General features: G+C 63.3%; 117 protein-coding genes and 1 tRNA gene (2 of these 118 running past the window's edge). 59 read left to right on the top strand and 59 right to left on the bottom strand.

Annotation, left to right across the window (positions count from 1 at the left end; translation table 11 throughout):
• From AC1DX6_RS00875 to AC1DX6_RS00855, 5 genes are all read right to left on the bottom strand, one after another.
• Window positions 1–664 carry the 5' end (the start) of a pyridoxal-phosphate dependent enzyme gene (locus AC1DX6_RS00875; protein WP_477310306.1) on the bottom strand. The gene continues 761 nt to the left of window position 1, outside the view, so the window shows 664 of its 1425 coding nt (coding positions 1–664); the start codon lies at window positions 662–664; the stop codon falls past the left edge of the window.
• 349 nt (window positions 665–1013) lie between these two features.
• On the bottom strand, window positions 1014–2369 hold the full coding sequence (locus tag AC1DX6_RS00870) for an FAD/NAD(P)-binding protein (RefSeq protein ID WP_477310304.1): 1356 nt from the start codon (window positions 2367–2369) through the stop codon (window positions 1014–1016).
• A 25-nt stretch (window positions 2370–2394) separates the two neighbouring features.
• On the bottom strand, window positions 2395–2871 hold the full coding sequence (locus AC1DX6_RS00865) for an RrF2 family transcriptional regulator (protein ID WP_477310302.1): 477 nt from the start codon (window positions 2869–2871) through the stop codon (window positions 2395–2397).
• Between the two features lie 146 nt (window positions 2872–3017).
• On the bottom strand, window positions 3018–3161 hold the full coding sequence (locus AC1DX6_RS00860; protein WP_477310300.1) for a hypothetical protein: 144 nt from the start codon (window positions 3159–3161) through the stop codon (window positions 3018–3020).
• Between the two features lie 189 nt (window positions 3162–3350).
• Window positions 3351–3536, bottom strand: coding sequence for a hypothetical protein (locus AC1DX6_RS00855; protein WP_477310298.1), 186 nt, complete (start codon window positions 3534–3536; stop codon window positions 3351–3353).
• Window positions 3537–3845: 309 nt separating this feature from the next.
• Between AC1DX6_RS00855 and AC1DX6_RS00850 the strand changes: the two genes are divergently transcribed.
• The 4 genes from AC1DX6_RS00850 (at window position 3846) to AC1DX6_RS00835 (ending at window position 7159) form a co-directional block, all read left to right on the top strand.
• Entirely contained in the window at window positions 3846–4205 is a 360-nt protein-coding gene (locus AC1DX6_RS00850) for a septal ring lytic transglycosylase RlpA family protein (RefSeq protein WP_477310296.1), read from the top strand.
• Window positions 4206–4496: 291 nt separating this feature from the next.
• Window positions 4497–5774, top strand: a complete 1278-nt coding sequence (locus AC1DX6_RS00845; RefSeq protein WP_477310294.1) for a polyhydroxyalkanoate depolymerase — start codon at window positions 4497–4499, stop codon at window positions 5772–5774.
• 193 nt (window positions 5775–5967) lie between these two features.
• Complete coding sequence (locus tag AC1DX6_RS00840) at window positions 5968–6585, top strand: transglutaminase-like cysteine peptidase (protein ID WP_477310292.1); 618 nt, start codon at window positions 5968–5970, stop codon at window positions 6583–6585.
• Window positions 6586–6925: 340 nt separating this feature from the next.
• Entirely contained in the window at window positions 6926–7159 is a 234-nt protein-coding gene (locus tag AC1DX6_RS00835; RefSeq protein WP_477310290.1) for a hypothetical protein, read from the top strand.
• A gap of 91 nt (window positions 7160–7250) precedes the next feature.
• On the opposite strand, the gene AC1DX6_RS00830 is transcribed toward AC1DX6_RS00835, so the two are convergent.
• From AC1DX6_RS00830 to AC1DX6_RS00815, 4 genes are read right to left on the bottom strand one after another with little or no spacing between them, the layout of a single operon-like run.
• Window positions 7251–7619 (bottom strand): helix-turn-helix domain-containing protein, encoded by a 369-nt coding sequence (locus tag AC1DX6_RS00830; protein ID WP_477311871.1) that lies wholly within the window; start codon window positions 7617–7619, stop codon window positions 7251–7253.
• Window positions 7620–7632: 13 nt separating this feature from the next.
• On the bottom strand, window positions 7633–8157 hold the full coding sequence (locus tag AC1DX6_RS00825) for a Smr/MutS family protein (protein ID WP_477310288.1): 525 nt from the start codon (window positions 8155–8157) through the stop codon (window positions 7633–7635).
• Entirely contained in the window at window positions 8154–9254 is a 1101-nt protein-coding gene (mltA, locus tag AC1DX6_RS00820; protein WP_477310286.1) for a murein transglycosylase A, read from the bottom strand. The genes AC1DX6_RS00825 and mltA overlap by 4 nt, the downstream gene beginning before the upstream one ends.
• 24 nt (window positions 9255–9278) lie before the next feature.
• Window positions 9279–9986, bottom strand: a complete 708-nt coding sequence (locus AC1DX6_RS00815; RefSeq protein WP_477310284.1) for a Tim44/TimA family putative adaptor protein — start codon at window positions 9984–9986, stop codon at window positions 9279–9281.
• Between the two features lie 199 nt (window positions 9987–10185).
• Here AC1DX6_RS00815 and AC1DX6_RS00810 point away from each other — a divergent pair, with 199 nt between their 5' ends.
• Window positions 10186–10686, top strand: a complete 501-nt coding sequence (locus AC1DX6_RS00810; RefSeq protein ID WP_477310282.1) for an FxsA family protein — start codon at window positions 10186–10188, stop codon at window positions 10684–10686.
• 198 nt (window positions 10687–10884) lie between these two features.
• A complete protein-coding gene (secB, locus tag AC1DX6_RS00805; protein ID WP_477240168.1) occupies window positions 10885–11385 on the top strand; it encodes a protein-export chaperone SecB in 501 nt (166 codons plus the stop codon).
• A gap of 217 nt (window positions 11386–11602) precedes the next feature.
• Here secB and AC1DX6_RS00800 read toward each other — a convergent pair whose 3' ends face one another.
• The 6 genes from AC1DX6_RS00800 to AC1DX6_RS00775 form a co-directional block, all read right to left on the bottom strand.
• Entirely contained in the window at window positions 11603–11890 is a 288-nt protein-coding gene (locus tag AC1DX6_RS00800; protein WP_477310280.1) for a GIY-YIG nuclease family protein, read from the bottom strand.
• Between the two features lie 122 nt (window positions 11891–12012).
• Complete coding sequence (gene dnaQ, locus AC1DX6_RS00795; RefSeq protein ID WP_477310278.1) at window positions 12013–12726, bottom strand: DNA polymerase III subunit epsilon; 714 nt, start codon at window positions 12724–12726, stop codon at window positions 12013–12015.
• A 177-nt stretch (window positions 12727–12903) separates the two neighbouring features.
• The gene (gene coaE, locus AC1DX6_RS00790; RefSeq protein ID WP_477310277.1) at window positions 12904–13509 is read right to left on the bottom strand and encodes a dephospho-CoA kinase; all 606 of its coding nucleotides are present in this window, start codon (window positions 13507–13509) and stop codon (window positions 12904–12906) included.
• On the bottom strand, window positions 13506–14348 hold the full coding sequence (locus tag AC1DX6_RS00785; protein ID WP_477310275.1) for a shikimate dehydrogenase: 843 nt from the start codon (window positions 14346–14348) through the stop codon (window positions 13506–13508). The genes coaE and AC1DX6_RS00785 overlap by 4 nt, the downstream gene beginning before the upstream one ends.
• On the bottom strand, window positions 14341–14934 hold the full coding sequence (locus tag AC1DX6_RS00780; protein ID WP_477310273.1) for a Maf-like protein: 594 nt from the start codon (window positions 14932–14934) through the stop codon (window positions 14341–14343). The genes AC1DX6_RS00785 and AC1DX6_RS00780 overlap by 8 nt, the downstream gene beginning before the upstream one ends.
• A 31-nt stretch (window positions 14935–14965) precedes the next feature.
• Window positions 14966–15787, bottom strand: a complete 822-nt coding sequence (locus AC1DX6_RS00775) for a pyruvate, water dikinase regulatory protein (RefSeq protein ID WP_477310271.1) — start codon at window positions 15785–15787, stop codon at window positions 14966–14968.
• A gap of 400 nt (window positions 15788–16187) precedes the next feature.
• Here AC1DX6_RS00775 and hemE point away from each other — a divergent pair, with 400 nt between their 5' ends.
• The 4 genes from hemE to yddG all read left to right on the top strand — a co-directional run bounded on the left by hemE (window position 16188) and on the right by yddG (window position 20260).
• Complete coding sequence (gene hemE, locus AC1DX6_RS00770; protein ID WP_477311870.1) at window positions 16188–17219, top strand: uroporphyrinogen decarboxylase; 1032 nt, start codon at window positions 16188–16190, stop codon at window positions 17217–17219.
• Window positions 17219–17755, top strand: a complete 537-nt coding sequence (gene hemJ, locus AC1DX6_RS00765; protein ID WP_477310269.1) for a protoporphyrinogen oxidase HemJ — start codon at window positions 17219–17221, stop codon at window positions 17753–17755. Before hemE ends, hemJ begins: the two co-directional genes overlap by 1 nt.
• Before the next feature lie 158 nt (window positions 17756–17913).
• Window positions 17914–19179, top strand: a complete 1266-nt coding sequence (gene rho / locus AC1DX6_RS00760; protein ID WP_136621617.1) for a transcription termination factor Rho — start codon at window positions 17914–17916, stop codon at window positions 19177–19179.
• Between the two features lie 166 nt (window positions 19180–19345).
• Window positions 19346–20260 (top strand): aromatic amino acid exporter YddG, encoded by a 915-nt coding sequence (gene yddG / locus AC1DX6_RS00755; RefSeq protein WP_477310267.1) that lies wholly within the window; start codon window positions 19346–19348, stop codon window positions 20258–20260.
• 1 nt (window position 20261) lies between these two features.
• On the opposite strand, the gene AC1DX6_RS00750 is transcribed toward yddG, so the two are convergent.
• Window positions 20262–22280, bottom strand: a complete 2019-nt coding sequence (locus AC1DX6_RS00750; protein WP_477310265.1) for a thioredoxin domain-containing protein — start codon at window positions 22278–22280, stop codon at window positions 20262–20264.
• Window positions 22281–22346: 66 nt separating this feature from the next.
• Between AC1DX6_RS00750 and mnmE the strand changes: the two genes are divergently transcribed.
• The 5 genes from mnmE to AC1DX6_RS00725 all read left to right on the top strand — a co-directional run bounded on the left by mnmE (window position 22347) and on the right by AC1DX6_RS00725 (window position 28125).
• Window positions 22347–23666 (top strand): tRNA uridine-5-carboxymethylaminomethyl(34) synthesis GTPase MnmE, encoded by a 1320-nt coding sequence (gene mnmE / locus AC1DX6_RS00745; RefSeq protein ID WP_477310263.1) that lies wholly within the window; start codon window positions 22347–22349, stop codon window positions 23664–23666.
• Between the two features lie 199 nt (window positions 23667–23865).
• Entirely contained in the window at window positions 23866–25740 is a 1875-nt protein-coding gene (mnmG, locus tag AC1DX6_RS00740; RefSeq protein WP_477310261.1) for a tRNA uridine-5-carboxymethylaminomethyl(34) synthesis enzyme MnmG, read from the top strand.
• Window positions 25737–26387 (top strand): 16S rRNA (guanine(527)-N(7))-methyltransferase RsmG, encoded by a 651-nt coding sequence (gene rsmG, locus AC1DX6_RS00735; protein ID WP_477310259.1) that lies wholly within the window; start codon window positions 25737–25739, stop codon window positions 26385–26387. The genes mnmG and rsmG overlap by 4 nt, the downstream gene beginning before the upstream one ends.
• A gap of 4 nt (window positions 26388–26391) precedes the next feature.
• The gene (locus tag AC1DX6_RS00730) at window positions 26392–27192 is read left to right on the top strand and encodes a ParA family protein (protein WP_477310257.1); all 801 of its coding nucleotides are present in this window, start codon (window positions 26392–26394) and stop codon (window positions 27190–27192) included.
• A 45-nt stretch (window positions 27193–27237) separates the two neighbouring features.
• Window positions 27238–28125 (top strand): ParB/RepB/Spo0J family partition protein, encoded by an 888-nt coding sequence (locus AC1DX6_RS00725; RefSeq protein ID WP_477310255.1) that lies wholly within the window; start codon window positions 27238–27240, stop codon window positions 28123–28125.
• Window positions 28126–28437: 312 nt separating this feature from the next.
• On the opposite strand, the gene AC1DX6_RS00720 is transcribed toward AC1DX6_RS00725, so the two are convergent.
• Window positions 28438–28698 (bottom strand): hypothetical protein, encoded by a 261-nt coding sequence (locus AC1DX6_RS00720; protein ID WP_477310253.1) that lies wholly within the window; start codon window positions 28696–28698, stop codon window positions 28438–28440.
• A 234-nt stretch (window positions 28699–28932) separates the two neighbouring features.
• On the opposite strand from AC1DX6_RS00720, the gene AC1DX6_RS00715 reads away from it, so the two are divergent.
• Both AC1DX6_RS00715 and AC1DX6_RS00710 read left to right on the top strand, forming a co-directional pair.
• A complete protein-coding gene (locus AC1DX6_RS00715) occupies window positions 28933–29559 on the top strand; it encodes a DUF1326 domain-containing protein (RefSeq protein WP_477310251.1) in 627 nt (208 codons plus the stop codon).
• Window positions 29560–29569: 10 nt separating this feature from the next.
• Window positions 29570–30370 carry a DUF2182 domain-containing protein gene (locus AC1DX6_RS00710; protein ID WP_477310249.1) on the top strand — a complete coding sequence of 267 codons (801 nt, stop codon included), beginning with the start codon at window positions 29570–29572 and terminating at the stop codon, window positions 30368–30370.
• 45 nt (window positions 30371–30415) lie between these two features.
• On the opposite strand, the gene holA is transcribed toward AC1DX6_RS00710, so the two are convergent.
• Window positions 30416–31456, bottom strand: a complete 1041-nt coding sequence (gene holA, locus AC1DX6_RS00705; protein WP_477310247.1) for a DNA polymerase III subunit delta — start codon at window positions 31454–31456, stop codon at window positions 30416–30418.
• Window positions 31457–31958: 502 nt separating this feature from the next.
• On the opposite strand from holA, the gene AC1DX6_RS00700 reads away from it, so the two are divergent.
• From AC1DX6_RS00700 to AC1DX6_RS00680, 5 genes are all read left to right on the top strand, one after another.
• A complete protein-coding gene (locus tag AC1DX6_RS00700; RefSeq protein WP_477310245.1) occupies window positions 31959–33191 on the top strand; it encodes a thiamine pyrophosphate-dependent enzyme in 1233 nt (410 codons plus the stop codon).
• A gap of 2 nt (window positions 33192–33193) precedes the next feature.
• Window positions 33194–34207: an alpha-ketoacid dehydrogenase subunit beta gene (locus tag AC1DX6_RS00695; RefSeq protein ID WP_477310243.1), complete on the top strand. Its 1014-nt coding sequence runs from the start codon at window positions 33194–33196 to the stop codon at window positions 34205–34207.
• A 9-nt stretch (window positions 34208–34216) separates the two neighbouring features.
• Window positions 34217–35524 (top strand): dihydrolipoamide acetyltransferase family protein, encoded by a 1308-nt coding sequence (locus AC1DX6_RS00690; protein WP_477310241.1) that lies wholly within the window; start codon window positions 34217–34219, stop codon window positions 35522–35524.
• Window positions 35525–35760: 236 nt separating this feature from the next.
• The gene (gene lpdA / locus AC1DX6_RS00685) at window positions 35761–37155 is read left to right on the top strand and encodes a dihydrolipoyl dehydrogenase (RefSeq protein ID WP_477310239.1); all 1395 of its coding nucleotides are present in this window, start codon (window positions 35761–35763) and stop codon (window positions 37153–37155) included.
• A 208-nt stretch (window positions 37156–37363) separates the two neighbouring features.
• Window positions 37364–38236 carry a glycosyltransferase gene (locus tag AC1DX6_RS00680; protein WP_477310237.1) on the top strand — a complete coding sequence of 291 codons (873 nt, stop codon included), beginning with the start codon at window positions 37364–37366 and terminating at the stop codon, window positions 38234–38236.
• Window positions 38237–38509: 273 nt separating this feature from the next.
• Here AC1DX6_RS00680 and AC1DX6_RS00675 read toward each other — a convergent pair whose 3' ends face one another.
• Complete coding sequence (locus tag AC1DX6_RS00675) at window positions 38510–39613, bottom strand: saccharopine dehydrogenase family protein (protein WP_477310235.1); 1104 nt, start codon at window positions 39611–39613, stop codon at window positions 38510–38512.
• Between the two features lie 150 nt (window positions 39614–39763).
• On the opposite strand from AC1DX6_RS00675, the gene AC1DX6_RS00670 reads away from it, so the two are divergent.
• Window positions 39764–40192: an Lrp/AsnC family transcriptional regulator gene (locus tag AC1DX6_RS00670; RefSeq protein ID WP_477250362.1), complete on the top strand. Its 429-nt coding sequence runs from the start codon at window positions 39764–39766 to the stop codon at window positions 40190–40192.
• 19 nt (window positions 40193–40211) lie between these two features.
• Here AC1DX6_RS00670 and AC1DX6_RS00665 read toward each other — a convergent pair whose 3' ends face one another.
• The 4 genes from AC1DX6_RS00665 to AC1DX6_RS00650 all read right to left on the bottom strand — a co-directional run bounded on the left by AC1DX6_RS00665 (window position 40212) and on the right by AC1DX6_RS00650 (window position 43437).
• Window positions 40212–41582, bottom strand: coding sequence for a sensor histidine kinase (locus tag AC1DX6_RS00665; protein ID WP_477310233.1), 1371 nt, complete (start codon window positions 41580–41582; stop codon window positions 40212–40214).
• Window positions 41569–42246 (bottom strand): winged helix-turn-helix domain-containing protein, encoded by a 678-nt coding sequence (locus tag AC1DX6_RS00660; RefSeq protein WP_477310231.1) that lies wholly within the window; start codon window positions 42244–42246, stop codon window positions 41569–41571. Before AC1DX6_RS00660 ends, AC1DX6_RS00665 begins: the two co-directional genes overlap by 14 nt.
• Window positions 42247–42351: 105 nt before the next feature.
• Window positions 42352–43152: a COG4705 family protein gene (locus AC1DX6_RS00655; protein WP_477310229.1), complete on the bottom strand. Its 801-nt coding sequence runs from the start codon at window positions 43150–43152 to the stop codon at window positions 42352–42354.
• Window positions 43153–43179: 27 nt separating this feature from the next.
• Window positions 43180–43437 carry a hypothetical protein gene (locus AC1DX6_RS00650; protein ID WP_477310227.1) on the bottom strand — a complete coding sequence of 86 codons (258 nt, stop codon included), beginning with the start codon at window positions 43435–43437 and terminating at the stop codon, window positions 43180–43182.
• Window positions 43438–43685: 248 nt separating this feature from the next.
• Here AC1DX6_RS00650 and AC1DX6_RS00645 point away from each other — a divergent pair, with 248 nt between their 5' ends.
• Window positions 43686–44318, top strand: coding sequence for a methyltransferase family protein (locus AC1DX6_RS00645; RefSeq protein ID WP_477310225.1), 633 nt, complete (start codon window positions 43686–43688; stop codon window positions 44316–44318).
• Between the two features lie 133 nt (window positions 44319–44451).
• On the opposite strand, the gene AC1DX6_RS00640 is transcribed toward AC1DX6_RS00645, so the two are convergent.
• The 5 genes from AC1DX6_RS00640 to AC1DX6_RS00620 all read right to left on the bottom strand — a co-directional run bounded on the left by AC1DX6_RS00640 (window position 44452) and on the right by AC1DX6_RS00620 (window position 47388).
• On the bottom strand, window positions 44452–44925 hold the full coding sequence (locus AC1DX6_RS00640) for a hypothetical protein (protein WP_477310223.1): 474 nt from the start codon (window positions 44923–44925) through the stop codon (window positions 44452–44454).
• Between the two features lie 4 nt (window positions 44926–44929).
• Window positions 44930–45190, bottom strand: coding sequence for a DUF982 domain-containing protein (locus tag AC1DX6_RS00635; RefSeq protein WP_477310221.1), 261 nt, complete (start codon window positions 45188–45190; stop codon window positions 44930–44932).
• A 290-nt stretch (window positions 45191–45480) separates the two neighbouring features.
• Entirely contained in the window at window positions 45481–45690 is a 210-nt protein-coding gene (locus AC1DX6_RS00630) for a hypothetical protein (RefSeq protein ID WP_477310219.1), read from the bottom strand.
• Entirely contained in the window at window positions 45687–46436 is a 750-nt protein-coding gene (locus tag AC1DX6_RS00625; protein WP_477310217.1) for a COG4280 domain-containing protein, read from the bottom strand. The genes AC1DX6_RS00630 and AC1DX6_RS00625 overlap by 4 nt, the downstream gene beginning before the upstream one ends.
• 244 nt (window positions 46437–46680) lie before the next feature.
• On the bottom strand, window positions 46681–47388 hold the full coding sequence (locus AC1DX6_RS00620) for a winged helix-turn-helix transcriptional regulator (protein ID WP_477310215.1): 708 nt from the start codon (window positions 47386–47388) through the stop codon (window positions 46681–46683).
• 153 nt (window positions 47389–47541) lie between these two features.
• On the opposite strand from AC1DX6_RS00620, the gene AC1DX6_RS00615 reads away from it, so the two are divergent.
• The 6 genes from AC1DX6_RS00615 (at window position 47542) to AC1DX6_RS00590 (ending at window position 53705) form a co-directional block, all read left to right on the top strand.
• Window positions 47542–47988, top strand: a complete 447-nt coding sequence (locus tag AC1DX6_RS00615) for a hypothetical protein (protein ID WP_477310213.1) — start codon at window positions 47542–47544, stop codon at window positions 47986–47988.
• A 7-nt stretch (window positions 47989–47995) separates the two neighbouring features.
• Entirely contained in the window at window positions 47996–48298 is a 303-nt protein-coding gene (locus tag AC1DX6_RS00610; RefSeq protein ID WP_477310211.1) for a YdhR family protein, read from the top strand.
• A 703-nt stretch (window positions 48299–49001) separates the two neighbouring features.
• On the top strand, window positions 49002–49982 hold the full coding sequence (locus AC1DX6_RS00605) for a substrate-binding domain-containing protein (protein WP_477310209.1): 981 nt from the start codon (window positions 49002–49004) through the stop codon (window positions 49980–49982).
• Window positions 49983–50142: 160 nt separating this feature from the next.
• Window positions 50143–51648 carry a sugar ABC transporter ATP-binding protein gene (locus AC1DX6_RS00600; RefSeq protein WP_477310207.1) on the top strand — a complete coding sequence of 502 codons (1506 nt, stop codon included), beginning with the start codon at window positions 50143–50145 and terminating at the stop codon, window positions 51646–51648.
• A gap of 89 nt (window positions 51649–51737) precedes the next feature.
• The gene (locus AC1DX6_RS00595) at window positions 51738–52661 is read left to right on the top strand and encodes an ABC transporter permease (protein ID WP_477311869.1); all 924 of its coding nucleotides are present in this window, start codon (window positions 51738–51740) and stop codon (window positions 52659–52661) included.
• A 24-nt stretch (window positions 52662–52685) separates the two neighbouring features.
• Complete coding sequence (locus AC1DX6_RS00590) at window positions 52686–53705, top strand: LacI family DNA-binding transcriptional regulator (protein WP_477310205.1); 1020 nt, start codon at window positions 52686–52688, stop codon at window positions 53703–53705.
• 106 nt (window positions 53706–53811) lie between these two features.
• Here AC1DX6_RS00590 and AC1DX6_RS00585 read toward each other — a convergent pair.
• Window positions 53812–53886: transfer RNA gene (locus AC1DX6_RS00585), tRNA-Gly, on the bottom strand.
• A 221-nt stretch (window positions 53887–54107) separates the two neighbouring features.
• Here AC1DX6_RS00585 and AC1DX6_RS00580 point away from each other — a divergent pair.
• From AC1DX6_RS00580 to AC1DX6_RS00565, 4 genes are all read left to right on the top strand, one after another.
• On the top strand, window positions 54108–54605 hold the full coding sequence (locus AC1DX6_RS00580; protein WP_477310203.1) for a prolyl-tRNA synthetase associated domain-containing protein: 498 nt from the start codon (window positions 54108–54110) through the stop codon (window positions 54603–54605).
• 81 nt (window positions 54606–54686) lie between these two features.
• A complete protein-coding gene (gene trxA, locus AC1DX6_RS00575) occupies window positions 54687–55670 on the top strand; it encodes a thioredoxin (RefSeq protein ID WP_477310201.1) in 984 nt (327 codons plus the stop codon).
• Window positions 55671–55852: 182 nt separating this feature from the next.
• Complete coding sequence (locus tag AC1DX6_RS00570; RefSeq protein ID WP_477310199.1) at window positions 55853–56524, top strand: LON peptidase substrate-binding domain-containing protein; 672 nt, start codon at window positions 55853–55855, stop codon at window positions 56522–56524.
• A gap of 21 nt (window positions 56525–56545) precedes the next feature.
• Entirely contained in the window at window positions 56546–56788 is a 243-nt protein-coding gene (locus AC1DX6_RS00565; RefSeq protein WP_477310197.1) for a Trm112 family protein, read from the top strand.
• Window positions 56789–57019: 231 nt separating this feature from the next.
• Here the strand turns inward: AC1DX6_RS00565 and AC1DX6_RS00560 are convergent, their stop codons facing one another.
• The 4 genes from AC1DX6_RS00560 to AC1DX6_RS00545 all read right to left on the bottom strand — a co-directional run bounded on the left by AC1DX6_RS00560 (window position 57020) and on the right by AC1DX6_RS00545 (window position 63639).
• Entirely contained in the window at window positions 57020–60334 is a 3315-nt protein-coding gene (locus tag AC1DX6_RS00560) for an error-prone DNA polymerase (protein WP_477310195.1), read from the bottom strand.
• Window positions 60331–61806: a DUF6504 family protein gene (locus AC1DX6_RS00555; protein WP_477310193.1), complete on the bottom strand. Its 1476-nt coding sequence runs from the start codon at window positions 61804–61806 to the stop codon at window positions 60331–60333. The genes AC1DX6_RS00560 and AC1DX6_RS00555 overlap by 4 nt, the downstream gene beginning before the upstream one ends.
• Window positions 61748–62758, bottom strand: coding sequence for an ImuA family protein (locus tag AC1DX6_RS00550; RefSeq protein WP_477310191.1), 1011 nt, complete (start codon window positions 62756–62758; stop codon window positions 61748–61750). The genes AC1DX6_RS00555 and AC1DX6_RS00550 overlap by 59 nt, the downstream gene beginning before the upstream one ends.
• Window positions 62759–63006: 248 nt before the next feature.
• A complete protein-coding gene (locus AC1DX6_RS00545) occupies window positions 63007–63639 on the bottom strand; it encodes a LysE family translocator (RefSeq protein WP_477310189.1) in 633 nt (210 codons plus the stop codon).
• 137 nt (window positions 63640–63776) lie between these two features.
• Between AC1DX6_RS00545 and AC1DX6_RS00540 the strand changes: the two genes are divergently transcribed.
• Window positions 63777–64199 (top strand): metallopeptidase family protein, encoded by a 423-nt coding sequence (locus tag AC1DX6_RS00540; RefSeq protein WP_111544069.1) that lies wholly within the window; start codon window positions 63777–63779, stop codon window positions 64197–64199.
• A 161-nt stretch (window positions 64200–64360) separates the two neighbouring features.
• Here the strand turns inward: AC1DX6_RS00540 and AC1DX6_RS00535 are convergent, their stop codons facing one another.
• Both AC1DX6_RS00535 and AC1DX6_RS00530 read right to left on the bottom strand, forming a co-directional pair.
• Window positions 64361–64567 carry a DUF1737 domain-containing protein gene (locus AC1DX6_RS00535; RefSeq protein WP_477250326.1) on the bottom strand — a complete coding sequence of 69 codons (207 nt, stop codon included), beginning with the start codon at window positions 64565–64567 and terminating at the stop codon, window positions 64361–64363.
• A gap of 124 nt (window positions 64568–64691) precedes the next feature.
• Complete coding sequence (locus tag AC1DX6_RS00530; protein ID WP_477310186.1) at window positions 64692–65582, bottom strand: HpcH/HpaI aldolase/citrate lyase family protein; 891 nt, start codon at window positions 65580–65582, stop codon at window positions 64692–64694.
• A gap of 556 nt (window positions 65583–66138) precedes the next feature.
• Between AC1DX6_RS00530 and AC1DX6_RS00525 the strand changes: the two genes are divergently transcribed.
• The 4 genes from AC1DX6_RS00525 to AC1DX6_RS00510 are packed head-to-tail and all read left to right on the top strand — an operon-like array spanning window position 66139 to window position 71206.
• Complete coding sequence (locus AC1DX6_RS00525; RefSeq protein WP_477310184.1) at window positions 66139–67740, top strand: DUF4153 domain-containing protein; 1602 nt, start codon at window positions 66139–66141, stop codon at window positions 67738–67740.
• 4 nt (window positions 67741–67744) lie between these two features.
• On the top strand, window positions 67745–68437 hold the full coding sequence (locus tag AC1DX6_RS00520) for a response regulator transcription factor (protein WP_477310182.1): 693 nt from the start codon (window positions 67745–67747) through the stop codon (window positions 68435–68437).
• Window positions 68425–70011 (top strand): ATP-binding protein, encoded by a 1587-nt coding sequence (locus AC1DX6_RS00515; protein WP_477310180.1) that lies wholly within the window; start codon window positions 68425–68427, stop codon window positions 70009–70011. Before AC1DX6_RS00520 ends, AC1DX6_RS00515 begins: the two co-directional genes overlap by 13 nt.
• A gap of 28 nt (window positions 70012–70039) precedes the next feature.
• Window positions 70040–71206: an NAD(P)/FAD-dependent oxidoreductase gene (locus tag AC1DX6_RS00510; protein ID WP_477310178.1), complete on the top strand. Its 1167-nt coding sequence runs from the start codon at window positions 70040–70042 to the stop codon at window positions 71204–71206.
• A gap of 343 nt (window positions 71207–71549) precedes the next feature.
• Here the strand turns inward: AC1DX6_RS00510 and AC1DX6_RS00505 are convergent, their stop codons facing one another.
• Window positions 71550–71975 (bottom strand): GNAT family N-acetyltransferase, encoded by a 426-nt coding sequence (locus tag AC1DX6_RS00505; RefSeq protein WP_477310176.1) that lies wholly within the window; start codon window positions 71973–71975, stop codon window positions 71550–71552.
• Window positions 71976–72139: 164 nt separating this feature from the next.
• Between AC1DX6_RS00505 and leuD the strand changes: the two genes are divergently transcribed.
• The 5 genes from leuD (at window position 72140) to leuB (ending at window position 76222) form a co-directional block, all read left to right on the top strand.
• A complete protein-coding gene (gene leuD, locus AC1DX6_RS00500) occupies window positions 72140–72745 on the top strand; it encodes a 3-isopropylmalate dehydratase small subunit (protein ID WP_477310174.1) in 606 nt (201 codons plus the stop codon).
• A gap of 52 nt (window positions 72746–72797) precedes the next feature.
• Window positions 72798–73733, top strand: a complete 936-nt coding sequence (locus AC1DX6_RS00495) for a hypothetical protein (RefSeq protein ID WP_477310172.1) — start codon at window positions 72798–72800, stop codon at window positions 73731–73733.
• Window positions 73734–74063: 330 nt separating this feature from the next.
• Window positions 74064–74447 (top strand): RidA family protein, encoded by a 384-nt coding sequence (locus AC1DX6_RS00490; RefSeq protein WP_477310171.1) that lies wholly within the window; start codon window positions 74064–74066, stop codon window positions 74445–74447.
• 10 nt (window positions 74448–74457) lie between these two features.
• Window positions 74458–74808, top strand: coding sequence for a VOC family protein (locus AC1DX6_RS00485; RefSeq protein ID WP_477310169.1), 351 nt, complete (start codon window positions 74458–74460; stop codon window positions 74806–74808).
• A gap of 310 nt (window positions 74809–75118) precedes the next feature.
• Window positions 75119–76222: a 3-isopropylmalate dehydrogenase gene (gene leuB / locus AC1DX6_RS00480; protein ID WP_477310167.1), complete on the top strand. Its 1104-nt coding sequence runs from the start codon at window positions 75119–75121 to the stop codon at window positions 76220–76222.
• A 358-nt stretch (window positions 76223–76580) separates the two neighbouring features.
• On the opposite strand, the gene AC1DX6_RS00475 is transcribed toward leuB, so the two are convergent.
• Entirely contained in the window at window positions 76581–77282 is a 702-nt protein-coding gene (locus tag AC1DX6_RS00475) for a DUF805 domain-containing protein (protein ID WP_477310165.1), read from the bottom strand.
• 137 nt (window positions 77283–77419) lie between these two features.
• Here AC1DX6_RS00475 and AC1DX6_RS00470 point away from each other — a divergent pair, with 137 nt between their 5' ends.
• On the top strand, window positions 77420–78847 hold the full coding sequence (locus tag AC1DX6_RS00470; protein ID WP_477310163.1) for a glycosyltransferase: 1428 nt from the start codon (window positions 77420–77422) through the stop codon (window positions 78845–78847).
• 3 nt (window positions 78848–78850) lie between these two features.
• Here the strand turns inward: AC1DX6_RS00470 and AC1DX6_RS00465 are convergent, their stop codons facing one another.
• Complete coding sequence (locus tag AC1DX6_RS00465; RefSeq protein ID WP_477310161.1) at window positions 78851–80710, bottom strand: DEAD/DEAH box helicase; 1860 nt, start codon at window positions 80708–80710, stop codon at window positions 78851–78853.
• Between the two features lie 648 nt (window positions 80711–81358).
• On the opposite strand from AC1DX6_RS00465, the gene AC1DX6_RS00460 reads away from it, so the two are divergent.
• Window positions 81359–82393: an aspartate-semialdehyde dehydrogenase gene (locus AC1DX6_RS00460; protein WP_477310159.1), complete on the top strand. Its 1035-nt coding sequence runs from the start codon at window positions 81359–81361 to the stop codon at window positions 82391–82393.
• Between the two features lie 151 nt (window positions 82394–82544).
• Here the strand turns inward: AC1DX6_RS00460 and AC1DX6_RS00455 are convergent, their stop codons facing one another.
• The 3 genes from AC1DX6_RS00455 to AC1DX6_RS00445 are packed head-to-tail and all read right to left on the bottom strand — an operon-like array spanning window position 82545 to window position 83729.
• Window positions 82545–82976: a type II toxin-antitoxin system PemK/MazF family toxin gene (locus AC1DX6_RS00455; RefSeq protein WP_477310157.1), complete on the bottom strand. Its 432-nt coding sequence runs from the start codon at window positions 82974–82976 to the stop codon at window positions 82545–82547.
• 3 nt (window positions 82977–82979) lie between these two features.
• Window positions 82980–83282, bottom strand: coding sequence for a type II toxin-antitoxin system Phd/YefM family antitoxin (locus tag AC1DX6_RS00450; protein WP_477310155.1), 303 nt, complete (start codon window positions 83280–83282; stop codon window positions 82980–82982).
• Between the two features lie 39 nt (window positions 83283–83321).
• Entirely contained in the window at window positions 83322–83729 is a 408-nt protein-coding gene (locus AC1DX6_RS00445) for an ACT domain-containing protein (RefSeq protein WP_477310153.1), read from the bottom strand.
• 194 nt (window positions 83730–83923) lie between these two features.
• Here AC1DX6_RS00445 and AC1DX6_RS00440 point away from each other — a divergent pair, with 194 nt between their 5' ends.
• The 4 genes from AC1DX6_RS00440 to AC1DX6_RS00425 all read left to right on the top strand — a co-directional run bounded on the left by AC1DX6_RS00440 (window position 83924) and on the right by AC1DX6_RS00425 (window position 86556).
• Window positions 83924–84829 carry a bestrophin family protein gene (locus tag AC1DX6_RS00440; protein WP_477310151.1) on the top strand — a complete coding sequence of 302 codons (906 nt, stop codon included), beginning with the start codon at window positions 83924–83926 and terminating at the stop codon, window positions 84827–84829.
• A 408-nt stretch (window positions 84830–85237) separates the two neighbouring features.
• Window positions 85238–85648, top strand: a complete 411-nt coding sequence (locus tag AC1DX6_RS00435; protein WP_477310149.1) for a DoxX family protein — start codon at window positions 85238–85240, stop codon at window positions 85646–85648.
• Between the two features lie 17 nt (window positions 85649–85665).
• Entirely contained in the window at window positions 85666–86193 is a 528-nt protein-coding gene (locus tag AC1DX6_RS00430) for an SRPBCC family protein (RefSeq protein WP_477310147.1), read from the top strand.
• Between the two features lie 99 nt (window positions 86194–86292).
• Entirely contained in the window at window positions 86293–86556 is a 264-nt protein-coding gene (locus AC1DX6_RS00425) for a glycine zipper domain-containing protein (protein ID WP_477310145.1), read from the top strand.
• A 64-nt stretch (window positions 86557–86620) separates the two neighbouring features.
• Here the strand turns inward: AC1DX6_RS00425 and rpsP are convergent, their stop codons facing one another.
• The 7 genes from rpsP to AC1DX6_RS00390 form a co-directional block, all read right to left on the bottom strand.
• On the bottom strand, window positions 86621–87022 hold the full coding sequence (gene rpsP, locus AC1DX6_RS00420; protein ID WP_477310143.1) for a 30S ribosomal protein S16: 402 nt from the start codon (window positions 87020–87022) through the stop codon (window positions 86621–86623).
• 105 nt (window positions 87023–87127) lie between these two features.
• Window positions 87128–87454 carry a chorismate mutase gene (locus AC1DX6_RS00415; RefSeq protein ID WP_477224730.1) on the bottom strand — a complete coding sequence of 109 codons (327 nt, stop codon included), beginning with the start codon at window positions 87452–87454 and terminating at the stop codon, window positions 87128–87130.
• Between the two features lie 7 nt (window positions 87455–87461).
• Window positions 87462–89060 carry a signal recognition particle protein gene (gene ffh, locus AC1DX6_RS00410; protein WP_477310141.1) on the bottom strand — a complete coding sequence of 533 codons (1599 nt, stop codon included), beginning with the start codon at window positions 89058–89060 and terminating at the stop codon, window positions 87462–87464.
• 264 nt (window positions 89061–89324) lie between these two features.
• Window positions 89325–90266: a glycosyltransferase gene (locus tag AC1DX6_RS00405; protein WP_477310139.1), complete on the bottom strand. Its 942-nt coding sequence runs from the start codon at window positions 90264–90266 to the stop codon at window positions 89325–89327.
• On the bottom strand, window positions 90266–91231 hold the full coding sequence (locus AC1DX6_RS00400; RefSeq protein ID WP_477310137.1) for a lysostaphin resistance A-like protein: 966 nt from the start codon (window positions 91229–91231) through the stop codon (window positions 90266–90268). The genes AC1DX6_RS00405 and AC1DX6_RS00400 overlap by 1 nt, the downstream gene beginning before the upstream one ends.
• Before the next feature lie 153 nt (window positions 91232–91384).
• Complete coding sequence (locus AC1DX6_RS00395; protein WP_477310135.1) at window positions 91385–91987, bottom strand: DUF1236 domain-containing protein; 603 nt, start codon at window positions 91985–91987, stop codon at window positions 91385–91387.
• Window positions 91988–92051: 64 nt separating this feature from the next.
• On the bottom strand, window positions 92052–93149 hold the full coding sequence (locus tag AC1DX6_RS00390) for a zinc-binding metallopeptidase family protein (protein ID WP_477310133.1): 1098 nt from the start codon (window positions 93147–93149) through the stop codon (window positions 92052–92054).
• Between the two features lie 268 nt (window positions 93150–93417).
• Here AC1DX6_RS00390 and AC1DX6_RS00385 point away from each other — a divergent pair, with 268 nt between their 5' ends.
• Entirely contained in the window at window positions 93418–94215 is a 798-nt protein-coding gene (locus AC1DX6_RS00385; protein WP_477310131.1) for a lytic murein transglycosylase, read from the top strand.
• Between the two features lie 84 nt (window positions 94216–94299).
• On the opposite strand, the gene AC1DX6_RS00380 is transcribed toward AC1DX6_RS00385, so the two are convergent.
• Complete coding sequence (locus AC1DX6_RS00380) at window positions 94300–94989, bottom strand: TetR/AcrR family transcriptional regulator (RefSeq protein ID WP_477310129.1); 690 nt, start codon at window positions 94987–94989, stop codon at window positions 94300–94302.
• A gap of 148 nt (window positions 94990–95137) precedes the next feature.
• Here AC1DX6_RS00380 and AC1DX6_RS00375 point away from each other — a divergent pair, with 148 nt between their 5' ends.
• Complete coding sequence (locus tag AC1DX6_RS00375) at window positions 95138–95626, top strand: RidA family protein (RefSeq protein ID WP_477310127.1); 489 nt, start codon at window positions 95138–95140, stop codon at window positions 95624–95626.
• A gap of 152 nt (window positions 95627–95778) precedes the next feature.
• On the opposite strand, the gene AC1DX6_RS00370 is transcribed toward AC1DX6_RS00375, so the two are convergent.
• Together AC1DX6_RS00370 and AC1DX6_RS00365 are read right to left on the bottom strand one after the other, a co-directional pair.
• A complete protein-coding gene (locus AC1DX6_RS00370; RefSeq protein ID WP_477311868.1) occupies window positions 95779–96360 on the bottom strand; it encodes a hypothetical protein in 582 nt (193 codons plus the stop codon).
• A gap of 183 nt (window positions 96361–96543) precedes the next feature.
• Complete coding sequence (locus AC1DX6_RS00365; RefSeq protein WP_477310125.1) at window positions 96544–97767, bottom strand: argininosuccinate synthase; 1224 nt, start codon at window positions 97765–97767, stop codon at window positions 96544–96546.
• Window positions 97768–97946: 179 nt separating this feature from the next.
• On the opposite strand from AC1DX6_RS00365, the gene AC1DX6_RS00360 reads away from it, so the two are divergent.
• Window positions 97947–98588, top strand: coding sequence for a LysE family translocator (locus tag AC1DX6_RS00360; protein WP_477310123.1), 642 nt, complete (start codon window positions 97947–97949; stop codon window positions 98586–98588).
• On the opposite strand, the gene AC1DX6_RS00355 is transcribed toward AC1DX6_RS00360, so the two are convergent.
• From AC1DX6_RS00355 to rlmN, 3 genes are all read right to left on the bottom strand, one after another.
• The gene (locus AC1DX6_RS00355) at window positions 98560–99054 is read right to left on the bottom strand and encodes a hypothetical protein (protein WP_477310121.1); all 495 of its coding nucleotides are present in this window, start codon (window positions 99052–99054) and stop codon (window positions 98560–98562) included. The genes AC1DX6_RS00360 and AC1DX6_RS00355 overlap by 29 nt on opposite strands.
• 127 nt (window positions 99055–99181) lie before the next feature.
• Window positions 99182–99646, bottom strand: a complete 465-nt coding sequence (locus tag AC1DX6_RS00350; RefSeq protein ID WP_477310119.1) for a hypothetical protein — start codon at window positions 99644–99646, stop codon at window positions 99182–99184.
• Window positions 99643–100878, bottom strand: a complete 1236-nt coding sequence (gene rlmN / locus AC1DX6_RS00345) for a dual-specificity RNA methyltransferase RlmN (RefSeq protein WP_477310117.1) — start codon at window positions 100876–100878, stop codon at window positions 99643–99645. The genes AC1DX6_RS00350 and rlmN overlap by 4 nt, the downstream gene beginning before the upstream one ends.
• Window positions 100879–101138: 260 nt before the next feature.
• On the opposite strand from rlmN, the gene AC1DX6_RS00340 reads away from it, so the two are divergent.
• Window positions 101139–101438, top strand: coding sequence for a hypothetical protein (locus AC1DX6_RS00340; protein WP_477310116.1), 300 nt, complete (start codon window positions 101139–101141; stop codon window positions 101436–101438).
• A 103-nt stretch (window positions 101439–101541) separates the two neighbouring features.
• On the opposite strand, the gene AC1DX6_RS00335 is transcribed toward AC1DX6_RS00340, so the two are convergent.
• From AC1DX6_RS00335 to AC1DX6_RS00325, 3 genes are all read right to left on the bottom strand, one after another.
• The gene (locus tag AC1DX6_RS00335; RefSeq protein WP_477249542.1) at window positions 101542–102045 is read right to left on the bottom strand and encodes an invasion associated locus B family protein; all 504 of its coding nucleotides are present in this window, start codon (window positions 102043–102045) and stop codon (window positions 101542–101544) included.
• A gap of 239 nt (window positions 102046–102284) precedes the next feature.
• Window positions 102285–102641, bottom strand: a complete 357-nt coding sequence (locus tag AC1DX6_RS00330; protein ID WP_477310114.1) for a YkvA family protein — start codon at window positions 102639–102641, stop codon at window positions 102285–102287.
• Window positions 102642–103048: 407 nt separating this feature from the next.
• Entirely contained in the window at window positions 103049–103345 is a 297-nt protein-coding gene (locus AC1DX6_RS00325) for a 4a-hydroxytetrahydrobiopterin dehydratase (RefSeq protein WP_477310112.1), read from the bottom strand.
• Window positions 103346–103448: 103 nt separating this feature from the next.
• Here AC1DX6_RS00325 and AC1DX6_RS00320 point away from each other — a divergent pair, with 103 nt between their 5' ends.
• Window positions 103449–103967: a low molecular weight protein-tyrosine-phosphatase gene (locus tag AC1DX6_RS00320; RefSeq protein ID WP_477310110.1), complete on the top strand. Its 519-nt coding sequence runs from the start codon at window positions 103449–103451 to the stop codon at window positions 103965–103967.
• Here AC1DX6_RS00320 and thpR read toward each other — a convergent pair.
• Both thpR and AC1DX6_RS00310 read right to left on the bottom strand, forming a co-directional pair.
• Window positions 103871–104467 (bottom strand): RNA 2',3'-cyclic phosphodiesterase, encoded by a 597-nt coding sequence (gene thpR, locus AC1DX6_RS00315; protein WP_477310108.1) that lies wholly within the window; start codon window positions 104465–104467, stop codon window positions 103871–103873. The two genes, AC1DX6_RS00320 and thpR, sit on opposite strands and share 97 nt — an antisense overlap.
• A 116-nt stretch (window positions 104468–104583) precedes the next feature.
• Window positions 104584–105228, bottom strand: coding sequence for an arylesterase (locus tag AC1DX6_RS00310; RefSeq protein ID WP_477310106.1), 645 nt, complete (start codon window positions 105226–105228; stop codon window positions 104584–104586).
• A 79-nt stretch (window positions 105229–105307) separates the two neighbouring features.
• Here AC1DX6_RS00310 and AC1DX6_RS00305 point away from each other — a divergent pair, with 79 nt between their 5' ends.
• The 4 genes from AC1DX6_RS00305 to AC1DX6_RS00290 form a co-directional block, all read left to right on the top strand.
• On the top strand, window positions 105308–106003 hold the full coding sequence (locus tag AC1DX6_RS00305; protein ID WP_477310104.1) for an ABC transporter ATP-binding protein: 696 nt from the start codon (window positions 105308–105310) through the stop codon (window positions 106001–106003).
• Window positions 106003–108552 (top strand): ABC transporter permease, encoded by a 2550-nt coding sequence (locus AC1DX6_RS00300; RefSeq protein ID WP_477310102.1) that lies wholly within the window; start codon window positions 106003–106005, stop codon window positions 108550–108552. Before AC1DX6_RS00305 ends, AC1DX6_RS00300 begins: the two co-directional genes overlap by 1 nt.
• Window positions 108553–108771: 219 nt before the next feature.
• Window positions 108772–109551: a Bax inhibitor-1/YccA family protein gene (locus AC1DX6_RS00295; protein ID WP_477310100.1), complete on the top strand. Its 780-nt coding sequence runs from the start codon at window positions 108772–108774 to the stop codon at window positions 109549–109551.
• A 117-nt stretch (window positions 109552–109668) separates the two neighbouring features.
• Window positions 109669–110051: the 5' portion of an N-acetyltransferase family protein gene (locus AC1DX6_RS00290; protein WP_477310098.1), read on the top strand. 187 nt of this gene lie beyond the right edge of the window; the window shows 383 of its 570 coding nt (coding positions 1–383); it begins with the start codon at window positions 109669–109671; its stop codon lies off the right edge, out of view.

Here is a 110051-nt window from a genome sequence, read left to right as displayed (position 1 = left end):
GATCGGCCAGGATCATCTCGGTCTTCGGCGAGACTTTTGCAAAATAGCGGCCAAGCCCGGTCAGCGTGCCGCCGGAGCCGACACCGACGACCACGGCGTCGACGTCGCCTTCAAGCTGCGCAAATATCTCCGGACCGGTGGTGGTTTCATGCGCGGCAGGATTGGCCGGATTGGCGAACTGGTTGGCGTAGAAGGCGCCGGGCACTTCGGCGGCGATCTTCTCGGCCATGTCCTGATAATATTCGTCATGGCCCTTGCCGACATCGGAGCGCGTCATGCGCACTTCGGCGCCGAGTGCGCGCAGATGCTGGATCTTTTCGCGCGACATCTTGTCGGGCACGACGAGGATGATGCGGTAGCCCTTGGGGATTCCGACCTGGGCGAGGCCGAGGCCGGTGTTGCCCGCGGTCGCCTCGACAATGGTGCCGCCGCGCTTGAGCTTGCCCTCCCGCTCGGCGGCGGCGATCATCGACAACGCGATGCGGTCCTTGATCGAGCCGCCCGGATTCTGGCTTTCGAGCTTGATGAACAGCCGGCACTTGCCAGTGTCGAATTTGGTCAGTTCGACGATCGGCGTCTGGCCGATCAGTTCGAGAACCGACGCATAGGGCGGACGCAGGCGCGACAGCGCGCCGTCGGGTGAAGCGATCTTGTGCTCGCTCATGTCGATGCTCCATGGTCAAGGCGAGCGACCGCCGGGGGCGAGCGGTAGCCTATCCTCTTCTCCTGCCCTTTGCAGTCGGAAAGAAGATAGATCATGCCAATCAACCGGCCAGATGCGGAATGAAATTCCGCGTTTGGGCGCCAATGGCTGCGGGTCGCGGGACAGCGCCCCCCCCCTCTGGCCTGCCGGCCATCTCCCCCACAAGGAGGGAGATTGGCTGTCACCACGGCCTTCGCCAATTGTCGTCGTTGGACGTCAGGCGGGGCGCCAAAGCTGCCAATCTCCCCACCCGTGGGGGAGATGTCCGGCAGGACAGAGGGGGGCGCCGTAGAGCGCTGACCCCAACAGCTCAGCCCAGCAATTGCTTGCTCAGCCTCGCACACTGCACGCGAATATCCGGAATGGCGTCGATCTCGAAAAACGTGCCGCGCGTCAGCGGGCCGACCGCGAGGATCTTGGCCGATACCGACCCATCGCTGGCGATGATCTCGCAGTTCGCGGTGACGTCGAGGCCGAGCCGCAGCGGGTCCGGTCGGGCCAGTCCACGGTCGACCAGGGAGCGCACGACGCTGTTCGACGTGGTCGAGATGTCCCTGGCGATGCCGGTGCAATCATAGAGGCGCGCGGCTTCGAATGTTTCGAGGCGCTGCGTGTGGCGGGACTGGACCTCCACCGTGTAGCCGTCCCCCGCCGTGATGCCGAGGATACGCCCCGCGACGGGACGGATGCGGCCCTTTTGTACGGCCTCGGTGACGCGGGCATAGACCTCCGGCGCCATGCGGTGACGATGGATGTCCCACCAGGCCTTGGTGTGTTCGACAAAGCGGCGCTTGGCCGAGGATGGCCAGTTCTGCCAGATCTTCTGGTTGAATGGTCTCAGGCCATCGACGACATCGCGCCAGTCGATGCCGGCCTTCTGGTTCTCGCGGATCAGGTCACGGAACCAGGCGACGAAATAGGACAACTGGGTGCCGAGCGGAATGTCGGCGACGTCGAGCTTGATCGGTTTGCCCTTGCGGTGCGGCGACGGCAGCAGGCCGCGCCGCGACAAAGCGACGATCTCGCCGCGATGGCCGCGCTGTTCGAGCGCCAGGAAGGCATCGACCATGCTCAGACCGGTGCCCAGCACCATCACGCGGCTGTCCGGGTCGAGCGCGGTGTCGGCCTCCGACCCCATTCGGATGGCGTGGCCTTGTCCGGCGCCCGGCTCCTCGTCATGGCCGGTCGCCAGCACGGCGAGATGGGCGACGACGCTGGTGCCATTGGCCAGTGTCACCTCGACGCCGGAGGCATTCGGCGCGATCGACAGGCTCTCCTCGCGGATCAGACGCAAGCGTCCCGTCTGCTCCTCGCGCGTCTCGAGCTCGTCTAAGAGTTCCTTGAGGTAGCGGGCATAGAGGCTGCGCGGCGCATAGACCGGCGCCTGCTCCTGGGTTGCCAGGCCATTTTCCAGCAGCCAGCGCCAGAAATTGCCGGGATCGTCGGCATAGGCGCTCATGCCGGTGGCGGCGACGTTCAGCACATGAGCGGAGAGCAATGTGGAATAGGCCATGCCCTGGCCGAAATGCGGGCGCTTTTCGATCAGCGTCACACGCAGATCGGGATTGGCCGATTTCAACAGATGCGCGGCAAGCACGACGCCGCTGGCGCCGCCGCCGACAATGATGATCGAATTGGGGATGATCGAATTGGCGCGCCCGGTCATGCGCGCACCGGCAGTAGTCGAAGGGTCAGGCCTGGACCTTCACCGCAACCGGAAGGTTGTCGATGTCCCTCGCGACCGTAAGGTCGTCGAGGCCGATGTCGCGCATCTCGGCGAGGCTGCGCTGGTCGAGCACCTCGGCGATGGCCTGCCGGACCTCGAGCATCAGATGTCTGACTTGGCATGTCGCCTCATTGCAGTCTTCGCAGCGCTGATACTGGGTGCGGCTGGCGCAAGGGATCGGCGCCAGGGGTCCGTCGAGCACGCGCACGACGTGGCCGACCTTGATTTCATCGGCCGGGCGGGCGAGGCGATAGCCGCCTTCCTTGCCCTTGCGGCTCTGGACGAAACCGGCATTGCGCAATTCGCCGAGAATGGCGTCGAGAAATTTCTTCGGAATGTTGTTGCCGCTGGCGATGTCGCCGACGAAGGCGAGCTGCCCGACCGGCAATTGCGCGAGGTGGACGAGCGCCTTGAGGCCGTACTTACCCTTTTTTGTGAGCATAAACCGAACGTTTCTCTGTCCTGCGATGGTTTTCGGCCATCGGTTGCGAAACGCCTGGCGTGCCTCCCCGCCGCGTCCAAGCTGTCACGACACATAAATTCTAGTGACATGATATACAAGCCAAGGACGTTGATTTTGCTCGATTTTCAAGCCGCTGAGGCCGTTTTTGCCGGCCTTTGTGCCTTTGAAAGCACAGAAATGCGCCTGACCGGCTGCAGGGCGACAAAGGACGGCGCGCTGGAGGTCCGATGCATGCCGCGCACGATCATGGTGATGCGGTGGTCGCTCATCGTCGCCTCCAACTCGTCAATGTCGATAAGATTACTATACTTAGCCGCGAAGACGCGGAAAGCGTTTTCGAATCGAGGGCTATTTGGGGCATGGATTTGCCGGGCGGCGGGCCGGCTCGGGAATTCCGGTTCGCGGCCGGTTCAGCGAACGAGAAGGCGCCGAAGATCTCTGTCCCAGCGTCCTGAACGTCAGATGCGCGAGCGGTTCGCCCAACTCAACCCGACCAGGCCGACCAGCGTGGTGACGATGCCGATATAGAACCATTGCGTCTGGTCGGTCATGAAGCTTCCCCTGACATAGCCGAGGCCCTGCAATGACCACAGGACGCCGATGGCCAGCACAATCAACGCCAGCAGATTCCTGATCAGTCTCATCGTTGGAATTCCCCTCGCAAGTCGATCGTCAACTGCATCATGGCCGCGATGAAGGTGCGAAAGGAAGCGATCCAGTCGCGCATGCTTTTACTTGCATAGTAACGTTGAGCCTTGGTGAAAATATCCCGGATATTGACACGATAATCACCGGAAGTACGCCGGCATATGGTTAAGGATTCCTGACAAACTGTTTCCTTGCGACTCCAAACGTGTGCTGCCGCCACGGAACTGCCCGGGGTTTGCCGCATTTCCTGCCTTATTCGACACATAACGGCTGGGGTCTGTAAGAAACGGAGCCAATCCCCAAAAATGAAAAAGAACAACCAGACCGCGCTTGTCGCGGTGACGATGGCGGCTGGCCTGATGGTCGGCGCCTCCGTCTCCCCCGCCGCCGCGCAATGCGGCCGTGCCTCCTGGTACGCGCTGCATTCCCGGACCGCCTCGGGCGAGCGCATGAACCCGTCGGCGATGACCGCCGCGCATCGCAGCCTGCCGTTCGGCACCAAGCTGAAGGTGACCAACCAGAACAATGGCCGCAGCGTCGTCGTGCGCATCAACGATCGCGGCCCGTTCATCAAGGGTCGCATGCTCGACCTGTCGAAGGGCGCCGCCAGCCAGCTCGGCTTCATCAGCTCGGGCTATACCGCCGTCTGCGTGGCGCGCGTCTGACCTTTTGTCGTGTCCAGCCCAGCCGGGCACGGCCTATTTTGTCTTGATGCATGTCGTTGTCCCAAAACCGCTGCACACTTTTGGGCGACACGCATTGGCCTTCGCAGCCGCACATTGAGCCGGCTCCGGCTTTCGAGGCGGATTCTCAAAGCCTTAGACGAAAGAATGAGCATATTTCACGCCACGTGACGTATTGCATCGCAGCAATTAGTTGTTAACCTTGCCGCGAGACATTCAAGGATCGGCGCTGCTCGTCGCCCCTTTGGGTCGCATGCAGCAGCGGGGTTCTTGATGTTCTACCAGCTCTACGAACTGAATCATGCCGCCTTGCAGCCCGCTCGCGCCTACGCGGATGCGGTGCGGATTTTTTACCGCAATCCGCTCAATCCGTTTTCGCATACATCCTGGGGCCGCTCGGTGGCGGCGACCGCCGAATTGTTCGAGCGCACCACGCGCCGTTACAGCAAGCCGCATTTCGACATCACCAAGACCGTGGTCGACTGGAAAAACGTCGAGGTCACCGAAAAGACGGTCTGGTCGCGGCCGTTCTGCAATCTCCAGCGCTTCGAGCGCGCCGTTCCTGCCGGGCGCAAGCCCGATCCGAAGCTTTTGATCGTGGCGCCGATGTCCGGTCACTATGCGACGCTGCTGCGCGGCACCGTCGAAGCGATGCTGCCCCATGCCGACGTGCACATCACCGATTGGGTCGATGCCCGCATGGTGCCGCTTGCCGATGGCAGCTTCGACCTTGACGACTATATCGACTACATCATCGACATGCTGCATGCGCTGGGGCCTGACACCCATGTCATGGCGGTGTGCCAGCCTTCGGTGCCGGTGCTGGCGGCGGTGGCGCTGATGGAAACCCGTGGCGATCCCTTCGTTCCCTCGACCATGACGCTGATGGGCGGGCCGATCGATACACGCCGCAACCCGACGGCGGTCAATCTTCTGGCCAAGGAAAAAGGCATCGACTGGTTCGCCGACAACGTCATCATGAATGCACCCTGGCCGGTGCCCGGTTTCGGTCGCGAGGTCTATCCCGGCTTCCTGCAGCTTTCGGGCTTCATGAGCATGAACCTCGACCGCCACATCACGGCGCACAAGGACTTCTTCATGCATCTGGTGAAGCATGATGGCGACAACGCCGAGAAGCACCGCGATTTCTACGACGAGTATCTGGCGGTGATGGACCTGACGGCGGAGTTTTATCTGCAGACCGTCGATACCGTGTTCGTCCGCCACGCTTTGCCGAAGGGCGAGATGATGCATCGCGGCGTCGCCGTCGATACGTCGGCGATCCGCAATGTCGCGCTGTTCACGGTCGAGGGCGAGAACGACGACATTTCCGGCCTCGGCCAGACCCAGGCCGCGCACGACCTCTGCCCCAACATCCCCGCCGAGCGGCACGCCCATTACATGCAGCCGGCGGTCGGCCATTACGGTGTCTTCAACGGCTCGCGCTTCCGCTCCGAAATCGTGCCGCGCATCGTCGACTTCATCACCAGCTATGGCCGCCAGAACCGCGTCGCGGCAAAACCAAGGCTGGTCCGCTCCGCCAAGGGCTGAAGCAAGGGCGCCGCCAGGCGGATATCAAGGCCCCCGGGATGGTGGCATCCGGCGCGCCCGGACCAACCTGTTGCACAAGTGCCGCGTCAGGATCGCGGTGGTAACCATCCCGTCAATGACTCGGCTGTGTCTAATTGACACGGAGTGTAAATCCCCCTTAACGTTTCGTTAACAACAAGGGCGAACGGGGACAATGATTTCCTCACCGATGGCACGGACGCTGCGCTTGTGTGCAGTCGCAGGGCTGGCGATTTCGGGATGCTGGGCTGGCCCGGCATCGGCGGCAGCGTCAATGGCGACCGGAGGCCCGACCTCGCAGCCGATTGGACACTATGATTTCTGCAAGGCCCATCCGAGCGAATGCTCGATCCGGCCGACCAATCTCGCTCCCGCTGCCATGACCGACGCGTTCATGCGCAAGCTGATCAACGTCACCGCGCAGGTCAACGCCGCCGTCAAGCCGATGAGCGACTACGACATTTATGGCAAGGACGAGGTCTGGGCCTATCCCGACAACGGCGTCGGCGACTGCGAGGACTATGTCCTGGAAAAGCGCCGCGACCTGAACCGCTTGGGCGTGTCGCTGGCCGACCTTCTGATCACCGTCGTGCGCAAGCCCGATGGCGAGGGCCATGCGGTGCTGACGGTGCGCACCGACAAGGGCGACTACATCCTCGACAATCTGACCGACAAGGTCCGCTCATGGGACCAGACCGGCTACCGCTTCCTCAAGCGGCAGGCGATCGACAACACCGGCCGCTGGGTTTCGATCCGCGGTGGCCAGCAGGTTCTGGTCGGCGCCGTTCAGTAACGGACTGGGCGCAGAGCATTCGTCATCCCAGGGCGGAGCAGGAGCGACGCTCCGTCGCGGAGACCCTGGGATCCATGCCGTGACATCGGGACAGACGCAGCGGCGCAAGAACGGCCGCCCCGCCATCGACATCACTAGATATTTTTGCACCGCTGCACCGCTCGTAACTCACGGCATGGATCCTCGGGTCTACGCGTCCGCTTCGCTCCGGCTCCGCCCGTGGATGACGAAAGCGAGGCCGCCTCACCGCCATCTGAAAATTCTCTGTCTTCTCCATGAACCATTTCCTCTCGGCCAACGACACATGGCCGCAGACGGAAACCAACCATGGAGAATTCACATGACTGCACTTTTGCGAAATGCCTTTCTTGCCGCCGTTGCGGTATCGGCCCTGACCGGATCCGCTCTGGCGGATCAGACCATCACCTGTTCCAACACCCAGACCAACGACCCGTGGGCCGGCCGCTGTTGCAACGCCGGCGACTCGAACTGCCTGGGCGGCGGTAACAATGGCCACGAGCATGGTAATCCCGGAGGTCGCGGTGGCCCTAACGGTCCGGCCGGCGCAAAGTAATCGCGCCATGCCCGCTGGCTCCCCGCCGGCGGGCATCGCTTTCGGAGTGAAATAGACGTCCGGCGCGAGTGGGTTGACATGGCTGTCGGACTTATGCCGGCCGGCCGAGTGCCGCCCGGATCGACAAGCTGATGCGACGCAGCTCGGCTTCGTCGAGTTTTTCGATGTTTTCGGCCAGCAGATTGGCGAGTTCGGTGGCGGCGGGGGTGAGACCCGACGTGTCGATCCTGACGCGCGGATGCGAGGCCTCGGCAAGCCGCGCCAGCTCCTCCGCATCATCCCAGATGACATTGAAATAGCCGATGATCTTCTGGATCAGCGTCCAGGTCGGCGCGCCCCGGCGGCCATGCTCCAACGCCGACAGATAGGCGGCGCTGACGCCGATGGCCGAAGCCATGTCCTTCTGGCTGACGCCGCGTTCCTGTCGCAGCGACCGCAGCTTTTCGCCGAACGGGGTCACGGCCACGCCCTCATCAGCGCAGCCGCCGCAAGCGGATGTAGAGCGCGCCCGAGCCGCCATGGTTGCGGGCGGCATGGTCGTGGCTGGAGACCAGCGGCCGGAACGCCGGCGTCGACAGCCAGGCCGGCACGGCGCGCCGCAGCACGCCGTCACCACCCGACGACGAGCCCTTGCCGGTGATGACAAGGACATAACGGATGCCGCCGGCATGGGCCCGGTGCAGGAACGAAAACAGCAGCGAATAGGCCTCGTCCTGGGTCATGCCATGCAGGTCGACGCGGCCTTCGATCGGCAGCCGGCCCTTCTTCAACTTGTCCAGCGTCGGTTCGTCGAGCGCATGCGAGACGTGCTGCGCCTTTGGTTTTGCTACCCCTGTGGGGCTGGCGGCGGCTTGAACCGTCGGCGCGGCCGGCTTGGCCTCGGCGCCGATATCCGGAATGTCAACGGCAGTTCTGCCCCTGAGCGGCTTGGCGGTGCGCGCCACCAGGTTCCACAGCACTCGGTCGTCCTCGCTCAGCCTGTCCGTCTTCCGGGTCATGGATTCGCCCCCGAAACGAGCGCGCGCGGGAGCAGCGCGTAGAAATCGGCGGCATTGCGGACGACGCCGGCGATCTCGCCTGCCGCATCGCCCGATCCGGCGAAGAGATCGCCCCGCGCCGGCCCGGTGATGGCCGAGCCGGTGTCCTGCGCGATCATTAACCGCCGGAACGGCTTTGCCTCGAAAGCGGTCAGCGTCGGCGCGTCGATGTAAAACGGCGTGCCAAAGGTGTGCAGCAGCCGGTCGACCGCAACCGAGCGCCCCGGCGTCAGCGGCACCTTGGCGGCGGCGATGGGTCCGAGGGCCGGGTCGTCGACCGCCGCTTCGCGGAAGAAAATATAGGAACGGTTCTGCCAGAGGATCTCGTCGATGCGATCCGGATGCGCCTTGAACCAGGCGCGGATCGACTGCATCGTCACTTTTTCCAGCGGGATCTCGCCTGTTTCACTCAAGATCTTGCCCGGCCCGGTAAAGCGCTGGCCGGATTTGGCGGCATAGGTGATACGGCGCAGCCGGCCGTCGGTCATGCTCAGCCGTGCCGCACCTTGCACATGGATGAAAAAGGCATCGACCTTGTCGGCCAGCCAGGCGATTTCCAGACCCTTGCCGGCGAGCGCCCCGCGCTCGATGGCGCCACGGTCGTAATATTCCGTTGGTCCGTCGGCGCGCGCGAAGGCGAGATAGGGATCCATGCCTGAGGGACGGTTGGCGTCGTCAATGTCGATGAGGTCGGCCGGGCGCGACAGCAGCGGTACGTTGAACCGCTCCGTGCGCACCGGCGAGGCCTCGACCTGTGGCTCGTAGAAACCGGTGACGAGGCCGGCGGCGGCGTTCTCGGCATCGATGCGGGCCGGAATGAAATGACGTTCGAAGAAGCTGCGGGCTTGCGTTCGATTCGGCGACGAAATGGTCCGCGCCTCATCATAGGGGCTGGCAAAGGCGGTGAAGTCGACGCCGAGTGCGCCGGTGCGATAGGGCCTGGTCAGGACATGGGTGGCCGAACGGCGAAAGGCGGCAAACGCCGCCAGATGGTCGTCATCGCCCCAGCCGGGGAGATCATCGAAGGATTTTTCCTGGAAAGACCGGGATAGCGACACGACCGGGCCCGCCGCCGCTGGATTTCAGTCTTCTTCTTCGGTGGCGACGAGCTTCCAGTTCGGATCGCGCGAGCGCGTGTCGCGGGCAAAGGTCCAGACATCCTTGACCTCGGCGACCGTTTCAGGATCGCCATCAATGACCGCGCCGGCCTTGTCGCGGGTCGCCGAAATCAGTTCGCTGATGATGCGCAGCGTGACATGGGCCTCGCCGCCCTTCATTTCGGCCGACACGATGTCGGCCTTGTCGATGCCGACGAAGGAGGACTGGATTTTTTCCGCTTTCGCCTCACGATCGCCGATCGCGGCGACAAAACCGTCGAAAACCTCGCGCGACAACAGGTTCTTCAGCGTCTTGCGGTCGCCGTCGGCATAGGCCATGACGATCATCTCGTAGGCCATCTTGGCGCCGTCGACGAAGGTTTTTGGCTCGAAGGTCGGGTCATTATCCTTGATCGTCCGCAGGCCCTTGTTGAGGTCGGTGTCAGGCTTGGCGAAGGCATCGATGGCGGCATAGGTGTCGCCAACCGGTTCGCCCGGCGCCCGCTTGCGCGGCAGCGAGACCACATTTTCGGGTTTCTGGGTGGCATCCTTGTCGGCGGCGCGGCCAGCCGTATAGGGATCGAAGGGCGGGCGTTCGCTGCCCGTACGGCGACCGAGCACATTGCGCAGCTGGAAAAAGATCACCACCGCCGCAATCAGAAAGAAAATTGTGCCGAAGTCGAAAAAACCCATATCTTCCGCCAATCAATCCCTGGCCTGGCTGGACCGTCGGCCGATCAACAGGCCAAGGTCGCATAGCGTTCAACATCCAAAGCATATAGAACGCAAGGCGCCATCATTCAAATCAAAGGCAGGCATACCTATCTAACTGGCTCAGTGCCAGCGGCGATTGCTCGCCGACCGGCAAAACATGGAACCGATCGGTCAAGACTTGCGTATTTCGTTCCTTCCCCTGTTCCTGCTTGCGCTTCCGTTGCTGGAAATCGCCGGTTTCGTTGTTGTCGGCCGCCAGGTCGGCGCGCTGGCGACAGTCGGCCTGGTGCTGGCTTCGGGCGTGGCCGGCGTGCTTTTGCTCCGGCACCAGGGATTCGGCGTGATGGCGCGGGTGCGCGCCGAGATGGACGCCGGCCGCGATCCCAGCCATCAGCTCGCGCATGGCGCCATGATCGTGGTCGCCGCGATCCTGCTGATCATCCCCGGTTTCATTACCGATATTATCGGCCTGCTGCTGTTCCTGCCGCCGGTGCGCGACCTGGCCTGGCGCAGCCTCAAGGGCCGCATTGTGGTGGCGACCAATTTCACCAGCGGCGGTTTCCGCGGCAGGTCGCGCGACAAGGTCATCGACCTCGACGACGGCGACTATTCGCGCGCGGACGATTTCAAGCGCGGCCCGGACCATAACTCGCCCTGGCGGCGACTGAAGGACGACTGAAGTCGCCTTGAGGACGACTAAGTCGCCTCGAGGATGGATCAGGTCGCAAATTCCCGCTGCCGGCGGCGCCATTCCCCGGAGAAGCGCCCGTTCGTAAACGCGAAGGCGGCAAACCTTGTCTTGTCTTGCCGGCCATGGTAGCGAACGCCCGATTTCAATTCGGGCCGCATCGTCGCCCAGGCAAAAGGACAACGGCTCATGGCCAGCAAAGATGACGCGCCGGTCGGCGCCGCCAACGGCAACGGCGAGACAACGCAGCCTTCGCTCAACGTGCTCGCCCAGTATGTGAAGGACCTGTCCTTCGAAAGCCCCGGCGCGCCGAATTCGCTGCGCGGCCGCGACAAGGCCCCCGGCATTGCCATCAACGTCAATGTCAACGCCAACCCGCTTTCGGACAAGCAGTTCGACGTCAATCTGACGCTGAACGCCAAGGCTTCCTTCGATCAGGAAGTGCTGTTCAATGTCGAGCTGGTCTATGGCGGCGTGTTCGCCATCGCCGGTTTCCCGCAGGAGCATATGCTGCCGATCCTGTTCATCGAATGCCCGCGGCTTTTGTTCCCGTTCGCCCGCCAGATCATCGCCGAAGCGACCCGCAATGGCGGCTTCCCGCCCCTGATGCTCGACCCGATCGATTTCGCGCAGATGTTCCAGCAGAAGCTGGCCGAAGACCAGGCAGCGTCCAAGGTCAAGGTGAGCTGAGGCTGCCCTGCACGGTGATTTGAAAAGCCCGGCCTTGTGCCGGGTTTTTTGTTGGGGTGCCGGGGGCGCAGCGCCATTCTCAACATCTGCAATTAGCCGCCGGCAACCCTGCCTTCGTCATCCTAGGGCGAAGCAAGGAGCGAAGCGACGCAGCGCAGACCCTAGGATCCATGCCGTGACCGTGGTGCAGTGTTCCGGCGGTGCGGAAACCCAGCGCCTACCACCCGGTTCCGCGAAAGAGCTCGAACCACTCCGGATTGGCCTTTTCGATTGCCTCGATCTTCCATTGGCGCGGCCAGCGCTTCAGAGACTTCTCGCGCTGGATAGCGTCGGCAATGTCGAAATACTCCTCATACCAGACCAGCCGTTGCACACCGTAGCGGCTGGTGAAACCCACACCCTGGCCGGATTTGTGTTCTGGCATGCGGCGGCCAAGATCGTTGGTGACGCCGATATAGATCGTGCCCCGCTTCTGGCTGGCGGTCATGTAGACGTAGCCGGTCATGGCTTTAGGGTAGTGAGTGCGGGCGCGCGGACAAGCGCCCTTCTGATCCGCTGTATCCTACGACCACAGTCACGGCATGGATCCTCGGGTCTGCGCCGCGTCGCTTCGCTCCTTGCTTCGCCCTAGGATGACGAAGACGGAGCCACCTTCAACCACAGCGCCTTTTCACCGAGCGTCCCGACCATGCCGGCATGCGCGGCGCGCTCGGCGTCGGTCAGGCGCGGCGCCAGCGGCACCGGCCGGGCGCCGATCGAGATGTCGATATAGTCGACATCCGACCTGCCGGCAGAGGGCGATGCGACGCTGTCGAGGATGAGCGCTGCCTGCTTGCCGCCGATCAGTTCGATATAGACCTCGGCCAACAATTCCGAATCGAGCAAGGCGCCGTGCTTGGTGCGGTGGGCGTTGTCGATGCCGTAGCGGCGGCACAGCGCGTCCAGCGAATTGGGGCCCATCGGATGCTTGCGGCGCGCCAGGGCCAGCGTGTCGACGACAAGCCCATTGTCGATGGCCGGGTGACCCAGGCGGCCGAATTCGACATTGAGGAAGCCGATGTCGAAAGTGGCGTTGTGGGCGACCAGCTTGGCGCCGTCGGTGAAGGCCAGCCACTCCTCGGCGATCTCGGCAAATGTCGGCTTGTCCTTCAGGTCCTCCGCGCTGATGCCGTGCACCGCCTGCGCTTCGGCGTGAACCGCGCGTCCCTGCGGATTGATGAATTTGTGGAAGGTGCGGCCGGTCGGAAAGCGGTTGACCAGTTCGACGCCGCCAAGCTCGATAACGCGGTCCTCGCGGTTGTCGAGGCCGGTGGTTTCGGTATCGAAGATGATCTCGCGCATCGAATCAGTCAGCTCCTGGGGAGCAGAATCATACACCGGAACAAAATGGCAATGGGCAATGCTGACGGCCTGCCGCATGTCCCCGAAAATCGGTATCGATTTTCGGAAAGGACATGCGCAAAATCAAAATGCTACAGCGTCCTTTGCGCGTCCAAACGGACGCGCGGCGCTGTAGTGTCAGGAACCAGCCTTGCCGGACTTATCCCCGGTCAGTTCGCCGATGATTGCGTTGACCGCCGCCTGCGCCGCCTCAAAACCCTGCCCGGTGTCGATGACGAAATCGGCCTGCCGGCGCTTTTCGGCGTCCGGAACCTGCTTGGCCAGGATCGCCGCCAGTTTCTCTTCGCTCATGCCCGGCCGCGCCAGCACGCGGGCGCGCTGGATTTCGGCCGGCGCGGTGACGACCACGACCTTGTCGACGCGGTCGCGGCCGCCGGTTTCGAACAGCAGCGGAATGTCGAGCACGACAAGCGGTGTGCCGGCGGCACGGTTTTTCGCCAGAAAGGCATCGGCCTCGGCGCGGACAAGCGGGTGGACGATGGCTTCCAGCCTTTTCAGCGCGGCGGCGTCGTCAAGCACGCGTCCGGCCAGCGCCGTGCGATCGATCGCACCGGATTTGGCCACTCCGGGAAAGGCGGCTTCGACAAGCGGAACGGCCTTGCCGGAATAGAGGCGATGCACGGTCTCGTCCGAATCATGGACGGGCACGCCGGCCTCGGCAAACATTTTTGCCGTGGTCGACTTGCCCATGCCGATCGATCCGGTGAGGCCGAGCACGATCATGCCTTGGCGCCAATATCGGTGACGATCATCTGGCGCAATTCGGCGGTGACCTCCGGCCTGATGCCGAACCAGCGCTCGAAGCCGGGCACCGCCTGATGCAACAACATGCCGAGCCCGTCGACCGTCTTCAGCTTCCTGGCGCGCGCCGCGGCCAGCAGCGGCGTCTCCAGCGGCACATAGACGATGTCGGTGACGATGGCCTTGTCCGGCAGTCTGGCCGGGTCGGCGGACAGGCCTTCATTGCCATGCATGCCGAGTGCCGTGGTGTTGACCAGCAGGCCGGCGCCGGCAAGCAATTCGTTGGTCGCGCCCAGGCCATGCGCGGTAACGCCGGCACCGAAACGATCGCGCAATTCCTGCGCCCGCGCGAGTGTGCGGTTGACGACGCGGATGTCACCGACGCCGCGCTCGATCAGCGCATGGATGACGGCGCGCGACGCGCCGCCGGCGCCCAGCACCACGGCGGGACCATTGATCGCCCAGCCCGGCGCATGGTCGTCGAGGTTGGCGGCAAAGCCGTGGGCGTCGGTGTTGCCGCCCCACAGATTGCCGTCCTCGAACCACAGCGTGTTGACGGCGCCGATCTGTTCGGCGGCCTCGTCGCGACGCTCGACCAGGGCGAAGGCGGCTTCCTTATGTGGGATGGTGACGTTGCCGCCGCGATAGCCGTTCTTGCGCAGTCCGGCGAGGAATGCGGCAAAGTCCTGTGGCGCGACGTCGACGGCCTGATAACTGCCGTCGATGCCGTATTTTTCCAGCCAATGGCCGTGGATCCTGGGCGACCTGGAATGGGCGATCGGATGGCCGGTGACAAAGGCTTTTTTCGACATTTCAGCCATCGATAGCCCCGAGGCTGCGAAGTTCGGCCAGCACCGGCAGAAGCGGCAGGCCGACAATGGTAAAATAGTCGCCCTCGATCCTCTCGAACAGCTGGATGCCCTCGCCTTCGATCTGATAGGCGCCGACGCTGGACAGGGCCTTGGCGCCGACGCGGGCCAGATGGCGGCCGATAGAGGCCGGATCGAGCTTGCGCATGGTCAGACTGGCGATGCCGACATGCCGCCACAAAACCTTGCCGTTGCGCATGAGCACCGCAGCACTGTTGAGCTGGTGGGTCTTGCCGGACAAAGCCAGTAGATGGCGGCGAGCGCCTTCCATGTCGGCCGGCTTGTGGAACACCTCGTCGCCAAGCGACAGCGTCTGGTCGCAGCCAAGCACCAGGGCGCCCGGCTTGCGCTCACTGACCTCGGTGGCTTTGGCTTCGGCCAGGATCGCGGCAACGTCTTCCGGCGAGACGCCTTGCAGAGGCGCTTCGAGCGCACGTTCATCGACGTCGGCCGGAACCGCCTCGATCGCCACGCCGGCATTGACCAGCATCGTCTTGCGGAACGGACTGCCGGAAGCGAGGATGATTGTTTCAGTCATGATTTTTTGGCGCCCGATTTGGCTGCGACGCCTAGCGCGTCTTGCCGCGCAGGGCAACGATAGCCGCCGCGGTCTCCTCGATCGAGCGGCGGCTGACATCGATCATCGGCCAGCCGTGGCGGGTGCAGATCTGGCGGGCATAGGCGAGTTCCTCGGTGATGGCGGCGCGGTCGACATAGTCGCCGGCTTCGTAGTCGCTCGAGTTGCCGAGCACACGGTTCTGGCGGACATGCGAGATGCGCTCGGCGGTGGCGATCAGCCCGACGATCAAAGGTGTCTTGGCGCTGACCAGGCTTTCCGGGATCGGCACGCCAAGCACGATCGGAATGTTGGCGGTCTTGATGCCGCGATTGGCGAGATAGATGCTGGTCGGCGTCTTCGAGGTCCGCGAGATGCCGATCAAAACGATATCGGCGTCATCCATATTGGCCGGCAGCTGGCCGTCATCATGCTCCATGGTGAAGTTGAGCGCGTCGATGCGGCGAAAATATTCGGCGTCGAGAACATGCTGGGCGCCGACACGGCGGCCGGCCGGCGTGCCGAGATAGGACTGGAACACGGTTAGCACCGGCTCCAGCACCGAGACGCAGGGCAGGCCCATGGCAGCACAGCGTTCGTCTATGCCGCGCGCCAGCTTCTGGTCGACGACGGTGTAGAGGATGATGCCTGGTTCCTCCTCGATGTCCTCGAACACCTTGGCCACCTGTTTTTCGGTGCGGATGAGCGGATAGATGTGCTCGATGGCGCGCGCATCCTTGTATTGCGCCGAAGCGGCGCGGCCGGCGGCGAGCAGCGTTTCGCCGGTGGCGTCGGAGATCAGGTGCAAATGAAAGAAGCTCTGGGGTTTGTTCACAGGGTCCATTCCAGGCTGTGGGCGAATGTGGATAAACCGGGCCGAAAATTCGGCCGGCTGGAAGCGACTGTATCAGATGGCAGTTTGTCCACAATTCGATGCGCTGTCGGCTTCGTCGGGCGGCTGGGGACAAGTCCGGGGACGCTTTTTTTCATCCATGCCTCATCCACAGCGGCAATTTCTTTGGCCGGGCGACAAACCATTGACTCCAGTTGGAAATTCCCGACTTTCCACAAAGTCCTGCAATCCTTTTGGAGAAGCGCGCGACAATATGCTGGCTGGCCTTTATCGGCCCAAAGCGGGACAGGTGACAACCACCGATACCAACAGACTCTTAGAATCAGAAGATTCTAGAAATAGACTCTTTAATTATAGAGAAGGCTTAGGAAGCGAGCGCTCAATGCCCGAAGTCAGGACCATGCTGGACGTGCTGAAGGGGCAAGCGGTGTTTCCGCCGCCACTCTGGATGATGCGTCAGGCCGGCCGCTATCTGCCGGAATATCGCGAGACGCGCCGGCGGGCCGGTTCGTTCCTCGATCTTTGCTACGATCCAGATCTGGCTGTCGAAGTGACGCTGCAGCCGATCGAACGTTTTGGCTTCGATGCCTCGATCCTGTTCTCCGACATCCTTGTCGTGCCGCATGCGCTTGGCCGCGACGTACGCTTCGAGGAGGGAAGAGGCCCGCTTTTGACGCCGATCTCCGCGCAAGAGATTCTGGCTCTGGAGAGCGACGTGTTTCACGTGAATCTCGAACCGGTCTACGAGACGGTGCGCCGATTGCGGGCAAAGCTGCCTGTGGAAACGACGTTGATCGGTTTTTGCGGCGCACCGTGGACGGTGGCGACCTACATGATTGCCGGCCACGGCACGCCCGACCAGGCGCCGGCACGGCTGTTTGCTTATCGCGAGCCCGAAGCTTTTCGGCAATTGCTGAAGGTGCTGGCCGATCACTCGGCGCAATATCTCATCCGGCAGATCGAGGCCGGCGCGGATGTGGTGCAGATTTTCGATTCGTGGTCGGGCGTGCTCGACGACGCTTCCTTTGACCTATTCTGCGTGCAGCCGGTGGCCGAGATCGTCCGACAAATTCGGGCCGTTTATCCGAAGGTTCCTATCATCGGTTTTCCCAAAGGCGCCGGTGGCCGCTATCAGACCTATCGCGAGAAGACCGGTGTAACGGCCCTGGGGATCGACTGGACGGTGCCTCTGACGGCAGCGAAGGAATTGCAGCGCTCGGGTGCGGTTCAGGGCAATCTTGACCCCTTGCGGCTCGTGGCTGGCGGCAAGGCGCTATCCGATGGTGTCGACGCGATCCTGAAGGCGCTGGGAGATGGGCCGCTGATCTTCAATCTCGGCCACGGCATCACGCCGGAGACGCCGATCGCCCATGTCGAGGCGATGGTGAAACAGGTACGGAGCGCGACACGCTGATGACTCAGATGGACAACACGAACAGCACCAGCCAGGCGATGATACGGATGACGGTGGGCATTGCCGTGCTAGTCGTTCTCACGGCGCTTTTGTATTTCGTCGCACCTGACGGGTTCTATCCATGGGCGAAGGCGATCCATATCCTTGCCGTCATCGCCTGGATGGCGGGCATGCTTTATCTGCCGCGACTGCTGGTCTACCACGCCGATGCCGAGAAAGGCTCGGTGCAGTCGGAGACCTTCAAGGTGATGGAGCGCCGCCTGCTGCGCGGCATCATCAATCCGGCGATGATCGTCACCTGGGTATTCGGCCTTTGGCTGGCCTGGAAAGGCTTTGCGTTCCAGGGCGGCTGGCTGCACGGCAAGATCGCCTTGGTGCTTCTGCTGTCCGCCGTGCATGGCTATTTGGCGGGTGCGGTGCGTAAATTTGCCGAGGATCGAAATGAAAAGCCCGCGAAGCACTGGCGGATCGTCAACGAGATCCCCACATTGCTGATGATCGGCATCGTGATCCTGGTTGTCGTCAAGCCGTTCTAGACCCTTATCGGTCCCGTAAAACGCAGCTTGCTCTTTCACCCGACCGACGATAAAAGACGGGTCTTCCTTCCCGTCATGCGCCGCCCATTTTTTCGGCCGCGCCCGGCATTTGTCGCATCCCGCCGATATTTTTCCCAAAGCAGATTCAGAGTCCGTCTATGCAAGAAATGAAACTCGCAGAGTTCAAGAACAAGAAGCCACCAGAGCTGATCGCCTACGCCGAATCGCTCGAGGTGGAGAACGCCAGCGTCATGCGCAAGCAGGAGCTGATGTTTGCCATCCTGAAGAAACTGGCCGCACAGGACGTCGAGATCATCGGCGACGGCGTGGTCGAAGTGCTGCAGGACGGTTTTGGCTTCCTGCGCTCCGCCAACGCCAACTATCTCCCCGGTCCCGACGACATCTACATTTCCCCGTCGCAGATCCGCCGCTTCTCGCTGAAGACCGGCGATACGGTCGAAGGGCCGATCCGCAGCCCGAAAGAGGGCGAGCGCTATTTCGCGTTGCTCAAGGTCAACACGATCAATTTCGACGACCCGGAAAAGATCCGCCACAAGATCCACTTCGACAATCTGACGCCGCTCTACCCGACGTCGCGGCTGAAGATGGAAATGGAGGTTCCGACCTCCAAGGACATTTCGGCGCGCGTCATCGACCTGGTGGCGCCGCTCGGCAAGGGCCAGCGCGCCTTGATCGTGGCGCAGCCGCGCACCGGTAAGACGGTGCTGCTGCAGAACATTGCCCATTCGATCACCACCAATCACCCGGAATGCTATCTGATCGTGCTTTTGATCGACGAGCGGCCGGAAGAAGTCACCGACATGCAGCGTTCGGTGAAGGGCGAGGTTGTCTCCTCGACCTTCGACGAGCCGGCGGTGCGCCACGTCCAGGTCGCCGAAATGGTGATCGAGAAAGCCAAACGCCTGGTCGAGCATGGCCGCGATGTGGTCATCCTGCTCGATTCGATCACCCGCCTCGGCCGCGCCTATAACACCGTGGTGCCGTCATCCGGCAAGGTGCTGACCGGCGGTGTCGACGCCAACGCGCTGCAGCGGCCGAAGCGCTTCTTCGGTGCCGCCCGTAACATCGAGGAAGGCGGCTCGCTGACCATCATCGCCACCGCGCTGATCGATACCGGCAGCCGCATGGACGAAGTCATCTTCGAAGAGTTCAAGGGCACCGGCAATTCGGAAATCGTGCTCGACCGCAAGGTCGCCGACAAGCGCATCTATCCGGCCATGGATATCCTGAAGTCCGGCACCCGCAAGGAAGACCTGCTGGTCGCCAAGCAGGATTTGCAGAAGATCTTCGTGCTGCGCCGCATCCTGGCGCCGATGGGAACCACCGACGCGATCGAGTTCCTGATCGACAAGCTGAAGCAGACCAAGACGAATGCGGATTTCTTCGATTCGATGAATACGTAATTTGTCGAACCATCGGTTCATGCATCGAGACCCCATTCCGGGAAACCGGGATGGGGTTTTTCTTTGCCCGCCGACAGGTCGCATTCCCGATACGGAGTGACCATAGACGGCAATTTCTATTGGCGCCGCCATGCGAGGACTTGGTGCCCTGGAGATCGGAAGCCGCATGAAGAAAACAATCCCGACCTTGATCGGCTTTTCCGCGATTTTGACATGGTCGTTCCTGGCACTGCTTTCGACGGCGGCGGGACCCATTCCGCCCTTTCAGCTTGCGGCGATGACGTTCCTGCTTGGTGGGCTGGTCGGAGCGAGCAGCTGGATTTTTCGCCCCGCAGCCATCCGGTCGCTGCGCCAGCCGTGGCAGGTCTGGGCGCTCGGAACGGCGGGGCTGTGCATCTATCATTGCGCCTATTTCTTCGCCATCCAGTCGGCTCCGCCGGTCGAGGTCAGCCTGATTGCCTATCTCTGGCCGTTGCTGATCGTCGTCTTCGCCGCTTTCCTGCCGGGTGAAAGGCTGAAGGCGCACCATGTTGCGGGCGTGGTTCTTGGTCTTGCCGGCGCCATCGTCGTGATCACCAAGGGCGGCACTATCGGCCTGGCCAATGGCGTAATGAAGGGCCATGTCATCGCGCTGTTCTGCGCCTTCATCTGGGCTGGCTATTCGGTCCTGTCCCGCCGCTTCGGCCGGGTGCCGACCGATGTTGTGGCCGGCTACTGCTTCATCACGGCCGCGGTCGCGTTCGTGCTGCATTTGACGCTTGAAACCACGGTCTGGCCGCAGACAACAACGCAGTGGAGTGCGATCGTGGTTCTTGGTGGGATCCCTCTCGGCGCCGGTTTTTACGCCTGGGATTATGGTTGCAAGCATGGAGACATCATGATCCTTGGCGCCCTGTCCTACGCCGCACCTTTGTTTTCGGTGATCGTGCTGCTGCTGGCTGGCTTTGGCGTGTTCCATTGGTCGGTCGCGCTTGCCTGCGTCCTGATCACGGTCGGTGCGGTGATCGCCGCCAGGGATCTCCTGTTTAAGCAACGGCAGACGTCGCCTTCAGGATCGCCGGCGGAAGCCGACGCGGCCTGATCTATTGGCGCCTTAGAAGGCGGCTGAGCTCTTCTGGATCCGTTACGACCGGCAAACACACCTGCCCCGTGCAAAGCCAGGCACCCGTTTTGTCGGTCGGCGGTAGGACGCCACCTGGCAAAGTCGGTCGATTCGCCTCCGAACCAATTGGCACGACGATATCGACTCGCCTCGGATCCGGGCTTCGATTCGTAACCGGAACGAGTCCCGGATCGGCTAGGTTGTCTATTAGCACCAGCTTCAATGGCTCGATCGCGAGGGCACAAGCATTGACGATGCCAGCCTGGCCATAGGGCTGGTGCGCGGCGCGGCCGGCGGCATGTTCAGCGACTGTCCAGGCCTTTTCCTGGAGGTTGAGATCGCCGGTGACGGAGGCCAGCCGAACCAGAGCCTCGAGGATCTGGCCGGAGGCGGAGGTTATAGCCTCGTCGACATCGCCCCTGATGCGGATCGGTACATCGGTGCTGTCGGATGCGGTCAGATAATAGCCGGTCTTGTCGCTGTCCCGATGCCAGTGGTCGAGTTGTTCGATGAATTGGCGGGCCTGCTCGACATAGGTCCAACTGCCCGTCGCCTCGAACAGCGAGATCGCGGCGTTGGTCATCGCGGCATAATCGCTCGACAGCGCCGGAAACAGCTTTTTGGCGCCGAGCATCGAATGCGGCAGGCGTCCGTCCCGGCCGGACTCGGCGATATGGGCGAAGGCCTCTTCCGCTGCGTCGATCCAGTCTGGCCGGCCCAACGACCGCCCGGCTTCAGCGAGCGCAGCGATCATCTGGCCATTCCAGTCGGTGAGCGCCTTGCCGTCGCGCCCGGGCCTGACGCGATGCTCTCGGTCGGCGAGAACCTTCGCCTTCAGCGGATTGAGCTGATCGCGATCGACAACACTTTGCGTCTGCTGGGCCGCGCTCTGATGGACGATCGGCTTGCCCTCCCAGCCGTGCGGGCCGGAAAGCGTGAAGTGCTTGAAAAACAAAGCTGATTCGTCGCCTAGGACCGATTCGATCTCATCCTTGCTCCAGGTGTAGAACAGCCCCTCCTCACCGTCGCTGTCGGCGTCGAGGCTGGCGGCGAACGCGCCGCCATCGACGCGCATTTCGCGCAACAGCCAGTCGATTGTTTCTTCGATTCGTACCCGGAACAAATCATTGCCGCTCGCCGCGTCGGCCCAGTTGCACAGGCGGATCAGCTGGGCGTTGTCGTAGAGCATCTTTTCGAAATGCGGCACCAGCCATTCGGCATCGGTCGAATAGCGGCTGAGGCCGCCGCCAATATGATCGTAGATGCCGCCGGCCAGCATCTTTTCGAGGCTGAGCAGGACGGCGTCGCGATGCGATGTGCTGCCGTCGCGCAGCCAGGACAGCCACAGCGTCTGCATGAACGGTGCGTTGGGAAACTTTGGCGCGCCGCGCAGGCCGCCGAGATTCCTGTCGATCATGCCGTCGATGCCGTTGGCGAGATTGGCCAGCGTGTCGCGATCGAGAACAGCCTTGGCATGGGTGCCTGCCAGCCTGGCCTCGACATGGTTGGTCAGACCGTCGGCGCTCTGGTCGAGGCTTGGCCGCTTCTCGCGCCAGGCCTTGTTGACGGCTTCCATCACCTGGATGAACCCCGGGCGGCCATAACGCGCCTCGCGCGGAAAAAAGGTGCCGCCCCAGAACGGCTTGCCGTCGGGGGTCAGGAACATAGTCAGCGGCCAGCCGCCCTGCTCGCCCATCGCCGACAGTGCTGCCATGTAGATCTGGTCGATGTCCGGCCGTTCCTCGCGATCCACCTTGATATTGACGAACAGCCGGTTCATGACGGCGGCCACGGTGTCATTCTCAAAGCTTTCATGCGCCATGACGTGGCACCAGTGGCAAGCGGCGTAGCCGACAGATAGCAGGATGGGCCGCTGCAGCGCCTTGGCTTCGGCCAGAGAAGCAGGCGACCAGGCCCGCCAGTGCACCGGATTGTCGCTGTGCTGCTGCAGATAGGGGCTGGCCTCTTCGGCAAGCAGGTTTTGCGCGGGCAATGTCACGATGGGCAACTCGGGCGTTCTGGGTTTTAAGTGAGCGACGCTAGGGCGGTTCGACAGAGCGGGCAAATGATTTCAGCTGAGTCCATCGTTGCGCTTTCGAGCGGCCGCCTGCCTGCCGGCATTGCCGTTATCCGCATTTCCGGCCCGAAGAGTCGATTCGTAGTCGAAACGATTGCCGGCGGTAAGGTTAAGGACCGCGTCGCGACTTTGCGTAAGTTGCGGGCGCCGGACAAAACCGTGCTCGACAGCGGTCTTGTCGTCTTCTTTCCTGGTCCCGACAGCTTTACCGGCGAGGATGTCGCCGAATTCCATGTCCATGGCGGCAGGGCCGTGGTGACCAGGATGCTGGAGACGATCGCCGGCTTCGACGGCGTCAGGCACGCTGCATCAGGCGAGTTTACCCGCCGTGCCTTTCTCAACGGTAAGCTCGGCCTGGTCGAGACCGAGGCGCTGGCCGACCTCATCAACGCCGAAACTGAGGCGCAGCGGCGCTTTGCGGTGCAGAACGCGCAAGGGGTGCAGAGCGAGCTTTATCTCGGCTGGCGCCGCCAGCTCATCCATGCGCGGGCGATGATCGAGGCCGAGATCGACTTTGCCGACGAGGACGATGTGCCGGGTTCCGTTTCGGATACGGTCTGGTTGGACGTGAGCAGGATGGTCGACGAGATCGACCGTCATGTCGCCGGGTTTCGCGCCGCCGAGATCATTCGTGACGGCTTCGAGGTCGTCATCCTCGGCGCGCCGAATGCCGGGAAGTCGAGTCTGTTCAATGCGCTGGCGCAGCGCGATGCGGCTATTGTAACGGATGAGCCCGGCACGACCCGGGACCTGCTCGAGGTGGTGCTCGATCTGGAAGGAATGCGGGTCAGGGTGACCGACACGGCGGGTCTGCGCGAGGCGCCAGGCAAGGTCGAGTCCATCGGGATCGAGAAGGCCCGCACGAAGGCTCACAGTGCCGACCTTTTGCTGCTGCTGGAGGATATGCTGAACCCGGCTGCAGTTGGCGCCCTGCCGGTCGATGTTCCGACGCTGAGGATCGGCACAAAGGTCGATCTGGGGCCGCAGACATCGGCAATGGAGTACGACGCGGTCATCTCGACCAAGGATGGAACGGGGCTGACGGAGCTGTTGGCGGATATCGGGCGTCGCGCCACGGCGCAGGTCGGGCAGGTCGGCGATATCCTGCCGTCGCGGCTTCGCCATGTCGAACTGCTCAACGAGACGAAACGCTTTCTGCTGTCGGCGGCGACAGGAGAAGGGCGTGGGCAGGAGTTGCGCGCCGAGGATCTGCGTCTGGCCGCTGATCAACTTGGCCGGATCGTTGGCGCGGTTGATGTCGAGGATTTGCTCGATGTCATCTTTTCGCAATTCTGCATTGGTAAATGACTCACGTGAAACATGACCTCGCGATTGCAGATGACTCACGTGAAACAGTGCGACGCCGCTGAGCTGGCGTGACTCACGTGAAACAGAGCGGTTGGAGAGCCAGCGATGTTGTTTCACGTGAAACGATAGGGCGTGCATTCTTGACAGCACGCGTATGCGGGCACATGTGTCGGGCGAATTGAAATTCGGGATTCTTGGAATGAACGATCACTATGATGTGGTTGTGGTGGGCGGCGGCCATGCCGGGTGCGAGGCGGCCAGCGCTGCCGCGCGCGCCGGCGCCAGGACGGCGCTGGTGACGCTGCGCTTCGACACGATCGGCGTCATGTCCTGCAATCCGGCTATCGGTGGCCTTGGCAAGGGCCATCTGGTGCGCGAAATCGACGCCATGGACGGGCTGATGGGCCGCATCGCTGACGCCGCCGGCATCCAGTTCCGCCTGCTCAACCGCCGCAAGGGCCCAGCGGTGCGCGGACCACGCACGCAAGCCGACCGCAAGCTCTATCGCCTGGCCATGCAAGAAGCGATTCGGCAGCAGAACGATCTCGATGTCGTCGAGGGCGAGGTTCTGGATTTCGAGATCGAAGAAGGACGGATCGCTGCCGTGCACCTGGCTGGTGGGCGGCGGCTGGCTTGCGGCGCAGTGGTGTTGACCACCGGCACTTTCCTGCGCGGCCTCATTCATATCGGCGAAAAGAAGATTGTCGCGGGACGCATGAACGAGCAGGCCAGCCTTGGCCTGTCGGCAACGATGAGCCGCGCCGGTTTCAAGCTTGGGCGGTTGAAGACCGGCACGCCGCCGCGGCTCGATGGCCGCACCATCGACTGGGCGTCGCTGGAAAGCCAGGCGGCGGATGAGCATCCGGTGCCGTTCTCGCTGTTGACCGACCGCATCGAAAACCCGCAGATCCATTGCGGCATTACCCGCACGACGCCGGCGACGCATGAATTGATCCGCGCCAATCTTGGCCGTTCCGCCATGTATTCCGGCTCGATCGAAGGCGTGGGGCCGCGCTACTGCCCGTCGATTGAGGACAAGATCGTCAAGTTCGGCGACCGCGAGGGTCACCAGATCTTCCTTGAGCCGGAAGGCCTGGACGACGACACCGTCTATCCGAACGGCATTTCGACCTCCCTGCCCGAGGACGTCCAGCTAGACATTCTGAAAACCATTCCGGGGCTGGAGCGGGCGGCGATGCTGCAGCCCGGCTATGCCATCGAATACGACCATGTCGACCCGCGCGAACTGTTGGCGACGCTGGAAACCAAGCGAATTCAAGGGCTTTTCCTGGCCGGACAGATCAACGGCACCACCGGCTATGAAGAGGCCGGCGCGCAGGGATTGCTCGCTGGCCTCAACGCGGCGCGCAAGGCGTCGGCGAGCGAGCCGATCGTGCTCAGCCGCACCGAAGCCTATATCGGCGTGATGGTCGACGATTTGACCAGCCGCGGCATCAGCGAACCCTACCGCATGTTCACTTCGCGGGCCGAGTTCCGGCTGTCGCTGCGCGCCGACAATGCCGATGAGCGGCTGACGCCGCTGGCCATGAAACTCGGCATCGCTTCACAAAAGCGGACGCAGCGGTTCAATGATGTCGTCGACAACCTCGACAAGGCACGGCAGCTCGCGAGCAGCACGATGATGACCCCCAACGAGGCGTCTGGGCATGGGCTGCAGATCAACAAGGACGGGGTGCGTCGCTCCGCCTATGAATTGCTGGCCTATCCGGGCGTTGACGTCGCCTGGCTGGCGCGAATTTCCCCTGCGTTTGGCGAAATCGATGGCAAGACGGCCGAGCGACTCGAAACGGAGGCGAAATATTCTGTCTACCTTGACCGCCAACAAGCCGACGTCACCCAGATCCGGCATGAAGAGAGCCGCCTGATCCCTGTTACAGTCGACTTTGCCGATGTTCCAGGTCTTTCTAATGAACTGAAACAGAAGATGCTGGCGCGTCAGCCGCGCTCCATCGCCGATGCGCAGCGCATGGAAGGCATGACGCCGGCCGCACTGGCGATCATCGTCGCGCATGTCCGCAACGCCGAGGCCTCCGCGCAAAGGGACGTTGCGTGAGCGCTGCCACATGGAAAAGCCTGCAGGAGGCCGCGGGCCCGGTTTCACGTGAAACATTCGATCGTCTGGTCGAATTTGAACGGGTCTTCCAGAAATGGAACAGCCGCATCAATCTGGCCGCGCAATCGACGCAGGACGACGTCTGGCGCCGCCATATATTGGACAGTGTGCAGCTGGCGCGACTCGAGCCAATAGCGACGTGCTGGGTGGATATTGGTTCGGGCGGCGGCTTTCCCGGCCTGGTCATGGCCTTTCTATTGGCTGAGCGCGCCGGTGCCAGCATCGATCTGGTGGAAAGCAACCGCAAGAAAGCATCGTTCCTGCAAGCCGTCGTCGGGCAATTCAATCTGCCCGCCCGTGTCATTGCACGGCGCATCGACGACAGTTATGCGCTTGTTTCCGCGCCACAAATCGTCACGGCGCGAGCGCTTGCTGCGCTCCCTGCCCTGCTCGATCTGTCAGCGCCGTGGCTGACAAAAGGCGCCCGCGGCCTGTTCCACAAAGGCCGGGATTACCGCGCCGAGGTGGAAGAAAGCGCTCACCGATGGTGCTTCGATCTGGTAGAACATTCGAGTGTCACCGACCCGCATGGGGTCATCCTCGAATTGTCAGCTCTGCGCCCGGCGAAAAATGAACTTCTGGCATAAATCCATGATGAAGAATGGCCCTCGAATCATCACCGTAGCCAACCAGAAGGGCGGTGTCGGAAAGACGACGACGGCCATCAATCTGGCCACGGCGCTGGCGGCGATCGGCGAAAAAGTGCTGATCGTCGATCTCGACCCGCAAGGCAACGCCTCGACCGGTCTCGGTATCGACCGCAAGGACCGCACCGTCTCCTCCTATGACGTGTTGACCGGCGAACTGGATCTGGAAGCCGCGGCCATTCCAACGGCGGTTCCCGGCCTGTCGATCGTGCCGTCGACGCTTGATCTGCTCGGCATCGAGATGGAAATCGCCTCGGCTCCGGACCGGGTGCTCAAGCTACGCAATGCGCTGCGCGCCGCGACCGAGCGCTCGGCGCCGTTCGGCTATGTGCTGATCGATTGCCCGCCATCGCTCAACCTTTTGACGCTGAACTCGATGGCGGCGGCCGATTCGGTGCTGGTGCCGCTGCAATGCGAGTTCTTCGCGCTGGAAGGTCTCAGCCAATTGCTGGAGACGGTTGAGCAGGTGCGCCGCTCGATCAATCCGGATCTGACCATACAGGGCATCGTGCTGACCATGTATGACGGCCGTAACAACCTCGCCAACCAGGTGGTGCAGGATGTCAGGGCGCATATGGGCGATAAGGTCTACGAGACCATCATTCCGCGCAATGTGCGTGTTTCCGAGGCGCCATCCTATGGCAAGCCGGCGATCCTCTACGATCTCAAATGCTCGGGCAGCCAAGCCTATCTGCAGCTCGCCTCCGAGGTTATCCGCCGCGAACGTAAATTACGCGCTGCTTAAATTAGCAAACAAGCCGATTCGATACCGAAACGATCTGGAAAGAGAATGAGCGAAGACCTTTCAAGAAAAAGACTGGGGCGGGGACTGGCGGCGCTGATCGGCGAAATCGATCGCCCGGCCGCACCGGAAAAACAGGGCCTGAACGCCGACGGCAAGGTGCCGATCGAGTTCCTGACGCCGAACCCGAAAAACCCGCGCCGGCATTTTGGCGACGCCGAGCTCACCGATCTGGCGCAGTCGATCCGCGAGCATGGCGTCGTGCAGCCGGTGGTGGCGCGGCCGTCGCCGACGCAGGCCGGCCGCTACGAGATCATCGCCGGCGAGCGGCGCTGGCGCGCGGCGCAGCGCGCCGGGCTGACCGAGATCCCGATCATCGTGCGCGACGTCAACGACCGCACCGCGCTCGAGCTGGCGATCATCGAAAACGTCCAGCGTACCGACCTCAACCCGGTCGAAGAGGCGCTCGGCTATCAGCAGCTGATTGACGATCACGGCTACACCCAGGCCGATCTCGGCCAGGTGATCGGCAAGAGCCGCAGCCATGTCGCCAACACACTGAGACTCTTGAAGCTGCCGGACGTGATCCGCGACATGCTGGTCGACGGCGCTCTGTCGGCCGGCCATGCCCGCACTCTGGTGACGGCCGAAGATCCGGCGGGTCTCGCCAAACGCATCGTCGAGGAAGGGCTGTCGGTCCGCCAGACGGAAGCGCTGGCGCAGATGCCAGCCGGCAGCAGCTCGAACGGAGCGCGCCCGGCCGCGAAACCAGCGGACAAGGATACCGACACGCTGGCGCTGGAAAAACTGATGACCGACACGATCGGCATGATCGTTTCGGTGGAGCACAAGGGCAAGGGCGGCGTGCTGCGGGTGAATTATCGGTCGCTGGAACAGCTCGATGAGTTGTGCCGGCGGCTGAAGCAGGAACGGTAGTTAGCCGGCGAATAATTGATTTAGCGGTTGTGGAAAGGGCTGGCGATTGCCGGCCCTTCTCTTTTGCGGCGTTCACGTCTGGCGAAGGCGGCGGAGCTGCCAATCTCCCCCTTGTGGGGGAGATGCCCGGTAGGGCAGAGGGGGGCGCGAAGGAATACCAGCCTTCCGTTCCTTGCAGAGCCACCGAGAATCAGCCGAAGGTGAGATTGCCGTAGATCGATGGGTCGGATTGGCAATATCGTTGCGCTGATCGACCCTAAGGAAGATGAAAAGCCAGTGGCTGCGCGGCTCCTACAAGAAGCACGGCATCCTCTAGTTATCGTCTTCGATAGTGCCGCCGATTTTATTTCGGAGCGAACGCAGCAGGCGCAATACGACTTCATCCTTCGTGTAGTGGCGGCCGCTAATATCGACTTGAACATCTCCGTTAGCTTCCACATTGACGTAGGCGATAGCATCGCTCCCGCCTAGTGCGAGGAGCAGCCAAGGATGCCGCTGGCCAGGAAGTTGCCGGTCCAACTCCGCCTCAGTCTCGGCTTTCCCTATCGTTCCAACGAGGAAATACGACTTCATGCGTCCTGATAGGCCGATCGGCCTCAGAATTCAAACTGACCCGCTACCCGGCCGCGCTGCGGCTTGACAGTGCCGGGCCACGGCGTAACCTGAGTAAGTTGTGGCTAAAATTATCTGCCCTGGCGTGCCGATCAGTCGCGGCGAGGGGTATTTGCCATTCCTACAATCGTCGTGAAATGGCACCGCCTCGCCACAGCGATATGCCGACGCGCCTGACGCAAGTGGGAGGTGCAAATGGCGGTCCGTTGGCAATTGTCCGGAAGTTACTTCGAAAATTGTAGCTGCGATGTCGTATGTCCTTGCCTGCTGTCCACCAACGCGCAGCTGACATCGAAGCCGACGCGAGGCGTTTGCGACGTCGGTTTGGTCTTTCACATCGATAAGGGCAATTACGGCGACGTTCGATTGGATGGGCTCAGTGTCGCGATGGTTGCGCACACGCCGGGTCCGATGGCAAACGGCAATTGGACGGCCGCCGCCTATATCGACGAACGGGCCGATGACCGGCAAACAGAGGCGCTGGGTGCTATCTTCACCGGCGCCGCGGGCGGCCCTATGGCGGTGTTGGCACCTATGATCGGCACGAATCTCGGCGCCAAGAAGGTACCGATAGACTACCGGATAAACGGCAAGAAGCGGTCGGCGGAGATTGCCGGCGTCATGCGGATGGCCGTCGAGCCGCTGCCGACAATGCGCGAGGACGGACAGATGTGGGCGGCCACCGGCCATCCTGTCAATCCCGACTGGCTCGCCCTGGCGATGGGGGCGGAAGGCAGTACATTCAGCGACCATGGCATGAGCTGGGACAATTCCCGCCGGAACGGACATTACGCCCCGATCAATTGGTCCGGCCAGCAATAGGTCTGGCCGCATGGTCGAGGCGGATCCGCTGACGCTGCAGCGAAACATCATTCTCGCGATGCTGATCGCGATCGCTACGGCCGCGTGGGCTCTGCTTGTCTGGCAGCAGATGGGCATGGACGCGGACATGCGCATGGGAATGTACTCACTGACCATGGGCATGAAGGCGCCGCTGTTTCTTGCCGTCTGGATGATCATGATGATTGCCATGATGTTTCCGACGGCCGCGCCCATGATCCTGACGTTTCACCAGGTCCAGGCCGGCAAACAGGGCCGGGGCGAGACCTTTGTCTCGAGCTGGTCGTTCGTGGCCGGGTACATGCTGGTCTGGGGCGTGATGGGCGTCGTCGCCTTTGCCGCTGCGGCGGGTGCGGAGTTGCTTGCCGGGCATGTGGGGTTGTCCACGGCGACGGCCGCGCGTATCGGCGGCGCGCTGCTGATGATTGGGGGCGCCTATCAACTCTCCCCACTGAAAGATTTGTGCCTGGCCAAATGTCGCACGCCGATTGGCTTCATCCTGACCTCATGGCGCGATGGTTACTGGGGCGCGGTTCGCATGGGCCTGGAGCATGGACTATTTTGCCTGGGCTGCTGCTGGCTATTGTTTCTCGCCCTGTTTCCTCTCGGGATCATGAACGTCGCCGCAATGGCGGTGGTCACCTTGCTGATGTTTGCGGAAAAGACCCTTCCGTCAGGAGAGGGGATCGCAAAGGTGTCGGGTGTCGCTCTGCTGCTTTATGGCGCGGCGGTTCTGGTCTTTCCACAGGCACTGCCAACCTTCCAGCCGATGGGCGCCATGACAATGAATTGACCAATGGAGGTGCGGGACGGCGCCGAAAGGGGGAGGATCGCTCTCCTACCGCTGCGCCAGCCGGCTGCTCTCCACGGCAATGCCGAGCAGCGCCTGTCTTGCCAGCGCCACCGACAAATCCGGCCTTCGCCGCGTCTGCAGCACCGCTGCCTGCAGCCTGGTCAGTGCGCGGCCAAGCGCCTCGCCGCTCCAGCGTTCCAACGCCTTCTCCACCAGCTTGCGCCGCGAGAAAAACACCGGCGGACGGGCCGCGGCGACGACCGAGGCGGCGTTGCGGCCGCCGGAATCCATCTGGCCGCGCATGGCCTGGATCGCCTGCAGCTGCCGCATTGCCGAGGACAGCACCAGAAAGGGCTGGCCGGACTGGCAATGGCGGGTGAAGGCGGTGTCGAAATCGCTGATTTTCCCCTCGAGCAGCGCGTCGACGGCGTCGTCGAAGGAGGCGCCGGAAACGTCGCCCGACATCGCCTTGACGTCGTCGAGGCCGATCTCCTTCTGGCCGTGCGCGTAAAGCACCAGCTTTTCGATCTCGCCGCGCGAGGCCAGCCGGTCGCCGCCAAGATTGCGGCGCAGCGCCTGCCGGGCATCCAGCGCCATGGTCATGTCGGCCTTGCGCAATTCGTCATCAATGACGGCGTCGATGTCCCTGGCTTCATCGGCGTAGCAAGGCAGGGCCATTGCGGTGTCGGCCGCTTCGACGATGGCGCGCAGGCCGACGCCCTTTTTGAGATCGCCGGCTTCGACAAGGATGATCGCGTCCCGCGCGGGCTCCGCCGCCAGCGCCTTGACGTCGTCGGCCAGCGCCTTCTGGCCGCTGGCATTGCGCACCCAGAGCAGGCGGCGCTCCGAAAACATCGGCACGGTGCGCGCCTCGTCGAGCAGGCGGCCTTCGTCGCGGTCGACTTCCGAACCCTCCAGCCGGACCACCGAGAACGGATCGTCGAGCGGCAGGCCGGTCTTGCCGGCAAACGCCTTGGCGCGTTCGGCGACCAGCCCGCGGTCGGGACCGTAAAGCAGGACGATCGAAATCCGCGCGTCCGGCTTCGCCAGCCACGAATCGACCTCATATCCTTTTTTCTGCGCCATGGTGGGTGGTTAGCATGGGGAGAGGACGGAGTGAACGGCGGAGCGCGTGATCTCCCCCCTCGTGGGGGAGATGTCCGGCAGGACAGAGGGGGGCGCTGTCCCGCCGGCCTATCCATCGATCCCGACTGTGCCCCGGGACGTGCTCCCGACTGGTCGCAGGTGGCCAAGATGGCGTTCCTTCACGCCCCCCTCTGCCCTGCCGGGCATCTCCCCCACGAGGGGGGAGATTGGCAGCTCCGGCCGCAGCGCCAGTCTCGAGTCACCGCCAATTGCCTTATCTGACGGAAAACCCTCCACCATCTTGTCCCAAATTGCGCGCCGCTACCCAACATCGACAAGAAATTTCGCTGCCATATCTGCATCTTGTCGACCGCACACCGCATCGGCCCCGAAAAGGCTGATGATCGGGAGGACGGGCTTTATCTGGCCCGACGAATTGACACTGGTCTGGCGGCACAGATGTGCAAATATCCTGGCCAGGCAACATTGGAGGACCAAGGTCATGGCCGATGCTGGAATGTTGCGCTTCCACGTGCCCGAACCGGAGGTGCGTCCGGGCGGGACGCCGGACTTCTCCAACGTGCCCATTCCCGAGGCCGGCTCGGTGCCGCGGCCTCAGATCGATGTCGACCCGCGCACCATACGCGACATGGCGTTCTCCATCATTCGCGTCTTGAACCGCAACGGCGAGGCCGTCGGCCCGTGGGCCGGGCTGCTCTCCGATGAGGAGTTGCTCACCGGCCTGCGCCACATGATGACGCTGCGCACTTTCGATGCGCGCATGCAGATGGCGCAGCGCCAGGGCAAGACCTCGTTCTATATGCAGCATCTGGGCGAAGAGGCGGTGGCCTGCGCCTTCCGCAAGGCGCTGGCCCCGGGCGACATGAACTTTCCGACCTATCGCCAGGCCGGCCTGCTTATCGCCGACGGCTATCCGATGGTCACCATGATGAACCAGATCTATTCCAACGAGGCCGATCCGCTGAAGGGCCGGCAATTGCCGGTGATGTATTCGTCGAAGGAGCATGGCTTCTTCTCGATCTCCGGCAATTTGGCGACGCAGTACATCCAGGCGGTCGGCTGGGCGATGGCTTCGGCGATATCGAACGATTCGCGCATTGCCGCGGCCTGGATCGGCGATGGCTCGACCGCTGAGTCCGATTTTCATTCGGCGCTGGTGTTCGCCTCCACCTACAAGGCGCCGGTCGTGCTCAATGTCGTCAACAACCAGTGGGCGATCTCTACCTTCCAGGGCATTGCGCGTGGCGGCTCCGGCACGTTTGCGGCACGCGGGCTTGGCTTCGGCATCCCGGCGCTGCGCGTCGACGGCAACGACTATCTCGCCGTGCATGCGGTGGCCAAATGGGCGACCGAGCGCGCGCGCAAAAACCTCGGGCCGACGCTGATCGAATATGTCACCTACCGCGCCGGCGCCCATTCGAGTTCCGACGACCCGTCCGCCTACCGGCCGAAGACCGAGTCCGACGCCTGGCCATTGGGCGACCCGGTGATCCGGCTGAAGAACCACCTTATCGCGCGCAAGGTCTGGTCGGACGAGCGCCATGCCCAGGCCGAGGCGGAGATCCTCGACATGGTGATTGCGGCGCAGAAGGAAGCCGAGAGCCACGGCACGCTGCACGCCGGCGGCAAACCGTCGACGCGAGACATGTTCGAAGGGCTCTATGCCGAGATGCCGCCGCATCTCAGACGCCAGCGCCAGCAGGCGGGGGTCTGACCATGCCAAGACGGACCATGATCGAGGCCATTCGCGACGCCATGGATGTGTCGATGGCGCGTGACGAACGCGTCATCGTCTTCGGCGAGGATGTCGGCTTTTTCGGCGGCGTGTTTCGCTGCACGCAAGGCCTGCAGGCCAAATACGGCAAGAGCCGCTGCTTTGATGCGCCGATCAATGAATCCGGCATTGTCGGCTCGGCCATCGGCATGGCCGCCTACGGGCTGAAGCCGTGCGTGGAAATTCAGTTTGCCGACTATATGTACCCGGCCTATGACCAGCTGACGCAGGAAGCGTCGCGGCTTCGCTACCGCTCGAATGGCGATTTCACCTGCCCGATCGTGGTCAGGATGCCGACCGGCGGCGGTATCTTTGGTGGCCAGACCCACAGCCAGAGTCCGGAGGCGCTGTTCACTCATGTCTCCGGGTTGAAGACGGTGGTGCCGTCCAACCCGCATGATGCCAAGGGCCTGCTGATCGCGGCGATCGAGGATCCCGATCCGGTGATTTTTCTGGAACCGAAGCGGCTCTACAATGGCCCGTTCGACGGCCATCACGACCGGCCGGTGACGCCATGGTCGAAGCATGAGCTCGGCGAGGTCGCCGATGGTCACTACACGGTGCCGCTCGGCAAGGCGGCAATCCGCCGCCAGGGTTGCGCCATCACCGTGCTGGCCTATGGCACGATGGTCTATGTCGCCCAGGCGGCCGCCGAGGAAACCGGCATCGATGCCGAGATCATCGATCTGAGAACCCTGCTGCCGCTCGATCTCGACACGATTGTCGCTTCGGTGAAGAAGACCGGCCGCTGCGTGGTCGTGCACGAGGCGACGCTGACCTCCGGCTTCGGCGCCGAGCTTTCGGCGCTGGTACAGGAGAATTGTTTCTACCATCTCGAGGCGCCGGTGGCCCGCGTCGCCGGCTGGGACACGCCCTATCCGCATGCGCAGGAGTGGGAGTATTTCCCTGGTCCGGCCCGCGTCGGCCGTGCCCTGCGTGAAACATTGGAAGCGTGAGGCCAGACCATGGGCGAACACATCATCAAGCTGCCGGATGTCGGCGAAGGTGTTGCCGAGGCCGAGCTGGTCGAGTGGCATGTCAAGGTCGGCGACCTGGTGCGCGAGGACACGGTGCTGGCCGCTGTCATGACCGACAAGGCGACGGTCGAGATTCCCTCGCCGGTCGATGGAGAGATCCTGTGGCTCGGCGCCGAGATCGGCGACACGGTGGCGATCGGCTCGCCAATCGTTCGCTTGAAGGTTGCCGGCGAAGGCAATGTGAGTTCGGTCACAGCGGAAAAGCCTGTCGAAGCGGAAGCGCCGGCCAAGCTCACAACACCGAAGCCTGAGGCTGCTGTGTCAACTCCGACGGTAACGCCAAAGGCGGCCGAGGCGCCGGCGAAACCCGCGCCAACCTCTGCTGCGAAAAGCACGGCGCAAGCTTCCGGCGCGCCGCGGCCCGAAGGCGAAAAGCCGCTGGCCTCGCCGGCTGTTCGTCTCCGGGCAAAAGAAGCCGGCATCGATTTGCGTCAGGTCGCGGGAAGCGGCCCGGCCGGCCGCATAAGCCATGAGGACATCGAGGCGTTCCTAAAGCGTGGACCGCAGATGGCGGCGGTTTCCGGCTTGGCTCGCAACGACGCGGTCGAGGACATCAAGATCATCGGGCTCCGGCGCAAGATCGCCGAGAAGATGTCGCTGTCCAAGTCGCGCATCCCGCACATCACCTATGTCGAGGAGATCGACGTCACCGCGCTTGAGGATCTGCGCGCCGCGCTCAACAAGGAGAAGCGCGCGGACCGGCCGAAGCTGACGCTGCTGCCGTTCCTGATGCGGGCGATGGTCAAGGCAATCGCCGCCCAGCCCAACCTCAACGCGCTGTTCGACGACGAGGCCGGCATCGTCCACCAGCATGGCGGCGTCCACATCGGCATCGCCGCGCAGACGCCGTCGGGGCTGGTGGTGCCGGTGGTCAAGCACGCCGAGGCGCGCGACATCTGGGATTGCGGCGCCGAGGTGAACCGGCTTGCGGAGGCGGCCAAGTCCGGCACGGCAACGCGCGACGAGCTTTCGGGCTCGACCATCACCATCACCTCGCTTGGCGCCATGGGCGGCGTGGCGACGACACCTGTCATCAACCACCCGGAAGTGGCGATCATCGGCGTCAACAAGATGATGGTGCGGCCGGTGTGGGATGGCACCCAGTTCATTCCGCGCAAGATGATGAACCTCTCGTCGAGCTTCGACCATCGCGTCATCGACGGCTGGGACGCCGCGGTGTTCATCCAGCGCATCAAAACGCTGCTGGAAACGCCGGCGCTGATTTTCGTGGATTGATGGGGGATGAGGTTGATCTCGAAGCGCGAGCCGTCCGGTTCCAGGCTCCCCCTTCTCCCCTTGTGGGAGAAGGTGTCGCCGAAGGCGACGGATGAGGGGTGCTCCAGGGAACGCCAGCGTCTCACTCCGCTGGAACACCCCTCATCCGTCTCGGCGCTGTCACGCCGATCCACCTTCCCCCACAAGGGGGGAAGGACAAGGGGCGCAGCGGCCTTCGCCGAAAGGAAGCAGTGGTCATGAAAGAAATCTCCTGCAAGCTGCTCGTCATCGGAGCCGGTCCGGGCGGCTATGTCTGCGCCATCCGCGCCGGCCAGCTCGGCATCGATACGGTGATCGTCGAGACCGGCAAACCGGGCGGCACCTGCCTCAATGTCGGTTGCATCCCGTCCAAGGCGCTGATCCACGCGGCCGAAGAGTTCGAGAAGGTGACGCATATGGCCGGCGGCAAAAGCCCGCTCGGCATTTCGCTGTCGAGGCCAGCGCTTGACCTCGCTGCAACGATCGCCTGGAAGGACGGTATCGTTAGCCGGCTGACCAGTGGTGTCGCCGGGCTGCTGAAGAAGGCCAAGGTCAAGACCGTGTATGGCTGGGCGACGTTTCGCGACGGCAAGACCGTCGAGGTCGAGACCGAGATCGGCGTGCAGGTGATCCGTGCCGAAACGGTGGTGATCGCAACCGGCTCGGCGCCGGTCGAATTGCCGTTCCTGCCGTTTGGCGGGCCGGTGATTTCATCCACCGAAGCGCTGGCGCTCGGCGACGTGCCGAAAAAACTTGCGGTCGTTGGCGGCGGCTATATCGGGCTGGAGCTAGGCATTGCCTTTGCCAAGATGGGCGCCAAGGTGACGGTGGTCGAGGCGCTGCCGCGCGTGCTGGCGCATTATGATGCCGAGTTGACGCGGCCGGTGGTCAAGCGGCTGGGCGAGCTCGGCGTCGAGGTGCTGGTGAACGCCAAGGCCAAGGGGATTTCCACCAAGGGTGATGCGCTGCTGGTCGAGACTGCGGACGGCAAGAGCGCGAAAATCGCCGCCGACAAGATTTTGGTCACGGTCGGGCGCAAGCCAGTGACCGAGGGCTGGGGGCTCGAGCAGATCGATCTCGATCGGGCCGGCAAATTCATCCGCATCGACGACCAGTGCCGCACCTCGATGCGCGGCATCTTTGCCATCGGCGACGTCACCGGCGAGCCGATGCTCGCGCACCGTGCGATGGCGCAAGGCGAGATGGTGGCCGAGATCGTCGCCGGCCACAAGCGCAGCTGGGACAAGCGGTCGATCCCCGCCGTCTGCTTCACCGATCCGGAGTTGGTCACGGCAGGCCTGTCGCCGGACGAGGCAAAGGCCCAAGGCGAGATCAAGATCGGCCTGTTTCCGTTCGCCGCCAATGGCCGGGCGATGACCAAGCTTGGCGAGGAAGGGTTTGTGCGCGTCGTTGCACGCGCCGACAACCATCTAGTGCTCGGCATCCAGGCGGTCGGTCATGGCGTGTCGGAACTGGCGGCCGCCTTTGGCCTGGCGCTGGAAATGGGCGCGCGGCTGGAGGACATCGCCGGCACCATCCATGCCCACCCGACGCAAGGCGAAGGTTTTCAGGAAGCGGCGCTGAAGGCGCTCGGCCACGCCCTGCATATTTGAGCGCTTAGCGGCCTTCCTTTCCTCTCCCCCGATCGACGGGGGAGAGGAACGGCGCGAACCTATTCCTTCAGGCTCCCTTCCTCCTCCAGCAGACTCCCATCCTGCTCCCACAAGGGGAGAAGGTAACGTCGCGCTCCTCACTTCGCCCGCCGGCCCGCCGGCCCGCCGTCGATTGTCGCAAATCAGCAGGTGTATTAAGTGTCCGGCCATGGACACCAGACTGAAGAAATACATCGCCATTCGCTACAACGCCGCCACCGGCTTCAAGCCGAGCCAGTGGGATGGAAAGGGCCGCGCCAATCTCGACCCGGTATGGCTGGTTGAGCGGTTGGCGTTGTTTGACAGATATTGCGCGCCTTCGCTCGAAGGCCAATCGCTGAAGGATTTTACCGTCCTGGTGGCGTTCGATGCCGAGACGCATGAGAACTATGTTCGGACAGTTTGCAATTGTGTGGCCGGAATCGACGTCAGGCCGGTCCTCGTTGAGGCTGGCGACGACTATAACAATCGCTTCAATGCGTTCGTCCAGAGCGATAGCGATGCCGAGTATGTCTCGCTCACGCGGCTCGACAGCGACGACGCGCTGGCGCCGACCTTCATGGAGCGCGTGGAGCACTACGCGCGTCGGGAGATCGAGAAGGGTGCGGTGGACGTGCAGCCCCTCTACATTGCCTTTCCGGACGGCCAGAATTTCGACACGGCAACCGGCCGCTACACGCTCCACGAATATGTCACGTCGGCATTCGGCACGCTGGTCGAGAAGAGATCACCGGCGATGAGCGGCATCTACAGCGAGCACCACGCAAAGATGGCGACGCGCTTCAACACCGTCGTGGCGGCGTCGAAGGGCGCGCAATGGTGCATCGTCATCCACGACAACAATGCCGCCAATGTGCTGAGGGGCAAGCCGGTCGCGGAGCCGTCTTTTGCCGTCGGTCGACCCGGCATCGAAACCAAGGTGCGGGAGCCCAGCCGAAAGAAGAGCGCGCCGCGACAGGCGGCGCGGTCCGGCATGGCGCCACGAACCGCGGGCAATGCTATTCGGTTTCTGCTCGGGCGACCGCTGCTGTTGCGCAAGTAGGAGCGCTCTAACCCCCCTTGTGGGGCGCTCCAGGCTCCTTTCCTCTCCCTCCGGAGGGGGGAGAGGTGGCGCTGCATAGCAGCGACGGAGTGGGGGAAGGCGGTCCTCAAATGCGGCACCGCTGGACAACTCACCACAGAGTCTCAATTAGGGTTGGGCCCGCCCGGCTTGAAATAACGATGCCCGCGCGAGGTCGACCCCCACGCCGTCGAGCTTCGCTCGACACCTCTCCCCAGATCGACGGGGGAGAGGAACGGCGCGAACCTCAAGGCCTCAGCTCGCCAGCCGGCTTACCATTTCGTGCTGTGCATAGGCGCGGCCGAAACGGTTGGCGAGGAAGGCGTCGAGCGCGATGTCTTCCTGCCTGACGAAGCCGGTAGCCGGCAGGCTGCCGTCGGCCAGCATGTCGAGCACGGCGCAGATGCCTGACGCGGTGGTGATCTGGATGGCGCTGCGCACCTGGTTGCCAATGCGCTGCGAATAGATCTTGTTGGCGTAGGTCTCCTGCAGCAGGCGGCCGTTGCGGCGGCCGGAAACGGTGACGAAGACGATGACCACGTCCTGCAGCGTTGCCGGCAAAGCACTTTCAAAAATGTCCTTCAGCACGTCGCGGCGGTGGCGCAGGCCAAGGTCGTTGAGCAGTGCCTTCATGATCGCGGCGTGGCCGGGATAGCGGATGGTGCGGTAGTTCAGCGTGCGCACCTTGCCCTTCAGCGACTCGGCCAGCGTGCCCAGGCCGCCGGAGGTGTTGAACGCTTCGTAGGTGACGCCGTCGAGCGAGAATTCCTCGCGCTCCTCCAGCGGCGGCACTTCGATCAGTTCGCCCTCGACGATGGCTTCGCAAGGCTCGCAATATTCGTTGATGACGCCGTCGGTGCTCCAGGTCAGATTGTAGTTCAGCGCATTGGACGGGTATTGCGGCAACGCGCCGACGCGCATGCGCACGCTTTCCAGCGTGTCGAAGCGGCTGGCGAGATCGTTGGCGACGATGGAGATGAAGCCGGGCGCCAGCCCGCATTGCGGGATGAAGGCGCTCTTGCCCGACTTGGCCAGTTCCTTGACCCGGCGGGTCGAGACGACATCCTCGGTCAGGTCGAGATAGTGGACGCCGGTGGCGGCCGCCGCCTCGGCGATGCGGGTGGTCAGATGGAAGGGGGCGGCGCTCAGCACGGCAAAGGCGCCGGCAAGCGCGGTCTCGAGGGCGCCGGGCGCGGCAATATCGAGCTCCAACGCTTCGACGCCGGCGGGGAGTTCAGCGGCAGCAAGCTGTGCCGCCGCGCGATCAACGACAGTGACGTGATAGTCACCGGTGTCGGCGAGCATGCCTGCAATGGTCGAGCCGATCTTGCCGGCGCCTACGGCGATGATTTTCTTCATGATCCGATTCCCTCGTGAAAGCTTCTGGCCCGAACCGCTGTGCGGTGGGCACCATGTTCAGGAGAATCGCAGCTTGCCTGTCGAAAGGAAGCGTGGAATTGTTCGAAACGAAACCTCTCTTTGGTCAATCTGCCGGCAAGGTTCGTCGAAATGCTCAGTGATGCCGAACAGGCCCTGCTTTCTCTACTGCGCGGCAATGCGCGCGCCTCGACCGCCGAGCTGGCGCGCCAGCTTGGCGTCTCGCGCACCACGGTGCAAAGCCGGATCGAGCGGCTGGAACAGCGCGGCATCATCACCGGTTACGGCGTCAGGCTGGCGCCGGACTATGAACAGGGGCTGGTGCGGGCGCATGTGCTGCTCACCGTCACGCCCAAGCTGGCCGACAAAGTGGTGCGCAGCCTGCAGGCGCTGGCGCCGGTGCGGACGCTGCATTCGGTCAGCGGCAATTTCGACATGATCGTCATCGTCGACGCGCCGTCGATCCGGGATCTCGACACGCTGCTCGATCAGATCGGCGCCATGGAAGGCGTCGAGCGGACGTCGTCGTCGATCATCCTGTCGACGCGCATCGACCGCTGAGCGCAGTGGCTGCCGCGCCTTAGCCAGTTGCCTTGGTGGCAGGAAAACTCACGACAACCGCAAGGCCGGGATGGCGGTCTTCCAGGGCAATCGAGGCGCCGTGCAGATCGGCTATGGCGCGCACCAGGCTCAGGCCAAGGCCGCTGCCCGGCGTCGTGCGGCTGTTGTCCAGCCGGTAGAGCCGCTGGAACACTTTTTCGCGCTCCTCGGTGGGAATTCCAGGGCCGTCGTCGCCGACCTTCGCCAGAATGCGGTCATCCCTCGATGTCACCGACAATTCGATTTCCGTGCCGGCCGGGCAATGCCGCAAGGCATTTTCCACCAGATTGGCGAACATCTGCGTCAACAGTTCCCGATCGCCATGGATCCGGCTGCCGTGGTCCAGAACCATCTTCGCCGAAAGCGACTTGCCGTCGTCCTCGGCGACGCCGGCATAAATTTCGGCAATGGTTTCGACGACGCCACCAAGCTCCAGATCGACGAAGCGCGCCTTGCGCGCGCCGGCCTCGATCTGGGCGATGCGCAGCAGCGCATCGAATGTCTCGTTGATCTGCAGGCCTTCCGCCCGCGCCTCCGTTAGTTCATCGGAAACGGCCTCGCCCAAAGTGGTTTTTTCGGCGGCGCCCTCCAAAATCATCTGCAGGCGGTTCAGCGGCGTCTTCAGATCGTGGGCGATGTTGGCGCTGACCTGCTTCATGCCTTCGACCAGCGCCGCCAGCCGGTCGAGCGCTGCGTTGACCTGCGTGGAGACACTGTCGATATCGTCGCCGTTGCCAACCAGGGGAATGCGGGCGTCAAGCCGCCCATGCGACACGTCGACCATGGTGGCGGCGATGCCGTCGAGGCGGCGCTGGACACGCGACGCCAGCAAGGCGCCGCCGGCCACCGCCAGACCGGCGATGATCAGGGTTGCCCAGCCGAAACTCATCAGGACAATGGTTTCCAGCTCCTTGGTTTCGGAAAGGCTGAAGGCGACCGTCAGATTGTTTCCACCAACCGAACCGGACCAGGCGCGGTAGACGGTGTCGGCCGGCACGCCGGGCATGGTGGCATCAAACATCGAGAAGCCATCTGGAAGGTCTGCCGCGGTAAAGTTTCCGGCCAGATGATTGCCGGTCGGACCAGTCAGCGAGAACAGCTGCTCTTTCTTGGTTGAGAGCGCGGCATGGCTGTCGACCGTGGCAACCAGATCCTCCAGGTCGGCTTCGGCGTAAGTCGCCGCGACCACGGAATAGGTCTCCTTGATGGATTCGTCGAGCCGCTCGGCAAGATCGGCGCTCATCAGCTGATAGACGATGGCGCCCGACAAGATAAAGGCAAGCACGAACAGGAAGGCAAAGGTCAAAGCAAGCCGGAAAGGCGTGCTGCGCAGAAGGTTAAACCGGCGCATGCAGGCTGTAGCCGGTGTTGCGGACGGTGTGGATGAGCTGCATCTCGAACGGCTTGTCGATCTTGGCCCTTAGCCGGCTGATATGGGTCTCGACGACGCTGGTCCTGGGATCGAAATGGAAGTCCCAGACGCGTTCCAGCAGCATGGTCCGGGTGATGACCCGGCCTTCGCCGCGCATCAGCACTTCGAGCAGGCTGAACTCCCGCGGCTGCAGGTCGATCACCTGACCCTGCCTGGTGACGCGGCGCATGATCAGATCCATTTCGAGATCGGCGACCCGCAAGGCGGTCTTCTGCTCCTGCGCCGCCGGCCGGCGACCCAGCGCGTTGATGCGGGCAAGCAGCTCGGAAAAGGCGAATGGCTTGACGAGATAATCGTCGCCGCCGGCCTCCAGGCCTTCGACCCGGTCGTCGACGCCACCGACCGAGGTCAAGAAGATCGCCGGCGTGCGCACGCCGGCGGCACGCACCGCCTTGATCATCGACAGGCCGTCGAGGCCAGGGATCATGCGATCGGCAATGATGACGTCATAGGCGTCGCGCGTCGCGGCAAACAGCGCGTCATGCCCGTTGCGCAGCAGGTCGCAAACATGTCCGGCTTCGCTCAATCCCTTGACGACATAGTCGGCCGTCCTGGGGTCATCCTCAACAAGGAGAAGGCGCATCGTCGTTCCGGTCTGTTGCCGACTTTTCAAGGTAGCACGCTATCACCGGCAGCGACCCGTTCCTAGAATAGCGGCCAGCGCCTGCCCGCTCGTCATGCAGCCGCTTCATTCGTGCTCCGATTGAAGCAGGATTTCGTCGGTCTGGTCGATGTCCCGCTTCAGCGTCATGTAGAGAACAAGGGCGACGATGCAGCCAAGGAAGAGGATGCTGGTCAAGGTGGTGCCAAAGCCGAGGCCGCCATATTCGACCGGTTGCGACAGCAGGTCGCCGAATGAGGCGCCAAGCGGCCGCGTCAGGATGTAGGCGAGCCAGAAGGCAAGGATGCCGTCCAGCCTGAGGACATAATAGGCAAAGGCGATGAGCGCGATGACGCCGCCAAACAACAGGCCGGTGGTGAGGTAGCCGATGTCGAAGCTTTCCGCGACAAGGTCGCCAGCCGCGGTGCCGAGCGAGAAGGTGAAGAGGATCGCCAGCCAGTAGAAGATCTCACGCCGGGTGGTGAAGATGGTGTGGATCGACAGCGTTCTTTCGCTGGCGTACCAGACCGAAAATGTCGCGGCGAGCGCGATGCTGAAGGCGATGGTCGTCGTTTCAAGCCGCACGCCGAAATTGTCGACGAGGTTGTCGGTGACCAGCGTGCCGACGATGCTGATCAGCACCACCGCCAGCCAGTAGGCCCATGGCACATAGCGTTTCTGGGCGAACTGCAGGATAAGGGCGACAACCAGGATGCCGGTCATGATCAACGAGGTGACGGTGAGCCCGAGGCCGAGATTGACGGCGAGATAGTCGGCCGCCGTCTCGCCCATGGTCACCGCCATCAGCTTGATCAGCCAGAAATCGACGGTGACATCGGGAACCCGGTTAAGAAGAGGCGCGGCACGTTGGGTGGCTGGCGGCAGCATGGCGGTGTCCTGTCGTTGCGGGCGGAGTTACTTGCCCAGGATTTTCATGGCCTGAGCGAAGAAGTCGTCGGCGCGCTTGTCGTCGTCGGCGTTGCAGCGCTCGATGCCCTTGGTCTCCAGCTCGGAGACCTTGGTTTTGTCCGCATCGTCGAGTTTGGCTTCGGCTTCCGCGGCGCGCAGGGTCTTGAGCGTTTCTTCGCAAGGCGCTGGTGCGGCGGAGGCGGCTGCAATCGGGTTGGCGATGGCAAGTGCTGTGAGCGCGAGGGCGAGAACCAGTCTGTTCATGGGCGCTTTCCTGTTGGCGCCGGTCTTTTGGCGATCGTGCTCCGGCCAGACTGACCGGCAGCGGCGACCCTAGGGACGCGACTTCACCGGCATCTGTCTGGAAGCTTACATTTTCGTAAGAATGGGCGTGGAAGCGACAAAATCGCCACCGACGTCTCGCCAGCAACCGGCAGAAAGAGTAGTGGCTAATGCAGGGCGCACCGCCGCCGCCCGGTTCCACAGGCTTGCCGGAGTCGCAAGAAACACCAATGACCTACGCTTCCCCCAAGCCGTCGCCGGTGGCGTTCGACCAGCACAGGCGCCTCATCGTTGTCCAGGTGGCGGCCGTCCTGGCCATAGTGCTGCTGTTGTTTGCCAAGCCGTTCCTGAGCGAAGGGTCGGACGGTCACGAGCTCATGGAACTCTTCGGCGTCGTCCTGGTGCTTGCCTGTGTCGGCGGGCGGCTGTGGAGCATTCTCTATGTAGGCGGCAAGAAGAACGAAGAGCTGATTTCCGCGGGGCCATTCTCGATGACCCAGAACCCGCTCTATTTCTTTTCCACCATCGGCGCGGTGGGCATCGGGTTGATGTACGGATCCGTCGTCGTGGCCCTGGCATTGGGTCTCGCCAGTTTCATCGTTTTCCGGGTGACGGCGCGCAAGGAAGCCGAATTCCTGCTGGGAAAGTTCGGCCCCGCCTACACGGCCTATGCCGAGCGGACGCCGCGCTTCTGGCCGAACCCGCTGCTGTTTGTCGACCAGGCCGAGTGGCAGTTTTCAACGGCTGCGCTGAAGCGGACATTTTATGACGGGCTCTATTTCCTTGCCCTTTTCCCGCTGATCGAAACGGTCGAACATTTCAGGAATGGTGGCTTCCTGCCGACGCTGTTCACCCTCTATTGATTCTATTGATTGGCGCCACGAGCCGCGCGGCGGACGCTGAGCACCAGGATCACAAGGCAAGCATTTCAGGAGTGGCGGCTTCCTGCCGACGCCGTTCACCCTCTATTGATCAGCGCCTGACCCTTCCCGGCGGTCAATAGCGGGGCCTTTTGTCGGAAACCACGACCAGCCTGCCGCCAACATGCTGGCAGCGCTTGCATGCCAGCTTCGATGCCAGCCGCCGTTCGCAGATGAAGTCGTAGTGGGTGCCGTAAGTCTCGATCAGAGGGTCAAGATCGAGCGAGCGCAGATGACCGCAACGCGGATTGCCGCAATAGGCGCTCAGGCCCAATCCAAGTTCCCTGAGTTCGGCGAGTTTTGTCGGCAGTGCGGTCGGGACGACAATAGAGGCGGGCTGCACCGGGTTTGCCACCGAGACCAGGATGGGTCGTCGAAATTCCGCGCGGTCAATGGCGCTTATCGCCTGGACGGCTTCATCTTCCGCGAAGCCAATATGCGTATCGATGCTCTCCATCGCTTCCGTATGGCCGCGGACAAACAAAGCCCTTCGCAGCACGTGCAGCGCATCCCTCGTCTCACAGAGTGTCGTGCGGAGCGTGAGAGGCATCTCCTCAATCCCTCAGGTAGCTGTCGGGAAGGCAATCGGCTTCGACGGCCGCCGCAATGAAGGCCCTGTGGACGTCTCTGGTGCTGCAGGAGCCGACCCTTTCCTGCACCAGGGCAGCCAGCGCAGCCAGGAACAGCGGGCCGTCGGAGGGCCAGTCATTCGCCAGGGCATCGGCCATTTCGGGAAGTGTCCGCAGCACCGAAATCGTGCCGTCGGTGCTCTCGATGGGGATTCCGGAAAATACAGAGGTTGGGATGATTGTCATTGCACAGCTCCCGCTGCTCTCAAGCACCAGCGCCCGTTCAATGGCTGATGACAAAGCTAGTTGAGCACTTAAACAACGCACTGTCTATTAACTATGACGTATCGACTGTGGCTTGCGATCGCGTCGCCATTTACATCCACCGAACGAAATCAACGCACCGCAGGGATGCGCACACTGCGGCGACCCAGCGGCATGGCCTCGTCGTCTCTTTGCATAGTTGGCGGGTTTTCCCGGTTGCTTTCAGTGCACTGGGCACCACGACAACCGCACAACCGACCGGCAATGGACCGCTATCGAGCGCGGGCGGCGCGCCGCACGCTTTGCACCAGGATCGCGAGGCAACCCACCAGCAGCGCAATGCCGCCAAGCAATGGCGGCATTGCGAAAAGCCTTACAGCCGCTGTGACCGCCGCAATCAGCATCAGCGCCAGCAGCGCCAGGTTACCGTCATCGATGAACATGCCGACGAGTTCCTTGATGGCAAGACGGACAATGCTCATCGGGCAAACCCCCTGGTGGGATAGGCGCTGCGCAGCCAGCGGACGATGGCAAAGGAGGCCAGCGCAACGACGGCGAAGATGGCCAGCAGTGCCAGATCGGCGCCCGGCCAGTCGGCGCCGATGCCTTCGCCCGTCCAGAAAATGCCAAAACTGGTCAACATCAGCCCGACGACGAATTTGAGCGCATTTTCCGGCACGCGCGCCAGCGGCCGGTGCACTGCGAGCCCGATCATCATCACCAGGATGAACGCCGCCAGCGCGCCGAGGCCGGCGTAAAGCGTCTGCCCATGCGCGGCGCCGACCGCAATGACGATGAACACCACCTCGACACCTTCGAGCAGCACCGCCTTGAACGCCGCCAGCCCTGCCAGATAGTCGGCCCGGCGGTCATTGGCTTGCTGCTGCAAGCTGGCGGTCTCCTTGGAAAACGCCGCCGCCTCGTCATGCAGGGCGATGACGCCAACGGCGCGCAGGATGGCCTTGCGTAGCCAGCGCAGGCCAAACAGGATCAACAGCACGCCGACGACGAATTGCAAGATGGTGATGGGAACCAGCGCCAGCAGCGGCCCGAACGCCACCACCAGTGCCGCCAGCAGCGCCAGCGCCAGGGCAGCGCCGGTGAGAGCCGACCGCCAGCCGCGCGTCACTCCGACCGCCAGCACGATGGTGAAGGCCTCGACGACCTCTACGAAGGAAGCGAGGAAAGCGGCGGTGACGGTCGAAAGGATGGGGGTGAGGTTGTGCATGAGGCATCCCGAGCAGCTTGCGAGAATGCCTTAGAGTGAATTTAGCTTCCAGTGCCCCAAAAACGAAAAGCCGCGGCGGACCGCGGCATTTCGATGCTTGATTCCCCTTCGAGGAAACTGGAGCGCCGGACAGGATGAAACTGGGCACGGCTATCTTACTGTTTGCGCTATAGCTTTTTGAGGCAAGCCCATATGGCCCTTTCGTCCTTGGCGGGTTGAACAAGGCTGCAACCCCAATATGGCTTCAAGAAAGCTGGACAATTCCCTGGAGCCCTGCATAGACCGAGGTTCGTAGCCAGCGGTCCATGCTGCGGGCGAGGGCGGGGTCGCCGCTCAGAAAAAGGCGGCCCCTTTCTTTCTCGCGCTCGATGCTGGAGTGGCCCTCGATGATGGCCCCCAGTGAAACAACGCCGGTCTCGACGTAAAGGTCGACATCCCGGCCGGGGTCGAGCCAGCATAGCTCGGGGAAGTCCGCGCCTGGCTCGACCACAAACCAGCAGTTGGGACACTTCAGTGGGGGATCGTCGCGGAAATGGAAGCGGATGACGGCGCGCCGCCGCGGCAGTTCAGCGAGGTCGATCATTCGCCGCACGACCCACATGATGGTCGAAGCATCCGCACCGCTGAGCGCGATCTCCGCCTCGATGTTGCATAGCGCCCATTCCGCCAGCGCGTTCATCGCCGGTTCGAGCTTGATCGCCTTCTCGGTGCGGAAATAGTCGACGGTGCCCGCCGCCTTGTCCTCGACGCGCTCGACCAGGCCCGACGACTCCATCTCCTTGAGCCGCCTCGACAGGATGGCGGACGAGATGTTGCCCAACCCCTTGCGAATGTCGTTGAAGCGGGTCGAGCCGTTCCAGAGTTCGGTCAGGATTTGGATCGTCCAGCGCGGTTCAAGGATCTCGCAGGCAAGCGAGATCGGACAGATCAGTCCGTAAGGCCGACGCGTCATGGCCGGGCGCTCCTTTGCCGCAAGTTAGTCCTTGCGAAGGTCTAAGGCCAGTTCACAATCTGAAGCGGAACGCTTCTGAAGCTGCCCTATTGCCTGCCCGCCTTCCGCCGTCATGGTGATTGAACTCGGATGGTCAGACTTAGGAGCAAGAAAATGTTTGCTTTGAGAAAAATTCTCGCAGTGACTCTCTTGGCTACGGTGTCGTTCGGCTGGCCCGCGATGGCGACCGACGCGCCCAAGCTATCGCCTCTAAAATTCTCCAAGGAATGCAGTGGTTACAACGGTGAAACACCGAGCTTCTGTACAATTACCGAATCGAGTCTGAAGGAAATACCGGCTGGCACAAAGGTTCTTTATTATGGCCCTGTTCTCAGTAGCCCGCTATTTACGAGCAGCTCCGTCGTTCTCGCCGTTGGGCCAGGCGACTCCGCGATTGGTTATTGCATCGTCTATGACACCGCGAAACCGCCAACAGGACATTGCGCGTTCTCCGCAGGAAGCGGGACGTTGGCCGGCTTTCAAGCTATTCTGAACGTGACGGTCGATGACAAGCAAATTTGGCATTGGGAGGGCGGCTATCTTCTCGCAGCCGCGAAGTAGCACTCTTATGTCGGCTAAAATCCTGCAAATCAACTACAAGCTCAACGGGCCAAGGGCCGAGTACGAGAAAGAAAACCTGCCCTATGCTCAACCCATCGCGGACATACCTGGCCTGCGCTGGAAGGTCTGGATCATAAACGAGGCCCAAAGCGAAGCCGGCGGGATCTACCTGTTCGACGATGACGCCGCAGTGCAGGCCTTCCTGGACGGGCCGATTATTGCGGAGATGAAAGGTGACCCGACATTGAGCATCAAGGCGTTTGACGTGATCGCAGAACTCACGACCATCACACGTGGCCCGGTGAAGTAGTATTGCCGGAGCTTGGGAGGGCGCGTGTTGCGGACGAAGGAGCGCGGGTATCTTCATGCCGACTCCGCTGCCAACAGCATTCGGCATTCCTGAAGGACACTCGCTTGCGGACTGGGCGCGAACGCTGCTGGCCCTTGTCCATGAGTGGCGGACCCGCCGCGACAAAGCGCTCGCTTGGTCACCTGTCCAACTTGCATCTGCGCGACGTTGGCTTGACCAAAGCTGACGTCTGCTCCGACAGCTTCGATCGATCCGCCTCTCGCGCGCTCAAGAGTGCAGCGCAGAACCGCATGGGCAATTGGTGAGAAGGGAAAGCTGGCGTGTACAGCGCACATTTGGTCCCCGTTGATCCCCGGGGCGGAAGCCGCTTGACGGCGGCAAATGATCAGCCAAAATCCGGGCCGCGCCCCAGTGTCTAAGCCTTGGTTTCAGAAATTTGGCGCGGGTGAAGCGATTCGAACGCTCGACCTTGGCAAGGTTGCGCTCTACCCCTGAGCTACACCCGTTCGCACCGCCTTTGGGCCGCCCGTGATCCCCTGCGGAGCTATTCCCGTGCAAATGCCATGAATGCAGGCAACGGTGTGACCTTCTCTCATCGTCTCGATCGCTCTGGCAATGATATTGACACCGGACAAATAGTGGCACTTACTGGCGGCGTAATCGGTTACGTAACCGATTACGGTTCAATCAAGTGGAGGAACGCATGAGCAAGAACCCGAATACGCACGCCGCCCCCGGTCTCGATTCAAGCCCATTTTCGCGCCGCCAATTCCTCAAGACCAGCGTGCTGGCGGCGGGTGCACTGGCCATGCCGCTGGGACCGGCCATCGCGGCCGACAAACCGAAGGTCGGCCTGGTCATGAAGTCACTGGCGAACGAATTCTTCAAGCAGATGCAGGCCGGCGCCGAGGACTACGCGGCCAAGAACAAGGACAAGTTCGATTTCGCCGCCGTCGGCATGAAGGACGAGCGTGACTTTGCCGCGCAGGTCGACGCCATCGAGAATTTCATCACCCAGAAGTTCAATATCATCGTCGTCGCCCCGGCCGATTCGAAGGCCATGGTCACACCGATCGCGAAGGCGCTGAAGGCCGGCATCAAGGTGATCAACATCGACGTCGCGCTCGACGAAGAAGCCAAGAAGAAAGCCGGCATCGATCTCGCCTTCTTCGGGCCGGACAACCGCGCCGGCGCCAAGCTGGCGGGCGACGCGCTCGGCAAGGCGCTTGGCAAGGGTGGCAAGGTCGTCATCCTCGAAGGCAACCCGGAAGCCGACAATGCCAAGGAGCGCAAGCTGGGCTTCGACGACGCGGTGAAGGAACACGGGCTGGATCTGCTCGACAGCAAGACGGCACACTGGGAAACCGAGGAAGCCAACACGTTGATGACCAACTTCATGACCCAGCACCCCGACATTCAGGGCGTGATGGCGGCCAATGATTCGATGGCGCTCGGCGTCGTCAAGGCCATCGACGCGGCCGGCAAGTCCGACCAGATCAAGGTGGTCGGCTTCGACAATATCCCGGCTGTCGGACCGCTCCTGAAGAGCGGCAAGATGCTTGCCACGATCGAGCAGTATGGCGCCAAGATGGCTGCGCTGGGCATCGACTACGGCCTGCGCGAATTGGCCGGCGAGAAATTCTCCGGCTGGGTCAAGACCGACATCAAGCTCGTCACCGGCTAAGGCCGCCGAGCGGACCCTTGCATCTCCACGGCCGGGCGCAGATGCTCCGGCCTCGCATACGCCGCCATGGTCGCTTGCCAAGTCCTGGCGGCGATGACGGCGCCCGCCGTGGAGTCGATGCCCCTCGTCCAGGCGCGCGCGAAGTTCAGGATTTGTTGCCATGAAGGCGAACGATGCAATTCTAACCCTGGAAGGGGTCGGCAAGGTCTTTCCGGGAGCCATCGCGCTCAGCGGCGTCTCGCTCTGCATCGAACGCGGCGAAACCCACATCATTCTGGGCGAAAACGGCGCCGGCAAATCGACCCTGATCAAGCTGCTGGCGGGTATCTACCGGCCCGACAGCGGTGAGATCACCTTCAACGGCGCGCCATACCACCCGAAGACGCCTCACGATGCGCAGGCAGGCGGCATCCGCATCGTCCACCAAGAACTCAATCTGCTTCCGTATCTGAGCATCGCCGAGAACCTGATGCTGGAGAGCCTGCCTCGCCGCTTTGGCGTGGTCGATGGCAAGGTGCTCAAGCGGCGCGCTGTTGCACTGCTCAAGGAGGTCGGCCTGGACGTCGACCCGAAGATGCGCGTCGAGGAACTCGGTGTCGCGCAGATGCAACTCGTCGAGATCGCAAAAGCCCTTTGCTACGACAGCAAGCTTCTTGTCCTGGACGAGCCGACCGCGACGTTGACGCCACCGGAAATCGAACGCCTGTTCGCCATCATCAAGCGGCTGAAGGCAAAGGGTGTGACGATCATCTATATCTCGCATCGCCTGCATGAGGTCTTCGAGATCGGCGATCGGGTGACGGTGCTGCGCAACGGCCAGCTGGTGAGCACCCGCGACCTGCAGGGACTGACCGTGCCCGACCTCGTGCGCATGATGATCGGACGCGACATTGCGGACGAATACGGCTTCGACACCTCCATCGTGCCGGGCAAGGTCGCGCTCAGCGTCAAGGATCTGAAGCGCGACACTACGACACCCGCAATATCGTTCGACGTTCGACATGGCGAGATACTGGGGGTGGCCGGCCTCGTCGGCAGCGGCCGGACAGAGGCGATGCGGGCGCTGTTCGGCGCCGATGCAAAGATCGGCGGCGTCATCGAAGTCGACGGCGTGAGGGCCGCGATTTTCGCGCCGAAGGACGCCGTGCGGCATGGGCTGAGCCTGCTCACCGAAGATCGCAAGGGCCAGGGCCTGCTGCTCGACCTGCCGGTCGACCAGAACATAACCGTCACCGACCTCAGCAGGATCTCGCGGTTCGGTCTGCTCGATCGTGACGCGGAGGCCGCCGCTGCGACCGATCTGGTCGGCCAGTTGCGGGTCAAGACCAGCTCGATCGCCCAGGCCGTGCGCAACCTTTCGGGTGGCAACCAGCAAAAGGTGGTTCTGGCGAAGTGGCTGTTTCGCGGCACCTCGACGCTGATCCTCGACGAGCCGACGCGCGGCGTCGACATCGGCGCGCGACGCGAGATCTACCAGTTGCTGTGGATGCTGGCGGCGGCGCAGAAGGGCATCGTCATGGTATCGTCCGACCTGCCCGAACTGATGGGCATGTGCCACCGCATCATCGTTTTTTCGAAGAACAGGATCGTCGGCGACGTGCCACGATCCGAATTCGACCAGGAGCGCATCTTGTCGCTCGCCTATCAGGAGTATGTGCGACCATGAGCGACATGTCCGAAACCGCTGCGTCGGCACCTGCGTCCACGGCCAGGCCGAAGCTCCTGCGCTTTCTCGTCCGCGACGCCGGCGTGCTGATGGCGCTGGTGCTGATCACGCTGTTCTTCTCGCTCACGGCCCCCTATTTCGCCACGCCGGAGAACGCGCTGAAGATCTTCGTGCAGATCGCCATCAACACGGTGCTGGCGGCGGGCATGACCTTCGTCATCCTGACCGGCGGCATAGACCTCTCCGTCGGCTCGGTGCTTGCGCTCTGCACGGTCGTCGGAGCCACCATCATGACCAGCGAGAGCCTGACGCCGGCCCTCTCGATCACCTTGGCATTGGTCGGCTGCATGGCAACGGGCGCCGTCTGCGGCGCCCTCAACGGGCTGATCTCCACACGCTGGAAGATTCCATCCTTCATTGTCACGCTCGGCATGCTCAACATGGCAGCCGGCGCGGCGCGCGTGGTGAGCGACAATTCGACGATCACCGGCCTGCCGCAAAGCTTCATCGATTTCGGCAACCTCATCATCGGCGGCTTCCTGCCCTCGATCTTCCTCATCGCGGTGCTGGTGATCGCGGCCGGCTGGTTTGTGCTGCGCTTCACCGTTTTCGGCCGCATGATCTTCGCCGTCGGCACCAATGACGAGGCGGTGCGCCTCTCGGGCCACAATCCAGACGTCTACAAGATCGCCGCTTTCACGATCAGCGGTGCGACCGCCGGTATCGCGGCCATGGTCTATCTGCTGCGCCTGAACATCGGCAGCCCGATCGCGGGCGTCGGCTACGAGCTTAACGCCATCGCCGCGGTCATCATCGGCGGAACCAGCCTGAACGGAGGCAAGGGCTCCGTCATCGGTACGCTGGTCGGCGCCTGCATTCTCCAGGTGCTGAGCACCGGGCTGCAACTGCTCGGCGTCGGTGATAATTTCAAGCCGATCGTGATCGGCCTTGTCATCGTGCTGGCCGTCATCCTTGACGCCTACCGGGAAAGGCTGCTCAGGGTAATTCGCTAGAAAAATGCGCTGGGAAAGGGGACCATGACGACGATTGCCGATGTCGCGCGACATGCCGGGGTGTCCGTCGCCACCGTCTCGCATGTCATGAACCAGACACGCCATGTCGGACCGGAGACGGCCGAGCGGGTGCACGCGGCGATCGCGGCCTTGCGCTACAGCCCGAATTCGCTGGCCCGGAGCCTGCGGCGCGGCGAGACCAAGACCATCGGCCTGCTCCTGCCCGACAATTCCAATCCGTTCTTCGCCAGCGTCGCGCGCCAGATCGAGGACGCGGGTTTCCTGGCGGGCTACACGGTGATCCTGTGCAATTCGGACGGCAGCGCCGAAAAGGAGGAGCGCTACCTGTCCGTGCTGATAGCAAAACAGATCGACGGCCTGATCTTCGCCGGCTCGTCGGACCGCGCGCGGGTGTTCTCGCGTCTCTCCAAGACCAACGTGCCGGCGGTGCTGCTCGATCGCGAGATCCAGTCACTCAATATGGACTCGGTGCTGGTGGACCACCATCACGGTGGCTACCTCGCCGGTCAATATCTGATCAAGCTCGGCCACCGCACGTTTGGCGTCATCGGCGGCCCGCGCGATTCCAGTTCGAGCCCGGCCCGCCTGCTCGGCTTCGTCAGAGCGCTTCGCGAAGCCGGGCTGGACTTGCCTGCGGCGAGGGTGGTGGATTCCGACTATCAATTCGCCGGCGGGCGTCTGGCGATGGAGCGCCTGATGGCGCAGGCGCCCGAGATCACGGCGGTCTTCGCCTGCAACGACCTGATGGCCATGGGCGCGTTGACCGCGCTGCGCGCGCGCGGATTGCAGGTTCCCGAGGACATGTCGATGATCGGCTTCGACGACATACCCTATGCCGTCACCACCTGGCCGCCGCTGACGACGGTCGCACAACCGGTCGAGAAAATAGGAACGCGGGCTGTGAGCCTGCTGCTGGATCGCCTCGGCGACCCGGCGGCCCAGTCGCGCCGTGAAATCCTCCTGCCTGTCCTCGTCGAAAGGGAAAGCTGTGCTCCTTGGCCGCGTGGAAGAGGCAACTCATAGGCGGCTGGCGCCGAGGGCGAACGCATGACGCCCCGTCCATCACCCAGAAACGAAAAAGCCGCGGCGGACCGCGGCTTTTCATGTGCTTGATTCCCCTGGAGGAAATTGGAGCGGGTGAAGCGATTCGAACGCTCGACCCCAACCTTGGCAAGGTTGTGCTCTACCCCTGAGCTACACCCGCTCGCACGGCCGTTGGGCCGCAAGCCGGGCCTATATGGCCGAAGAGCGCGGCGATTGCAACAGGGAAATCGCAGGCTTTTTGGCCGCACCCGGCGGCGCCGACAAACCTTTCGGACCCACGCGCGGCGATAAGCCCGTATTGCCTTGTTGCACGACGGTCTTGTCTCGACGGCATCATTGGCCGTAAACGGCAGGCCTGAACCGCGACAGAGAAAAATACCGATGCCGAAGACCGAAGCCGAGCTTTTCGCCTTTCTCGCCGAACTCGGCATTGCCGTCGAGACGCGGCGCCATCCGCCGCTGTTCACGGTTGCCGATTCGCAGGCGCTGCGCGGGGAAATTGCCGGCGGGCACACCAAGAACCTGTTCCTCAAGGACAAGAAGGACAATGTCTTCCTGGTCAGCGTCGGCGAGGAGGCCGAGGTCGACCTCAAGCAGATCCACCATCTCATCGGCGCCTCGGGCCGCGTTTCCTTCGGCAAGCCGGAATTGCTGATGGAGCTGCTCGGCGTGGTTCCGGGCGCGGTCACGGTGTTCGGGCTGATCAACGATACGGCGCGCAGGGTCAAGGTGGTTCTCGACCAGGAGTTGATGGCGCATGCGGTGATCAACGCCCATCCGCTGACCAATGAAGCCACGACATCGATCGCCGCCGCCGACCTGATCAAATTCGTCGAGGCAACCGGGCATGATGCTGTTATCTTGAAAGTCTCGGCGTGATCGCCACATGGTGGCTGGCTTTGTGAAAAAAGGCGTTGCGCCTGTCCTTGGGACCAGCGGCGCGACCGAAAGGGTGACGAGATGAGTGACAACAATCCGTTTGGCGGCGCCAGTGGCCAGTATTCCACCACCGTGCAGTATGGCGGCACCGAGGCCGCCCGCCCGAAAGTAGCCGTTGGCGGGGCGCCGGCCGGCGATGTCATCAAGGACACGACGACCGCGGCCTTTGCCGCCGACGTTGTCCAGGAATCGCGCCGCCAGCCGGTTCTGGTCGATTTCTGGGCGCCGTGGTGCGGCCCGTGCAAGCAGCTGACACCGCTGCTGGAAAAGGCGGTGCGCGCCGCCGGCGGCAAGGTCAAACTGGTCAAGATGAACATCGACGACCATCCGTCGATCGCCGGCCAGCTCGGCATCCAGTCGATCCCGGCGGTCATCGCCTTCAAGGACGGCCAGCCGGTCGACGGTTTTATGGGCGCCATCCCGGAGAGCCAGATCGCCGAATTTATCACCAAGGTCGGCGGCAAGGGCAATGGTGCGCCGCCGGTGGCCGAGGCGCTGGCTGCGGCGGCGGAAGCCCGCGGGGCCGGCGATCTGCAGACCGCGGCCGACATTTATGACGCCATCCTGGAGCAGGCGCCGGAGACGATCGAGGCGATTGCCGGGCTGGGCGACCTGTTGTTCGAGGCCGGCGACACCGCAGGCGCCGAAGAGGTTCTGGCCAAGGCGCCGGAGGCCAAAAAGGATGCGCCGGTGCTTGCCGCCGTGCGCGCCAGGATCGCGCTTGCCGCGCAAGCGGCGGCCCTTGGCAATCCGGCCGAGTTCGAGCAGCGCCTCGCCGCAAATCCCGGCGATCATCAGGCCCGCTTCGATCTGGCCATGATCCAGAATGCCAAAGGCGAACGCACGCAGGCCGCCGACAATCTGCTGGCGATCATCAAGGCCGACCGAACCTGGAATGACGACGGCGCCAAGACGCAGCTGCTGCAGTTCTTCGAGGCCTGGGGCATGACCGACGAGGCGACGCTTGCGGCACGGCGCAAACTGTCGTCGCTGCTGTTTTCGTAGAGCCGGTTTAGGCTGTTTTTGGCGGATGGCCTTGCGGCTGACGGTGGCTGCGCCAGATTAGACGGCAAGAGATCGGGCCGGACCGATCCGCTTCCTGTTGGCATGGCTTGCGCCCTGCCGGATTGCGACGGGCAAAGTTCCGGATTTGACGCGCTTCGTGACGAAGCGATCGGAGGATTGAGGTGCAGGCGGGAAACGCGCACTACCGGCAGGCCAAGGATTTGCCGTCGACGATCGCGATCTTTCCGCTCGAAGGCGCGCTGCTGTTGCCCGGCGGCCGCATGCCACTCAATATTTTCGAGCCGCGCTATCTGCAGATGGTGGATGAGGCGATCGCCGGATCGCGGCTGATTGGCATCATCCAGCCCAGCCTCGACGGCGCCTTGCGCGCTGACGGCGAGCCGGAACTCTGCAATGTCGGCTGCGCCGGGCGCATCATCTCGCTGGCCGAGAGCGGCGACGGCCGCTACCTGATTTCGCTGCAAGGCGTCTGCCGGTTCCGCATCGCGCATGAACTCCCGGCCAAAACCCCGTTTCGCCAGGGCAAGATCGCGCCCTTCCTCGCCGATCTCCGTGAAGATCAAGCGGCGAGCGAGATCGATCGGCCCGCGCTGCTGAGGGCATTTCGCGCCTATCTGCAGGCCAATGATCTGGAAGCCGACTGGGAAAGCGTCAGCCGCGCCGAAAACGCCATGCTGGTCAACGCGCTGTCGATGATGGCGCCCTACGGGCCGGCTGAGAAACAGGCGCTGCTCGAAGCGCCGGATCTGAAGACACGCGCCGAAACGCTGATCGCCATCACCGAAATGGCGCTGGCGCGCGAGAATGAGGATTTTGGCTCGAGTTTACAGTAGCGGCAACAGGGAGAGGGCGTGATGGCGGAGGATGAGCGTGACGGCAAGAAGGCCAGGGTCGATCCCAAGCTGCTGGAACTGCTGGCCTGCCCGCTGACCAAGGGCCCGCTGGCCTGGGATCCGGAGCGCGGCGAATTGATCTCAAGGGTGGCAAAGCTCGCCTATCCGGTGCGCGACGGCATCCCGATCATGCTGCCTTCCGAGGCGCGGGCGATCTCGGCCGAGGACTTGCTGTCGCCACCGCGGCCGGGTGGGCCTTCCTGAATTCGAGCGCCACTGCTGCGCAGAAGGTTGCCAAGGCTGGCGGGACAGCGCCCCCCTCTGTCCTGCCGGACATCTCCCCCACAAGGAGGGAGATTGGATGTCGCCTCGGCTTTCGCCAATCTCCAACGATTAGGAAGAGAGCCGGCGGCGAAGCTGCCGATCTCCCCCCGTGTGGGGGAGATGCCCGGTAGGGCACTGCCCCGCCCACGTTTCGCGCAGAAGCCATACGCCCTATTGAAAGTTCCGCCCCTTGGGCATTACCCTCTCCGCCTCTCCCGACAGCGTCGCGATATCCTGTCTGATCGGCGCGTCCCGTACAGCAGGTCGCTCGGCGCTTTGATCGGGGGCCGCGCTGACCTTCTCCAGCAGCGCGGTCAGCCAGGGCGTCAGGTCCTCGACCTTTTCGGCGACGATGTGGATCACGTCCGATTCCGACTGCAATTTTCCGGTGACGCGGACGAAGCGTGCGCCCATGACGATGGGCCGAAACCGCTCAAAGGTTCTCTGCCAGAAAATGACGTTGGCGACCGCCTTGTCGTCTTCCAGTGTCAGGAAAATCGCGTTGCCCTTGCCGGGCCGCTGGCGCACCAGGACGAGGCCGGCGACGGAGACCCGCCTGCCATCGCGCACGAAGCCCAGTCGGGCATTGGGGGTGACGCCGGCACGATCCAGCCGCTCGCGCAGGAAGGCGACCGGATGCGCCTTCAGCGACAGGCCGAGCGAGCGGTAGTCGTGGATGACATGCTCGCCAAGCGGCATTGTCGGCAGCCTGGTCTGCGGCTCCAGCTCGCGCAGGCGGATTTCGGGCTGGTCGAACAAAGGCAGCTTTTCGGCGGCACTCTTGCCGTCCAGTGCGCGCACCGCCCACAGGGCTTCACGGCGGTCGAGGCCGAGCGAGCGGAAAGCGTCGGCCTGCGCCAGTCTTTCGATGTCACCGACGTCGAGGCCGGAGCGCAGCCAGACATCCCTGACGGTTGTGTAACCGGTGCCGCGCCGTTGGACGAACAGATCCATGCGCTCCTTGGAAAGTCCCTTGATCTGGCGGAAGCCGAGCCTGACGGCATGGTTGGTGCGGATGACGCCGCGCATCTGCGCATGGCGTTCAAGGACCCGTGCCGGATTGAAGGCCGATTCCTCCAGGGCGCAGTCCCAGGCGGAATGATTGACGTCGACCTCGCGGATGTCGACGCCATGGTCGCGTGCGTCGCGAACCAGCTGGGCCGGTTGGTAAAAGCCCATCGGCTGCGAGTTCAGGATCGCGACGCAGAACACGTCGGGATAGAAAGTTTTGAACCAGCAGGAGGCATAAACCAGCAGCGCGAAGGACGCGGCATGGCTTTCGGGAAAGCCGTATTCGCCGAAGCCTTCGATCTGCTTGAAACAGCGCTCGGCGAAGTCTTTCTCGTAGCCCCTTTTCATCATGCCATCGACCATGCGCTGGCGGTAATTGCCGATGGTGCCGGTGCGCTTGAAGGTGGCCATGGCGCGGCGCAACTCATCGGCCTCGCCCGGCCTGAAGCCGCCGGCGACGATGGCGATCTTCATCGCCTGTTCCTGGAACAGCGGCACGCCCAGCGTCTTGCCGAGAATTTCCTTCAACTCCGGCTTGGGATACTCCGCCTGCTCCTTGCCTTGCCGGCGGCGGAGATAAGGATGCACCATGTCGCCCTGGATCGGGCCGGGCCGCACGATCGCGACCTCGATGACGAGGTCGTAAAAATTCTGCGGCCGCAGGCGCGGCAGCATCGACATCTGGGCACGCGATTCGATCTGGAAAACACCGAGCGTGTCGGCACGGCAGATCATGTCGTAGACTCGGCTGTCCTCCGCCGGCAAGGTGGCCAGCACATAGGGTTGGCCATAGTCGTCGCGCGCATCCGGATAATGATCCGTGAGCAAGGTGAAGGCGCGCTGCAGACAGGTCAGCATGCCGAGCGCCAGAATATCCACCTTGAGGATTTTCACCGCGTCGAGATCGTCCTTGTCCCACTCGACCATCTTGCGTTCGTCCATCGCCGTCTTGACGATGGGAACGATCTCGTCCAGCCGGTCCCTGGTGATGACGAAGCCGCCGACATGCTGGGAGAGATGGCGGGGAAAGCCCATGATCTCGTTGGCGTGGGCGAGCACATGCCGTGTCGACGGGTCGGCCCGGTCGATACCGCCGGCTTTTGCTTCCTTTTCGCCGAGCTCCGAGGTCGACCAGCCCCAGATCGAGCCGGACATCGCGCCCCGGACATCATCGGACAGGCCCATCGCCTTGGCGACTTCGCGCAGTGCCGAGCGGCCGCGATAGCTGACGACGGCTGCGGCCAATGCGGTGCGTTTGGCGCTGTATTTGTTGTAGATGTACTGCATGACGATCTCGCGCTTTTCGTGCTCGAAATCGACGTCGATGTCGGGCGGTTCGTTGCGCTCCTCGGAAATGAAGCGCTCGAACAGCGTGTCGATCCGGTCGGGTCCGACCTCGGTGATGCCGATGCAGAAGCAGACGATCGAATTGGCGGCGGAGCCGCGCCCCTGGCAGAGAATATCCTGGCTGCGGGCGAACTTGACGATGTCGTAGACCGTCAGGAAGTAGCGCGCATAGTTCAGGCGCTCGATCAGCGCGAGCTCTTCGCCAATGCGCTGGAATACGGAAGCAGGGACGCCCGCCGGATAGCGCGTGGCGGCCCCCTCCCTGGCCAATCGTTCGAGCTCGGCCTGTGGCCCAAGACCCGATTCCGTCGGCTCGTCAGGATAATTGTATTGGAGGTCGCTGAGCGAGAAAGTCAGCTCGCCAGCAAAAATCTGCGTCTCCATCAGTGCTTGCGGATGGCGGCGGAACAGGCGGGCCATTTCCAGCGGCGGCTTCAGATGCCGCTCGGCATTGGCGGTCAGCTCCAGTCCGGCCTCGGCGACGGGTACGTTGAGGCGGATCGCCGTCAGCACGTCCTGCAGCGAGCGGCGCTCCGCCGTGTGGTAGAGAACGTCGTTGGTTGCCATCAGTGGTATCGAGGTGACGTCCGCCAGACCCGCGGCCTGCTCGATACGAAAGCGATCGTTGCCCCGATAGTCCGGCGCAACCGCCAGCCGCACATTGCTGCCGAAGCGGCCCTTGAGCTGGCGCAGCAGGGCGAGCCCGTCCGCGGCGCCCGCCGTCAGATCGGGCAGGATCGCCAGCGACATCTGATCGCCCCATTCGAGCAGGTCGTCGCGGGTGAGCAGGGTTGCGCCCTTTTCGTTTTCGTCGCGCAGATTGGCTTGGGTGAGCATGCGGCAGAGATGCCCCCAGCCCTTGCGGTCTTGCGGATAGGCGAGAACGTCGGGCGTGCCGTCGCCGAAAACCAGCCGGCAGCCGGGATGATAGGCAAGGTGCTCGACCTTGGCCTGCTGCCAGGCGCGCACCACGCCGGCCACCGTGTTGCGGTCAGCAAGGCCGATCGCTGAAAACCCGAGAAGCTTGGCCGCGACCACCAGCTCCTCCGGCTTCGAGGCGCCGCGCAAGAAGGAGAAATTCGACTGGATGCCGAACTCGGCATAGGGAATGACGGTCAGCGCGTTCATGCGAAGACACCGTGCATGAACCAGCGGGGCGAAGGTTGCCCGGCGCCGTAAAGACCCTGGCGGTAGAGCCAGTAACGGCGGCCGTCGCTGTCCTCGATGCGGAAATAATCGCGGGTCGGCGCGTCTTCCTGGCCCTGTTGCTGGCGCCACCATTCCGGCGCGATGCGTTCCGGCCCCTCGGCGCGGGTGACCCGGTAGAGCGCGCGCCGCCAGCGGAAATTCATCGGCGGTCCCTCGGGCAGTTCGGTTGCCGGCACCTCGATCGGCTCGGGCGAACGGAACAGCCGGATCGGCCGCTCCGGCCGAAAGACGGTCACTGGTACTTTCATCCGCTCCGGTTTTTTCGGCGGCGTGGTCCGTTGCGGCGCCTCGGTGAAGGGCAGCGTGGCGACGGCGCGCTCGGGCAGATGGCTGTCGACGGCGACCGGTTGCAGAACCGCACCGTCGCCGAGCCGGGCGCGGATGCGGTCGGAAAACAGCGCGATGTCGGCGCCGTCATCCTCGGCCTCGCCGGTGAGGTCGGCCTGCTGCATGTCGAAGGCAGCCGCCGACAGAACCGAGAGGCGCACGAGATCGAAGCCATAGCCGGCATCGATATCCTGTTCGAGCGCCGCCAGCCGCTCATGGAACAGCCTCTGGACCAGCAGCGGTTCGCGCAACGGGCGCGAGGTGCCGACAGCGATACGGCTGACGGCGCCATCGACGCGAAACAATAGCAGCGCCAGCGTTCTGGCACCCTCGCCGCGGCGCTCGAGATCGGCCTTCAAGGTCGTCGCCAGCAGCCGCACCAGCCGCTCGATCTCGTCGGTCAAAATGACGGGCTCGGCGAGGTGGCGTTCGACCGAAAGCGGGGCGACCGGCAGGCGCGGCGACACCGCCTCGTCGAGGCGGCCGAGCGCCTGGTCGAGGCGCAACAGCAGGGTTGCGCCGAAGCGGCGGGCAAGCGGCGCGCGCGGTGCCGCCATGACGGCGCCGGCGGTGCGCAGGCCGACGCTTTCAAGGCTGGCGCGGATGTCCGGGTCGATGCGCAACGCCGCCAAGGGCAAGGGCGCGAGCAACGCGTCTTCCTCGCCTGACACAACGATAAGGTCGCCGGAAAACCGCGCTGCCGCCCAGGCGGCGCCCGGCGTGGCGGCAAGTCCGGCACGGACATCAAAACCCTGATGGAAGAAGCGCGACAGGATGTCGTCCAGCATGGCGCGTTCGCCGCCGAACAGATGGGTGCAGCCGGTGACGTCGAGGAACAGGCCGTCAACCCCGTCCAGTGCCACCAGCGGGGTGTAGCGGTCGCACCAGTCGGCGAGGCCTTCGAGCAGGCGGCGGTCGGCCTCCGGATCGGCTTCGACGATGTCGATCGACGGATGCATGGCGCGCGCGTCGGCGATGCCCATGCCGCGCTTCAGATGCAGCGCCTCAGCCCGCTCGTCGAGGGCTGAGATGCGCTGGGCGTTGCGGTCGCGATGGCTGATCACCAGTGGCAGGTGATCCGACGGCCGGGAACGCCAGGACCGCCCCAGACGCTGCCGCAATATCCTCTCGGCGGCCAGATGCGGGAACCACAGCGACAGAATCCGTTGCCCGTTCTCGCTGGGGCCGTCTTTCCTCAAAAGCGTGTTCATCGGGGTTCCACTCCAGTGTGAATTGTCCAGGCAGAGCCGTGCGGCTCTTGCCGATGCTGATGGTGAAGGCGGGGCGGCCGATCGAACCGGCGAGCGGCCCGGCGACCGTGCTGCGCGGTGCCGAAGGCGCCGACGACACAATGAGGCGCACGGGGGCCGCCGTCGGCTCGGCCTCGCCGGCCTGCCGCAGCAGGAACACCGGCCGGCCGGCGCTCTGCGCCCGAGCATGCAGGCGGCGCGTTGCGGTGAGATCGAGCCGCTGCGGACTGCCGCGTATCTCGAGAATGACGGCGGCCAGCGCCGTCATCTTCGCGGCTTCCTCGGCAATCCACAGCGCGTCGACAAGTCTCGGCGCCTGCGAAAACAGCAACTGTTCCGGCGCGATGCCGAAAAAGCCGTGCAGCCCTTTGGCATAGGGAAAGCCGGCCTCGCGAAAAATCTCCGTGGTGCCGATCCACAGCACCGGCAGGCGCGGTCCTTGCCTGAGGATCAGGCTGATCAGCGACAGCGCAAAGCCGGCGACGGCTCCGGCATCGCGGGTTTCCACGCCATGGATCTCGCTCAGCGCGGCTTTCGGCAGGCCGCCGCTCAAGGCGGCGTCGAGACGCTCGGCGCCGGTGTGCAAAAATGCATCCGGCGCGGCCACGGCGAGCCCGCGGCGGACGATCGTGACATCGGCCGTCACATCGGCGTCAAGCGACGGGCCGGCCGGCGCCTCCAGGCGCTGGGGCAGCGTTCCCTCGATCTTCGCGATCTGGCGGCGCAGGGCAAAAACAGTCTCCCGCGCCACGGCGGTCATCGCCATGACGGTCAGCTTCCACTCACAATTGTTCCTGTTATGTTCCTATAGATTCCAGAGGGGACCGGAAGAGTCAAGCGGAGTCATGGGGAATTTATTCCTCTGCCATCGTTGCCACGACATAGCCGAGCAGCGCAACGGAGCAGAATTCTGCACCGTGGCATCGCACAGAAGTCGCGGCATGGATCCTCGGGTCTGCGCTGCGTCGCTGCGCTCCTTGCTCCGCCCGTGGATGACGAAAGCGATGGGCGTTTCTAGCGCTGGCCGCCGAAGGCCAGCCGTGCCGCAAGCCCGGCAAAGACGGTTCCGAGCAGGATCTGCGGCGCCCGCCGAAACCGGGTGCGTCTCGACAAGGCCGCGCCGATGCGGCTCGCGGTCAGGATGACCAGGCCATTGACCAATAGTCCGATCAGGTTGAGCACGGTCGCCAGCACCAGTATCTGCGCCGCCACGGAACCGGCTTGCGGCTGGACGAATTGCGGGAAAAGCGCCAGCACGAACAGCGCCATCTTCGGGTTGAGCAGGTTGGTCAACAATCCCTGCCGGAAGATGCGCGTTTGCGAGTAGCGCGGCAGGCCGGCCACCGGTGCAAGGACTGCTCCATCGGAGCTGAAGGCTTTCCAGGCGAGATAGGCGAGGTAGGCCGCTCCGGCATAACGGACGATGTCGTAAGCGATGGGGGCGGCGAGGAACAGCTGCGACAGGCCGAAGGCGGCGGCCAGCGCATGGCAATAGGTGCCGGCGGCGATGCCGGCATAAGTCGCCAGGCCCGCCGCGCGTCCCTGGCTGGCGCTGCGGGATGCGATCAAAAGCATGTCCGGCCCCGGCGTCGCGGTCAGAGCGAGGCAAGCGATTGCGAAAAGTCCAAGTGTGGAAAGGTCCGGCATGAGAACTCCTGTTTTTCATGGCCGGAACTGACCCCTACGCGATTCCCCCGCGGTGGCAAAGGCGCTGGAGCAGGAATTGCCGCGTCATTTGCCGATTCCTGAGGGAAAGCCTATATGCCGGGGTCAAAGGACAAAGCATGGCTCGCATCTACAAGACCCGCACCTGGCACGACGAACTCTCGCCCTCGATGGAGGAGATGGAGTTCCTGGCGCTGGAGGCGTACGCGCATCTGCCGGAGGATTTTCGCAAGCTGACCGGCGAAATCGTCATCCAGATCGCCGAATTCCCGACCGACGAGATCATGGATGATTTGTCGCTGGAAACGCCTTTCGACCTGCTCGGCCTGTTCGAGGGCCGCGGCATCGCCGAGCGCTGGAACCCGCAGACCGGCGAGGGCCCGAACCGCATCACCCTCTACCGCCGCGCCATCCTCGACTACTGGTCCGAGAACGAAGAGACGCTGGGCGACATCGTCACCCACGTGCTGATCCACGAGATCGGCCACCATTTCGGTCTGTCGGATGATGATATGGAAAAGATCGAAGAGGCGGCTGAGTAGGCTGTGTCGATATTCAGGTGATGCCGGCCTGCAAATGGCTGATACCTGCGCTTCCGGTGCTCACGTACGAAAAGTACGCTCCGCTCCGGTTCTCGGTGTCAGCCATTTTCGACTCGGCCTGACCTGAATCTCAACACACCCTGCGTCGGAGCTTGGCAAAACTACCAGTCGCTGAGCTTGGTGTCGGGCCCGTATTCCTGGCCTTCGATGTCCTTCACCACGGCCTGGCCGCAGCGCATGGTTTTTGCCTTCTTGTCATAGGCATAGGTCGGCGAGCCGAACAGGTGCCAGCCCTTGTTCAGCGCCGCCGTCACCTTGTGACAGAAGGTGGCGTCGTCCGGAGCGGACAGAAAGCGGTAGAGTTTCATTTTTCAGTTCCTGTCGTGAGTACCAAAGCCCGCGTGGGCATTTTTTGATTTTGAGTATGATCTTTTCCGAAAACCGGTTCCCACTTTTCGCTGACGCGGTCCTTCGGTTCGGGATCATGCTCGATCATGCCCCGATGGCGGCCGCCTTCGCCAGCAGTTTTTCGGCCTGCGCCAGGTGCAGCCGCTCGACCATTCTCCCGTTCAGCGCAATCACGCCCTTGCCGGCATTTTCGGCAAGCGCGAAGGCGTCTTTCACCGCGCGCGCCTCGGCCAAGGCTTCGGGCGACGGCGCAAAGGCGCGGTTGGCGGCCTCGATCTGGGCCGGGTGGATAAGCGACTTGCCGTCGAACCCCATGGCGGCTGCCTCGGCGCATTCGCGGGCAAGGCCGTCGGCATCGCGAAAATCGTTGAAGACGCCGTCGAGCATGTCGAGACCGCCGGCGCGCGCGGCCAGCAGCATCTGCATCAGCCAGGGCACGAGATAGCGCCGGTCAGGGGTGGCCGACACGCCGGTCTCCTTGACCAGATCATTCGTTCCGGCAACGAAACAAGTTAGCCGCGAGGCCGGGTCGCGGCCAAGCTCGGCGATGGCGCCGATGTTGAGCATGGCCTTTGGGGTCTCGATCATCGCCCATAATTTCACTGTGTCGGGGGCAAAATTGTCGTCCAGGACATCACCGACTTCGAGAATGTCGCGCGGCGTGGCGACCTTGGGCAAAAGGATGCCGTCGGGCTCGCAGCCAGCGACGGCCATCAGATCGTCGGTGCCCCATTCGCTGGCCAGCGCGTTGACGCGCACCACCATCTCGCAGCGCCGCCCGTTGGCAACCGGCCGGTTGGCGAAAATACCCTTCAGCTTTTCGCGGCCGGCACTCTTGTCGGCCGGGGTTACGGCATCTTCCAGGTCGATGATGATTGCGTCGCAGGCAAGCTGCGCGATCTTGGCCAACGCCTTGTCGTTCGAGGCCGGGATGTAAAGCACCGAGCGGCGCGGGCGGTAGGGTTCGGTCGTCATGGCTCGATCTATGCCGGCTGAAGGCGGCTGAGGCAAGCGCGCAAGGCAATGAGACGAGCCAATCGCCGAGGGTGGCGCCGCCCCTCACCTGCCTGCCGGCATCCTCAGCAGTTGCGGAAGAGCGCCCTTCCTCTCCCCCGTCGATCGGGGGAGAGGTGTCGAGCGAAGCTCGACGGAGTGGGGGTCGACCCTGGGGCGAGGCGACGCTTGCCCTTCCTATCTCCGTTCGCGGCGATTGCCAGGTGGTTCCCCCACTCCGTCTCGGCTTCGCCGAGCCACCTCTCCCCCCTCCGGAGGGAGAGGAAGGGAGCCTGTCCTGCACGAAAACTGCACGTTTCTACAGAAAACCTCCTCCGTTACGCCCTGCCGTTTCCACCCATGCCCACGACAACAGCGGCATGCAACAGCGAAACACCCCCCGTTGGTCCCTGCCGTACCGGCTCCGTAACGAAAGCTGGTGGCTCGTGGATCCGCCGCGCAGCGAGGCAACCCTCCTCCCTTTCATCCGCAAATGCCCGCCGAGATCTGTCGGCCGGGTCGCCAGGAAAGTCCGCTCATGACATCGTTCCTTTCGGGTGCGCCGAGCTATTGCAGCCGCTTCGGCATCGCCGTGCTGCTGGTCGCGCTGGCGGATTTTTTCTTCTACGGCCAACCCGTCGGCATCACGGTTTTTCTGTTCGCCATGCTGATTGCCGGCGCGGTTGTGGCCGTGCATCCCGCTGCGTTCAGCGACGGCAAGGTCCGGCTCAAGCCCGCCGCCCTGTTCCTCGCGCTGCTGCCGCTGGCCGAAAATGTCAGCGTGCTGTCCGTCTCGATCGCGCTCGTGGCGCTTGTGGTGTTTGCGCTTTCGCTGACCAAGCGGTTGCGATACAGCCCCGCCCGCATTGCCGGCCAGGCGGCACTGTTCCTGCTCGCCGGCCCCTTCCGCTTCGTTGGCGACTTCTTCCGCTGGCGCCAGGCGGCGCGCCGGTACGGAAGGCGGCGCATCCGTTTCGCCGCGCTCGCCGTGTGGATCATGCCGCTGGTGCTCGGCGTGGTCTTTCTCGCTTTGTTCGGCGCTGCCAATCCGGTCATCGACTACTGGTTCTCGCTGATCGACCTGATGGCGCTGCTCGACCTGATCCAGCTGATGCGGCTGGCCTTCTGGCTGGTGATGCTTGCCGTCGTCTGGGCCTTCCTGCGGCCGCGCCTGCCGCGCTTTCTGCGCCGCATGCCGCGTGTGGCAAAGCCTGCGCCAGTCAGCCCACTATTCGAGACCCAGCCATCCGCGGCCCAGCCATCCGCGACAAAGACCGGACCGATCATCGAGGACATCATCTTCGGCAAGGCCGCCATCCTTCGGGCGTTGATCGTCTTCAACATCCTGTTTGCGCTGCAGACCGGGCTCGACGCCACCTATCTGTGGGGCGGGGTCGCGCTGCCCGACGGAATGAGCTACGCCTCCTATGCGCATCGCGGCGCCTATCCGCTGATCGTTACGGCGCTGCTGGCCGCCGGTTTCGTGCTGGCGGCGCTCAGGCCCGGCAGCGAAACCTCAGCCGACCCGCTCATCCGCCGGCTGGTCTATGCTTGGGTGGCGCAGAACATCATGCTGGTCATCTCGTCGATCCTGCGGCTCGACCTCTATATCGGCATCTATGCGCTGACCTACTGGCGCATTGCCGCCTTCGTCTGGATGGGGCTGGTGGCGGCGGGCCTGGCCCTGATCATCGCCCGCATCGCGCTTGGAAAATCCAATGAATGGTTGTCCTCCGCCAATCTTCTGACGTTATCGGCGACGCTTTATGCCTGCTGTTTCATCAACTTTGCGGCGCTGATCGCCAACTACAATGTCGACCACTCCTACGAAATGACCGGCCGTGGTATCCCACTCGACGCATGGTACGTGCACTCGCTCGGCCCGGCCGCCTTGTCGGCCCTAGACCGCTTCATCGAGCAAAAAAGCAAGACGATAGCACCGGACGATCGCTCCTATAGCGCGCTCGTCGAATTCCATAAGTGGGACAAAATCTGGTACCGCACCGCTCGGAAAAACTGGCGCGCCTGGAGCTTTCGCGGCTGGCGGCTGACCAGGGTTCTCGACAACAGAGGTCCGCTCGTGCTTCCTCCGGCACAGCAACCTTCGCAACCTGCCATGCCATCCACACCGGAACGCTAGATCCATGCCGCATCACATCCTCGTCGCCGACGATGACCCGCATATCCGCGAAGTGATCTGCTTTGCGCTGGAAAAGGCCGGCATGAAGACGCAAGCGGTAGCGGATGGCGCTGCTGCTCTGCAGGCGATCGAACGCCGGGCGCCCGATCTCGTCGTGCTCGACATCGGCATGCCGGAGATGGACGGGCTCGAAGTCTGCCGGCGGCTCCGGCAACGCTCCGACGTGCCGGTGCTGTTCCTGTCCGCGCGCGATGAGGAGATCGACCGTATCCTCGGGCTGGAAATGGGCGGCGACGACTATGTCACCAAACCGTTCAGCCCGCGCGAACTGGTCGCGCGCGTCAACGTCATCCTGCGGCGCGCGCGGCCGGCGCAGGAACAGGCCGACGACCGGCAATTCGCGCATGGCAAGCTCAGCCTGGCGCCGGCCAGCCACGCCGCCAGTTTCGACGGCAAGCCGCTGGCGCTGACCGGGATAGAATTCTCGATCCTCAGAGGATTTCTGGCGCGGCCGGCGCATGTGCTCGATCGCGACGCGGTGATGGCCAGCGCCTATGCCGCCAACATCCATGTCGCCGACCGCACCGTCGACAGCCATATCCGCAACATCCGCGCCAAGCTGGCGGCAGCGGGTTGCCTGGACGGCATCGAGACCGTGCATGGCGTCGGCTTCCGGCTCGGCCGATGCAGCGCGTAAGCGCCCGCAAATGGATCGGCAGCAAATGGCGGCCGCGCCTGGCCACGATCGTCGTCGCCATCCTGATCATGGTGATGGCGCTGCCGCTGGTCGGCCTGTTCTTCTTCCGGCTCTATGAGAACCAGCTGATCCGCCAGACCGAGGCCGAGCTGATCGCGCAAGGCGCTGTGCTCGCCGCCATCTATGCGCAGGATGTGCGTGATGCCGGCATTCCCGTGGAGAGGCTCGGCGCGCCGATGCCGGCGGCCGGCGCCAGCGATCGGGACTATCCTTACAATCCGATCGAGCCGCGCCTTGATCTTGCCTCCGACACGGTCTTACCAACCCGACCCGCGGCGCAGGCCGCGACCATCGATCCGGCTTTCGCTGCCATAGGCACGCGCCTGTCGGGTATCCTGAGCGAGACGCAGAAAACCACGCTGGCCGGCTTCCGGCTGCTCGACCCCTCAGGCGTCGTCATCGCCGGGCGCGACGAGATCGGCCTGTCGCTCGGCGATGTCGAAGAGGTGCGCGCAGCACTTGCCGGCCACTATGCCAGCGCGCTCAGGCTGCGCATCCCCGACCAGCCAACGCCGCCGCTCTATTCGGTCAGCCGCGGCACCAAGGTGCGTGTCTTCGTCGCCATGCCAGTTGCCGTCGCGGGCCAGGTCGCAGGCGTCGTCTATTTGTCGCGGACGCCGAACAACATCATCAAACATCTCTATGGCGAACGCGGCAAGGTGACCTTGGCGGCCATCGCCATCCTCGGCGGCACGCTGCTCATCGGCCTGGTCTTCCTGCGCACCGTCACCCGGCCGATCTACGCGCTGATCGATCGCACCGAGCGTATCGCCGCCGGCGACCGCGCGGCGATACGGCCGCTCGACCACCACGGCACGCGCGAAATGGCCGAGCTTTCCGCCGCCTTCCTCGACATGGCCGAAAAGCTGCAGGCACGCTCCGACTCGATTCAGACCTTTGCCACCCACGTTTCGCATGAGCTCAAATCGCCGCTGACGGCGATCCAGGGGGCGGCCGAACTGCTGCGCGATTCCGGCAGCGCGATGGACGAGGCCGAGCGGCAGCGGTTTTCCAACAACATCGTCACCGATGCCGGACGGCTCAATCTCCTGGTGCGGCGTCTGCTCGATCTGGCGCGCGCCGAAAATCTGGCGCCGAGCGGCGAAAGCACATCGCTCGGTGCTGCGCTGGCGCTGCTTCCCGTGGAGACCAGGCTGGCGGTTCGCCTCGAGGCGGGCGGCGATCTGACCTTACGCATATCGGCCGAGAATGCGGCCATCGTGCTGGCCAACCTCATCGACAATTCGGCGCGGCATGGCGCCACGCAGGTTTCGGTCACGGCAGGCAGCGCGGGCGGCAAGGCGACCGTGCTGGTCAGCGACGACGGCGCCGGCATTTCGCCAAGCAACCGCAACAGGATTTTCGAGCCGTTTTTCACCACCCGTCGCGACAGTGGCGGCACCGGCATGGGCCTCGGCATCGTGCTGGCCCTCCTGAAAGCGCATGATGGTACGATCCGGCTGGTTGACTCCGGGCGCGGCACGCGCTTCGAGATTGTCGTGCCGGTTGCGTAAGGGATGCAGGCGGCGAAGCGGAGAAAAAATGCGCTACGACATCGTCATCATCGGTGGGGCCATCGTTGGGTCCTCGATCGCCTATTATCTGCGCGAGGAAGGCTTTTCCGGCTCGATCGCGCTGGTCGAGCGCGATCCGCAATTCGCTCATGCGGCGACGACGCTGTCCATGGCCTCGATCCGCCAGCAGTTCTCGATCCCGGAAAACATCCGGCTGTCGCAATTCACGCTGAAGCTGTTTAGGCGGCTGACCGAAACCTTCGGCGCCGACGCTGATATCGGCTTTCGCGAGGGCGGCTATCTCATTCTGGCCGGCGAGAACGGCCTGCCGACCCTTAGGGCAAACCACGAGGCGCAGATGGCCGAGGGCGCCGACATCGTGCTCGAGGACGCCGAAGCACTGGTGCGCCGCTTCCCCTGGCTGTCGGCCGAAGGCATCACCGCCGGCGCCTATGGCCGGACCGGCGAAGGCTGGTTCGACGCGCATGCGATGCTGATGCTGTTCCGCAAGGCGCTGCGGTCCAAAAAGATCGATTTCATCACCGCCGATGTCACCGGCATCGAGCGGCAGGGCGACCGCGTCACCAGCGTCAGCCTCGACAATGGCGAAAAACTCGAGGCCGGCACAATCATCAGCGCTGCCGGGCCGAATGCCGGCAAGGTTGCTGGGATGGCCGGGCTGGCGCTGCCGGTCGAGCCGCGCAAGCGCAATGTCTTCGTTTTCGAGGCGCGCGAGAAATATACCGACATGCCGCTGCTGGTCGACCCCTCCGGCATCTATGTCAGGCCGGAAGGCTCGGTCTACCTCACCGGCGGCGCCGAGCCGGAAGAGGGTGACGGCCCCGCCGATCCCAAGGATTTCGATGTCGAATGGCCGCTGTTCGAAGAGGTGATCTGGCCGGTGCTGGCGACCCGCATTCCGGCCTTCGAGGCGATCAAGCCGACCCGCGCCTGGGCCGGGCACTACGATTACAACACACTCGACCAGAACGCGGTGATCGGCCCGCATCCGCAAGTTGGCAATTTCATCTTCGCCAACGGCTTCTCCGGCCACGGCCTGCAGCAGGCACCGGCCGTCGGCAAGGCGCTGGCCGAGTTTTTGGTGCATGGCGGCTACCGCACGGTGGATTGCTCAGCGTTTGGGTACAGCCGTGTCGCCGAGGGGCGGGCGTTTCGGGAATTGAATGTAATCTAGGCAGGCGAGAGTTCCTGTTGAGGCTGGCGGGACAGCGCCCCCCTCTGTCCTGCCGGACATCTCCCCCACATGGGGGGAGATCGGCCGTCATCCCGGCTTCGCCAATCGCCAGCGTTGCAGGATTGAATGCGGCGCCGCCGCTGCCAATCTCCCCCCTCGTGGGGGAGATGCCCGGCAGGGCAGAGGGGGGCGCGAAGGATCGCTACGGTGCGGACCTCCTATGCCGCAACCCGGCAGCCCTCGCCGAAATACACCTGCAGCCAGCCCAGCACCCGCGCCCAGCCCTCGGCATGCTCGGCCGCCGCATGAGAGGATCACTGCTTCGTGAGGTGGTGGTCGGGGTTCAGTCCTTGCGGCCGAACCAAAACGCGTCGGGCATGCGCTTCATGCCGATGCGTTCGTAGAAGCCGACGGCGTCGGGCATGGAGATCAGGCTGATGGCGACGGATGGTCCGAGCTCGCGCCGCGCTTCGTCCATCAGGCCCTTGCCGATGCCGAGCCCTTGTGCCGATTGCGAAACGGCGAGTTCGGAGATGTAGCAGACCCAGGCAAAGTCGGTGACGGCCCTGATAACACCGATCAGCGGCTTGCCTTCGATGTCGAGGCGCGCGGTCAGCACCAGGTCGGCATTGGCAAGCATGGTCTTCAGACGGGCATCGTCACCGACCGGTCGTGCCTCGCCAAGGCCGGAGTCCACCAGCACGCGGCGAAATTCGGCGGTGTCGAGCTCAGGCTCGCGGGCATAGAGGACTTTTGGCGGTGTTGTCATGTCGGCCAAGGTGCACCACGGGCCGGCGGTTTTGAAGACGCTGTGCGCGATCTTTTGATCGAGGGCCAGGGCCGGCCGGAAACAGCCGCCTTTTAATTGCCCGCCTCTTTGTGTAAACCGGCGTCAGCAAATCCCCCCGCAACGAAAAAATACGGGCCAAAGCCATGGAAAAATTCACCAAGCTGACCGGCGTCGCCGCGCCGATGCCGATCGTCAATGTCGATACCGACATGATCATCCCCAAGGATTATCTGAAGACGATCAAGCGCACCGGGCTCGGCACCGGCCTGTTCGCCGAAATGCGCTACAACGACGACGGCTCGGAAAACCCTGATTTCGTGCTCAACAAGCCGGCCTATCGCAAGGCGCAGATCCTGGTCGCCGGCGACAATTTCGGCTGCGGCTCGAGCCGCGAGCATGCGCCGTGGGCGCTGCTCGATTTCGGCATACGCTGCGTCATCTCGACCTCGTTCGCCGACATTTTCTACAACAACTGCTTCAAGAACGGCATCCTGCCGATCACCGTCAGCGCCGAAGATCTGGAGAAGCTGATGGACGATGCCTCGCGCGGCTCCAATGCGACGGTGTCGGTCGACCTCGAAGCCAAGGAAATCCGCGGACCGGATGGCGGCGTGGTCACGTTCGACCTCGACGACTTCAAGCGTCACTGCCTCTTGAACGGTCTCGACGATATCGGCCTGACCATGGAGAAGGCCGGCGCCATCGCCTCGTTCGAGAAGAAGAACGCCGCTGAGCGCCCCTGGGCCTGAGCGGACGATTGACCCGGCCGCCACAGGCCGGGTTCGTGGCGGAGGGACAGTCATGACACGTTCGCTTCTTGCCGGCGCCTGCGTGCTGGCGTGGATGTTGATGCCGGTGGCGGGCGCACATGCACAGACCGACAAGGTGCCCGTGCCGGCTGACGATGCGTCCGGCGCCGACCCGGGCGACCCGAGCACCAACAACAATGTGACCTTAACCGAGGGCGATGACAGCCAGGCGCCGATCCCGTTCGAGGGCGGCCAGCTGACCATCACCCAGCCGGAGCAGGACGGCGCAAAGGTGCTGGCCTTTGACGGCAAGCAGCTGGCCAGCAATTACGAGGTGTTCTTCGACAAGGTGGTCAAGGTCGGCGGCGTCAACGTCGCGTTGGTCAATGTCGGCGATGGCGGCAACCAGTGCGGCCCGGCCACGGTGATCGTCTGGAAGCCCGAGGGCGGCGAGATACAAAGCACCACGGTCGAACAGGACGAGTGCGGCGCGCCGCCGGCGGCGGTCGCCGACAACGCCATCTATTTCGTGCCCTATCTCCTGCCGGGCGCTTCCGAGCAGGCGCTGCAATGGTCGCCAACCGAAGGATTGACGATTTCAGGCGATCTGACTTACGCGCCGGAACCCGGCACCGACTGGAAGGACATCGATCCGTCGAAATACCAGAACATCATCGACGCCTTCCACAATGAGGCCGTCTACAAGGCGGCCAAGACGCTGCTCGGCGACAGCATGCCCGACATGGCGACCAGCCTGCTGGTCGGCGGCGGCACGGAAAAGACCGCGTCCGGCGCCTTCTACGCCAGCGGCTGCGTGCCGCATGATTGCGGCGGCAATGACGGCTTCATGGCGGTCGACCCGGTCAAGCACGCGCTCTACTTCTCCAGGCGCGGCGACAATGGCGAGCCGAACGCCTGGCCGCCGGTGGCGAGCTGGCCGGCCGATGTGAAAGAGGCGCTGGACAAGGCGCTGGGGTCGGCGAATTAGGTTCTGGCGGTACATGCGCGGCTTCGTCATCCACGGGCGGAGCGACGCGAAGCGGAGCGCAGACCCGAGGATCCATGCCGTGACCGTTGCCGTAGAATTCAACGGTGCAGAATTCTGAAACGCCGCAACGCCTCGAGGTCACGGCATGGATCCCAGGGTCTGCGCGCGTCGCTTCGCTCCTTGCTCCGCCCTGGGATGACGACGGGAGGGATGTCTCGGTCAATCTCCGACGTTGCGCTTTGCCTTCGTGACAATAGTCCGCTCGACTTGGCCCACGACCGAGCCGCGCGTCTCCTGCTAGATGCAAGCCAACAAATCTGCGAGGCCCCCATGCGCAAACTCATCTCCACCGGTTCGCCCTTCGAAAAAACCGCCGGCTATTCACGTGCCGTGGTGCAGGGCGACTGGTGTTTCGTCTCCGGAACGACCGGCTACGACTACGCGACCATGACCATGCCGGAGACGGTCGAGGCGCAGACGCGCAATTGCCTGGCGACGATTGGCAAGGCGCTGCAGGATGGCGGCTTCGACATGGCCGACGTGGTGCGGGCGCATTACTACATCACCGACCAGGCCTTCGTGGACATCGTCTTCCCGATCCTCGGCGAGATTTTTGGCGAGATCAGGCCGGCGGCGACGATGATCGTCTGCCAGCTCAACAGGCCGGAAATGAAGATCGAGATCGAAGTCACCGCGTTGCGGCGCACGGCATGAGGCCAAAGCCATGACGGTCCGGCGCATCGTAGCCAATATCGACACATCGGACGCGGCTGCGGCGAAACGCTTCTACCATGACGTGCTTGGCCTCGACGTGCTGATGGATCAAGGCTGGATCGCCACCTACGGCTCCGAGGAGCGGATGCAGGTGCAGGTCTGCTTCATGGCTCAAGGCGGCTCCGGCACGCCGGTGCCGGACCTGTCGATCGAGGTCGACGATGTCGATGAGGCGTTGCAAGGCATGAAGGCGGCCGGCTTCGCAATCGAATACGGTCCGGCCGACGAGCCCTGGGGCGTGCGGCGCTTCTATGTGCGCGATCCGTTCGGCAGGTTGGTGAATATTCTGTCGCATCGGTGAGGATTGAGTACGGATTTCACTGATATGTCGGCGGGACGGCGCCCCCCTCTGCCCTACCGGGCATCTCCCCCACAAGGGGGGAGATCAGCAGCTTCGGCGGCCCACCCTTCTTTCAACGTTGGAGATTGGCGAAGGCCAACGTGACATCCAATCTCCCCCCTCGTGGGGGAGATGTCCGGCAGGACAGAGGGGGGCGCGAAGGATCACCGAGCAATGAGCTTGCTCTTACCATCGCTGTTCTGGCTTGCGCCGCAGGCGCTTGGCGTTTAGCAAGGCCGCGGTTTCTCCAAACGATGTTGGGACGGTTCTGATGGCTTCGAAAAATCTTCTCCTGCTCGCCGGCGACGGCATCGGCCCCGAGGCCATGGCTGAGGTGAAGAAGCTGATATCAGCCATGAACGACAAGCTCGGCAGCGGTTTTGCCACCGACGAGGGTCTGGTCGGCGGCTGCGCCTACGATGCGCATGGCGCGGCGATTTCCGATGCCGACATGGAAAAGGCGATGGCGGCCGATGCCGTACTGTTTGGCGCCGTCGGCGGTCCGAAATGGGATGCGGTGCCTTACGAGGTGCGGCCCGAAGCCGGCCTGCTGCGCCTGCGCAAGGACATGGAGCTGTTTGCCAATCTGCGTCCTGCCATCTGCTATCCGGCGCTGGCGGCGTCTTCGTCGCTCAAGCAGGAAGTGGTCGAAGGTCTCGACATATTGATCGTGCGCGAATTGACCGGCGGCGTCTATTTCGGCGAACCGAAGCAGATCATCGATCTCGGCAACGGCCAGAAGCGCGGCATCGACACGCAGGTCTACGACACGTTCGAGATCGAGCGCATTTCCGGCGTCGCCTTTGAGCTGGCGCGGACGCGCAAGAACCACGTCACGTCGATGGAAAAGCGCAATGTGATGAAGTCGGGCGTGCTGTGGAACGAGGTCGTCACCCAGACCCACAAGGCGCGCTATGCCGACGTCAAGCTCGACCATATGCTGGCCGATGCCGGCGGCATGCAGCTGGTGCGCTGGCCAAAGCAGTTCGACGTCATCGTCACCGACAATCTGTTCGGCGACATGCTGTCCGACATCGCTGCCATGCTGACGGGATCGATCGGCATGCTGCCGTCGGCCTCACTCGGCGCGCCGGATGTGAAGACCAAGAAGCGCAAGGCGCTCTATGAGCCGGTGCACGGCTCGGCGCCCGACATCGCCGGCAAGGGCATCGCCAACCCGATCGCCATGATCGCGTCTTTCGCCATGTGCATGCGCTATTCCTTCGGCATGGTCGCCGAGGCCGACAAGCTCGAAGGCGCAATCGCCGCCGTGCTCGACCAGGGCTTGCGCACAAAGGACATCCTGTCCGAGGGCATGACCGAGGTCGGCACCGTCGCCATGGGCGATGCGATCATCGCGAAGTTCCTGGGCTGATCCTGGCGAACCGAGATCCGGGGGCGTTTCGAACCGCGTCCGATGTCGGCGCCGCCCCTCATTGCCCTGCCGGGCCCGCAGCCCTTCGCTATTGCTCTTGGCGTTCGTCGTTCGGAAAGCCAAGCAATTGGCTTTCCGTCCGCTTCGCGGACCACTACTCACCCCCGTAAACGGGGAGAAAGTAGCTGGCGCAACGCTGGCGTTTGTCCTGCAGCGCCGCCAATTTGCGAAATCGTCGATGAGAGCGTCCCTCGCCCCGTTTACGGGGAGAGGATGCCGGCAGGCAGGTGAGGGGCGCCGCGAACGTCGACAAGAAAGCTGGAGCTGGCCTGCACCCGATCCCGTGCCGTACTGAAATCTAAACCCTGACGCCTGCCGGCACCGGTCCCCACTGGTTTTCCCTGGCCTGCGTCGGGATCAGCGCGAAGACCATGATGATCAGGCTGCCGATGGTCGGGATCAGGACCAGCAGACAGAGCCAGCCCGACAGGCCGATATCATGCAGGCGGCGAACGGCCATGCCGAGGCTGGGCAGGAATGTCGCCAGCAGAAAAGTGCCGCACAGGCCGACGGTTACCGCTGCCGACATGTCGCTGTCGAAATTGCCCATTTTGGCGTCGAGGAATAGGCCCAGGCCACCGATGATGAGCAGAGAAACCACCCAGAACAGGAAATAGCTCCAATATTCCTTGCGGCGGGCCCGGCCGCCGAAATTGAAGTAGTTCTGCGTCAATGCGTGCCAGAAATAGCCCCACAGATCCGGTTCGCCGGGCCCGTTTTCAGCGGCACGGCCGAAATGCTGGGCCGCTGTAGGCGCGCCGCCTGGCTGGCGCGGTGGGGCAGTTGCAGCGGCAGGAGCACTATCGGCCGGATTCTGGACGCCGATCGAGAAAATGTCGCGCGCCTGGCCGCCGCCGGGCTGGAACTCGACGCTCGTGCCCTTGGCCATCGAGGCCTCGCGGCGCAAATTCTCCCGCGTGAAGGTGTAGCGGTTGCCGTCGGCGCCGGTGATGAAACCGAAGCCTTGCGCCTCGTCATAGTGAAGAACTTCGCCGCGCATAACCCACCCCCTTGTCGTCACGTCCTGCCAAGGTGTGGCACAGGGCCAAGCTTGGGGGCAAGCCGTGTCCCTCGGCTACCGCCGTCGCGACAAATGAAGCATAAGACATCGAGTGCAACCGTTTGCCAAAGCAGACAATGACAGTCGAACATTCCGATGCCGGCGCTGTGACCGAGGACGGGAAGATCGTAACGCCTTCGACGCCGGCCTCCCCGACATTGGCCATCGATGCCACTGGCCTGATGTTCTGGCCTCCCGGCAAGGGCCTGGCGGGCATTCCGCGTGTGGAAAGCTTTCTCGTCAACGCCGCATTGGCGGATCCCGATCCCTGCGTGCAGGTGGTGGCGTTCAGGTCCGCGGAATGCCGGTTTCGGCCGCTTGCCCCCTACGAACAGGACCATGTCGCGGCGGGCGAGATTTCACCCCACCATGTGAAGCGATGGCGGGGGCGAAGCGCGGCGCTGTCGCAGGCCTTCGAGGCAGTGCGGCAGCAGCCTTGGGCAAAGCGCGAGACCGACCGTCATCTCGCCAAGACGGTGACCAATGGCCGTAAGGGGATCGCCTATCAGGCGACGCGGCTGCTGATCCGTGCTTATCGCCTCTGCCAGCAGACGAAGATCCGGCTTGGCGTACTCAGGGATGCCCCAGGCCAGCCTGTCGAGACCGAACAGGGCCTTGTGCTGATCAGCCACCATATCCTGACCCAGGAGGATCGGTCCGCCGTCTCGGGCGCAGCTGGTAGGCTTGCCTTTCTCTGCCACGACATCATCCCGGTATTGCGCCCCGACATGCTTGGCGCGAGCACCAGTGAAGGCCGCTTCGGATCCTATCTCGAACACCTCGTGCGCTCCGGCGCTCCGGCATTTTGCGCCTCCGACGAGGTCGGCGCGACGCTGACCGAGCACATGCGCAAGGCCGGCATTGCAACGCCAAATGTATACCGCTTTCCGATGCCCTCGATCCTGCACGAAAACGCATCGCGCGCCGGCACGACCTCGCGCATCGAGGCCGACGAACCGTTCGTGCTCTACTGCTCGACCATCGAAGTGCGCAAGAACCACATCCTACTGGCGCGGATCTGGCAGCAGGCGCTGGAAGAAGGCGTCAAGCTGCCGGGGCTTGTCTGCGCCGGGCGCTGGGGCTGGATGATCGACGAGTTGAAGGCTTTTCTCAAAGCGCATCCCGAGCTCGCGGCTTCGGTGACCTTCACCGGACTGGTCAGCGACGAGCAGCTTATCCAGTATTATCGCAGCGCCACTTTCGGCGTCTTCCCCTCGCATATAGAGGGCTGGGGCTATGGCGCCTCGGAATGCCTCGATTTCGGCGTTCCGGTCATCGTCTCGACCACGCCGTCGCTGATCGAGGCGAGCGGCGGTTTGATGCCGGCGATCGATTCCAACGACCAGGCCGGCTGGTACGCCGCCATCCGCAGAATGGCGGAAGACCAAGCCTGGCGTTCGTTGCTTGCCGAGCGCATCGCCAGGCAGCATCGGCCGACGCCGGCATCGGCCAGCTGGGCCGCCATCAAGGCCGGGCTGAAAGGGAGCGCATCTCGCCGTCTGTAGATTTTACGAGGGCCGCTTCGACTTCTTGTACTTCGGCGGTCCGGCCTTGTCGAATTTCGGCTTGCCGGCTTTTGCGGCCCAGGGCTTTGCCTCAAATGCCGGGCGCTGGTCGCCCGCTGCCGGCGCCCGTTTCTCGAATTTGCGCTTCGGCGCGTTGGGGTCGAACGTGCCCTTGCCGCGATGCGGTTTCTTGTCCTGTAACGGCGGCTGGTAGCCGGCGCGCGACAGATCGGGCGTGCCGTCCAGCCGCTTCACCGCAATGTTGTTCTGCAATTTGCGGTCGGGGCCGATGGCGGCGAGGAAACGGTCGGCCCAGTCGGCCGATATCTGCACGAAGGTTTCCTCCGGCTGCATCTTGATGGCGCCGATCTCGCGCTTGGTGATGCCGCCGGTGCGGCATAGCATCGGGATCAGCCAGCGCGGCTCGGCATTCTGCCGCCGCCCTACCGACACCGAGAACCAGACGCTGTCGCCAAAGTCATCGCGGCGGCTGGGCGCCTCGTCGCGGTGCGCGAACTTTTCGCCCGCCGGTCTGTCACGCGACGGCGTGAACGGGGCGATTTCCATGAGATCTTCGGGCGCCGAGCGGCTGGCGCGGCACTGGCGCACGAAGGCTGCCGCCACCTGGTCGGCGCCGTGCCGGGCGAGCAGCGCGTCGATGAAGCCGCGCTCGTCATCCTTCACCGGCTCTTCGAAAGCCGGATCGGCAAGGATGCGCTCGTCATCGCGGCGGATGACGTCGTCGGCCGAGGGCGGGCTCGCCCATGTCGCCTTGAGGCCGGCATTCTGCAGCAGCCGTTCGGTGCGCTTGCGTGCGTTGTTGGGCACGATCAGGGCGCTGACGCCCTTGCGTCCGGCGCGTCCGGTGCGCCCGCTGCGGTGCAGCAGCGTTTCCGGGTTGGTCGGCAGATCGGCATGGATGACCAGTTCGAGATTGGGCAGGTCGATGCCGCGCGCCGCGACGTCGGTGGCGATGCAGACCTTGGCGCGGCCGTCGCGCATCGCCTGCAGCGCATGGCTGCGCTCGTTCTGGCTGAGCTCGCCCGAAAGCGCGACGACGGAAAAGTTGCGGTTGTTGAATCGTGCGGTGAGGTGGTTCACCGCGGCACGCGTGTTGCAGAATACCAGCGCGTTCTTCGCCTCATAATAGCGCAGCACGTTGATGATGGCGTTCTCGCGGTCGGCCTGGGCGACGCTCAGCGCCCGGTATTCGATATCGAGATGCTGCTTTTCCTCGCCGGCGGCCGAGATGCGCACCGCGTCGCGCTGGTAGCCCTTGGCCAGCGTGGCGATGGAGCGCGGCACGGTGGCGGAAAACATCAGCGTGCGGCGCTCGGCCGGTGCTGCGTCGAGGATGAATTCGAGATCCTCGCGAAAGCCGAGATCGAGCATCTCGTCGGCCTCGTCGAGCACCACTGCCTTCAGCGCCGACATGTCGAGCGAGTGCCGGGTGATGTGGTCGCGCAGCCGGCCGGGGGTGCCGACGACGATATGGGCGCCGCGTTCCAGCGCCCGCTTTTCGGTGCGCATGTCCATGCCGCCGACGCAGGACGCCACCGTGGCGCCGGTCAGTTCGTAAAGCCATTCCAGTTCGCGCGTCACCTGCAGCGCCAGTTCGCGCGTCGGCGCCACCGCCAGCGCCAGCGGCGCCGAGGCATGGGCGAAGCGCTCGGCATCGCCCAGAAGGGTCGGCGCCAGCGCCAGCCCGAAGGCGACGGTCTTGCCGGAGCCGGTCTGGGCCGAAACCAGCGCGTCGGCCTGGCCGAGCTCCAGCACGGCCTTTTGCACCGCCGTCAGCTCGGAATAGCCGCGTTTTTCCAGCGCCTTTGCCAGCGCCGGGACAATAGCTTCGAAGTTGGACATCTTCTTCTTTCGGAATTCGGCCGCCTACGGGCGGCAACGCCGGCTCATGCACACGCCAGCCCAAGCATTTCTCGGGCGTTCCTACTTCCTGCGGCCGCCATTGTACAGAGCGAGCGGCGCGGTGCCGGCGATTGGCGAAACCGCTGGCGAGAGCGCCCCTCTCCCCGTCACTATACGGGGAGAGGATGCCGGCAGGCAGGTGAGGGGCAGCGCCAACGCTGATGGGTGAGGCAAGGGAGTAAGGCTTCAGGCCTACTTCTGGACGAGCTAGCTGTCGACGTCAGCGCCGCCCCTCATCCGCCCTTCGGGCACCTTCTCCCCGTATGGTGACGGGGAGAAGGAAGAGGCCCCGCGCCAATTGACTCTTTACGCAAACCGCGTAAAAGCCGGCACCGAACAGGACAGTTTCGATGCGCGGCCTCTTGATGGCAGTTCTTGCATTCGATTTCCCCGGCCACAATGCGAACCATTGGGTCGGGCGCGTCGGCGCGTCTCCCCGTTCCAGCAAAACCATGGCCAAAACGACCACTAAAACGGTCTGATTCCCTTGGCCTAACCACCCTCTCCCGGGTCCGGCCCGGGGGCTGAAACCCGCACCGGCCGGCGGGTTTTCTCCAAAAACCGAGCGGAGAGGGACAGGAGATCACTATGAGTTTCAAGGTTGCGATCGTCGGCGCCACGGGCAATGTGGGCCGGGAAATGCTCAACATACTGGAAGAGCGCGGCTTTCCGGTGAGCGAAGTTGTGGCGCTGGCCTCGCGGCGCAGCCAGGGCACGGAAGTGTCGTTCGGCGACCGTACGCTGAAGGTCAAGACGCTTGACCAGTATGATTTTTCCGACACCGACATCTGCATCATGTCGGCCGGTGGCACCGTCTCCAAGGAATGGTCGCCGAAGATCGGCAAGCAGGGCTGCGTCGTCATCGATAATTCGTCGGCCTTCCGCTACGACCAGGACGTGCCGCTGATCGTGCCGGAAGTGAACCCGGACGCGATCTCGCTGTTCACCCGCAAGAACATCATCGCCAATCCGAACTGCTCTACAGCGCAGCTGGTCGTAGCACTGAAGCCGCTGCACGATGTCGCCACCATCAAGCGCGTCGTCGTCGCCACCTACCAGTCGGTGTCGGGCGCCGGCAAGGAAGGCATGGACGAGCTGTTCACGCAGACCCGGGCCGTCTTCGTCGCCGACCAGGTCGACGTCAAGAAGTTCACCAAGCGCATCGCCTTCAACGTCATCCCGCATATCGACGTCTTCCTCGACGATGGCTTCACCAAGGAAGAGTGGAAGATGGTCGCCGAGACCAAGAAGATGCTCGATCCCAAGATCAAGCTGACGGCGACGTGCGTGCGCGTGCCGGTGTTCATCGGCCATTCGGAAGCGGTCAACATCGAGTTCGAAAAGCCGATCACCGCCGACGAGGCGCGCGACATCCTGCGCGAGGCGCCAGGCTGCCAGGTCTTGGACAAGCGCGAGGACGGCGGCTACATCACGCCGCTGGAATCGGCCGGCGAAGACGCCACCTTCATCTCGCGCATCCGCGAGGATTCGACCATCGATAACGGCCTGTCGATGTGGATCGTCTCCGACAATCTGCGCAAGGGCGCGGCGCTGAACGCGGTGCAGATCGCCGAGCTTTTGGTCGAGCGCGGCCTGATCCAGCCGAAGAAGAAGGCGGCCTGACGGCCGGTTTGTTTTCGCTCACGGGCCGGATCGCCGCTGCCGCGGCGGGCCCTGCGCGGGCGCGCCGGAAAGCCGGCGGCCCGCAGTCGCGGGCTCGGCCTTCGGCCGGGTCGCGATATGGTCGCGCGCTATGAGCGAGACCGCAAATGGGTCAGTCGCGCGGCACCTGACGGCCTTGCCCGGCTTCCCAAATGGTCTTGAAGCGTTCCACCATCGATGTGAACAACCGCGGCGGCAGCAGGCCGTAGTCGTAGCGATCGGTGGAGCGCGGCACCGGACGGAGGTCGTAGCCCGGCCACGCGAAGCGATTGCCTTCATGAAGCATCACCCATGAGCGCTCGCCGTCCAGACCCAAGTGACGTTTGACGGCTGGCGGCAGCTCGATCGCCAGCGAAGGATCCGTCGGCGGGAGATGCGTGACAGGCACCACAGTCACGATCAGACCCTCGGTGGCGCGCTCGACGGCAAGCACAATTACGCAAGGGCGATGTTTTCGCCCTTCATCCTGTCCGGCTTGATGCTCATGATGCCACAGATAGGCGTAAGAGATCACGAGGCCGAGCTGTGGGTCGGGAAGCGGCATGCCTTACTTGGCATCGATCAGGGCATCGAGATGATCGTGTTCGGATGACATTCGGCCGCTGGCGATTGCCTCAACTTCTTCGCGCTGTAGATCCCTGGTCGCAAACGATTGCCGGGCAAGGTTCTTGTAACGCTGTAGATCCTCATACTCGACAGCCGAAACGAAATAGCCGGTTGGGCGCCCATGGCTCATCACCGCGACCGGCTCACGCTGGACGATTTCACGGTAGCGCCCGAAATTGCGGGTGAATTCTGTTGTCGGAACTTCGCGCATGGTGATTTCATCCAAATCGCGTAATTTACGCATTTAACGTAATTTACGCGATTTACGCGGTTTTGTCAAAGATCAGCTGCCGCTTTCCTTGGCCAGCTGCCGCAGCAAATCCATAGCCTCCTCCGCACGGTCGACCGGCACGAACAGATGGTCGTGATAAAAGGCCGAGACCGGATTGACGCCCATGCCGGCGGTGGCCAGCCGGGCGGTGATGGCGGCGAGGAAGCCGACTGCTTCCAGCGACGAATGGATGTTCAGCGTGATCATGCGGCTGGGGAACACGCCTTCCAGGCCAGCGGCCTTCGCCTGGTCTTCGAGCACGATCAGCGTCGTGCCCTCGCGTTCGCGAAACACCATCACCGGATCGAGGGTTTTGGCAACAGGCACGTCCGGCGGCAAAGTGACGAAGACATGCACTCCGGGCAGCAGTTCGGGCGTCATCGATGCCAGCAGTTTTTGCAGATCGGTTTCGCCCGTCATTGCCTGTCCTTCGACTTGATGCTGCATGGGATTTGCGGTCGTGGTTGCGCCTCATCTCAATATCCGTGCTGAACGCACGCCGATAGTCCTCGCGCTGACGACATCGCCATGTCGTTGTCGGCTGAGCTTGCGCGCCGGACCCGTCGCACAATAGACGGGTCGAGGACCATCGCCGGTCCGCGAGAGGGGTTTAGATGATCGTTCGCCCGCGCCCGGGATTCCTGCATCTGTTCTTCATCATGCGCGGCTCTGTGGTGCCACGCATCCTGCCGCAGATCTTTGGCTTCGGCCTCTATGGCGCGCTCGTGGTGCTGGCGGTCAGGGCGCTGAAGCTCGACTTCGGCAATGCCGGCACAGCACCCTTCGCTCTGCTCGGCGTGGCGCTGTCGATCTATCTCGGCTTTCGCAACAACGCCGCCTATGACCGCTGGTGGGAGGCGCGCAAGCTGTGGGGCCAGCTTGTGTTCGACATCCGCAACCTGGCCCGCGCCTCGACCGGGCTGGTCGAAGATCGGACCGAGCTGCGAGGCCTGCTGATGGAGGCGATTGCCTTCTGTCACTTTTTGCGCGGCCTGCTGAGACGTGTCGATGCCACCGCCGAGGCACGCACCTTCATCGGTGATGAGGTCGACGGTGCCGCCAGGGCGGCCAACGCGCCCGACGCCATGGTACGGCGCATGGGCCAGCGCATCGCGGCGCTGCGCAAGGCCGGCGCCATCGACACGATCGGATACCGCATCCTCGACGAACGGCTGTCGGAAATCGCCGCCGCGCAGGCCGGCTGCGAGCGCATCGCCGGAACGCCGCTGCCGTTTGCCTATACGCTGCTCTTGCAGCGCACCGCCTACATCTTCTGCCTGCTGCTGCCATTCGGGCTGGCCGCACCGGCCGGCTGGGCGACGCCGCTGTTCACCGCGCTGATCGCCTACACCTTCTTCGGCCTCGACGCGCTTTCGGAAGAGCTCGAGGACCCGTTCGGCACCCAGCCCAACGACCTTGCGCTCGACGGCCTCTGCCGTGTCTGCGAGATATCGGTGTTCGAGGCGCTGGGTGAGACGCCGCCGAAGATGATTGCGGCGGAGAAGTTTTACTTTTCCTAGGCCTTGTAAAGCAGGTCGGCAGCGAACGTTGATACGTCAACCAAACCTTCGAGAATAGCCGGGACATCCCTCCCTTCGTCATCCTAGGGCGAAGCAGGAGCGCAGCGACGTCGCGGAGACCCTAGGATCCATGCCGTGACTTCAGGGGTACGCGAAAACGGACCAAAAGCGGCACTGACAGACGTCCTGTTCTGGACCGCTGCGTTCTTCGCCTGATGTCGCGGCATGGATCCTCGGGTCAAGCCCGAGGATGACGAAGCGTGGGGGCCAGCGGCCCACTTTGACCCTGTTGCGGAGGGGCTCACCGCCAAAAAAGAATCCCCACCCCTGTCGGATCGTCGCCCCGTGCCGCGTCCTTGGTTCAACCCTGGCGAAGCAGCCAGTGCTCGAACATCCGGAGGAACACCAATGACCATTTCTGAAACCGCACCTGTGTCATCAGGCGCCCTGTGGACGGGCCGCGGGCTGAGCGCCATCATTGTGCTGTTCATGATCTTCGACGGTGTCATCAAATTGCCGCCGCTCGAGATCGTCACCCAGACCATGGTGCCGCTCGGCTGGCCGGCCGACCCGAATGTCGCGCGCCTGCTCGGAATTATCGGGCTGGTCTCGACGGCGCTCTATGCGCTGCCACGCACCTCGGTGCTCGGCGCCATCCTGCTCACCGCTTATATGGGCGGTGCCATAGCCATCAATGTGCGGGTCGACAACCCGCTGTTTTCGCACACGCTGTTCGGCGTCTATCTCGGCATCATCCTGTGGGGCGGCCTGTATCTCAGGGATCCCCGGGTGCGCGCCCTGATCCCGTTCAGCCGATAAGCACAAGGAGAAAAAGAATGCTCACCACCATCATCATCATCCTGGTTGTGCTGATCGCCGCCGTGCTTATTTATGCCGCGACCCGGCCGGATGATTTCGTCGTCAGCCGCTCGGCCAGCATCAACGCATTGCCCGAAGCGATCTTTCCTGAGATCAACGATTTCAGGCGCTGGAGCGTGTGGTCGCCTTACGAGAAACTCGATCCGGAGATGAAGCGCACTTTCTCCGGCGCCGACAGCGGCAAGGGCGCCGCCTATGCCTGGCACAGCGACGGCAAGGCCGGCATCGGCCGCATGGAAATCACCGCCTCGGTTCCGTCGTCGCTGATCGCGCTGAAGCTCGACTTCGAGAAGCCGTTCAAGGCCAACAACACCGTCGAGTTCACCTTGAAGCCGGCCGGCAGCAGCACCGCCGTCACCTGGGCCATGCGCGGCCGCTATCCGTTCATGGCCAAGCTGATCGGCGTGTTCATGAACTTCGACAGGCTGGTCGGCAAGGATTTCGAGGCCGGTCTCGCCAGTTTGAAGCGGGCCACCGAAAAGTAGGGCGATCCGTTCGTCGTTGTCCAAGCGGATCAAATTGCGCATTCGCGCGTTGTCGATCCAATGCGGGTGAAAAGTTCGCCCCTTGGGAGAGGAACGACGATGAAAAAGATCATGCTTTTGATGGCGTTGCTGGTGCCGCTCGCTGCCTGCTCGCAAACGGAAAAAGGCGCGGCGGTCGGCGGCCTGGGTGGCGCGGCCATAGGCGCTGCGGTGGCAAATGATCCGGTGGAGGGCGCTGTCGTCGGTGGTGCCGTTGGCGCCGTCGCCGGCGCGCTGATCGGCCGGGCGAACGAACCGGATCAATGCCGCTACCGCGACCGCTACGGACGAACCTATATCGCCCGCTGTCCCGACGGCTATTGACCGGACGACACAACAAAAAACGGCGGGCACAGGCCCGCCGTTTTCGTGAATGATGGAACGTAAATTACTCGGCGGTGGCGGCTTCCGCCTCGGCCGGTGCGGCTGCCGCGGCTGCTGCTGCGGTGGCGGCGTCTTCCTGCGCCTTCTTCAGCAGGGCAGAGCGTTCCTGCGCCTTCTTGCCCGGCTCGGCCTTCTTCGGGTTGGAGCGGGCCTCGCGCTTGACCAGGCCGGCTTCGTCGAGGAAGCGCAACACGCGGTCGGTCGGCTGGGCGCCATGCGACAGCCAATGCTTGACGCGGTCGGCGTCGACCTTGACGCGCTCTCCGTCCTTGGGCAGCAGCGGGTTCCACGAGCCGAGCGACTCGATGAACCGGCCGTCACGCGGCGAACGGGCGTCGGCAACGACGACGTGGTAGTAAGGACGCTTCTTCGAGCCCGCACGGGCCAGTCTGATCTTCAAGGGCATTTCTTTTCTCCTAAAACTCTGATTTCGTTGGTTGGTTGTGGCTTTTGTTTTGTGCAGGTCGTTATCCCAAAACCGCTGCGCACTTTTGGGCGACATGCACTTTTATTAGCCGGCTTTCGTCACGCCGTTGGAAGCGGCGATCTGTTCGTGGTGGCGGATCACTTCGCGGACGACGAAGTTGAGGAATTTTTCCGCGAAATCCGGGTCGAGATGCGCATCCTTCGCCAGCTGGCGAAGACGGGCGATCTGCTGCTGCTCGCGCGCCGGGTCGGCCGGCGGCAGACCATGCGTCGCCTTCAGCACGCCGACAGCCTTGGTGCAGCGGAAGCGCTCGGCAAGCATATGGATGAGGGCCGCGTCGATGTTGTCGATCGAGGCGCGGTAGTCGGCCAGAATGATGCGTGCGTCGGCCATGTCTTTTTCTTCGTTCATGACGCCCTCACTTCTTCTTGCCGAGGCCGGGCAAACCGCCGCCGCCCAGACCGGGAAGACCCGGAAGCTTCATGCCGCCGGGCAGGCCAGGCAGACCACCGCCGCCGGGAAGACCTTTGATGCCGCCCAGGCCAGAGGCCTGCGCCTGCTTCTGCAAGGCTTCGAGTTGCTTGGGGTCCATCTTCGACAGATCAGGCATACCGCCGCCCATCATGCCGCCCATGCCGCCGCCGGGCATCATGCCGCCAAGACCCATCTTGGAAGCGAGACCGCCCATCATGCCACGCATCAGGCCGCCGCCTTTGCCCTTGCCGCCCATCGCCTTCATCATGTCGGCCATGCCGCGATGCATTTTCAAAAGCTTGTTGATCTCGGCCGCGTCTGTGCCCGAGCCGGCGGCGATGCGCTTCTTGCGCGAATGCTTGAGCAGGTCCGGGTTGGCGCGTTCGGCCTTGGTCATCGACGAGATGATGGCGAGCTGACGGCCGAACATCTTGTCGTCGAGGCCGGCGGCGGCCATCTGGTCCTTCATCTTGCCCATGCCGGGCATCATGCCCATGATGCCGCCCATGCCGCCCATTTTCGACATCTGCTGAAGCTGGCCGGCGAGGTCGTTCAGGTCGAACTTGCCCGACTGCATCTTCTTGGCCATCGCCGCCGCTTGTTCGGCGTCGATGTTCTCGGCGGCTTTTTCGACGAGCGAGACGATGTCGCCCATGCCGAGGATGCGGTCGGCGATGCGCTTGGGGTGGAATTCCTCCAGGCCGTCCATCTTTTCGCCGGTACCGATCAGCTTGATCGGCTTGCCGGTGACGGCGCGCATGGAAAGTGCTGCGCCGCCACGGCCGTCGCCGTCCATGCGGGTCAGCACGAGGCCAGTAATGCCGACGCGCTCGTCGAAGCTCTTGGCCAGATTGACCGCGTCCTGACCGGTCAGCGAGTCGGCGACCAGCAGGATTTCGTGCGGGCTCGACACCTTCTTGATGTCGGCCATCTCGACCATCAGCGGCTCGTCGATATGGGTGCGGCCGGCGGTATCGAGGATGACGATGTCATGGCCGCCGAGCTTGGCCGCCTGCACGGCGCGGCGCGCAATGTCGACCGGGTTCTGGCCGGCAATGATCGGCAGGGTCGCTACCTTGACCTGCTCGCCGAGCTGACGGAGCTGCTCTTGCGCGGCGGGGCGCCGCGTGTCGAGCGAGGCCATCAGAACCTTCTTGTTCTGACGCTCCGAAAGCCGCTTGGCGATCTTGGCCGAGGTCGTCGTCTTGCCCGAGCCCTGCAGGCCGACCATCATGATGACGACCGGCGCCGGCGCGTTGAGGTCGATGGCGACGCCCTCGGCGCCGAGCATGTCGACCAGCTCGTCATGGACGATCTTGACGACCATCTGTCCCGGCTTGATCGACTTGACGACGGCAGCGCCGACGGCCTTTTCGCGCACCTTGTCGGTGAAGGAACGCACCACTTCCAGCGCCACGTCGGCCTCGAGCAGCGCACGGCGCACCTCGCGCAGCGCCGCCGAGACATCGGCCTCCGACAGCGCGCCGCGGCCAGTCAGGCCGTTCAGGATCGAACCAAGACGTTCCTGTAGCGATTCAAACATTCTTTTTCCTTTTCTCAGGCGCCCGGATGGTGCCCGAGAGGTAATGCGTTCGCGCCGCTCATCCAAGCAAAAGCCCAAAGCCAAAAAGCACCCGGGGGCGCTCAGCGCTGCCGGGTGTTGGCCTCCAGGATCGATTTACAGCACTTGACCTCTAAGAGGCTTCGGCGTCCTGGTCGGCTTGCTCGGAGGGATACTCGTCGCGGATTTCGGGGGCTGTAGACAGGAAATCCGGCGAAGAGTCAAGGTCTGGGGGACACGGCCGGCTCACGCCAGTACTTCGCCGTCGAGGATCCGCGCGTAGAGATCGAGATAGCCCTTTGCGGTTTTGGCGATCGGAAACCGGTCGGCGGCCGAGTCGCGGCAGCGTTGCGGGGAAAGCCCGGCAACCGCATCGAGGGCGGCGGCGAATTCGGCGTTGGTGTCGAACAGCAGCCCGGTGTCGCCGTCGACGATCTCGGGCAAGGCGCCGCGCGGCGTGGACAGCACCGGCGTTCCGCACAGCATGGCCTCGACCGGGGCCATGCCGAACGGCTCTTCCCAGGCGATTGGGTTGAGAAAAGCCTTTGCCTCGCCCAGCAGACGCAGCTTTTCGTCGCCACCGACAGTTCCGTGGAAACGGTAGCGCGACCCCAGACTCTTGAAGAACACACCGTCGCGCCGGACCTTGCTGCGCGTCAGCAGCGTCCAGCGCGCGCCGCCGGCGATGTCGAGGGGGAAATCGAATTTCCTGGCGAGGTCGACGGCGCGATTGAGGTTCTTGCCGGCGCGGGCGATGCCGGCCAGAAACAGCAGACGGTCACTCTTCGAACTGGCCAGCCGGTAGGAATCGGCGGGAAAGCCGTTGTAGACGAAGGTCTTCCTGCCGTGATTGCGCGCATGGCTGGCGCTGACGAAATTCCAGTTTGCCTGCGGCCTGGGCTCGTCAGGGGAATAGCCATGTTCGGTGTTGAGGGTCGGAAACGGAGCCTCGACATACCAGCCGTTGAAATGGACGATGTCGGTGTCGGCCGGGATGGCGGCCCGGCATTGGGCCTCCGACGTGATGCCGCGCACCTCGCAAAGCGGATGGCTCGAACCGGCGCCGGCAATCAGCACGACATGGTGGCCGGCGCGCACCAGTTCGGTTGCCAGCCAATCGACCTGGCGCTCGGTGCCGCCATAGCCTTTGGCAGGCAGCACGCCCGGGGCGGCCAGGGTGATGCGCATCAGTTGGGTCCGCCGGTGTGGGAAATATCCGCCTCGACCTTCAGCGGCGAGCGCGGGTGCAGCAGCAGCAGGATCGTCAACAGACTGCTGACGATGCCGATCGCCGCGATCAGAACCGCATTCGTCGTCGTCCAGTCGGCGCCTTCGAGCGGCTTGGCGTTGAACAAGGCGAAGGAATTGTAGCTTTCCTGATGCGAAATCAGCAGGAACCCGGTCAGATTGTTGCCGAGATGGGCGCCAAACCCGGCGCCGAGATTGCCGGTGATATAGACCAGAAGCGTCAAGAGCAGCGCGAAAGCGGCAATCGAAGCCAGCACGCTAGCGTTGATGGCGGCGGTCGAACTCGTGCTCCAGTGCAATGCGGTGAACAGCATCGCCGGCAGCAGCGCCCAGATGAAGGGGTTCTCGAAACGGCTGGCCAGGCCTCTGAGCAGATAGCCGCGGAAAAGTGCCTCCTCGGACGATGTCTGCAGCAAGGCCAGGGCAATGATCGGGATCAGGTACAACAGCCAGGACGACAGGCTGATTGCGCCGCGTGCGATCTCGGGCTGCAGGCAATAGAGCAGGATTTCGGAGAACAGCGAGGTGATCAGCACCGCGGCCAGGCCCTTCAGGAAGCCATCGCGCGAAACCCGGTGGCTGGCGCCGATCAGTGCCGCCACTCTCTCGCCATGGACCCAGCGCATGGCCGCCCACAGCCCGAGCCAGATGCCGGCGAACGAGCTCAGCTGGGTCAGAATCCCCGCCGGCGACGCGAGAAAATTCTGCACCGGCTGGGTGCCGACCGAGCCGCCCGTCGAGGCCATCCAGACGACATAGGCATAGGTGCCGCCAAACACCACGGCCACAGTGACTGCCATCCAGAAGACGACGACGATCACCGTTCCGAGCAGCAGGCGCAGCAAGGTCGTTTTGGAGTTGGGGGTGGTTCGGTAGCGCTGGAAGGCGGCTGGATCGATCGTCACGCTGAGTCCCCGGCAGGTGCTTCGGGTCGCATGATCTATGGGATCAACCGCATCCGCGCAATCATCATCCAGCAGCGGGCCATTCCGGTTTGCCAAGAAGTCAAAGAGGGCGGCCGCATCCTGCCGACGTGGCCGCCCTGTTGGTTGGTGGTATCAGCGCACGACGTACATGATGCGGCGCGTCGACGGATCGACCAGGGCCGGCTGACCGTTCACATAGACATAGCGGTAGCGATAGTCCGGAATCTCGCGGAGTTCGACGGTGTCGGGCAAGGTTGCGCCCGTCACCACCTCGCCGTCGAGATAGACGGGGTCGAGCCGGTTGGTGTCGATATAGGTGCGGACTTCGGCCGGCGGCTGGTCAATGGCATCCATCGGCTCGGCCGAAATGATCGCCCCGGTATAGGTATCGGGATAGTCGTTGCTGTCTTCCGGCGCTTCGACGACGGTAATCCCCGCATCGGCGGGGCGCCGGGTCAGGACGACCTTGCTGCCGCCGAATTCGGCCGTCACATAATCGGAATAGACCCAGCCTTGGCCATTGGCTTCGGCGATGGTGCACCATTTGCTGTTTTCGATGCAGCCATTGAGCGTTGCCGACTGGCCGGCGGCCAGCACGCCGATAACCGGATATTGCGGGCCAGGGCCGGCGCGCACGTTGAGGTCCGTGACTGCCGAGACGGGGGTATCGGCAAAGGCAGCGCCGGACATCGCGACAAGCGCTCCAGCCACCGCAGGAAACAGTATGCGTTTCATGGTTTCGCTCCGTTTTTCGTGGCCCCACACAAACGTGAACGAAACCGGGCTCTATGCGTTCCGGCTAAAATGCTGGCGCCGGCTCACGATTTATTGCCTTTTCTTTCGCCACACCGGTCAAAAGCTCATGCACGAAGGCGAGCTTGCCGGCGGTCACGTCCGAGATCACGAACGGGTAGAGGTCGGGCAGGCCCATGCAGCGGTTGATCGAATTGGAGGCCTCCGACAGCACCAGCCAGCGGGCGAGAACATCTTCAAAGCGTTCGGGCGTTGCGGCAGGTTCGGCGGGCGCGGCCTGCGGCCGGCCGCCGGTGTCGCCTTGCGGCAAAGTGTTGGCTTCCACGGTTTCCAGCCGGCCGAGCGGGAAATTCAGCGCATGCACCATTTCCAGCGTATCGGTGATGTGCAGATGGTGCGCCCAGGTCTCGGCCCAGTCCTCCCAGGGGTGGGACGTCGCATAGGCGGAGATGTGGCCCTGCTGCCAGTCGGGCGCCGCGCCATTGGCGTAGTAGCTCTTCAGCGCCTGCTCGTAGTCGGCGCGGTCGTCGCCGAACAAGGCGCGGAAGGCGGCAAGCCGCTGCGGATCGTCGCGGATCAGGCGGTCCCAGTAATAATGGCCGAGCTCGTGGCGGAAATGACCGAGCAACGTGCGGTAATTCTCGCCCATCTCGACACGCCGCTTTTCGCGCTCGGCTGAATCAGCTTCGGCGACGTTGAGCGTGATCAGGCCGTTGTCGTGGCCGGTCAGGATGCGCTCGCCGCCCGGCCCGCCGCCGATCGGATCGGCAAGCAAGTCGAAGGCAAGGCCGACCTCGTCGGCAGCGCTTTGCTTGGGCGCCACCGGCAATCCGAAAGCGAGCAGCGAATAGATGGCACGCTTCTTGGCCGCTTCGACGCGGATCCAGCGGCTGCGATTGCCGTCGACCGAGAGGTCCGGGATCAGCTGGTTCAGCACGCAGGCGCGGCAAAAGGCGTGGCCGGGCTCGGCCATCCAGTTGCAGGCGCACTCGTCGGCGTTGGTGCATTGGAAGGTGCCGTCGACACCCGACAGCGCGAAGCGCGCATGCTCGGGATCATAGAGCACCGGGCTGGCGCAGTTCAGGCACTGGGCGTTTTCGAAATAGAGGCGGTGGCCGCAATGAGGGCAGTCGAAGAGTTTCATTTCGATCTCAAATGGTCAGGGCAGGGATATAGTGCGCAGCCGCACATCGCCCAAACGCCTGCCATCTGCCGGTCCCTGCCGTGAAGCCTGATCATTGATGCGGCAGACTGACCAATCGAGCTCAGTTTGCATTCTCGCCACAGTAATTCCTTGATCGTAGGCAAATTCCCCTGCATTGGCCAGCGCGGCGCCGGGAGACCGTGACAAGTCCACGTTTCGCTGGCAAGTTCGCAACCGGGACGTGATTCAGGCAAATCAGGAGAACAGCATGGCATTTCTTGCCAAGGGAAAGATTTTTGTGGCCGCGGCGGCGGCGGTGCTTGCGCTGGCGACGGGCGCGCAAGCGGCGGCCAGCTGTGGCAAAACCGGCGCCGGCTTCGACGCCTGGAAGCCGGAGTTCGCTGCTGAGGCCAAGTCTGAAGGCGTCGGCGCCAAGGGCCTGGCCGCGCTGGCTGGCGCCAGCTACGCAACAAAGACGATCTCCGTCGACCGCGCCATCCACAAGGCGTTCAGCGGTTCGGTGGACGCATTCATGAAGCGTCGTGGCGGGGCTTCGATCATTTCCAGGGGCCGTTCGCTGAAGAAGCAGAACGCAGCACTTTTCGACAAGATCGAGAGCAATTACGGCGTGTCGCCGGGCGTGTTGCTGGCCATTTGGGGCATGGAGACCGGCTTCGGTTCCGCCATGGGCAACCAGAATACGGTCTCTGCCATTCTGACGCTTGCCTATGATTGCCGCCGACCGGGGTTCTTCTACCCGCATGCCATTGCTGCGCTGAAGCTGGTCGATCGCGGCGCATTGAGCGCCTCATCGACCGGCGCTGCGCATGGCGAGATCGGCCATACCCAGTTCCTGCCCGGAAATGTCTTGAAGTATGGCGTTGGCAACGGAAATCTGCGCGACAAGGCGACCGCGCTGGCTTCCACCGCCAACTTCCTCAAGGCTCATGGCTGGCGGGCAGGGGCCAGCGCGAGTGCGAATATGGGCGCCATTGCCGGCTGGAATTCCGCGAGCGTCTACCAGCAAGCCATCGCCCAGATCGCCACGGCGATCGACGGGGACTGACCGACAGAGATCTCCATTCCACAAGAAAGCCCGGCCATGCGCCGGGCTTTTTGTTGATGGTGCAGGGATAGGGGAAGTCGTTCCTTATCCCGGGGTGAGGCCATCGAGCAGGAAGCCGAGGCCCTTTCGGAAAGCACCATCCCAATCGTCATCCAACAGCAGGCGAGAGCGCTCGATCGTCGGGTAGCGTTCGGTGAAACCTTCAAGGCGCTGCCGCGCGGCGGCCCTGTCGTCGTCCGAGAGGTCGAAGCTCGCCCGGGTGACGGTCGCGCCCATCACATAATTCCAGAGCGACCATATCGCGACGTTCAGATCCGCGTCGGCGACGCCGGCCCCGGACAAGGTCTTGCTCAGCAGTTCCAGGCGAGCGAGCATGTTTCGGCCGAGCGCCCGGCGCGGCAGCAGCGATGCCGACCAGGGGTGATGCAGCATCGTGGCGCGCCAGTCCTCGAGCATATGAACGACGTCCTCGCGCCAGTCTCGAGGCTCAGCTGTTTGCGGCGGTCCGCGATAGTCGAGCACCGAGTCGAGCGATAGATCAAAGACATCCTCTTTGTTGTCGACGTGCCAATACAGGCTCATCACCCCCGAGCCGAGACGATCGGCCAGCCGACGCATGGTCAATCCGTCGAGCCCTTGCGTATCAAGCAGTTCCACCGCGGTCGCCACGATGCGTTCCCTCGAGAGAGGCGGTTCACCGCTCGCCTGCGGCGCGGGCGGGAGCCGCGGCGGCTCAGACCGTTTTTTCCGGGCGCCGCTGCGTTTGGCTGCCATCCGTCTTCCTCGCTGTCTCAGAGCGCCGATCTTGACCGGCAAGCAGGCGAATGTCGATCCGGAACGGTTGACTCGTACATCGTACTATGTAACTACTCGTGCAGCGTACGAGTCAATCGAGCAAGTCCGCAAAGCCAAGAGAAATTTCATGTCACGCGCAATCAAGCATCTGCTGATCGGAGGGCTATTCATCATGAACATGGCAGTTCCCACTGCGACGACAGCGAGCGAGAACGATCGCAAGCTGACGATCGTCAATCCGCAGACCCTCTACGACCCGTCGCCGAATGGCTACAGCACGGCAGTGATCGTGCCCGGCGGCGCCCGGGTGGCCTACATCTCCGGACAGGGCGGCCAGGACAGCACGGGAGGCTTGTCACCCGACTTCGCGGTCCAGGTTAAGCAGGCCTACGCAAATTTGCGCAGCGCGCTTGAGGGGATCGGCGCCAGGCCGGATCAGGTCGCCAAGCTCACCGTCTTCGTGGTCGATCACGACATGTCGAAGCTCGAGGTGCTGACCAGGAATGTCAAGGACATGTTCGGCGAGGCGCTGCCGGCGCAGACCCTGGTTCCCGTCCCCACGCTTGCCATCGACCCCATGCTGTTCGAGGTGGAGGCCGTGGTCGTGCTTGACTAGAGTATCCGTTGCAATTCCGGACGGAAAACCGCTTCACACTTTTCCTGGAATTGCTCGAGCGGAGCAGGCGCTGGCCGAATGTGTGTGGCGTTCGCCAGGACAGCCAACGCGGTGAGAAAGCCGGTTCCAGGAGCGCTCGTGCGCCTGGGCTCTCAATTATACGCGTAGCCGCTCAACGGGCATTTCTGGGAAATTGGAACCTGGAACGTGCCGTCAAAACCTTTGCAGGTACGGAATTTGGAGTTCCGCGGCGCCGGGGTAGCCGCCTTTGGCCTACCCTTCATCTCGATTTTGGTCGGTTGGTCAAAATGTGCGTAGCCGCTCAACGGGCATTTCCGGGAAGCGGGAATCTGGAAGGCACCGGCAGTTCCGTTGCAGGTACGGAAATTGGGGTTCCGCGGGGTGAAGGCTTGCGCGGCCGCAGCCGCCTTTGACTTGCCCTTGATGACCAACCAGATTTCGGTCGGTTGGTCGAGCTGCAGGTTGTTTATGTCGGAGTAGCTGATCCGCCCGCTGCGTACCCCTTCGGTCAGGCGCTGGCAGAACAGGGCCGGCATGCGCTCCTGCGAGACGCCCATGAAAGAGGCGATTTCGTGCTTGAACGTGATGCTCCATGCGTGGACAGCGGAGATGCACCCGTCTGGATTCTGCTCGCGCTTGCCGGCTGCCTGTGAAGACTGGCACCCGGCGAAGACGGCAACCGCCGCAAGCAAAAGAAAAATTCTGTTTTTCACTGCCAAAGCCCCTCTATCCCGCAAGAGGACTAGGATGAAGCAGTCGAAAGGTCAAACAGGAATTGATCCGGGCGGGGGTAACTTCCATTATATTAGAGAGATCAAACAAAAACCCGGCGTCTCCGCCGGGTTTCCTTAGCCGTTTCAGCTTTGATGAGGCCGGCCCGGCCTGAAGTTCGGATTTCAAGCCTTGCGGTTGCGCGCGGCAAGCGTCCTCAGCCGCAGCGCGTTGAGGCGGATGAAGCCGGCGGCGTCCTTCTGGTCGTAAGCGCCACGATCGTCCTCGAAGGTGACCAGCGCGTCGGAATAGAGCGTCTTCTTCGACTTGCGGCCGTTGACCATGACATTGCCCTTGTAGAGCTTCAGCCGCACCGTGCCTTCGACGTCTTCCTGGCTCTTGTCGATCATCGCCTGAAGCATCAGCCGCTCGGGCGCGAACCAGAAGCCGTTGTAGATCAGCTCGGCATAACGCGGCATCAACTCGTCCTTGAGATGCGCGGCACCACGGTCGAGCGTGATCGATTCAATCGCCCGATGCGCCGCGATCAGGATGGTGCCGCCGGGCGTCTCGTAGACGCCGCGCGATTTCATGCCGACGAAACGGTTCTCGACCAGGTCGAGCCGGCCGATGCCATTGTCGCGGCCGAGATCGTTGAGCGCGGCCAGCATCGTTGCCGGCGACAGCTTCTTGCCATTCAGCGCAATCGGATCGCCCTTGAGGAATTCGATCTCGATCTCGGTGACGGTGTCCGGGGCGTCCATCGGCGAGACAGTGCGCTGGTGGACGAACTCCGGCGGCTCCACCCACGGATCCTCCAGCACCTTGCCCTCGGATGAGGAGTGCAGAAGGTTGGCGTCAACAGAGAACGGCGCGTCGCCCTTCTTGTCCTTCGGCACCGGAATCTGGTGCTGCTCGGCGAAGTTGATCAGATCGGTGCGCGACTTGAACGACCAGTCGCGCCAGGGCGCGATGACCTTGATGTCAGGGTTCAGCGCATAGGCCGAAAGCTCGAAACGGACCTGGTCGTTGCCTTTGCCGGTGGCGCCGTGGGCGATCGCGTCGGCGCCGGTCTCCTTGGCGATCTCGACGAGGTGCTTTGAGATCAGCGGCCGCGCGATCGAGGTGCCGAGCAGATAGGTGCCTTCATAGACGGCATTGGCGCGGAACATCGGGAAGACGAAGTCGGAGACGAACTCCTCGCGCACATCGACGACGCGGATGTCCTTGATGCCCATCATCTCGGCCTTGCGGCGCGCCGGCTCGAGTTCGCCACCCTGGCCGAGATCGGCGGTGAAGGTGACGACTTCGGCACCGAGCTCGGTCTGCAGCCATTTCAGGATAATGGAGGTGTCGAGGCCGCCGGAATAGGCGAGCACGACCTTCTTGACGTCTTTTGCTTTTGACATTTGGCGGTTCCGCGATCACGAGTTCTCGGCGGGCGAGGTATCACGGCGTTTCCGGCTAACGCAAGGGACGAACGGGCCTTCGGTCGCCGCAGCCACTGGACCAGACGCCGCGCCGGCCAGTTACTGGCATAGGTGATGCACGTGCGCTATAGGCTGGCCTTGCTTGCCAGGGGCCGCCCATGTCCTTCATTCCCGACACCACCACGTTGGTCCAGTTCGCCATCGCCACCGTGATCCTGGCGATCACGCCGGGGCCAGATATGACGCTGTTCGTGTCCAGAACGCTGAGCCAGGGCCGCGCCACCGGCTTTGCCTCGATGGCCGGTGCGCTCTGCGGCACGCTGATCCACACCACTTTGGTGGTGGTCGGCATCTCGGCGCTGATCGTCGCTTCGCCAATGGCCTTCTTCGCGCTGAAGATTTTCGGTGCCGGCTATCTCGTCTTCCTGGCATGGCAGGCGATCACCAAGGGCTCGGCGTTTTCGCCGGAGAAGAAGGCCGGGCCTGAGATTTCGCTGTTCCGCAGCTGGCTGGCCGGCCTCGGGGTCAATCTGCTCAACCCGAAGATCATCCTGTTCTTCATGACGTTTCTGCCGCAGTTCGTTTCCGCGCATGACCCGAACGCACCGGGGAAGCTGTTTTTCCTGGGCTCGATGTTCATCGTGCTGTCGATCCCGGTGACGGCGCCGATGGTGCTGGCGGCGGAAAAATTCTCGGCGGCGATGAAGGCCAGCCCGCGCGTGACGCGGGTGGTCGACTATCTCTTCGCCGGCGTGTTCTCGGCCTTCGCGCTCAAGATTCTGAGTGCTCAGGCGAAGTAGCCTTTTGCGGGCCTGCGCTGCGCCCGGCAACCGCCCAATAGGCCAGACCACCGACGAGGCCACCGAAAAATAGCACTGCATGGTCTTCTACAGAGGGTATTCCCGGGCGGCCGGTGAACCCGTGATATTCCTGTACTTTGCCAATATAGCCCCAGAATGGCTGATACTGAATCCAGAACGGAAAGTTGGCAACGATGCCGCTCAGCCCGCCCGCGATCGCGTAGTAGATGGGAGTTCTGATCGAAAAGAGCCCTGCCAACATGACAACCAGGCAGAAAGGCAGGAAGCCGAGAACACAGATAAAAAAGCCCAGGAACAACGCCGAGACAGGGCTCACCGCCACCAGCGCTGCCCACTGCCCGGGATCATGCCAGACAGCGTATACGATGGTCATAGCGACCAGAGTTACGCTGGACGCTGCTACAGCAACCATGTATCCGAGAATTAAAGTTACAAACCGGTCCATCGTGATTGCAGCGATCCGCCAAATCGAAAAATGGAAAACTATACCCGCCAGTCAATGAGCGAGAATGGTTAAAATAGACTGCTCATCTGGCGACGAGTTGCTTTGGGAGAAACACGGCTGTAGCCGACTACCGCTCAGGCGAAGTCGCGGCTTGCCGCCAGCTGCCGGCCCAGCGCCCGGCGCTGAGCCAGTAGAAAATGCCGCCGACCATGCCGCAGCCAACCACCGCTAGCACGGCGCTGGTGTCGGTGACGTCGAAATTGGCGTCGGCGGTCCGGTGGACGAAGCCGAGGAAGACCGCTGCCACCACCGCACCGGCGAGCGCATAGAACAGCCAGTCGCGGCGGCTGAAGATTTCCGAGAGAATGATGACGATCGCCGCCGGCATGAAGGCGAAATAGGCGACGAACAGCGCTACGAAGGGAATCGAAAAATACAGCGATGCGGTCGCCGTCGGATGGGCATGTTCGGGCGTGTAGCCGAGCGAAGCCAGGACCATGATGTTGAGAAAGGCGCTGGCGGCCAGCGAGGCAACGACATAGCCGATCAGGATGACGGCGAAACGGATGAGGTAGGCGACGAGACGGCTCACGCCTCGCCGTGCCCCGCAATCATCATGGCTTCCAGCGCCAGCCGGTCGACCTTGCGCATGCGCTCGGAGTCCGATTTTAGCTGGCCGCAGGCAGCCAGAATATCGCGGCCACGCGGGGTGCGGATCGGCGAGGCATAGCCGGCATTGTTGATGTAATCGGCGAATTTTTCGATCGTCTCCCAGTCCGAGCACTGGTAGTTGGTGCCCGGCCACGGGTTGAACGGGATCAGGTTGATCTTGGCCGGAATGCCCTTGAGCAGTTTGATCAGGCCCTTGGCGTCCTCGATGGAATCGTTGACGTCCTTCAGCATCACATATTCGAAGGTGATGCGCTTGGCATTCGACAGGCCGGGATAGGCGCGGCAGGCTTCGATCAGCTCTTTCAGCGGGTACTTCTTGTTGATCGGCACCAGCAGGTCGCGCAGATCGTCATTGGTCGCATGCAGCGAGATCGCCAGCATGACGCCGATCTCCTCGCCGGTGCGGAAGATCTCGGGCACGACGCCGGAGGTCGACAGCGTGATGCGGCGCTTGGACAGTGACAGGCCATCGCCGTCGGAGGCGATCAGCAGCGCCTTCTTCACCGCCTCGAAATTGTAGAGCGGCTCGCCCATGCCCATCATGACGATGTTGGAGACTTTTCTGCCCTCGGCCGGGACGATGGCGCCGTCCGGCGTGTCGCGGTCGGGGAAATCGCCGAGCCGGTCGCGGGCTGTCAAAAGCTGGGCGAGGATTTCCTCCGATGTCAGGTTGCGCACCAGCTTCTGCGTGCCGGTGTGGCAGAAGGAGCAGGTCAGCGTGCAGCCGACCTGCGAGGAGATGCAGAGCGTGCCACGGCCTTCCTCGGGGATATAGACGGTCTCGATCTCGACCGGACGGCCGGCGCCGCGCGGCGGAAAGCGAAACAGCCACTTTCGCGTGCCGTCGGCGGAAATCTGCTCCTCGACGATTTCCGGCCTGGCGACGGTGAAATGCTTGTCCAGCTCGGCGCGCAGATCCTTGGAGATGTTGAACATGCCGGCGAAGTCGGAGACGCCGCGCACATACATCCAGTGCCAAAGCTGCTGGGCGCGCATTTTTGCCTGGCGCTCCGGCACGATGCCTGATGCAACGAGGGCATCGCCAAGCTCGGCCCGGGTCAGGCCGATCAGCGACGGCTTTTCGGGCTGCGTGGCGCGGGCGCGCAACGCGTCACGGGCGCCTTCGGCGGTGAGATCGAATGAAAGGGTCATGGTAAGCGCCAATATAAGCGGTTTGCGGCCGATTTCAGCATCGTGCCGGAAATGAAGCGCGGCGCATAGCACAGGTTGAGGGCAGAGTCATGCGCGGGGAGTGCAACGGCTGATAGCTCGCTACGGCCATCTGGCAGCCTGCCCTGTCCTCCCGCTGCAAATGAACCGATCACATAGTCGTGTGTTTGCGTAACGATTCCCATCGCGCCTTCGAAATCCGAAGGGGGCAACTATGCCCCTGCAAAATGGGAGTATGCAGAATGAACTCTATCAAGCTCGCCGTCATTGCCAGCCTCGTCGGCCTTTCCGCCTCGCCAGCACTTGCCGAAGACGCGATGGGCACGATGACCATGATGAAGGGTGGAGAAGTGATGGCGATCATGCCGGACGGGCATATGGGCACCATGATGCCGGATGCAAAGATGGGCGCAGAGATGATGAAGATGGCAAAGCCGATCAAGCACTGCATGATGATGATGACCGACGCCAAGGGCAAAGCCTTCATGATCGATACGTCGACCAAGAAAGCCCAGGCCGAATGTGAAAAAATGGCCATGTAAGACTGAACCGCCGGCACGCACGCCGGCCTGAAAAAGCAAAAAGGCCGGGCTTTGCGGCCCGGCCTGTCATTGCAAAACGAAGTTGCCTAATTACAAACCTTGCCTACTTGCACTTGGCGATCGACGTCAGCGCCGCTGAAATGCCTTTCAGCGAGAAGACATAGGAGGTGGGGTTGCCGCGGCCGGATTTCGCCGACACCTTCATGTCGGTGCCGGTCTTCATCGCGGCGATCAGAACCGGCTCTTCGGCGGCATTCTCGACCCAGGCCGACTTGCCGCGCGTGAACATCGAGAAGGACTTCTTGTCGATGGTGACGGTGGCCTTGGACCCTTCCTGGAATTTGTAGCCGGCAATGAATTGCGGCTCGTAGGACACTTGCTGCCCCGGCCGCTGGCTGACGAAGAAGAACATGTCGCCATGGTCGAGCGTCGGCGGCTGCTTGTCGGTCGGCACGGTCAGAACGTAGCAGACCTTACCGCCGGAAGCCTGGTAGCTGTAGGTGCCCCAGGCATTGTGCTGGCCGGTCTTGGTCGCGGTCTGTGCCAGCGCCGGCGCTGTCAAGGCCACCAGGACCAGGCTCGAAACTGTAGCAATCAATCCGCGCATCGTTTTTCCCGTATTCCAACTGGTGCGGCGGCAGGCCGGTTTGGCGTCCTGCCCGTCGCTTCATTTTGATTTAATCTGGGTTACCAAACGGTGAATTTCCCTCGCGAAAAGGACATTCACCCCGGGAAACCGCCGCCATTTCCCCGCCGCCTCCCGAAAAGCGGCCGTCAGAATGTCCCTGGCGCGACTTGGAGGCCACGAAAGCGGCAAGAGTTTGACTTTTCCAACCAGGCGCCGGCTCAGCTCTTGTCGGCAATCGCCCGCTTTGCGGCGAGCCGGTGCGCCGGTGTGATGTGGGCGCTGACGGCGGTGATCGCGGCGGTCAGCACGGCGATATCGTCGGTGAAGCCGAGCCCGAAGACGAAGTCGGGGATGACATCGACCGGCAGAACGAAATAGCCGAGCGCTGCCAGCAAAATGCCCTTGGCACGCACCGGCGTCTTCTTGTCCATGGCGCAATAATAGGCGGCGACCACCTCTTCCATGAACGGGATCTGCCGTGCCGCCTTCTTGGCCGTGCGCCAGAATTTCTCACGCACTTCGCTCTCGTCGCTGCCGCCAAAGCCGAAGAAATCAAAACCGGATTCTTGCGCCATCAATCTCTCCTTGCGGGCTCAAGCGCATCGTTGCGCGGGCGCCTGCGAGGGAAAATGTGGTGAAAGGGTAGGTCCGCTACAAGAGTTCAGTCGTTACCGAACTCGAAAATCGAACGGATCGTTGCCGGAACCGCAGGGTTCAGATGATGCCGACGGGTAATTCGCTGCTCGCCTTGGAGATTAGCCGAAACGCCCCTCACTTCGTCATCCACGGGCGAAGCAAGGAGCGAAGCGACGCGGCGCAGACCCGAGGATCCATGCCGCGACTTCAAAGCGTTGCAGCGGTTCAGAATTTTGCACCGCTGGGCTTCATGACAAGGGTCACGGCATGGATCCTAGGGTTTCCGCGACGTCGCTTCGCGACTGCTTCACCCTAGGATGACGAAGGTTGGAGAAGCCCTTTCCAATCAACCGCCAAAATAGCGGTTCATCTTCTTCGCCAGTTCGATGTCGAGGGCGGTGACGCCGCCGGCGTCGTGGGTGTTCAGCGTCACGTCCACCGTCTTGTAGACGTTCGACCAGTCGGGGTGATGGTCCATCTTCTCCGCCGCCAAAGCGACGCGGGTCATGAAGGCGAAGGCCTCGGAAAAGTTCTTGAAGACAAAGCTGCGCTTGATGGAAGCGCCATCCGCGGCCAGCGACCAGCCGCCGAGTTCGGCCAGCGCGGTGGCGATTGCGTCCTTGCTGAGTTTTTCTCTCATCATGATGATTTCCCGTGCTATCCCGACTTTGGCCCTCACCCTAATGCAAGTCGCCCAAGAATGCTGTGCGGTTTTGGGTCTCCAAATGCACGAACGGCGCATATCAATGAACGCGAAGCCCATAAAATCCATTCTCTTCGTCTGCCTAGGCAACATCTGTCGCTCGCCACTGGCGGAAGGCACCTTTCGCGCGGTGTTGGCCGAGCGCGGGCAGCATCAGGATATGCTGCTCGATTCAGCCGCAACCGGCGGCTGGGAGGTCGGCGCTGCCCCGGATCCGCGCTCGATCTCGATCGCCGCACTGCACGGTATCGACATTTCGGGCCAGAGAGCGCGCAAGGTGAGGCCGGACGACTTTTCGCGTTTCGACCTGATCCTGGGTATGGACCGGTCGAATGTCCGTGACCTCCAGGCGCTGGCGCCGCCGGCCCTGCGCGACCGGGTTCATCTGTTCCTGGAGTTCGCCAGCGGTACAGCTCGCGACGTGCCGGATCCCTATTATGACGGGGCCGACGCGTTCGCCTTGGTCTACCGCATGATCCGCGACGCGTCGGAGACGCTGTCGACGCGGCTCGCGACACGGGCATCCGTGCCCGACAGCGGCCAGGCCTCCTCGACGATATAGGGTCCGCCGCCGACCGAATCGCGCGACGACATCAGGACGAAGCGACCGACGCGGAACGGCAGCGTCGAAAAATTGCCGCGTGCCGAAAGGTACTGGGCGACGTCGAGCGGGCTCGAATTGCGCAGGCGCGCCAGCGTCACATGCGGGGTGAACTTGCGCGGATCGGTTGGAATGCCGAGCCGCTGGCAGATGCGGTCGATCTCACCCTGCAGGGCGGAAAGATCGTGCGAGGCTGAAACGCCGGCCCACACCGCATGCGGCTTCTTCTGGCCGAAGGCGCCGACACCCGACAATGTCAGCGGGAAGGATGGGCGATGGATCCGGTCGAGCGCATTGGCGATCTCGTCGGCGACATGGCCTTCGACATCGCCGATGAAGCGCAGCGTCATGTGGTAGTTCTCGACGTCGATCCAGCGGGCTCCGGGCAGGCCGCCCCGGAGCAGGGACAGCGAAAGAGCGGCGTCACGCGGTATTTCGAGGGCGGTGAAAAGACGCGGCATGGTGAGCCTCCCTTCCTCGAATCGAACTATGCCCCTAGCGAATCATCGATATTGAAACTCGGCAAGTGGTTTGTTGGCGTCATGGTTTCCGCAACGGCAAGCGTGACTTATTCGCCTCACGAGGCGCCGCCATTGTCGGCAATCGCCTTTTCCACTGTCGGCAGGATGCGCTCGACCATCACATCGACGCCTTTCGGATTGGGATGCAGGCCGTCTCCGAGCTGCAGGGCGGGCACGCCGGCGACACCGTCGAGGAAGAACGGATAGAGCGGCACGCCGTATTTCGCGGCCAGTTTTGGATAGATCGCGTCGAAAGCGTTCTGATAGTCGGCACCGAGATTGGGGGCGGCGCGCATGCCGGCCAGCAGCACGGCAATCTTGCGCTGCTTCAGCTTGGTCAGCATCTCGTCGAGGTTCTTTTCGGGAATGTCTGGTGAAACGCCGCGCAGCATATCGTTGGCGCCAAGCTCGAGGATCACAAGGTTTGTGCCGTCCGGCACCGACCAGTCGAGCCGCGCCAGGCCGCCGCTCGACGTATCGCCGGAAACGCCGGCATTGGCGACGCTCACATCATGACCCTTGGCGCGAAGGGCGGCCTGCAATTTATCGGTAAAACCGTCGCCGGGGCCGAGGCTGAAGCCCGCCATCAGGCTGTCGCCGAAGCCGACGATCTTGAACGTCTCGGCACGCGCCGACGAAACGGCACAGCAGAGGCCAAGAAAAAGCATGAAGCCTGCGGCAAAGATGCGTTTGAAAGACATGCGGCAGGCCCCATATGACCAAGGATTCTTCCGGCCCGACAAGCAGAGCCTTCATCCTCCCATATAGGACGCTTTCATTTTGACAGAAGCCGTCATCGCGCTGAAAGACGTATCGCTGACGCTCGGCGAAGGTGCGTCCTCCGTCCATGTGCTGAAGAGCGTCAGTCTCGACGTGGCCGAGGGCGAGGCGACCGGCATCGTCGGTCCCTCGGGGTCCGGCAAGTCGACACTGCTGATGGTTCTGGCAGGGCTGGAAAGGGTCGATTCGGGTACGGTACGAATCGCTGGCGAACTGCTGAATGGAAAAAGCGAGGACCAGATTGCATCGTTTCGTGGGCGAAACATTGGCATCGTCTTCCAGTCCTTTCATCTCATCCCCAACATGACGGCGCTCGAGAATGTCGCGGTGCCGCTGGAGCTGGCCGGCCATGCCGATCCGTTCGGGGTGGCCGCGCGGGAGTTGGCAGCCGTAGGCCTCAGCGATCGCGTCACCCATTATCCGGGCGAGCTGTCCGGCGGCGAACAGCAGCGCGTGGCCATCGCCCGGGCGCTGGCGCCGTCGCCGCGCCTTCTGATCGCCGACGAGCCGACCGGCAATCTCGACCAGGCGACGGGACGGCAGGTTGCCGACCTTTTGTTCGCCAAGGCGGCCGAGCGGGGCATGACGCTGGTGCTGGTCACCCACGACCCGGCGCTGGCCGCGCGCTGTTCGCGCCAGGTTTCGATGCGCTCCGGGCGGATCGAGGCGCCGGCACCGGCCAAGGTGCCGGCCTGATGCCGTTGTCGCGGACATTGAGGCTCGCCTTCCGCTTCTCGCTGCGCGAGATGCGCGGCGGGTTGTCCGGCTTCATGATCTTCCTGGCCTGCATCGCGCTTGGCGTCGCGGCCATCGGCGGCGTCAATTCGGTGGCGCAGGCGATCACATCAGGCGTCGCCAACCAGGGCCAGACGCTGCTTGGCGGCGATCTGCGTTTCCAGATCAACCAGCGCGACACCAGCCAGACCGAGCGCAGCTTCCTCGATGGGCTGGGCGCGGTTTCGCGCAGCGCCAACATGCGCTCGATGGCGCGGCTCGAGGACGGTTCCGACCAGTCGCTGGTCGAGGCCAAGGCGGTCGACGATGCCTATCCGCTCTATGGCGCGCTGGCGACAGCGCCGCCTCTGTCGAAACAGGATTTGTTCGGCGAAAAATCCGGCGTGTTCGGCGCCGCCGCACCGGACCTTCTGTTCGATCGGCTGAATGTGAAGATCGGCGACCGGCTAAAACTCGGCAGCGCCACATTCGAATTGCGCGCCCGGCTTGTCACCGAGCCGGACGCGGTGTCCGACGGTTTCGGCTTCGCGCCGCGGCTGATGGTGTCGACTGAGGGGCTTGCCGCCTCCGGCCTGATCCAGCCGGGCAGCCTGGTCGAGAATGCCTACAAGGTGCGCCTGCCGGCCGGGGCCAGCGAGGCCGATATTAAAAGCATTCAGGATCAGGCGGCAAAAGACTTTCCCGAGGTCGGCTGGTCGATCCGCACGCGCTCCAACGCCGCACCGGCGCTGTCGTCCAACATCGAGCGCTTCTCGCAATTCCTGACCCTGGTCGGGCTGACGGCGCTGGTGGTCGGCGGTGTCGGCGTGGCCAACGCGGTGCGCGCCTATCTTGACGGCAAGCGCGGCGTCATCGCCACCTTCAAGAGCCTGGGGGCTTCCGGCGGCTTCGTCTTCACCGTTTATCTCGTGCAGATCCTGATGATCGCCGGGCTCGGCATCGTGCTTGGCCTTGTGCTTGGCGCGCTGATGCCGTTCGCGGCCAGCGCTGCCTTGTATCAGGTCATTCCGGTGCCGGCCGAGGGCGGATTCTATCCCGGTGCGCTGGCTCTTGCCGCGCTGTTCGGGCTTTTGGTGACGCTGGCCTTCGCGCTTTTGCCGCTCGGCCGCGCCCGCGATGTGCCAGCAACGGCGCTGTTTCGCGAAATGGGGTTTGAGGGTCGCGGCTTTCCGCGCCTGCCCTATGTCGTGGCTGCGGTCGGCATCGCGCTGGCCTTGGCGGCGCTGGCCATCCTGTTTTCCGGCGACCGCCGCATCGCCTCGATCTTCGTCGGCGCCACCATTTTTGCCTTCCTGGTGCTGCGCCTGGTTGGTGGGCTGGTGCAATGGACGGCGAAAAGAAGCCCGCGCGTTCGCTCCGTGGCGCTCAGGCTGGCGATCGGCAACATCCATCGGCCAGGCGCGCTGACCCCGTCGGTGGTGCTGTCGCTGGGCCTCGGGCTGACGCTTTTGGTGACATTGGCGCTGATCGACGGCAATCTGCGGCGGCAGATCTCCGGCAGCCTGCCGGAACGAGCGCCGAACTTTTTCTTCGTCGACATCCAGAGCAATGACGTCGATGCCTTCTCGACGCTGATCGGCAGGCAAGCGCCTCAAGGCGCGCTGCTCAAGGTGCCGATGCTGCGCGGCCGGGTGATGGCGCTGAACGGCGTCGATGTCGGCAAGGTCAACGTTCCGCCCGAAGGCGCCTGGGTGCTGCGCGGCGACCGCGGCCTGACCTATGAGGCGAAACAGCCTGCCAACGCGACACTCACCGAAGGCACCTGGTGGCCGGACAATTATGCCGGCGAGCCGCTGGTTTCGTTTTCGGCCGAAGAGGGCAGAGAGATCGGGCTGAAGCTCGGCGACACCATCACCGTCAATGTGCTCGGACGCAATGTGACGGCGCGGATTGCCAATTTCCGCCAGGTCGAATGGGAGACGATGGGCATCAACTTCGTCATGGTGTTCTCGCCCAACACTTTTGCCGGGGCACCGCATGGCTGGCTGGCGACGCTGACCGAGAAGAACACTTCGGCGGCCGACGATGCCCGCCTGCTCAATGCCGTCACCCGCGCCTTCCCGGCGGTAACGACGGTCAGGGTCAAGGACGCGCTCGACATCGTCAACCGGCTGGTGGCGCAGCTCGGCACGGCGATCAGGGCGGCGGCCGGCGTGGCGCTGTTTGCCTCGGTGCTGGTGCTGGCCGGCGCGCTTGCCGCCGGCAACCGGGCCCGCATCCATGACGCCGTGGTGCTGAAGACGCTGGGCGCAACCAGGAAAACGCTGATCGCGGCCTTTTCGCTGGAATACATGCTGATCGGGCTTGCCACTGCCATCTTCGCGCTGGCCGCGGGCGGGGTCGCGGCGTGGTTCGTCGTCGCGCGCATCATGACGCTGCCGTCGCATTTCATGCCCGAAGTGGCGGTGGCCACAATCGTCTTTGCGCTGGTGATCACGGTCGGCATCGGCCTTGCCGGGACGTGGCGAGTGCTGGGCCACAAGGCGGCGCCTGTGCTGCGCAATCTCTAGTGCTGACGGCGGTATTTGGTTAAATCTTGGTAATGTTGGGCCTCAGACGGGCGGTAAACCGAGCTTCAGTTGCTTCACGAAGCATTGCATCCGGTTACGGCCTTGTTCTTGGCGCCAAGAACCATCATATTTCGCCACAGGCATGCTGGAGCCCCGCCAGCGGCGCCTGGGCTCAAATGGGCCTGACACCGGACGGGGCAGAAGCAATAGAGGACTCTCATGGCTGAACCCCTTCGCAACTACCAGACGCGCGCCGTGCCCGGCGCCCGCGTTGACGCAGGCATCGACCAGGGCCTGCGCGCCTACATGATCAAGGTCTACAATCTGATGGGGCTTGGCCTCCTCATCACCGGCCTTGTCGCAGTCGGTACGATCATGCTGGCCACCACTGCCGACCCGGCGTCTGCGGTTGCCACGCTGCGGAGTGGTGAGATGCTGACCTCTTTCGGCGTTGCGATCTACGCCTCGCCGCTGAAGTGGGTGGTCATCTTCGCCCCGCTGGCCGTCGTGTTTTTCATGCAAGCTCGCATGCAATCGATGAGCGTTTCGGCGCTGCAAACGACGTTCTGGGTCTTTGCCGGCCTGATTGGTCTGTCGCTGTCGTCGATCTTCCTGATCTATACGTCCGCCAGCATCTCGCAGACCTTCTTCGCCACCGCAGCCGGCTTCGGAGCGCTCTCGCTCTACGGCTATACGACCAAGCGCGACCTTTCCGGGCTTGGTTCGTTTCTCTACATGGGCCTCATCGGGTTGATTGTCGCGATGGTGATCAACATCTTCCTGGCTTCGTCGGCGATGACCTTCGCTATCTCGGCAATCGGCGTACTGATCTTCGCCGGTTTCACTGCCTATGACACCCAGAGCATCAAGGAGATGTATTACGAGGGTGACGCCACCGATGTCGTCGGCCGCAAGGCGATCATGGGCGCGCTGAAGCTCTACCTGGACTTCATCAACCTGTTCACATTCCTGCTGCAGTTCATGGGCGACCGCCGCTAGTCGGCCCCATCCAGGCAACTGGACCATTGAGTTCCGGAAGGGCGGCCCAACGGCCGCCCTTTTCTTTTGTGCCGGCTTTTGCTGTTATGGCAGGCAGATTAACAATTTGCATAAATTATGAGCAGCATCACGATACGCGCCGCAATTGCCGCCGACCTCGACCGGATCACGGAAATCTATGCCGATGCGGTGGCTCATGGCACGGCGAGCTACGAGCTGGAGCCGCCGAGCCGCGCCGAGATGGGCACGCGATTCGATAGCCTGACAGCAGGCGGCTTTCCCTATCTGGTGGCGGAGAAGGACGGCGCGATGCTCGGCTATGCCTATGCCGGCGCCTTCCGGCCGCGCCCGGCCTATCGCTTCATCGTCGAGGATTCCGTCTATGTCGCGCCCGAAGCCAAGGGACAGGGCGTCGGGCTCAAGCTGATGCAGGCGCTGATCGAGGCAGCCCGGGCGGCGGGCTTTCGCCAGATCGTCGCTGTCATCGGCGACGGCCACGC

The sequence above is a fragment of the Mesorhizobium sp. P2_C4 genome (genome assembly GCF_056404575.1).
The sequence above is the reverse complement of the archived record's forward strand: the minus strand, read 5'-3'. Positions and strand labels throughout refer to the sequence as shown.

Bases quoted from the DNA above. Each gene is read 5' to 3' on its own strand.
- AC1DX6_RS00870 (WP_477310304.1), bottom strand. From the start codon at position 2,369: ATGACCGGGCGCGCCAATTCGATCATCCCCAATTCGATCATCATTGTC.
- AC1DX6_RS00865 (WP_477310302.1), bottom strand. From the start codon at position 2,871: ATGCTCACAAAAAAGGGTAAGTACGGCCTCAAGGCGCTCGTCCACCTC.
- AC1DX6_RS00860 (WP_477310300.1), bottom strand. From the start codon at position 3,161: ATGAGCGACCACCGCATCACCATGATCGTGCGCGGCATGCATCGGACC.
- AC1DX6_RS00855 (WP_477310298.1), bottom strand. From the start codon at position 3,536: ATGAGACTGATCAGGAATCTGCTGGCGTTGATTGTGCTGGCCATCGGC.
- AC1DX6_RS00850 (WP_477310296.1), top strand. From the start codon at position 3,846: ATGAAAAAGAACAACCAGACCGCGCTTGTCGCGGTGACGATGGCGGCT.
- AC1DX6_RS00845 (WP_477310294.1), top strand. From the start codon at position 4,497: ATGTTCTACCAGCTCTACGAACTGAATCATGCCGCCTTGCAGCCCGCT.
- AC1DX6_RS00840 (WP_477310292.1), top strand. From the start codon at position 5,968: ATGATTTCCTCACCGATGGCACGGACGCTGCGCTTGTGTGCAGTCGCA.
- AC1DX6_RS00835 (WP_477310290.1), top strand. From the start codon at position 6,926: ATGACTGCACTTTTGCGAAATGCCTTTCTTGCCGCCGTTGCGGTATCG.
- AC1DX6_RS00825 (WP_477310288.1), bottom strand. From the start codon at position 8,157: ATGACCCGGAAGACGGACAGGCTGAGCGAGGACGACCGAGTGCTGTGG.
- AC1DX6_RS00815 (WP_477310284.1), bottom strand. From the start codon at position 9,986: ATGGGTTTTTTCGACTTCGGCACAATTTTCTTTCTGATTGCGGCGGTG.
- secB (WP_477240168.1), top strand. From the start codon at position 10,885: ATGGCCAGCAAAGATGACGCGCCGGTCGGCGCCGCCAACGGCAACGGC.
- AC1DX6_RS00800 (WP_477310280.1), bottom strand. From the start codon at position 11,890: ATGACCGGCTACGTCTACATGACCGCCAGCCAGAAGCGGGGCACGATC.
- dnaQ (WP_477310278.1), bottom strand. From the start codon at position 12,726: ATGCGCGAGATCATCTTCGATACCGAAACCACCGGCCTCGACAACCGC.
- coaE (WP_477310277.1), bottom strand. From the start codon at position 13,509: ATGATCGTGCTCGGCCTCACCGGATCGATCGGCATGGGCAAGTCGACC.
- AC1DX6_RS00785 (WP_477310275.1), bottom strand. From the start codon at position 14,348: ATGGCTGAAATGTCGAAAAAAGCCTTTGTCACCGGCCATCCGATCGCC.
- AC1DX6_RS00780 (WP_477310273.1), bottom strand. From the start codon at position 14,934: ATGACTGAAACAATCATCCTCGCTTCCGGCAGTCCGTTCCGCAAGACG.
- hemE (WP_477311870.1), top strand. From the start codon at position 16,188: ATGCCCGAAGTCAGGACCATGCTGGACGTGCTGAAGGGGCAAGCGGTG.
- hemJ (WP_477310269.1), top strand. From the start codon at position 17,219: ATGACTCAGATGGACAACACGAACAGCACCAGCCAGGCGATGATACGG.
- rho (WP_136621617.1), top strand. From the start codon at position 17,914: ATGCAAGAAATGAAACTCGCAGAGTTCAAGAACAAGAAGCCACCAGAG.
- yddG (WP_477310267.1), top strand. From the start codon at position 19,346: ATGAAGAAAACAATCCCGACCTTGATCGGCTTTTCCGCGATTTTGACA.
- mnmE (WP_477310263.1), top strand. From the start codon at position 22,347: ATGATTTCAGCTGAGTCCATCGTTGCGCTTTCGAGCGGCCGCCTGCCT.
- mnmG (WP_477310261.1), top strand. From the start codon at position 23,866: ATGAACGATCACTATGATGTGGTTGTGGTGGGCGGCGGCCATGCCGGG.
- AC1DX6_RS00730 (WP_477310257.1), top strand. From the start codon at position 26,392: ATGATGAAGAATGGCCCTCGAATCATCACCGTAGCCAACCAGAAGGGC.
- AC1DX6_RS00725 (WP_477310255.1), top strand. From the start codon at position 27,238: ATGAGCGAAGACCTTTCAAGAAAAAGACTGGGGCGGGGACTGGCGGCG.
- AC1DX6_RS00720 (WP_477310253.1), bottom strand. From the start codon at position 28,698: ATGAAGTCGTATTTCCTCGTTGGAACGATAGGGAAAGCCGAGACTGAG.
- AC1DX6_RS00715 (WP_477310251.1), top strand. From the start codon at position 28,933: ATGGCGGTCCGTTGGCAATTGTCCGGAAGTTACTTCGAAAATTGTAGC.
- AC1DX6_RS00710 (WP_477310249.1), top strand. From the start codon at position 29,570: ATGGTCGAGGCGGATCCGCTGACGCTGCAGCGAAACATCATTCTCGCG.
- holA (WP_477310247.1), bottom strand. From the start codon at position 31,456: ATGGCGCAGAAAAAAGGATATGAGGTCGATTCGTGGCTGGCGAAGCCG.
- AC1DX6_RS00700 (WP_477310245.1), top strand. From the start codon at position 31,959: ATGGCCGATGCTGGAATGTTGCGCTTCCACGTGCCCGAACCGGAGGTG.
- AC1DX6_RS00695 (WP_477310243.1), top strand. From the start codon at position 33,194: ATGCCAAGACGGACCATGATCGAGGCCATTCGCGACGCCATGGATGTG.
- AC1DX6_RS00690 (WP_477310241.1), top strand. From the start codon at position 34,217: ATGGGCGAACACATCATCAAGCTGCCGGATGTCGGCGAAGGTGTTGCC.
- lpdA (WP_477310239.1), top strand. From the start codon at position 35,761: ATGAAAGAAATCTCCTGCAAGCTGCTCGTCATCGGAGCCGGTCCGGGC.
- AC1DX6_RS00680 (WP_477310237.1), top strand. From the start codon at position 37,364: ATGGACACCAGACTGAAGAAATACATCGCCATTCGCTACAACGCCGCC.
- AC1DX6_RS00675 (WP_477310235.1), bottom strand. From the start codon at position 39,613: ATGAAGAAAATCATCGCCGTAGGCGCCGGCAAGATCGGCTCGACCATT.
- AC1DX6_RS00670 (WP_477250362.1), top strand. From the start codon at position 39,764: ATGCTCAGTGATGCCGAACAGGCCCTGCTTTCTCTACTGCGCGGCAAT.
- AC1DX6_RS00665 (WP_477310233.1), bottom strand. From the start codon at position 41,582: ATGCGCCGGTTTAACCTTCTGCGCAGCACGCCTTTCCGGCTTGCTTTG.
- AC1DX6_RS00660 (WP_477310231.1), bottom strand. From the start codon at position 42,246: ATGCGCCTTCTCCTTGTTGAGGATGACCCCAGGACGGCCGACTATGTC.
- AC1DX6_RS00655 (WP_477310229.1), bottom strand. From the start codon at position 43,152: ATGCTGCCGCCAGCCACCCAACGTGCCGCGCCTCTTCTTAACCGGGTT.
- AC1DX6_RS00650 (WP_477310227.1), bottom strand. From the start codon at position 43,437: ATGAACAGACTGGTTCTCGCCCTCGCGCTCACAGCACTTGCCATCGCC.
- AC1DX6_RS00645 (WP_477310225.1), top strand. From the start codon at position 43,686: ATGACCTACGCTTCCCCCAAGCCGTCGCCGGTGGCGTTCGACCAGCAC.
- AC1DX6_RS00640 (WP_477310223.1), bottom strand. From the start codon at position 44,925: ATGCCTCTCACGCTCCGCACGACACTCTGTGAGACGAGGGATGCGCTG.
- AC1DX6_RS00635 (WP_477310221.1), bottom strand. From the start codon at position 45,190: ATGACAATCATCCCAACCTCTGTATTTTCCGGAATCCCCATCGAGAGC.
- AC1DX6_RS00630 (WP_477310219.1), bottom strand. From the start codon at position 45,690: ATGAGCATTGTCCGTCTTGCCATCAAGGAACTCGTCGGCATGTTCATC.
- AC1DX6_RS00625 (WP_477310217.1), bottom strand. From the start codon at position 46,436: ATGCACAACCTCACCCCCATCCTTTCGACCGTCACCGCCGCTTTCCTC.
- AC1DX6_RS00620 (WP_477310215.1), bottom strand. From the start codon at position 47,388: ATGACGCGTCGGCCTTACGGACTGATCTGTCCGATCTCGCTTGCCTGC.
- AC1DX6_RS00615 (WP_477310213.1), top strand. From the start codon at position 47,542: ATGTTTGCTTTGAGAAAAATTCTCGCAGTGACTCTCTTGGCTACGGTG.
- AC1DX6_RS00610 (WP_477310211.1), top strand. From the start codon at position 47,996: ATGTCGGCTAAAATCCTGCAAATCAACTACAAGCTCAACGGGCCAAGG.
- AC1DX6_RS00605 (WP_477310209.1), top strand. From the start codon at position 49,002: ATGAGCAAGAACCCGAATACGCACGCCGCCCCCGGTCTCGATTCAAGC.
- AC1DX6_RS00600 (WP_477310207.1), top strand. From the start codon at position 50,143: ATGAAGGCGAACGATGCAATTCTAACCCTGGAAGGGGTCGGCAAGGTC.
- AC1DX6_RS00595 (WP_477311869.1), top strand. From the start codon at position 51,738: ATGGCGCTGGTGCTGATCACGCTGTTCTTCTCGCTCACGGCCCCCTAT.
- AC1DX6_RS00590 (WP_477310205.1), top strand. From the start codon at position 52,686: ATGACGACGATTGCCGATGTCGCGCGACATGCCGGGGTGTCCGTCGCC.
- AC1DX6_RS00580 (WP_477310203.1), top strand. From the start codon at position 54,108: ATGCCGAAGACCGAAGCCGAGCTTTTCGCCTTTCTCGCCGAACTCGGC.
- trxA (WP_477310201.1), top strand. From the start codon at position 54,687: ATGAGTGACAACAATCCGTTTGGCGGCGCCAGTGGCCAGTATTCCACC.
- AC1DX6_RS00565 (WP_477310197.1), top strand. From the start codon at position 56,546: ATGGCGGAGGATGAGCGTGACGGCAAGAAGGCCAGGGTCGATCCCAAG.
- AC1DX6_RS00560 (WP_477310195.1), bottom strand. From the start codon at position 60,334: ATGAACGCGCTGACCGTCATTCCCTATGCCGAGTTCGGCATCCAGTCG.
- AC1DX6_RS00550 (WP_477310191.1), bottom strand. From the start codon at position 62,758: ATGGCGATGACCGCCGTGGCGCGGGAGACTGTTTTTGCCCTGCGCCGC.
- AC1DX6_RS00545 (WP_477310189.1), bottom strand. From the start codon at position 63,639: ATGCCGGACCTTTCCACACTTGGACTTTTCGCAATCGCTTGCCTCGCT.
- AC1DX6_RS00540 (WP_111544069.1), top strand. From the start codon at position 63,777: ATGGCTCGCATCTACAAGACCCGCACCTGGCACGACGAACTCTCGCCC.
- AC1DX6_RS00535 (WP_477250326.1), bottom strand. From the start codon at position 64,567: ATGAAACTCTACCGCTTTCTGTCCGCTCCGGACGACGCCACCTTCTGT.
- AC1DX6_RS00530 (WP_477310186.1), bottom strand. From the start codon at position 65,582: ATGACGACCGAACCCTACCGCCCGCGCCGCTCGGTGCTTTACATCCCG.
- AC1DX6_RS00525 (WP_477310184.1), top strand. From the start codon at position 66,139: ATGACATCGTTCCTTTCGGGTGCGCCGAGCTATTGCAGCCGCTTCGGC.
- AC1DX6_RS00520 (WP_477310182.1), top strand. From the start codon at position 67,745: ATGCCGCATCACATCCTCGTCGCCGACGATGACCCGCATATCCGCGAA.
- AC1DX6_RS00515 (WP_477310180.1), top strand. From the start codon at position 68,425: ATGCAGCGCGTAAGCGCCCGCAAATGGATCGGCAGCAAATGGCGGCCG.
- AC1DX6_RS00510 (WP_477310178.1), top strand. From the start codon at position 70,040: ATGCGCTACGACATCGTCATCATCGGTGGGGCCATCGTTGGGTCCTCG.
- AC1DX6_RS00505 (WP_477310176.1), bottom strand. From the start codon at position 71,975: ATGACAACACCGCCAAAAGTCCTCTATGCCCGCGAGCCTGAGCTCGAC.
- leuD (WP_477310174.1), top strand. From the start codon at position 72,140: ATGGAAAAATTCACCAAGCTGACCGGCGTCGCCGCGCCGATGCCGATC.
- AC1DX6_RS00495 (WP_477310172.1), top strand. From the start codon at position 72,798: ATGACACGTTCGCTTCTTGCCGGCGCCTGCGTGCTGGCGTGGATGTTG.
- AC1DX6_RS00490 (WP_477310171.1), top strand. From the start codon at position 74,064: ATGCGCAAACTCATCTCCACCGGTTCGCCCTTCGAAAAAACCGCCGGC.
- AC1DX6_RS00485 (WP_477310169.1), top strand. From the start codon at position 74,458: ATGACGGTCCGGCGCATCGTAGCCAATATCGACACATCGGACGCGGCT.
- leuB (WP_477310167.1), top strand. From the start codon at position 75,119: ATGGCTTCGAAAAATCTTCTCCTGCTCGCCGGCGACGGCATCGGCCCC.
- AC1DX6_RS00475 (WP_477310165.1), bottom strand. From the start codon at position 77,282: ATGCGCGGCGAAGTTCTTCACTATGACGAGGCGCAAGGCTTCGGTTTC.
- AC1DX6_RS00470 (WP_477310163.1), top strand. From the start codon at position 77,420: ATGACAGTCGAACATTCCGATGCCGGCGCTGTGACCGAGGACGGGAAG.
- AC1DX6_RS00465 (WP_477310161.1), bottom strand. From the start codon at position 80,710: ATGTCCAACTTCGAAGCTATTGTCCCGGCGCTGGCAAAGGCGCTGGAA.
- AC1DX6_RS00460 (WP_477310159.1), top strand. From the start codon at position 81,359: ATGAGTTTCAAGGTTGCGATCGTCGGCGCCACGGGCAATGTGGGCCGG.
- AC1DX6_RS00455 (WP_477310157.1), bottom strand. From the start codon at position 82,976: ATGCCGCTTCCCGACCCACAGCTCGGCCTCGTGATCTCTTACGCCTAT.
- AC1DX6_RS00450 (WP_477310155.1), bottom strand. From the start codon at position 83,282: ATGCGTAAATTACGCGATTTGGATGAAATCACCATGCGCGAAGTTCCG.
- AC1DX6_RS00445 (WP_477310153.1), bottom strand. From the start codon at position 83,729: ATGACGGGCGAAACCGATCTGCAAAAACTGCTGGCATCGATGACGCCC.
- AC1DX6_RS00440 (WP_477310151.1), top strand. From the start codon at position 83,924: ATGATCGTTCGCCCGCGCCCGGGATTCCTGCATCTGTTCTTCATCATG.
- AC1DX6_RS00435 (WP_477310149.1), top strand. From the start codon at position 85,238: ATGACCATTTCTGAAACCGCACCTGTGTCATCAGGCGCCCTGTGGACG.
- AC1DX6_RS00430 (WP_477310147.1), top strand. From the start codon at position 85,666: ATGCTCACCACCATCATCATCATCCTGGTTGTGCTGATCGCCGCCGTG.
- AC1DX6_RS00425 (WP_477310145.1), top strand. From the start codon at position 86,293: ATGAAAAAGATCATGCTTTTGATGGCGTTGCTGGTGCCGCTCGCTGCC.
- rpsP (WP_477310143.1), bottom strand. From the start codon at position 87,022: ATGCCCTTGAAGATCAGACTGGCCCGTGCGGGCTCGAAGAAGCGTCCT.
- AC1DX6_RS00415 (WP_477224730.1), bottom strand. From the start codon at position 87,454: ATGAACGAAGAAAAAGACATGGCCGACGCACGCATCATTCTGGCCGAC.
- ffh (WP_477310141.1), bottom strand. From the start codon at position 89,060: ATGTTTGAATCGCTACAGGAACGTCTTGGTTCGATCCTGAACGGCCTG.
- AC1DX6_RS00405 (WP_477310139.1), bottom strand. From the start codon at position 90,266: ATGCGCATCACCCTGGCCGCCCCGGGCGTGCTGCCTGCCAAAGGCTAT.
- AC1DX6_RS00395 (WP_477310135.1), bottom strand. From the start codon at position 91,987: ATGAAACGCATACTGTTTCCTGCGGTGGCTGGAGCGCTTGTCGCGATG.
- AC1DX6_RS00390 (WP_477310133.1), bottom strand. From the start codon at position 93,149: ATGAAACTCTTCGACTGCCCTCATTGCGGCCACCGCCTCTATTTCGAA.
- AC1DX6_RS00385 (WP_477310131.1), top strand. From the start codon at position 93,418: ATGGCATTTCTTGCCAAGGGAAAGATTTTTGTGGCCGCGGCGGCGGCG.
- AC1DX6_RS00380 (WP_477310129.1), bottom strand. From the start codon at position 94,989: ATGGCAGCCAAACGCAGCGGCGCCCGGAAAAAACGGTCTGAGCCGCCG.
- AC1DX6_RS00375 (WP_477310127.1), top strand. From the start codon at position 95,138: ATGTCACGCGCAATCAAGCATCTGCTGATCGGAGGGCTATTCATCATG.
- AC1DX6_RS00365 (WP_477310125.1), bottom strand. From the start codon at position 97,767: ATGTCAAAAGCAAAAGACGTCAAGAAGGTCGTGCTCGCCTATTCCGGC.
- AC1DX6_RS00360 (WP_477310123.1), top strand. From the start codon at position 97,947: ATGTCCTTCATTCCCGACACCACCACGTTGGTCCAGTTCGCCATCGCC.
- AC1DX6_RS00355 (WP_477310121.1), bottom strand. From the start codon at position 99,054: ATGGACCGGTTTGTAACTTTAATTCTCGGATACATGGTTGCTGTAGCA.
- rlmN (WP_477310117.1), bottom strand. From the start codon at position 100,878: ATGACCCTTTCATTCGATCTCACCGCCGAAGGCGCCCGTGACGCGTTG.
- AC1DX6_RS00340 (WP_477310116.1), top strand. From the start codon at position 101,139: ATGAACTCTATCAAGCTCGCCGTCATTGCCAGCCTCGTCGGCCTTTCC.
- AC1DX6_RS00335 (WP_477249542.1), bottom strand. From the start codon at position 102,045: ATGCGCGGATTGATTGCTACAGTTTCGAGCCTGGTCCTGGTGGCCTTG.
- AC1DX6_RS00330 (WP_477310114.1), bottom strand. From the start codon at position 102,641: ATGGCGCAAGAATCCGGTTTTGATTTCTTCGGCTTTGGCGGCAGCGAC.
- AC1DX6_RS00325 (WP_477310112.1), bottom strand. From the start codon at position 103,345: ATGATGAGAGAAAAACTCAGCAAGGACGCAATCGCCACCGCGCTGGCC.
- AC1DX6_RS00320 (WP_477310110.1), top strand. From the start codon at position 103,449: ATGAACGCGAAGCCCATAAAATCCATTCTCTTCGTCTGCCTAGGCAAC.
- thpR (WP_477310108.1), bottom strand. From the start codon at position 104,467: ATGCCGCGTCTTTTCACCGCCCTCGAAATACCGCGTGACGCCGCTCTT.
- AC1DX6_RS00310 (WP_477310106.1), bottom strand. From the start codon at position 105,228: ATGTCTTTCAAACGCATCTTTGCCGCAGGCTTCATGCTTTTTCTTGGC.
- AC1DX6_RS00300 (WP_477310102.1), top strand. From the start codon at position 106,003: ATGCCGTTGTCGCGGACATTGAGGCTCGCCTTCCGCTTCTCGCTGCGC.
- AC1DX6_RS00295 (WP_477310100.1), top strand. From the start codon at position 108,772: ATGGCTGAACCCCTTCGCAACTACCAGACGCGCGCCGTGCCCGGCGCC.